This is a genomic window from Pseudoalteromonas sp. MT33b (assembly GCF_014117385.1).
In the GTDB taxonomy this organism is placed as follows: domain Bacteria; phylum Pseudomonadota; class Gammaproteobacteria; order Enterobacterales; family Alteromonadaceae; genus Pseudoalteromonas; species Pseudoalteromonas lipolytica.
This window is the reverse complement of the sequence record NZ_CP059831.1, coordinates 3,459,043-3,540,000: the sequence shown is the minus strand read 5'-3', so window position 1 is coordinate 3,540,000 and position 80,958 is coordinate 3,459,043. Positions and strand designations below refer to the sequence as shown.

59 protein-coding genes, 2 rRNA genes and 1 pseudogene (2 of these 62 cut by a window edge) are annotated in these 80,958 nt (G+C 42.6%); 34 read left to right on the top strand and 28 right to left on the bottom strand.

Annotated elements, in window-relative coordinates:
* Together H3302_RS15925 and rrf are read left to right on the top strand one after the other, a co-directional pair.
* Positions 1-1,861: ribosomal RNA gene (locus H3302_RS15925) — 23S ribosomal RNA — on the top strand; it begins 1,024 nt to the left of the window's first position.
* Between the two features lie 120 nt (positions 1,862-1,981).
* Positions 1,982-2,096: ribosomal RNA gene (gene rrf, locus H3302_RS15920) — 5S ribosomal RNA — on the top strand.
* 719 nt (positions 2,097-2,815) lie between these two features.
* Here rrf and H3302_RS15915 read toward each other — a convergent pair.
* The 4 genes from H3302_RS15915 to H3302_RS15900 all read right to left on the bottom strand — a co-directional run bounded on the left by H3302_RS15915 (position 2,816) and on the right by H3302_RS15900 (position 6,257).
* A complete protein-coding gene (locus H3302_RS15915) occupies positions 2,816-3,568 on the bottom strand; it encodes a hypothetical protein (protein ID WP_065979515.1) in 753 nt (250 codons plus the stop codon).
* Between the two features lie 92 nt (positions 3,569-3,660).
* Positions 3,661-4,938 carry a LysM peptidoglycan-binding domain-containing protein gene (locus tag H3302_RS15910; protein WP_182395888.1) on the bottom strand — a complete coding sequence of 426 codons (1,278 nt, stop codon included), beginning with the start codon at positions 4,936-4,938 and terminating at the stop codon, positions 3,661-3,663.
* A 118-nt stretch (positions 4,939-5,056) separates the two neighbouring features.
* Positions 5,057-5,596, bottom strand: a complete 540-nt coding sequence (locus H3302_RS15905) for a hypothetical protein (RefSeq protein WP_036973642.1) — start codon at positions 5,594-5,596, stop codon at positions 5,057-5,059.
* 133 nt (positions 5,597-5,729) lie between these two features.
* On the bottom strand, positions 5,730-6,257 hold the full coding sequence (locus H3302_RS15900) for a sugar O-acetyltransferase (RefSeq protein ID WP_036973641.1): 528 nt from the start codon (positions 6,255-6,257) through the stop codon (positions 5,730-5,732).
* A 154-nt stretch (positions 6,258-6,411) separates the two neighbouring features.
* On the opposite strand from H3302_RS15900, the gene H3302_RS15895 reads away from it, so the two are divergent.
* From H3302_RS15895 to H3302_RS15880, 4 genes are all read left to right on the top strand, one after another.
* Positions 6,412-7,173 (top strand): DeoR/GlpR family DNA-binding transcription regulator, encoded by a 762-nt coding sequence (locus H3302_RS15895; RefSeq protein WP_036973640.1) that lies wholly within the window; start codon positions 6,412-6,414, stop codon positions 7,171-7,173.
* Between the two features lie 95 nt (positions 7,174-7,268).
* Positions 7,269-9,089 (top strand): glutamine--fructose-6-phosphate transaminase (isomerizing), encoded by a 1,821-nt coding sequence (glmS, locus tag H3302_RS15890; RefSeq protein WP_182395886.1) that lies wholly within the window; start codon positions 7,269-7,271, stop codon positions 9,087-9,089.
* 102 nt (positions 9,090-9,191) lie between these two features.
* The gene (locus H3302_RS15885) at positions 9,192-10,376 is read left to right on the top strand and encodes an alpha/beta hydrolase (RefSeq protein WP_036973638.1); all 1,185 of its coding nucleotides are present in this window, start codon (positions 9,192-9,194) and stop codon (positions 10,374-10,376) included.
* A gap of 168 nt (positions 10,377-10,544) precedes the next feature.
* The gene (locus H3302_RS15880; protein WP_074989534.1) at positions 10,545-11,840 is read left to right on the top strand and encodes a DEAD/DEAH box helicase; all 1,296 of its coding nucleotides are present in this window, start codon (positions 10,545-10,547) and stop codon (positions 11,838-11,840) included.
* 54 nt (positions 11,841-11,894) lie between these two features.
* Here the strand turns inward: H3302_RS15880 and H3302_RS15875 are convergent, their stop codons facing one another.
* The gene (locus H3302_RS15875) at positions 11,895-12,140 is read right to left on the bottom strand and encodes a DUF3297 family protein (RefSeq protein WP_174403901.1); all 246 of its coding nucleotides are present in this window, start codon (positions 12,138-12,140) and stop codon (positions 11,895-11,897) included.
* Positions 12,141-12,225: 85 nt separating this feature from the next.
* Positions 12,226-12,690, bottom strand: coding sequence for an energy transducer TonB (locus H3302_RS15870; RefSeq protein ID WP_182395884.1), 465 nt, complete (start codon positions 12,688-12,690; stop codon positions 12,226-12,228).
* 179 nt (positions 12,691-12,869) lie between these two features.
* Between H3302_RS15870 and H3302_RS15865 the strand changes: the two genes are divergently transcribed.
* On the top strand, positions 12,870-14,954 hold the full coding sequence (locus H3302_RS15865; protein WP_182395882.1) for a TonB-dependent siderophore receptor: 2,085 nt from the start codon (positions 12,870-12,872) through the stop codon (positions 14,952-14,954).
* The gene (locus H3302_RS15860; protein WP_182395880.1) at positions 14,944-16,089 is read left to right on the top strand and encodes a DUF1624 domain-containing protein; all 1,146 of its coding nucleotides are present in this window, start codon (positions 14,944-14,946) and stop codon (positions 16,087-16,089) included. Before H3302_RS15865 ends, H3302_RS15860 begins: the two co-directional genes overlap by 11 nt.
* Before the next feature lie 64 nt (positions 16,090-16,153).
* On the opposite strand, the gene H3302_RS15855 is transcribed toward H3302_RS15860, so the two are convergent.
* The 5 genes from H3302_RS15855 to H3302_RS15835 form a co-directional block, all read right to left on the bottom strand.
* Entirely contained in the window at positions 16,154-21,415 is a 5,262-nt protein-coding gene (locus H3302_RS15855) for a S8 family serine peptidase (RefSeq protein ID WP_259369867.1), read from the bottom strand.
* A 170-nt stretch (positions 21,416-21,585) separates the two neighbouring features.
* Positions 21,586-22,779: an ATP-binding protein gene (locus H3302_RS15850; protein WP_036973632.1), complete on the bottom strand. Its 1,194-nt coding sequence runs from the start codon at positions 22,777-22,779 to the stop codon at positions 21,586-21,588.
* 6 nt (positions 22,780-22,785) lie between these two features.
* The gene (locus H3302_RS15845) at positions 22,786-23,499 is read right to left on the bottom strand and encodes a response regulator transcription factor (protein ID WP_036973631.1); all 714 of its coding nucleotides are present in this window, start codon (positions 23,497-23,499) and stop codon (positions 22,786-22,788) included.
* On the bottom strand, positions 23,499-23,882 hold the full coding sequence (locus H3302_RS15840; RefSeq protein ID WP_118844767.1) for a DUF3019 domain-containing protein: 384 nt from the start codon (positions 23,880-23,882) through the stop codon (positions 23,499-23,501). The genes H3302_RS15845 and H3302_RS15840 overlap by 1 nt, the downstream gene beginning before the upstream one ends.
* 3 nt (positions 23,883-23,885) lie before the next feature.
* A complete protein-coding gene (locus H3302_RS15835) occupies positions 23,886-24,773 on the bottom strand; it encodes a MipA/OmpV family protein (RefSeq protein WP_036973629.1) in 888 nt (295 codons plus the stop codon).
* 345 nt (positions 24,774-25,118) lie between these two features.
* Between H3302_RS15835 and tkt the strand changes: the two genes are divergently transcribed.
* Positions 25,119-27,119 carry a transketolase gene (gene tkt, locus H3302_RS15830; protein ID WP_182395876.1) on the top strand — a complete coding sequence of 667 codons (2,001 nt, stop codon included), beginning with the start codon at positions 25,119-25,121 and terminating at the stop codon, positions 27,117-27,119.
* A gap of 124 nt (positions 27,120-27,243) precedes the next feature.
* Here tkt and tal read toward each other — a convergent pair whose 3' ends face one another.
* Positions 27,244-28,197: a transaldolase gene (gene tal / locus H3302_RS15825; RefSeq protein WP_182395874.1), complete on the bottom strand. Its 954-nt coding sequence runs from the start codon at positions 28,195-28,197 to the stop codon at positions 27,244-27,246.
* Positions 28,198-28,428: 231 nt separating this feature from the next.
* Here tal and H3302_RS15820 point away from each other — a divergent pair, with 231 nt between their 5' ends.
* From H3302_RS15820 to H3302_RS15790, 7 genes are all read left to right on the top strand, one after another.
* Complete coding sequence (locus tag H3302_RS15820) at positions 28,429-30,081, top strand: ribulokinase (protein ID WP_036973626.1); 1,653 nt, start codon at positions 28,429-28,431, stop codon at positions 30,079-30,081.
* Complete coding sequence (locus tag H3302_RS15815; RefSeq protein WP_036973625.1) at positions 30,078-30,773, top strand: L-ribulose-5-phosphate 4-epimerase; 696 nt, start codon at positions 30,078-30,080, stop codon at positions 30,771-30,773. The genes H3302_RS15820 and H3302_RS15815 overlap by 4 nt, the downstream gene beginning before the upstream one ends.
* Before the next feature lie 23 nt (positions 30,774-30,796).
* Complete coding sequence (araA, locus tag H3302_RS15810) at positions 30,797-32,296, top strand: L-arabinose isomerase (protein WP_036973624.1); 1,500 nt, start codon at positions 30,797-30,799, stop codon at positions 32,294-32,296.
* 131 nt (positions 32,297-32,427) lie between these two features.
* Positions 32,428-33,012 (top strand): HAD family phosphatase, encoded by a 585-nt coding sequence (locus tag H3302_RS15805; protein WP_182395872.1) that lies wholly within the window; start codon positions 32,428-32,430, stop codon positions 33,010-33,012.
* 215 nt (positions 33,013-33,227) lie between these two features.
* Positions 33,228-34,295 (top strand): aldose epimerase family protein, encoded by a 1,068-nt coding sequence (locus H3302_RS15800; protein ID WP_259369866.1) that lies wholly within the window; start codon positions 33,228-33,230, stop codon positions 34,293-34,295.
* Between the two features lie 12 nt (positions 34,296-34,307).
* Complete coding sequence (locus H3302_RS15795; protein WP_259369865.1) at positions 34,308-36,257, top strand: RICIN domain-containing protein; 1,950 nt, start codon at positions 34,308-34,310, stop codon at positions 36,255-36,257.
* Between the two features lie 141 nt (positions 36,258-36,398).
* Positions 36,399-37,079 (top strand): hypothetical protein, encoded by a 681-nt coding sequence (locus H3302_RS15790; RefSeq protein ID WP_182395867.1) that lies wholly within the window; start codon positions 36,399-36,401, stop codon positions 37,077-37,079.
* 13 nt (positions 37,080-37,092) lie between these two features.
* Here H3302_RS15790 and H3302_RS15785 read toward each other — a convergent pair whose 3' ends face one another.
* The 3 genes from H3302_RS15785 to H3302_RS15775 all read right to left on the bottom strand — a co-directional run bounded on the left by H3302_RS15785 (position 37,093) and on the right by H3302_RS15775 (position 42,174).
* Entirely contained in the window at positions 37,093-37,425 is a 333-nt protein-coding gene (locus H3302_RS15785; RefSeq protein ID WP_259369864.1) for a carboxylesterase family protein, read from the bottom strand.
* 69 nt (positions 37,426-37,494) lie between these two features.
* Positions 37,495-40,905 carry a LamG-like jellyroll fold domain-containing protein gene (locus H3302_RS15780; RefSeq protein WP_182395864.1) on the bottom strand — a complete coding sequence of 1,137 codons (3,411 nt, stop codon included), beginning with the start codon at positions 40,903-40,905 and terminating at the stop codon, positions 37,495-37,497.
* Between the two features lie 306 nt (positions 40,906-41,211).
* Positions 41,212-42,174 (bottom strand): glycoside hydrolase family 43 protein, encoded by a 963-nt coding sequence (locus tag H3302_RS15775; protein WP_118844763.1) that lies wholly within the window; start codon positions 42,172-42,174, stop codon positions 41,212-41,214.
* Between the two features lie 562 nt (positions 42,175-42,736).
* Between H3302_RS15775 and H3302_RS15770 the strand changes: the two genes are divergently transcribed.
* The 5 genes from H3302_RS15770 to H3302_RS15750 all read left to right on the top strand — a co-directional run bounded on the left by H3302_RS15770 (position 42,737) and on the right by H3302_RS15750 (position 53,327).
* Positions 42,737-45,568, top strand: a complete 2,832-nt coding sequence (locus H3302_RS15770) for a TonB-dependent receptor (RefSeq protein WP_182395862.1) — start codon at positions 42,737-42,739, stop codon at positions 45,566-45,568.
* A gap of 413 nt (positions 45,569-45,981) precedes the next feature.
* A complete protein-coding gene (locus H3302_RS15765) occupies positions 45,982-48,771 on the top strand; it encodes a TonB-dependent receptor (protein WP_118844761.1) in 2,790 nt (929 codons plus the stop codon).
* Between the two features lie 269 nt (positions 48,772-49,040).
* On the top strand, positions 49,041-50,378 hold the full coding sequence (locus H3302_RS15760) for an MFS transporter (RefSeq protein WP_065979494.1): 1,338 nt from the start codon (positions 49,041-49,043) through the stop codon (positions 50,376-50,378).
* A 77-nt stretch (positions 50,379-50,455) separates the two neighbouring features.
* The gene (locus tag H3302_RS15755) at positions 50,456-52,900 is read left to right on the top strand and encodes a glycoside hydrolase family 127 protein (RefSeq protein ID WP_118844760.1); all 2,445 of its coding nucleotides are present in this window, start codon (positions 50,456-50,458) and stop codon (positions 52,898-52,900) included.
* A 10-nt stretch (positions 52,901-52,910) separates the two neighbouring features.
* Positions 52,911-53,327, top strand: a complete 417-nt coding sequence (locus tag H3302_RS15750) for an FKBP-type peptidyl-prolyl cis-trans isomerase (protein WP_051501946.1) — start codon at positions 52,911-52,913, stop codon at positions 53,325-53,327.
* Positions 53,328-53,409: 82 nt separating this feature from the next.
* Here the strand turns inward: H3302_RS15750 and H3302_RS15745 are convergent, their stop codons facing one another.
* Complete coding sequence (locus H3302_RS15745; RefSeq protein ID WP_118844759.1) at positions 53,410-54,414, bottom strand: arabinan endo-1,5-alpha-L-arabinosidase; 1,005 nt, start codon at positions 54,412-54,414, stop codon at positions 53,410-53,412.
* Positions 54,415-54,518: 104 nt separating this feature from the next.
* On the opposite strand from H3302_RS15745, the gene H3302_RS15740 reads away from it, so the two are divergent.
* Complete coding sequence (locus H3302_RS15740; RefSeq protein WP_182395860.1) at positions 54,519-55,547, top strand: family 43 glycosylhydrolase; 1,029 nt, start codon at positions 54,519-54,521, stop codon at positions 55,545-55,547.
* Between the two features lie 56 nt (positions 55,548-55,603).
* Here H3302_RS15740 and H3302_RS15735 read toward each other — a convergent pair whose 3' ends face one another.
* On the bottom strand, positions 55,604-57,232 hold the full coding sequence (locus H3302_RS15735) for a sodium:solute symporter (protein ID WP_036973612.1): 1,629 nt from the start codon (positions 57,230-57,232) through the stop codon (positions 55,604-55,606).
* A gap of 259 nt (positions 57,233-57,491) precedes the next feature.
* Here H3302_RS15735 and H3302_RS15730 point away from each other — a divergent pair, with 259 nt between their 5' ends.
* The 4 genes from H3302_RS15730 (at position 57,492) to H3302_RS15715 (ending at position 60,793) form a co-directional block, all read left to right on the top strand.
* Entirely contained in the window at positions 57,492-58,217 is a 726-nt protein-coding gene (locus tag H3302_RS15730; RefSeq protein WP_065979489.1) for a FadR/GntR family transcriptional regulator, read from the top strand.
* A 46-nt stretch (positions 58,218-58,263) separates the two neighbouring features.
* Positions 58,264-59,043 (top strand): SDR family NAD(P)-dependent oxidoreductase, encoded by a 780-nt coding sequence (locus tag H3302_RS15725; RefSeq protein WP_036973609.1) that lies wholly within the window; start codon positions 58,264-58,266, stop codon positions 59,041-59,043.
* A gap of 130 nt (positions 59,044-59,173) precedes the next feature.
* Entirely contained in the window at positions 59,174-59,881 is a 708-nt protein-coding gene (locus H3302_RS15720) for a sulfite exporter TauE/SafE family protein (RefSeq protein WP_036973607.1), read from the top strand.
* Between the two features lie 27 nt (positions 59,882-59,908).
* Entirely contained in the window at positions 59,909-60,793 is an 885-nt protein-coding gene (locus H3302_RS15715; protein ID WP_227006793.1) for an SMP-30/gluconolactonase/LRE family protein, read from the top strand.
* Here the strand turns inward: H3302_RS15715 and H3302_RS15710 are convergent.
* The 3 genes from H3302_RS15710 to H3302_RS15700 all read right to left on the bottom strand — a co-directional run bounded on the left by H3302_RS15710 (position 60,788) and on the right by H3302_RS15700 (position 63,102).
* Positions 60,788-61,675, bottom strand: a complete 888-nt coding sequence (locus H3302_RS15710) for a LysR family transcriptional regulator (protein ID WP_036973605.1) — start codon at positions 61,673-61,675, stop codon at positions 60,788-60,790. The genes H3302_RS15715 and H3302_RS15710 overlap by 6 nt on opposite strands.
* Positions 61,676-61,750: 75 nt before the next feature.
* On the bottom strand, positions 61,751-62,617 hold the full coding sequence (locus tag H3302_RS15705; RefSeq protein WP_036973604.1) for a pirin family protein: 867 nt from the start codon (positions 62,615-62,617) through the stop codon (positions 61,751-61,753).
* 59 nt (positions 62,618-62,676) lie between these two features.
* On the bottom strand, positions 62,677-63,102 hold the full coding sequence (locus H3302_RS15700) for a DoxX family protein (RefSeq protein ID WP_036973603.1): 426 nt from the start codon (positions 63,100-63,102) through the stop codon (positions 62,677-62,679).
* A gap of 164 nt (positions 63,103-63,266) precedes the next feature.
* Between H3302_RS15700 and H3302_RS15695 the strand changes: the two genes are divergently transcribed.
* Complete coding sequence (locus H3302_RS15695) at positions 63,267-63,788, top strand: hypothetical protein (RefSeq protein WP_051501945.1); 522 nt, start codon at positions 63,267-63,269, stop codon at positions 63,786-63,788.
* Between the two features lie 5 nt (positions 63,789-63,793).
* Here the strand turns inward: H3302_RS15695 and H3302_RS15690 are convergent, their stop codons facing one another.
* From H3302_RS15690 to H3302_RS15665, 6 genes and pseudogenes are all read right to left on the bottom strand, one after another.
* Positions 63,794-64,636: a DUF4198 domain-containing protein gene (locus H3302_RS15690; RefSeq protein ID WP_036973602.1), complete on the bottom strand. Its 843-nt coding sequence runs from the start codon at positions 64,634-64,636 to the stop codon at positions 63,794-63,796.
* A 9-nt stretch (positions 64,637-64,645) separates the two neighbouring features.
* The gene (locus tag H3302_RS15685) at positions 64,646-65,146 is read right to left on the bottom strand and encodes a DUF2271 domain-containing protein (protein WP_036973601.1); all 501 of its coding nucleotides are present in this window, start codon (positions 65,144-65,146) and stop codon (positions 64,646-64,648) included.
* A complete protein-coding gene (locus H3302_RS15680) occupies positions 65,146-65,778 on the bottom strand; it encodes a PepSY-associated TM helix domain-containing protein (RefSeq protein WP_065979485.1) in 633 nt (210 codons plus the stop codon). The genes H3302_RS15685 and H3302_RS15680 overlap by 1 nt, the downstream gene beginning before the upstream one ends.
* Before the next feature lie 201 nt (positions 65,779-65,979).
* A pseudogene (locus H3302_RS15675) lies at positions 65,980-66,363 on the bottom strand (YbaN family protein); the annotation flags it as partial.
* 224 nt (positions 66,364-66,587) lie between these two features.
* Positions 66,588-67,913 (bottom strand): porin, encoded by a 1,326-nt coding sequence (locus H3302_RS15670; protein WP_065979480.1) that lies wholly within the window; start codon positions 67,911-67,913, stop codon positions 66,588-66,590.
* Between the two features lie 100 nt (positions 67,914-68,013).
* A complete protein-coding gene (locus H3302_RS15665) occupies positions 68,014-68,499 on the bottom strand; it encodes a MarR family winged helix-turn-helix transcriptional regulator (RefSeq protein WP_036973598.1) in 486 nt (161 codons plus the stop codon).
* A 328-nt stretch (positions 68,500-68,827) separates the two neighbouring features.
* Between H3302_RS15665 and H3302_RS15660 the strand changes: the two genes are divergently transcribed.
* From H3302_RS15660 to H3302_RS15640, 5 genes are all read left to right on the top strand, one after another.
* Positions 68,828-69,679: a D-hexose-6-phosphate mutarotase gene (locus H3302_RS15660; protein WP_118844755.1), complete on the top strand. Its 852-nt coding sequence runs from the start codon at positions 68,828-68,830 to the stop codon at positions 69,677-69,679.
* A gap of 60 nt (positions 69,680-69,739) precedes the next feature.
* Positions 69,740-70,273 (top strand): PH domain-containing protein, encoded by a 534-nt coding sequence (locus H3302_RS15655; RefSeq protein WP_036973596.1) that lies wholly within the window; start codon positions 69,740-69,742, stop codon positions 70,271-70,273.
* A complete protein-coding gene (locus tag H3302_RS15650; RefSeq protein WP_182395857.1) occupies positions 70,266-71,801 on the top strand; it encodes a PH domain-containing protein in 1,536 nt (511 codons plus the stop codon). Before H3302_RS15655 ends, H3302_RS15650 begins: the two co-directional genes overlap by 8 nt.
* A gap of 79 nt (positions 71,802-71,880) precedes the next feature.
* Entirely contained in the window at positions 71,881-72,123 is a 243-nt protein-coding gene (locus H3302_RS15645; protein ID WP_182395845.1) for a hypothetical protein, read from the top strand.
* Positions 72,124-72,220: 97 nt separating this feature from the next.
* Complete coding sequence (locus H3302_RS15640; protein ID WP_182396424.1) at positions 72,221-75,043, top strand: hypothetical protein; 2,823 nt, start codon at positions 72,221-72,223, stop codon at positions 75,041-75,043.
* 3 nt (positions 75,044-75,046) lie between these two features.
* Here the strand turns inward: H3302_RS15640 and H3302_RS15635 are convergent, their stop codons facing one another.
* Positions 75,047-76,189, bottom strand: a complete 1,143-nt coding sequence (locus H3302_RS15635; RefSeq protein ID WP_227006795.1) for a lipopolysaccharide assembly protein LapB — start codon at positions 76,187-76,189, stop codon at positions 75,047-75,049.
* Positions 76,190-76,456: 267 nt separating this feature from the next.
* Between H3302_RS15635 and H3302_RS15630 the strand changes: the two genes are divergently transcribed.
* Positions 76,457-77,071, top strand: a complete 615-nt coding sequence (locus H3302_RS15630; protein ID WP_036973591.1) for a membrane protein — start codon at positions 76,457-76,459, stop codon at positions 77,069-77,071.
* A 55-nt stretch (positions 77,072-77,126) separates the two neighbouring features.
* Here H3302_RS15630 and H3302_RS15625 read toward each other — a convergent pair whose 3' ends face one another.
* Positions 77,127-79,637, bottom strand: a complete 2,511-nt coding sequence (locus H3302_RS15625; RefSeq protein WP_182395842.1) for a zinc-dependent metalloprotease — start codon at positions 79,635-79,637, stop codon at positions 77,127-77,129.
* Positions 79,638-79,901: 264 nt separating this feature from the next.
* On the opposite strand from H3302_RS15625, the gene H3302_RS15620 reads away from it, so the two are divergent.
* Positions 79,902-80,958: the 5' portion of an efflux RND transporter periplasmic adaptor subunit gene (locus H3302_RS15620; RefSeq protein ID WP_074989509.1), read on the top strand. The gene runs 119 nt beyond the window's last position; only the first 1,057 of its 1,176 coding nucleotides appear in the window; its start codon is at positions 79,902-79,904; the stop codon falls past the right edge of the window.

Sequence of the window (80,958 nt, the reverse complement as noted above, 5' to 3'; positions counted from 1 at the left end):
GGCCCAGACAGCCAGGAGGTTGGCTTAGAAGCAGCCACCCTTTAAAGAAAGCGTAATAGCTCACTGGTCGAGTCGGTCTGCGCGGAAGATGTAACGGGGCTAAACTATGCACCGAAGCTGCGGATTCAAAATTTATTTTGAGTGGTAGGGGAGCGTTCTGTAAGCCGTTGAAGGTGTACCGGGAGGTATGCTGGAGGTATCAGAAGTGCGAATGCTGACATGAGTAACGATAATGCGGGTGAAAAACCCGCACGCCGGAAGACCAAGGGTTCCTATCCCATGTTAATCAGGGTAGGGTAAGTCGACCCCTAAGGCGAGGCCGAAAGGCGTAGTCGATGGGAAACGGGTTAATATTCCCGTACTTGGTATAATTGCGATGGGGGGACGGAGCAGGCTAAGCAAGCATGGCGTTGGTTGTCCATGTGAAAGTGAGTAGGTTGAGAGTTTAGGAAAATCCGGACTCTTAAGACTGAGACACGAGACGAGCCACTAAGGTGGTGAAGTTGTTGATGCCATACTTCCAGGAAAAGCCTCTAAGCTTCAGATTATACCGAATCGTACCCCAAACCGACACAGGTGGTCAGGTAGAGAATACTAAGGCGCTTGAGAGAACTCGGGTGAAGGAACTAGGCAAAATCGTACCGTAACTTCGGGAGAAGGTACGCTCCGATTGGTGATGAGACTTGCTCTTTAAGCTGATTGGAGCCGCAGTGACCAGGTGGCTGGGACTGTTTATTAAAAACACAGCACTGTGCAAAATCGCAAGATGACGTATACGGTGTGACACCTGCCCGGTGCCGGAAGGTTAATTGATGGGGTTAGTTTTCGGACGAAGCTCTTGATCGAAGCCCCGGTAAACGGCGGCCGTAACTATAACGGTCCTAAGGTAGCGAAATTCCTTGTCGGGTAAGTTCCGACCTGCACGAATGGTGTAACCATGGCCACGCTGTCTCCACCCGAGACTCAGTGAAATTGAAATCGCAGTGAAGATGCTGTGTACCCGCGGCTAGACGGAAAGACCCCGTGAACCTTTACTACAGCTTGGCACTGAACATTGAACCTACATGTGTAGGATAGGTGGGAGGCTTTGAAGCAGAGACGCTAGTCTTTGTGGAGCCGTCCTTGAAATACCACCCTTGTAGTTTTGATGTTCTAACGTTGGCCCCTGATCGGGGTTACGGACAGTGCCTGGTGGGTAGTTTGACTGGGGCGGTCTCCTCCCAAAGAGTAACGGAGGAGCACGAAGGTTGGCTAAGTACGGTCGGACATCGTACGGTTAGTGTAATGGTAGAAGCCAGCTTAACTGCGAGACAGACACGTCGAGCAGGTACGAAAGTAGGTCATAGTGATCCGGTGGTTCTGAATGGAAGGGCCATCGCTCAACGGATAAAAGGTACTCCGGGGATAACAGGCTGATACCGCCCAAGAGTTCATATCGACGGCGGTGTTTGGCACCTCGATGTCGGCTCATCACATCCTGGGGCTGAAGTCGGTCCCAAGGGTATGGCTGTTCGCCATTTAAAGTGGTACGCGAGCTGGGTTTAGAACGTCGTGAGACAGTTCGGTCCCTATCTGCCGTGGGCGTTTGAGAATTGAGAGGGGTTGCTCCTAGTACGAGAGGACCGGAGTGAACGAACCGCTGGTGTTCGGGTTGTCATGCCAATGGCATTGCCCGGTAGCTACGTTCGGAACTGATAAGCGCTGAAAGCATCTAAGCGCGAAGCAGGCCTCGAGATGAGTTCTCACTAGACTTTTAAAGTCTCTGAAGGGCCGTTGAAGACTACAACGTTGATAGGCAGGATGTGGAAGTGGTGTGAGCCATTAAGCTAACCTGTACTAATTACCCGTGAGGCTTAACCATACAACGCCAAACGCGTTTTATGACAGCGTAACAGACAGAAGTTAGTATACTAAAGTAGATTTACGATTATCAGATTTCCAGATTTTAGTTAATTGCGAGTGCGATTAACAACCAAATTTGCTTGGTGACAATAGCGTTTTGGACCCACCTGATTCCATGCCGAACTCAGTAGTGAAACGAAACAGCGCCGATGATAGTGTGGCATTTGCCATGTGAAAGTAGGACATCGCCAGGCTCCTAATTAGAGAAACCCGATTCGAAAGAGTCGGGTTTTTTGTTGCCTGTAGAAAAATAAAATACCCAACCAAGACCCCTACGACCTATATCTTTGTAAGCATCGTGTTGCATTGACCATGTGAAAGTAGGACATCCTACTGCGTAGCGCACCATGGCTCCTAATTAGAGAAACCCGTTGCAGCAATGCAGCGGGTTTTTTGCGTTTAGGGCTAAATCGTCCAGTACCATACTGAGATTGCATACAGAGATAAAAGACGCATAAGCGCAAGGTGAAAAGACGTAGGAGGTACTTTAGTGCCGAAAGTGTCTGATATGCCCTTCATACAACACCCCTGAGATTCACGGCTAAAGCCGTTCCTACGCTTCTTAATCATGATGTTTAATCACGATTCCCATGTTGTTTAATCATGATGACAAGAATGAAGGGGTTATTGAATCACTCACTTTACGCTAACCTAATTAGCGCGTAGGAGGCACTTTAGTGCCGAAAGTGTCTGATATGCTCTTCACACATAACCAGAGACATTCATGGCTAAAGCCGTTCCTACGCTTTGTAATCACGATGTTCAATCACGGTTCCCACGTTGCTTAATCATGATGACAAGAATGAAGGGACTCTAAAATGGGCTACTTCACTTTACGCTAACCTAATTAGGGCGTGGAGGTACTTTAGTGCCGAAAGTATCTGATATGCCCTTCATACAACACCCCTGACATTCACAGCGCTGTCTCTGGAGAATTACCTGATATATCACACTGTTCTATTTCTTTTACATCTGCGCGGCCATCGCTTAGGTAGCATTGTTCTAGTAAAGAGCAATAGCAGATCTCGGTTTTGATGCTATTCCGTTGCTTGTTTACTTTGTCCCATTGAGTTTCATTAAATCCCGTTCGCTTGAAACCAAAAAGTTTAAGTTTGCTGCCAGATGCCAGCAACCGGTTATCACTGGCACTCGTCATAATCCAGCCAAATGCTTCGAAAATATTTATGTTGGGAGAATCATCTTGCAGAGTTTGTAGCTGTGTTTCATATGCTTGTGTATCAAAACAGCATGCAGAAATTACTTTATAGATATCTAAATATGATTGGTCGTTATAGTGATACTTCACATACTTTACTATCGCAGGTCCTGATCCTGAATTAGTGAGTACAAAGGTGATTTCAGGTAGATTTTTTTCTTCATCATAATTCCCCGTCATAACTTCAAGCCAAGGCCATGTGGCGGCTTTTACTTGTCGTTCTGCAGCATTTGCTTGCAGGTATGTGGCATAAAAAGACGCTGCTGAAATAATAATGGCACACAGTGCGAGAAAGAGGTTTAGACGCTCATTGGTAAACCAAGCTTTAGGCTGTTTAGAGTCGTCGGGGTTAGTGCTTGCCGTGGTTGATTTTGGTTGGTGTTCATCGCTTGCCTCTTGCTGATGTGTCTCAAGAGTTGATTCGGTGACGTCCTTTTGTTGATTATCCATGACTTTGTCGTTGTTATTTTTATAGACTACTAAAGATACAACTTTAATTGGATATATAAAAGAGACAGGGAGTAAAACTCCCTGATTTGGTATTAACTATTTGAGATAAATACGGTGAGCTTTTCGCCTACTCTTAGACTATCCCTAGAAAGGTTATTCCATTGCTTTAGTTTTGTTATGCTGACTTTGTATTGCTTTGCTATTTTCCATAAGCTGTCGCCTGCTCTTACTTTGTACTCAATTTGTTGATCAGCTAATTGCGGTAATATGAGTTTTTGACCTACGCGAATAGTGTTCGTTTTTAAGCTATTAAAGGTTTTAAGCTGGCTGACTGTCACTTTATAACGTTTTGCTATTACGCTTAAGCTATCGCCGCGTTTTACGGTGTAGTGTTGCCACTGGCTGTAATCATTACTTTTCTGATTTGCTAACAGTGTTTTAAAAGTTGACTGTTGATCTTTTGGTACCACAATATGTGGCGCATCTATTACTGCAGGGTAGCGAATTACGCCATGGTTTAACTCTTCGAGTTCTTGCCATTTTGCTTTGTCAGCTAAGATCACAGCCCCTGACACAGGCAAGATGCTAATTGCTTCTTCATTTTTAATCGACGGAAAGACCATTTTTTGATGTTTAAGCAACTGTGCAGCAGCGAGCAGCTTGGGCACATATTGACGAGTTTGTGATGGTAGTTTTAAGCTGAAAAAATCGGTTGGTTTACCTTGCTTTTGATTACGAGCAATGGCTTGTAACACTCGCCCCTCACCGATATTGTAGGCAGCAATAGCATGATACCAATCGCCATCAAAGCGTTTATAAAGATACTCTATAAAATCGAGAGCTGCACGTGTGCTGTCAATCACATCTTGGCGACCATCATACCAAGGGGTAATTTTTACTTTAAAGTATTTGGCGATTGAAGGAGTGAGTTGCCATAAACCCGATGCATGCTTGTGCGAATAGGCACTGGCATCAAAATCGCTCTCTATAAGCGGCATTAGGGCAAGTTCTATGGGTAAGTCACGGTTTTCTACTGCTGTGACGATATGATACAAATACGGCGCTGCACGGCGGCTTATTTCTTCCATATAATTCGGATGAGTAAGGTACCAAGCAATGCGCTTTTGTACATCAGGATGACTTGAATCGCTAAACTGCAGTTGAACGCGAATACGCTGCCACACATCTTCAAGTTCACTTGGTTTTAGCGGTGGCAGCACCGCATCTACTTGTTCTGTTTTAGATTCTGTAACCACAGTATCTGGATTTGCCTTAATTATGGGCTTCTTTTCAGTAAGAGACTCAGGGGCAGTCTGACAGCCTGTTACAATAAGACAAACAACAAGGCCTAAAAATCGATTTAAAAACACGTATTAAAATACTCCGTTAACTTAGGTGCGGGTAAACTAAAGCGCCTAAGCTTAACATAGGGTGAGCTAAAAATGACCATTAGATTAACAACGTGCTAACTCACTCACCCAATTGAAATTAAAACGAAATACTAACTTGTAACCCAGCATAACCATGGTTTTGTGCCTCCCAATAGCGGCTGTCTATTTCTCGGGCTCTAGCATAGATCTCTATCCTGAATGGCTTAGAGTCCACGCCTATACCAACACCCACATAGCCATCGATACTATTGTTATCGTCATCGAAGCGGTCGTTATAGTCATGGTCTTTTCGGTCGTCGTAGAAAGCAAGCTCAATTAAATCTAAGCCTACTTCGCCATAGACAAAAAAGTCACTGAAATAGCCAAATTTTATGCCAGTATCGAGGGTTAAAAATGTCTCCCGATCACCTTTTTTAGTAAACACTTCAGCTGACCCAAGTGCTGTTGTCAATGCTGCGCCAAAATTGCTGTTGTTATTTTTAGCCATAAATTCGACACCTGCCGAGGTGATTGAATCAGTGCTATTACGTTCTGACTTCACAAACAGGTTTATATTAGGATTGTCATAAACCCCTGCAAAGCTTGTAGAAGGAATTAAGGCAAGTGGTGCAAAAAGTGCTAAGCCGAGGTATTTCATATTGAATTTAATCCATTAACTGTAATGGGTACAATAATATCAATCTTGGTGAGTTCTAATTGTAAGAAAATGTTCTAAATTGGCAGGTTAGCCGACAATGTGTGCTCAATTTAATATCGCTATATTGTAATTTTTAAAGGTCTTTAATCTTCACTGCGGGGTTACCTGCTACTAGGGTATTTGCCGCGACATCTTTAGTAACTATTGCCCCTGCGCCAACTACGGCATTATCAGCAACTTTAATACCTGCAAGTATAATCGCACCAGCACCAATCCATACATTGTTGCCAATACTAATCGGCGCTGCAAAATTAGCTTTAGCTAAACGCTCAGTAGGGGTTACTGCATGCGATACTGCAAGAATTTGCACATTAGGGCCAATTAAGCAGTCATTGCCTATGGTAATTTGTGCATCAGATAGCGGCGCATCAAGCACAGTACAGTTAATATTTATGAAGGTTCGATCACCTATTTTAATACCACTGCCATAATCACAATGAAAACCCGCTTCAATAACGACCTGTTCACCACACTGAGCAAACATGCATTTTAGTCGTTTTAAATTGCCTTTACTGGGACTTTTGGCAAATAAACGGCAAATCTCATGTGCGTTTTTACGCTGTTCAATCAGGGATTTATCTAGGCTATTAAACTCTTTCATGGTGATCAGTCTAAGTAAATTCTAAAGATAGCTTATCGCGTAAAAGTCAGAGATCAAAATAAACTTAGTGGGGTTATAAAACATTCACTTGCCATTTATATTGTTTCGTTTAAAATCCCGTAACTTTCGAAACGAAACTTATGTGATCAGGTTAATGACAAAACGAAACACTCAACAACGTCGTCATACAATATTAAGTCAGGTTAATGAACTTGGCGAAGTAGCCGTTGAAGCGCTGGCTGAGCAGTTTCAAACCTCCGAAGTGACCATTCGTAAAGATTTAACAGCGCTTGAAAAAAGTGGCTTATTACTGCGCCGCTATGGTGGGGCTATTGCATTACCGCAAGAGATTGTGAGTGATGAAGAAGACTCAGTACGTAAAATCGCAATCGCTAAAGCGGCTGCGGGCCTTATTAAAGATCATAACAGAGTGATCATAGACAGTGGTCGCACAACGGCTGCCATGATCCCTGAGCTTGCAAGTAAACGTGGCCTAGTAGTAATGACAAACGCTATTAAAGTAGCTAACCGTTTATTAGCGCTGGAAAACGAACCGACATTATTGATGACCGGCGGCACTTGGGATCCGCATTCAGAATCGTTTCAAGGCCAAGTTGCAGAGAACGTTTTGCGCTCTTATGACTTTGACCAACTGTTTATTGGTGCCGATGGCATTGATGTAGATAGAGGCACAACGACCTTTAATGAATTAGTGGGCCTTAGCCAAGTAATGGCTGAATCGGCTCGTGAAGTCGTTGTTCTTGTTGAGTCAGATAAAATAGGCCGAAAAATACCGAATTTAGAACTGCCTTGGCAGCAAATTACCACACTTATCACAGACAACAACCTTAGCGAAGAGAAACGCGAGGCGATAAGAAAATGTGGTGTACAGCTGATTTGTGCAGACATTGAATAACCCGTAATAAGACCGACAACACCTTATTACATAAATTTTATGACAACACATACTGCCCAAAGTAAAACACTTTGGCATGTGCAAAAGGAGAGATTATGTGTGGAATCGTTGGGGCTGTTGCAGAACGCCCAGTAAATAAAATTCTTGTTGAAGGCTTAAAGCGCCTTGAATACCGTGGCTATGACTCAGCAGGTGTGGCTTTACTTAAAGGTAATGAACTAAACACAGTTAAAGCAGTGGGTAAGGTTGCAAACTTAGAAGCTGCACTTAATGATGCCGCTGTTAATGGCACTACCGGTATTGCACATACGCGTTGGGCAACGCATGGTGGTGTAACAGAGGCCAATGCGCACCCGCATATTTCAAAAAGCGAAATTGCCCTTGTTCATAATGGTATTATTGAAAACCATGCCAGCCTACGTGAAGCGTTAAAAGGCGATGGGTATGAGTTTTTATCAGAAACTGATACCGAAGTAATGGTGCACCTTATTCACCAGTTACGTCAGCAACATGACACGCTATTAGCAGCAGTACAAGCTGCAGTTAAGCAGTTTGAAGGTGCATTTGGTACTGTTGTTTTCGATAAAGCGAACGACAACGAAATCATCGTCGCGCGCTCAGGTAGCCCACTGGTGATTGGTTTAGGTCTTGGTGAGAACTTTATTGCATCTGACCAACTTGCCTTACTACCTGTTACACGCAGCTTTATTTACCTTGAAGAAGGTGATGTAGCGCGTATTACCCGTGATAGCGTGGAAATTTTTGATGCGAATGGCGAAGCTGTAGAGCGTGAAGTGATTGAATCAAACATCACTCAAGATGCATCAGGTAAAGGCGAATATCGTCATTACATGCTGAAAGAAATTTACGAACAGCCACTTGCGGTTCGTAATACACTTGAAGGTCGCCTTGTTAATGACACTGTAGCGATTGATGCCTTTGGCGACAGTGCCCAGCAAATCTTTAAAGATGTAAAACACGTGCAAATTATTGCCTGTGGTACGTCTTATCACTCAGGAATGGTGGCTCGTTACTGGCTTGAACAGTTTGCGGGTGTGAGTTGTAACGTTGAGATTGCATCTGAGTTCCGTTACCGCGAATCATTTGTGCATGAAAACAGCTTATTAGTCACTATTTCTCAGTCAGGTGAAACAGCCGATACCCTAGCTGCATTGCGATTAGCTAAACAGCAAGGTTACATGGCATCGATGACCATTTGTAACGTACCGGGTTCATCTTTAGTACGTGAATCTGATTTAGCCTTTATGACGAAAGCGGGTGCCGAAATTGGCGTTGCATCAACGAAAGCCTTCACAACACAACTTGTTGGCTTATTAATGCTAACAGCGTCTATTGCGCAAGAAAAAGGCCTCGACCAACGTGCAATTGTCAATGCAATTAAAACACTCCCTAACAAGCTTGAAGAAGCATTGTTATTAGCGGATGGCATTGAAGAGTTAGCAGAAGAATTTGCCGACAAGCATCACTCACTATTCTTAGGCCGTGGCTCACAATACCCAATTGCGATGGAAGGTGCGCTTAAGCTGAAAGAAATTTCATACATTCACGCGGAAGCATACGCAGCAGGTGAGCTTAAACATGGCCCGCTAGCTTTAATTGATGCCGACATGCCAATTATTGTTGTAGCACCCAACAACGAGCTACTTGAAAAGCTTAAATCAAACGTAGAAGAAGTACGTGCTCGTGGCGGTATTATTTATGTATTCGCAGATAAAGATTCACACTTCGAATCTGACGAAACAATGCGTGTGATCAACGTAAACCATGTTGATGACGTGATTGCACCAGTTGTATATACAATTCCACTACAGTTACTTTCATACTACGTAGCGGTGATTAAAGGCACCGACGTAGACCAACCACGTAACCTAGCGAAATCGGTGACAGTTGAGTAAAATCAATTAGTTGAATTTTTAAAAAAGGCGTTCTAGGCGCCTTTTTTTATACCTGTAATTCTGTTAGCTTAAAAAATTACCAATATTTCTTAAGGATAAGTCGTGCGATTATTTAAGTTACTCTGTATTAGCGGTTTTTTACTCTGTACTAACCATGTAATGGCTCAACCAGCGGCAGATGAGCCGGTTATAAATTACAGCCAGCAAACGCATACTTTTGAATCAAGTATGCTTAATGAGCAGCGTACTGTCGTTGTGCAATTACCGAAAAGCTATCAAACATATCCAAACAAAAGATTTCCCGTTATTTATCGTTTAGATGGGGCAGGTAATTTACCATTAATTAATGCAGTGCTTGAGCGCTTACAACAAGATGACCAAGCGCCAGAGGTGATTGTAGTTGCGATTGAAAGTACCAATCGACTTAGAGATTTTTATCCCACCGTGAACAAAGAACCGCAAGGACCCGTTGGCGAGGGCGGTGGTGCAGCAAAGTTTTTAGCTTTCGTAGAGCAAGAGCTGATGCCTCTGGTTAATAAACAGTATCGCACTCATGATTATAGCGTTATTGCGGGAGCCTCAGCTGCAGGTGTATTTGCTCTTTACGCTATGCAGGCTAAGCCAGAGCTATTTCAAGCGCATATTGCTTATAGCCCCGCGGTATGGTGGAACTATGGCGCTCCGGCTAAGAGCTTAAAAACCTTTGTTACTAAAGCCAACAGTATCAACAGCTATGTATATATAAATATCGGTGAAGAAGCCGGCATTATGCGCGAAAGATACGATGATATGCAGCAAACTATGCAAAATAGTAAGGTGCAAAATCTGCGTTTTAAGAGCGACGCCTTTGCTGGCGTTTCGCATAACTTAACCTCAGCTGCCGGAGCATTTAATGCTTACCATGGCTTATTTTTATCTAAACAGATGCCTTTGAGTGCATTGAGCGATGATGTTTCATCAATTGATGCTTATTATCAACGCTTATCTCAGCAATGGGGCGAGCAAATAGCGCCACCAGACCGTGCTGTTAGGCTACTAGGTTACAGCTTAACGGATAACCAGCAATTTGAGCGGGCTATTGAGGTGTTTAAGTACAATATCAAAAACTATCCTAAATCAGCGTATGCACTGTCAGCTTTGTCATATGGCTATGAAATGCAAGGTAATACTCGACAAGCTCTGGTTCAAATCGAAGCTGCAATAGCGGTCGCAGATGACACTTACCCCTATCTAGATTACTTAAAAGAGACAAAAACGAGGTTAGAAGCACAGTTGAGTAAGAGTTAATAATATGGCCAACTTAGTTGTTGGCTTTTTAAGTGCCTCTTTTAATATTGAGCAATTATCATAAACCAGTGGCTATCATCTAAAAGGTATTTAAATCACTAATCCCTACTTACCGGGCAATAAATGCGTTAAAATTGCAGGCTATTTTAGTAATGAGCCCACACCTTTATGACCTCAGCCTCAAACCCTAGTAATTTCAATGCACTTGGCCTTATTCCAGAGCTAGTTGCTCGATTGTCTGATCTTGAATATACCCAGCCTACACCTATTCAGGCAAAAGCAATTCCAAGTATCTTGGCGGGACATGACTTAATTGCAGGAGCGAATACGGGCTCAGGTAAAACAGCGGCGTTTGCACTACCTATATTGCAAAAAATATCACAGGGTGCATTAAAGCGAGATGCTAAAGGTAACTATGTATCGGCGCTTATTTTGGTGCCGACGCGTGAGCTTGCAACGCAAGTGGCTGATAATGTTAAATCGTATTCTGCTTATTTTAATGGCGCGATTAAAACGATGGCTGTATTTGGTGGGGTGTCGGTTAATACACAAATGCAGGCACTACGCGGCGGTGCCGATATTATTGTGGCAACTCCTGGGCGTTTGCTCGACTTAATTTCAAGCAATGCCATTAAGCTAGATAAAGTAAACACCTTAGTGCTTGATGAAGCTGACCGACTATTGAGCCTTGGTTTTACAGAAGAGCTTGCTGAGTTGTTGGCGTTAATGCCTGCTAAAAAGCAAACGATGTTGTTTTCAGCTACGTTCCCTGAGCAAGTAATGCTATTAACGCAAGAGCTGTTAAAAAATCCGCTAGAGATTCAGTTACAAAACAAAGATGAAAGCACCTTGGTGCAGCGTGTATTCACGGTAAATAAAGGCGAGAAAACCACCGTTTTAGCGCATTTAATTAAACAGCAGCAATGGCGCCAAGCACTTATTTTTGTGAACGCCAAAAAAGACTGTGAGCACTTAGCCAATAAACTAGAAAAACGCGGTATTAACGCACAAGTATTCCATGGCGATAAAGGCCAAAGCGAGCGTACACGCGTAATCGAGAAATTCAAAGCGGGTGAAATTGACGTACTAATTGCCACTGATATTGCTGCCCGCGGTTTAGATATTGAAAAACTGCCAGTGGTGATTAACTTTAATTTACCGCGCAGCCCCGCTGATTACATGCATCGCATTGGTCGAAGTGGCCGTGCTGGTGAAGTGGGTTTAGCGTTATCACTGATTGATTATGAAGACTTTCATCACTTTAGAATAATCGAAAAGAAAAATAAGTTACGCTTGGAGCGAGAGCAAGTGGGAGGTTTTGAAGTGAATAAAGCAAACCTTGATGCTGCACAGGCGCTTAAAAATGATAAGCCAATGGCAAAACCGGAAGGCACGGGTAAGAAAAAGAAGAAAAATAAAGTGAACAAAGAAGACGATGTTTGGAGTAGCTGGCGTCGTAAGTAACAAAAATGAACAAGCCGACGAAAGTCGGCTTGTTCATTTACAGTAAGACAGAGTTTACTTATAAAAAACCTCAACAGTGCCTTTTACTTTCATAAGTAATGGCTGGCCGCGACGGTCTAGTGCTTTAGGTGCTGCAATTTTGATCCAGCCTTCGCTGATGCAGTATTCTTCTACGTCAAAACGCTCTTTACCGTTTAGTTTTACACCAATTTCATGTTCGAATACTTCTTCTACATAAAATTTGCTACGTGGGTTGATAGAAAGTTGATCAGGTAGTGCTGGTTTTGTTGTATCGGTCATAGTTGCGATCTGCATTGAATAAATTGTGCGCCATTGTAGGCAATACCGCGCATTCGCTCAAGTATCAGTGGTGCAAATTTGTTGTTTACTCACACGCTTGCGCTGAATGATCTATACACTGTGCAATGGCATCACTCTTTTTATCGAAATCATGGGTTAGGCAGTAGTCAAAACGCATGGTTAAATCAACCACCTGCTCATCGGTGCGCTCTGGCCAGCGCCAGTCTCTGACGATTTTCCTTGCGGCTTTTCTGACTTCTTTGCTGTATCGCTTAGGTGCAGATTTTTCAATATTTATCGCTTTTACTTGGCCTTGTGGTGTGACTTTAAAATTAACAATCGCGCAACCACTGCCTTGCTTATTTAAAAGCTCACGAGGGTATTGAACATTTGGAATTTGCTGCAGTCGCTGCCATGTTAGCTCACCGGCTGAGGTATCAAGTACCTGTGCTTGAATATCCACAAACGGTACTTTACGTGATAAGTCTGGGTTGGCGTATGCGCTTACAGATGTGCAAGCCAGTGATAGTGCGAATAGCGATTTGTACATAGTCATCCGTAACATGTTTGTTTTTTGTTCAGCGATAAATACTAAAGATAAGAAAGCCGGATGTAAATAAGTGGTGTGGGTATAAAACAGCAACAAAATGATTTGTTATACTATATCAATACGATTATTTGTGTTATTTTATAACAAATAATCGTTTAATCTTTTTGAAGTACCAACCTATGACGTTTTCAACCCTTCCCCTTAGTTTAGCTGTTGTAATAAGCACGGCTGTGAATGCGACTGATAACAGTGATATAGAAACTATTATTATTGAACACAAGCAAGCGTTTCGGGGGGATATACCCGCCAAAGAGCTACCGCAATCGATCACGACCTTAAGTAAAGATATGCTCACTAATAATGGCATAACTAAGTTTCGTGATGCGCTCGATTTTTCGGCGAGTATCAGCCGTAAAAATAATGGAGGGGGCTTGTGGGATAGCTACTCTATTCGCGGTTTGTCTGGTAATGAAAACATGCCTTCGGGGTATTTAATTAATGGCTTTAGTGGTGGAAGAGGCTTTGCAGGGCCAAGAGATGTCTCGAATATTGAATACATTGAGGTGTTAAAAGGGCCTGGCTCTGCGCTTTATGGTCGTTCTGAACCGGGTGGTACTATTAATATTATTACTAAAAAGCCACAGTTTTACCAACAAGGCCAGTTTAAGGCTGAACTGGGCAGTGATGAACATAAGCGAGTTCAAGGTGATTATACCAATGGTGTGACTGATGATTTAGCATTTCGCATTAATGGTGCGTGGCAAGACAGCGATAGTTTTCGTGATTATGTGCACCACGATAAATTAGTGATTACACCTTCGCTTTACTATCAAGTGACTGATAACTCATCGCTCACCTATGAGTTTGAATATGTTGACCAACAACAAATGTACGACCGAGGTGTTGTGATTCTTAATGGCAATATTGAGACTGTGCCGGAGTCACGCTTTTTAGGTAACCCAAATGATGCGCCAACAAAAGTTCACTCCAGAGGCCATCAACTCAACTATAACTATAATTTTAATAATGATTGGTCATTACTTGCTGGTGCTAATTATCGTGCAGCCACTTTAACTGGTGAGTCTTCAGATGCAGAATTATCGCCATCGCGCCAATCATTATTTGATGATGGAACAACCTTAACGCGCCAGCACCGCTATCGAGATTATGAATCTGAGGATGTTTCCGTGCGTTTTGAGCTGAGCGGTCAGTTTGATATTGCAAGTATTACTAATCATGTTTTACTCGGTGCTGATGCATATGAATACGAGTTACGTACAGGGTTATATCGTTACCGCGGTGGTTATGGCACTTATACAATTGATATCCATGAGCCAGATTACACGCCTATCGAAGGCCCTGAAATGGGTATGCAATATGAGAACAATGAGGAACAACGTGCTTACGGTCTTTATATTCAAGATCAGTTAGATATAACTGACAACCTAAAAGTGATGGTTGGGTTACGTTTTGATGAAATAGAACAAGATATTTTCGAAACGAAGTCGGGCGTTGCATCACACAGTAAAAAAAATCGTATTAGCCCACGTTTTGGTATGGTGTACGTGCTAAACGATAACATTAATCTGTACTCAAGTTACTCAGAGGGTTTTTTACCTCTAAGTGGCACCGACGCTGAAGGTAAGCCATTTGGCTTTGAAGAGAGTGACTCGTTCGAAGTCGGTGTGAAATTTAGCAGCGAAAAAATCACTGGTACAGTGGCAATATTTGATGCGACTAAGAGCAATATGCTGGTGGCAGATCCTGTTAATGTGGGGTATTCAGCCCCAATAGGCAAAGCCAAAAGTAAAGGTGTTGAGCTTGATTTAACAGGCTCACTGGGCGCGAACACTGAGTACAACCTATCTTATGCCTATGTTGACGCTGAGACAGCAACAGACAGTTTAAATGTTGAGTGGATAGTGCCTATTCCAAAGGGCAGCCCGCTTGTTAACGTGCCAAAGAATAACTTTTCTGCAAGTTTTAATCATGATCTGACACTATTTTCTCAAGAGCTTAAGGTCGGGGGGCATTATCAATATGTGTCAGATCGTTTAGGGGACCCTGCCGATTTAACTTTTCGCATCCCACGCTATCAATTAGTGGGTTTATTCGCAAAATGGCGTGCAACAGAGCAAACAACTGTGTCACTAAATGTCGATAATATCTTTAACGAAAAATATATTGCCAGTAGCTACAATGCACTGTGGGCTTATCCTGGAGCACCAACACAATTTAAACTGGGGGTAAGCTATGACTTCTGAGCAGCTTAAAAGTCGTATTCATAGTATCGACATTATGCGGGGGGTCGTTATTTTAATTATGCTCCTAGATCATGTCAGAGAACGCTTCTTTTTGCATATGCAAGTGTCTGATCCGATGGACGTTGATGTTACTTCACCCAGCTTATTTTGGAGTCGTTTTGCGGCCCACTTTTGTGCACCAACCTTTATCTTTTTAACGGGGCTGTCGGCGTGGTTGTACAGTCACCCAGCAACGGGTGTCGCACGCTCTGCTCGCGGCTTTTTAGTAAAACGAGGGCTGTTTTTAATTGCGCTTGAAGTAACGTTAATTTGCTTTTCGTGGATGGGGTATTACCACACGATTTGGCTGCAAGTGATGTGGGCTATTGGCTTGTGTATGTTGGCTCTGGCATTGCTAATTAACTTACCACAACGACTATTGTTAGCATTGGGTTTAGTGATTGTATTCGGGCATAACTTACTTACTCCAATCAGTTTCACGCCCGATGAGTTTGGTTATTCGCTGTGGACGATTTTGCATGATCGAGGTTATTTATCACAAGGTGGCTTAATTGACGTAAAAATTAGCTACCCTGTATTGCCGTGGATTGGTGTGATTTTACTGGGTTATTGCGCAGGGCCACTATATGCACATACGCAAAAAGCGCAGTCGCGTAAACGAGCATTGCTGCTGTTAGCACTATTATGTGTAGGATTATTCGCGGTACTGCGTGGTTTTAATATTTATGGTGAAACGCTGCCTTGGCAAACCTTTAGCACCACCACAGAAACGATCATGTCGGTATTCAATGTAACGAAGTATCCGCCATCATTAAACTTTTTATTGATAACCTTGGCGGGGATGTTTCTTGGTTTATGGGCGTTTGAGCGACCCCTTAACCGCGTGACCAATGCGCTGCGCGTTTATGGTTCTGTGCCTATGTTTTTTTATATATTACACCTGTATGTGCTGCTCGCCATGTATCAAGTCGGTATGTTGATATGGGGGGCAAACCAAGGGCACTATTTTGGGGTAAGTGATATATCAAGTGTTTGGTTAATTACTTTACTCTTAATAATTGGACTCTATTGGCCAACCAAAAAGTTTAGTGAATACAAACGTAAAACTAAAAAACCGTGGCTTAAGTATTTGTAAAATGAAAAATGCCGATATGCAAGCATATCGGCATTACTTCTTAACTATCCTAATTAACTCATCCTTAGTTAATTTGAGATTTCTTACGACGAAGCGTCAGAAGTGGTGCAAACGCTAGTAATAACCAGCCAAATGAGCCACTGTCGTCATCTTCTTCAATTTCTTCAGGGTATTCACAACTTCCATCATCAGTATTCGCTTCTGGGTTGAAGTTGGTTGCAGCTGTATCAGTACAGCCAAGCTCAATACCATCTGAAATAACCGATAACTCAAAGTCAGTTGCTAATACAGTTTCACCTGAAGTCATGGTTACTGTGACAGGAATAACGCCATAGAAGTTAGCATTTGGAGTAATGCTAAACATCGTACCGTCGATAGTTACATCTGCATTGTCAGCTGCGACCGCAAGAGTAAACTCTGCGTCTACTTCGCGAGAAAGCTCTACTGCGATGTTACCTAGTTTGCCGTTTTCCATTACCGTCATATCAGGTAATTCAACGATGCTAAGCTCCGCTAATGAGTAAACACAGCTACCATCATCTTTGTTTGCATTTTCGTCAAAGTTAATAGCTTCAGAGTCTGTACAACCTAACTCAATACCATCTGAAATAACCGATAATAAAAATGAGCTTGTTGCTGCATCTGCAGGGTTTACTTTGTCACTTACTTTGACAGTAACATCGATATCGCCATGGAAGTTTTCATTTGGCGTAACAGTTACTGTACTGCCCGATGTATTACCGCTAACTTCATAGCTAAAGTTATTGCCTAGTACATCGATTTGGTTACTTACGTTGTTTTCATCCGCGTAAAGTACATCGAAGCTAATAGCTTTGTTTTCTTCAACTTGCATATCAGGGAAGTCAGATAATGAAATATTACCCAGTACGTTAAGCTCTAAGGTTAACACTTCGTCATCAGCGCCTTCTAAGCCGTTTTTAACCGTCAGCGTATGCATTTGTGCTGCAGCAGCTTCGCCAATATACGCTTGGAACTGAACGTCAAACTTAGACACTTCAGGGCCTACATAATCCATACATACTACAAGCTCATCATGAACAACTTCATCAAGGTTGTCGTATGCAAAACCATCACCAATGTTAAGATCTACTGGCATATCACCATTAACAATAATACGACCGTCAGCAGCTTTGAAACCAATAGAACCTTGGTTATCAGCGAGGTTAACGTTGTCATAAGCAAACATCATTTCATATTCGCCTGGCTCATAAGCAATATTCATACGCATGAACAATTCAACGTCAACTGATTGCCCTTCTACTTGAGAGCGTTGGATGTTATCCCACTCAAGGACTAGCCAATCACGTGCTTGAGTATAAGTTGGTGTAATACCCGCGTTAGCTTCATAGTTACCATAAGTACCATCTACACGCTCAGGGATTGTGTTATCACCAACCCAGAAAGGCGCAATAAGATACGGAGGTGGTGGTGGGAAACCGCCGCCTGATGGAAGTTCTACATGGAATGGTGTTGTGCGGCCGTTAGAGCCAAACGTCACTAAACCAGCTGGGTTAAGTTTGATTGAATCAAAATGGTATTTATTAAAGAATGGGAAAGAAACATCGAGATCTGTTGCCATTAACTCTTTAAATGAATACTCAAACTCGTTCCAGTATTGGCCTTGAACTCCTTCAAGTGTACGCCAGCCAAGTGTACGCAAGTCTAAATAGTTAGGGTACGGAGATTTAGCTGCTCCAAGAGTACACATTTCATCTGTTAGATTCGTGGTAATTTTATAGTTACGAGCCACATCTTTGGTCGTCTCTTGCGTACCTTGAAGTGATAATACGTTGTCTACCAGTTCAGGTGTTGCTGGAGTTGATGCTGTCGCAACAATGCTGTCTTCAATAATTTCGATGCCTTCTGGGAAAGCAGTATCAATTGTGAAATTACGAGCCGCTTGTTCATTATTTGCGATTACTTCAATCTTGAAGTCAACTAATTCACCCACAGTCGCTTGTTCTTTATTTGCTGTAAAGCGCATGTCTTTATCAATTTGATTGATAATGACAGGAACAAAACCAAGGTTACCAGCATCTTCAGGGTTGCTACCTAAGTCAAAACCACCAAAATATATATCGCCTACTTCCATGTCAGGTAAGTTGTACGACAGTGTTAGTTCGTAGTCTTTGTAACCTGCAATTTTCTCTGGAGCACTGACTGTTAGGTTGCTTTGACCTTCTTGAACCACTGCTGTTGCAAAAGTGATATCTCGGCCTTGGTCTTCTTCACCCGAAGGAACATTTGCTAAGCTCATGTAAACGGTGAAATATTCACCTGCTTCTGGGTCAACAATGTTACAGAAGTTGGTAACAGTAAAGCTGGTAGACATACAGATAGTTTCATCCATGCTTGCTAAACCATCGTTATTACTGTCTTTACCCATAAACATAAGCACGCGAGAGGCTTCGCCTACTGGGCTTGCACTCAGCATTTTTGCGTCTTGTGGTACGGTAGTCCACTCAATATGGTTAGGGTTAACCATTTCACCATCGACGTCGACTAAATCAAATGGGTCGCCGCTGGTGGTGTCTGTGAATAATTTTACGGTGTTTTGTTGGCCTTCCACTAACCCAAAAGAGCGCGATGTGAAATCACTCACTTCATCGGTGTTGAAAGGACCTACATTAATTGTTGAAGAACGACGATGCGCATCTACTTTAATAAAGCTCGGTAATCCTGTATCACCGTTAAATGTCCATACTGGCATTTCTAGAACGGGTGAATTAGGGTTGCTCGAAACCAATTTTATTTGACCTTGGTTTCCTGATACCTCGATATTATCAATTGCTTGAGCAACTTGGTTCATTTTCACTTCAACAACAATGTTTTGTGTTTCACCGGCTTTTAGTGAAAACTCACTCGGCGTTACAGTAATTGTGCTGTTACCAATCCACTCTTCAGCTGATACGCTCCACGTTGCATCTTCTGTTGCTGTCACTGTACGCATAAAGCTACATTCTAGGCCACAGTTATTATCAACCATGTAAGCCGTGTTAAGTGCTTTTAAGCGGCCGCCTAAATTAGGATTTGCCGCTTTCATATTTTCGATGCTTTCATGCATCACTAAACCGGCTTTATCAGCAAGGTCAACATGCATACGACCCGCACCCATATCTTGTAAAGATGAATCAAAGCCTTCATCTTTATAGTTATCAAGGTATTGTGCATTTTTAAGGTTGTTGCTTGCTGTTAACATTAGCGCTGATTGAATCTCCATTAAAGACCATTCAGGATGAGACTGTTTAAGCAATGCGGCAGCACCAGCAACGTGCGGACTTGCCATTGATGTTCCCGACATCGTTTGCCAGTCTGTTGATGATGGGTTTTTAGAAAACGGTTGGTCGTCTGAACTCGCTGCGAACACATCAACACCCGGTGCAGCAACATCAACTAACAAGGTATCAAAACCAAAGTATGATGGACCGCGACTTGAGAAGTACGCAATGCGCTCTTCATCTACTTCTTCTGTGCTAGCTGAGTTTGCTGTAATGGTTCCTTTATGACCTGAGCCTGTGCTTAACCAATTAAGTAGTTTAACACCTTCTGCATTGGTTACATGTGCTGTAGGCGCAGGGTAAGGCAGTTGAGGTGCTGGGCTACGGTCTTGGTATGACGATAGGTTGTAAATAATGACACCCTCAGCGCCACCGGCTAATACGTTATTTGCTTTTGCGTAAAGCGGTTTATTGCTTCGCTTACACACAACAATAACGTCTTCTTGGCTTTCGTCGATATCCGGCGTGTTAGGGTCATCGGTAAAGTCAAAGGTGCCCGCTGGATAAGGCTGATCACAGTCTGTTTGGTAGCGTGACACTGGCTCATTTGGGTTAGGGTAATCAGACGCAGAAACAATTAAACCCGTTAGCTCGTCAAAGGTAATGCCAGCAGCAATCATGTCTGTTGGTGCGTCAGTGTCGCCACCTGATAAGTTCTCAAGAGTTTTATCGCTAAACACAACTTGCGAAGAGGGAGTATGCGCAGCAACCGTTGTTACCCAAGGAGATGAGTGATCAGCTGATTGTAAGTAAGGGCCACTGTTACCGGCTGCAACAGCAACGAACACACCTGAGTTTGCCGCATTGAAAAATGCTTGCTCAATAGGTTCAACCCAAGGATCTTCCTCAAAACCACCAAGTGAGGCATTAATGACATCAACGTTATCAATTGCTGATTGCTCGATAGCGGCAATAATTGCACTACCTGGACAGCCCGCATATGGGTCGCCAGCAGCACCAGGCCAACAAACTTGGTAAGAAATGATATTTGCATGCGGTGCCATACCTGACACTTGCGGGAAGATAAGGTTCGTTTCAGTCCCAGAGTTTTGGCTACCGTAACCAGGTTCTTTATAAGTAATATCATAAAGCACGTTACCCGCTGCGGTGCCTGCAACGTGAGAACCGTGAGAGTTATAATCTTCACCATACGCTGGACGCGATTCTTCAAATACAGGATCAGAATACGCTACCGTGATTTCTGGGTATGAATACACACCAATGAGCTTATCGTTACAGCGATCTGCGAATTCAGCTTTAGCACAATCACCTAAGTAAGTATCACCCAGTGGATTGGTGTGTGTATAGCCATCATCGCCTACGGCAGCAAATGATGGGTGATCAGTATTAATACCCGTGTCGATAATACCGACAACAACGCCTTCACCTTTGTTACTTGTTAGGCCACTTTGACTGTTGCTCCACAGTGCTTTTGCACCTGTTTGCTCAATCGTGTTAAACGTAGTTAGTGGGTATATCTTAGAGCGTGCGATGTGCTTAATGCCAGGCACTTTTGCTAAACGCGCAGCTTCTTCTTGGGTCATTCGGGTGGTGAAGCCGTTTAAAGTGACGCTAAATTCACGATCTACTTTTAATTGCAGACCTTGAAGTGTCAGTGCAGAGTTCACAACATTTTGACGCTTGCTTGCGAGGTGATTTGAGTAGCTTGCAATTTCAGGTTTATTTAAATCAAGTGGCTTTGCGGTTGTTTGTCTAGCTGTTGCCACTGTTTCACGTGTACTTGCTAGGCCTTTTAGGCCGCCATCATAAGCTGAAATAGGTGCATCAATTAATTGAACAATATAAGTTTGAACACCTGTGATGTCTTTTTCTGGCGTGAAAATACGGCTTTGTTTCTTTACCGTTTGGTTGATTTTACCATCCCAATTAGTTTCAGCAGAAACCATTGGTTTTGGCGCATAATCAGCGGGTTGTTCAGCCCATTCTTGTGCTTGATTCAGTGCAGCATGTGAAGTGCCAGCACTGATATACAGTGCAGAAGCGACCATCACTGATACTTTTTTCATATTGAACATGTGCTTTAGTTCCCTAGAAGGATTTTTTAATTATGAGCTCGCTATTTGTTGCGAACGATTTTAATCACTAGGGATAGTGTTCAGTTGTGTATCTAACATCAATATAATGTAAATAAATGGCACACACTGATACATCTTGGTACATTTTCGGGGAGGGAGTATCAACGCAAAAAATGAATACTTGCCTTGGCGCCAGTGAGCTGGCTGCTATTGTCTAAACTAAACTGTGCGTTATTCCAAATACAGAGTTGCTTCACGATTGACAAGCCTAAGCCGACTCCCTTATAGCCACGTTGATGCACAGAGGCCGTTTTAGAAAAAGGCTGCATTAAGGTTGCGCGCATCGCTTCTGGTATACCTGGCCCGTCATCTTCGATGATGAGTAACGTGCCTTTTTTAGTGTGTTTTAAGGTGATCTCAATATGTTGTTTAGCAAACCGCACAGCGTTACCAAGTAAGTTTTGCAGTAAGCGCTGAAAGCTTTGCTTATCAACACTTATTTTTTCTAGTTGGCAATCAATACGAATATCAAGCTGACAATAACTCATAAACTTAGCAATACAGGGCTGGAGTAATTCATCAGGGCTATAGTCTTTAATTAATATGCGTGGCTCACACTGTTCAAGCTCTGCATAAGTTAAAAACTCTTCAACTAATAGCTCTAACTCAATAATGTCTTGCAAAATACTGTGGCGATAATGGTTGTTATCGTCAACGGCTTCGAGGGCAAACTTAGCGCGTGAAATCGGGGTTAAAAAGTCATGTGAAACGGCGTTGATAAGTTCGCGCTGACTTTGGTTTCGGTTATAAAGTGCCTGTGCCATATTATCAAAGGTATCGCCTATGCTTTTTAATAAACTAAAGCGGCTAAATTGAACTTGCGGGCTAAAATCAGCATTTGAAATTTTGCTACTTGCTCTACGTAGTTTACTTAAATCAATCAGTAATGGGCCGGTAAAAATAACCACCGCTAATGCAACACTACTATAAAAAACCAGACTCACGAGGGATTGTGATGCTGTTTCTTCTGTTTGTACGTAAGGGCCAGCGCTTAAAATGGTGTCACCATCGACAGCAAGTCGATGAAAATACACATTCCCTTCAGGGTCATTAACACTGATCACTTCGCCTCGTAACAGGGGTTGTTTTAAAGCATCGCCTAAGTAGAAACTGGCAAGGGGCGATTTTTTTATTAACGCATTATCGACTTGGCTTTCTACACTTAGCAGGTGGTGTGCGAGTTGCTGTTCTAACGAGTGAGCGGGAGGAGAAGGAAAATAAGTCTCTAGTACCCACGCTGCGCTACTTAGGCAAACAGCGAGGGTTAAATAGAGGTAAAAATACAGCCTAAACAAGGCAAGTTAGCTCCAAGCTTGAGGTGAAAAAATATACCCTTTGCCCCACACGGTGACTATTTTTTGGGGTGGCACAGATTCGTCTCCGAGCTTTTTTCGGAGCCGACTTATACGGCCATCAATTGTGCGGCTTTGACCATCATATTTACGACCAATTGCACTATCAAAAAGCTGATCGCGACTGATAAGTTGCCCTGGAGCCTTGGCTAACTGTATTAGTAATTCAAACTCTGCACTGGTTAATTCAAGAGGTTGGCTATGCAAATAAGCTTCGCGCTGAATGGTATTTATACTCAGTGAGCCAAACCGTATGTTATGGGCGTTGTGTACAGTACTTTGAGGCTTAACCTGTTGAGTGCGGCGAATCGTGTTGTTAATTTTTGCTAATAAAATAGACGGTGATACAGGCTTGGTAAGGTAGTCATCGGCTCCTAATTCTAGCCCTGTTATATGATCAACCTGACTTTGTCTGGCAGTCATAAAAATAATCGGACTGTCTTGATAGCGCTTTAGCTCTTTGAATACGTCAAAACCATCTTCGTTACCAAGGCCGATATCGAGTAAAATCAAGTCGAACTTCTTCATACTTGCTTGGTAGCACGCATGGCAGCCATTATCAAAATGATCAACCTCATACCCATTACTCATCAGGTAATTTACGACTAATTGAGCCAGTTTTAGGTCATCTTCAATATATAAAATTTTATTATGCTTGGTCATTAAAAAATACTCCATGCGATATCACGGCGACGTTTTTTAATATTTTGATAAAAAACGTTTATTTCAGTGCTTTCTAACGGGATAAGTTGCTCGGTTAATAGCTCTAGAACAATATTTCGATTGTTTCGTACAGCGATAAGGAAGTTGTGCCCTTGTTTTGGCTTTTGACAAAATAGCCTGACTTGCTGATCAGTAACACGAATGCACACCGTGCTGGTGGCCTCTGTGAACCAATCTACCTTAATATTCATCACACAATCTTGCTCAATAGTTACACAGTTACTGGGTGTTACTTCAATATGACTCGACTCAGCAAAGGCAAGTTTACTAAGGGTGAAGCTGAGGATAAGCATCATGAGTAAAAATGAGTTAGTTCGCAGCATTGTTTAGTAATTCCATGCAATGCCAGCATAAAAAGAAAGCAAGTTGCTATCGTTTATGAGTGGACTGTCGGCGATGCCCGAAGATAAGCGCTGGTACTTTACATCACTAATAAATTGCCATTGCTGACTAAAGTGGTATTGGTAGCTGGCCTTAAGGCCATACTTTTGACTTGAGCGACCTTCAAAGCGGCTAAACCCCACCTGCACGTCTTGTTGGCTAGTGCCATAATAGTAATCAACTAACCCTCTGTTTAAATGCTGTACTTCGATACCCAATAAAAGTAGATGCTGATCAATTTTATATAAGCGCTGTGCAGAAAGTGCGCCTTGTAAACCCTTATGATAGTTGGTTAGCTCCATTGCCCAACTCACGCTAAAGCGCCAGTTTTGCCAATCGTATAGCGCTTCTGCGCCAGTCATAAAAGAGAGTTTACGGTTACTAATACTGCCTATATCGCCGCGTCTTTTTTGGGTCGTGGGCGGCATGTCACCCATTGCCGGTGGAATTGACCCCATTGGAGGGCGGCCACTTATAGTCCTTATTGCTGCGAGTGCAGCGGAATGCTTAGCAAAGTAAAGCCCGTCTTCGTTTAGTTGAGTGAACACCGAGAGTTGATAGTTTTCACGTGTTATCGGTGTCCAGGTTAGTTGCGTATTTGCGAACGAGAAATCACCGACAAACAGTTCTACGCGCGGCAGCACATAAAGTGGAATATCCCCTTTATTATAAACCGGATTATCGAGCTGCCCATACCCTAAGCTAATGCCAAGGCTCAATCCTTCATCTGCTAAATAGGCAGGCGCGGTACTGTGAGCCTGAGGAGACAAGTAAAGCGTGCTTAAGAGTAAAATAATGCGAAGCCCAATAGAGCAACCACTGTTAACTATCACAAATAAAAACCTCAGCGAAAAAACGTGTTAACACTAAGGTGTTCTTGTTAACTTGAACAATGAAATAATGTACCAAATTGTAGCATTGGTTGGTTTTTGTAAACTAAATAATGTAAGCGCATGAATTAATAATTAATGTGTTTGTGATGCTGAGGTCGCTAAAAAAAGCGTGAGCAACATAAACAGAGTATTACAAAGTATTAAACGGTGCATATTCACGCTCATTTAACACTTTAAAACCGCGTTAGGGGCACGTCATTACTGACATGACACTTTATTAAGTTGCTATTTGACTGAGTTTTTGCGATATTAATTATATTATAATATTAACAGGAAGCTAATAAGATGACTCTGCCTAGTTCTCAATCTGCAAATGCTATTCGCATACTTGCTGTCGATGCTGTTCAACAAGCTAACTCAGGTCACCCAGGTGCGCCCATGGGGATGGCTGATATTGCCGCAGTATTGTGGCAAAACTTTCATCGTCATAACCCATTAAACCCAGACTGGTCTAACCGTGACCGTTTTGTGTTATCAAATGGGCATGGCTCAATGTTGCAATATGCATTGTTACATCTAAGCGGCTACGACGTTAGCATCGAAGATATTAAGCAATTCCGTCAGCTTCATTCTAAAACACCGGGTCACCCTGAATACGGTTACACACCGGGTGTTGAAACAACAACAGGCCCATTAGGTTCGGGGATTGCTAACGCAGTCGGTATGGCTATCGCTGAAAAAACTTTAGCGGCACAATTCAATAAACCGAACTTTGATATTGTTGATCACTTTACATACTGCTTTATGGGTGACGGCTGTCTAATGGAAGGTATCTCGCACGAAGCATGTTCGTTGGCAGGTACGTTAGGCCTTGGAAAACTCATTGCATTTTGGGATGACAACGGTATCTCGATCGATGGTGAAGTAGAAGGTTGGTTCACTGATGATACACCTGCGCGTTTTGAGTCGTATGGCTGGCAGGTTATTCGTGATGTTGATGGTCACGATATGAATGCAATTGCGGGCGCAATCGAAGCGGCGCAAAGCAATACCACGCAACCTACACTGATTTGCTGTAAAACTGTGATTGGTTTTGGTTCGCCAAACAAATCGGGTAGCCACGACTGTCATGGTGCGCCACTTGGTCACGATGAAATCGCTGCGGTACGTGAGCAATTAAACTGGCCACACCCTGTATTCGAAGTACCGCAAGACGTGTACAACGAGTGGAATACTCAAGCGAAAGGTCAAGAGTTAGAAAGTGCATGGCAACAAACGTTTGCTGCCTATAGCAAAGCACACCCTGAACTAGCTAAAGAATATACTCGTCGCGTACTTGAAAAAACACTCCCTGCTAACTTCGCAGAATTAGCTGATGAGTACATTGCTAAATGCCAAGCTGGCATGCAAAACATTGCAACGCGTAAAGCTTCACAAAACGCAATTACTTTCTTTGCAAAGCAGCTTCCTGAACTAATGGGTGGCTCTGCTGACCTTGCCGGTTCAAACTTAACATTGTGGCCAGACGCTAAAGGCTTACAAGATGCCGCTGATGGTAACTATGTTTTTTACGGTGTACGTGAATTTGGTATGAGCGCTATCATGAATGGTATTGCACTACACGGTGGCTTTATCCCATTCGGTGCGACTTTCTTAATGTTTATGGAATACGCGCGAAATGCTGTGCGTATGGCTGCATTAATGAAAGCACAAAGCATCTTTGTGTATACTCATGATTCAATTGGTCAAGGTGAAGATGGTCCAACTCACCAACCAATCGAGCAAATTGCAAACCTACGTATGACCCCGAATATGACTGCGTGGCGTCCGTGTGATGAAACAGAAACAGCGGTTGCTTGGCGTCAAGCGTTATTAAAAGAAACAGGCCCAAGTTCACTCATTTTCAGCCGCCAAGGCACGAAAGCGATGGCGCGCGATGAGCAGCAAGTAGCCGATATCGCTAAAGGTGGTTATGTACTTGTTGATAGCGAACAAACAGCTGAACTTATCCTAATTGCAACAGGTTCAGAGGTTGAACTGGCGGTTAATGCTGCCGCTGAACTGACAGCACAAGGCAAGCAAGTTCGCGTGGTATCTATGCCGTCGACTAATCAGTTTGATAGCCAAGACAAAGCATACCGTCAAAGCGTACTACCAGCGGGTACTCCAAAAATTGCAGTTGAAGCTGCGCACCGTGACTTCTGGTTCAAGTATGTTGGCCAAGATGGTGACGTACTCGGTATGGATACATTTGGTGAATCAGCGCCTGGTGCTGTATTGCTAGAGCACTTTGGTTTCACGGTTGCTAACCTCGTCGCTAAAGCAAACGCATTACTTGCTGAATAATGTTGTTAGCTAAAAATTTATCGTAATCGCAACACGATAAGCCTGCCTTCACGATTATAAGGCAGGCACAAAAAAAGCCCGCAAACCTTAGTTTGCGGGCTTTTTTCTGCTTAAACAATCAGGTTTAAACTAATTCGCTTAAGATTGACTCTAGTTTCTCTTGGTCAATGGCGAACTGGCGAATACCTTGGCTTAGCTTTTCAGTGGCCATTGCATCTTCATTCATTTCCCAGCGGAATGCGTGCTCTGTCATCGCTGCTGGCGCGTCTGCTTTTTCAGTCGCAGGTTGTAGCTTTTGTGTCAAAGGCGCTTGCGTTGCTGCCAGTTCTGCAAGAAGTTTAGGGCTGATAGTTAAGCGGTCACAGCCTGCTAGTTCTTGAATTTCACCAATGTTACGGAAGCTTGCACCCATAACGATTGTTTCAAAACCATGTTTTTTGAAATAGTTGTAGATGTGAGTCACTGACTTAACGCCCGGATCGTTTGCACCGTCGAAATCTGCGCTTACATTTTGTGCTTTATACCAATCAAGAATACGCCCTACGAAAGGAGAGATTAGGTATGCACCTACTTCGGCACAAGCACGCGCTTGAGCAAATGCAAACACCAGTGTTAGGTTACAACGAATGCCTTGCGCTTCAAGTACTTTAGCGGCTTGAATACCTTCCCATGTAGAAGCAATTTTGATTAACACGCGCGATGTGTCGATACCTTGCTCTTTATAAAGAGCAACAAGCTCAAGAGCTTTATCAACGGTTGCTTGGGTATCAAATGATAAACGCGCATCAACTTCAGTTGACACTAAACCCGGTACTTGCTCCATTAATTTAGAGCCAATTAACACTGCTAGTTTATCAGCTGCTTTGCTTATTACTTCATTTGCATCGTTACTTTGTGCTTTAGCCCATGAAACGGCTTCTGCAGCAAGTGGACGGTATTTCTCAATTTGAATCGCATTTAAGATGAGTGATGGGTTCGTTGTTGCATCTTGCGGTTTGTATTCGTTGATTGCTTCAAAATCACCCGTGTCAGCAACAACGGTTGTCATTGCTTTAAGTTGTTCTAGTTGGTTAGACATAATTATCCCATTCTTATCATACAAAAGTTAATTTAGTGGCTTTAACCTGTTATTTGTGCTGAAAAAACAATCTAATCTTCCAGAAAAACTGCGCAATAAATCGCCCGCCAGCAGCAAATAATCCTGTTAATAATATTTTTATAATACCTTTACAATCTGGTATTGTTGATATTATCATACAAATAAAGATAATGACTAACAATGTTAGTAAGCAATTAGTGAAAGGTAATTATGTCTCGTTATACGTTGGGATTAGACTACGGGTCAGACTCGGTAAGAGCATTACTCGTTGATGTTGCAACTGGTGAAGAACTAGCCAGCCATTTAGTGAACTACCCGCGCTGGGCACAAGGTTTATATTGTGACCCAAGTAAAGATCAGTTTCGTCAGCATCCACAAGACTACATTGATAGCCTTGTTGAAGTAGTGAATGGTCTTTGGTCGCATGTTCCAGCAGGTACCGCAGACAAAGTAGTGGGTATGAGCTTTGATACAACAGGCTCAACGCCTGTGGCTATTAATAGCCAAGGTACACCACTGGCATTAACTGAAGAGTTTGCAGAAAACCCAAATGCAATGTTCATTTTGTGGAAAGACCATACGTCTATTAAAGAAGCAAATGAAATCACTCAAGCTGCAACTAACAACGATGTGAACTACCTTTCACACATGGGCGGTATTTACTCTTCTGAGTGGTACTGGGCTAAAGCATTACATATTTTCCGCGTTGATAGCAGTGTTAAAGCAGCCACTTATTCATGGGTTGAACACTGTGATTGGATGACCGCGCTCATGTGCGGCACAACTCACCCTGAAGCATTAAAGCTAGGGCGTTGTGCAACGGGCCACAAACAAATGTGGAACGAGCAGTGGGGCGGTTTCCCACCAAACAGTTTCTTTACAAGTATCGACCCACTATTAGATGGTGTTGTTGATACTTTAAATGCAACCACAGAGCCAAGCGACCAAGTTGCTGGCAACTTAACCGCTGAGTGGGCCGAGAAGCTAGGTTTACCACAAGGCATTGTGATTGGTTACGGTGCATTTGACTGTCACATGGGGGCAGTAGCTGCCAATGTTCGCCCAGGCGTTCTAACTAAGGTAATGGGTACCTCAACCTGTGACATCACGGTAACGTCTAAAGAGCAACTAGGTGATACCTGCGTTAAAGGTATTTGTGGTCAAGTTGATGGCTCAGTGATCCCAGGATTAATTGGCTTAGAAGCCGGTCAGTCTGCTTTTGGTGACTTATACGCATGGTTTAAAAATCTAGTACTTTGGCCAACTCGCCAACTTACAAATCTATCTGACGCTGAGCAGGCGTTAGTTAACAAGCTAGAAGACTCAATCTTAGTTGATTTATCAAACGCGGCGGCAGCACTCCCTGTAACAAGCAGCGACGTAACAGCGCTTGATTGGGTAAATGGTCGTCGTACGCCAGATGCTGATCAAAGCGTTGCAATGGCATTAACGGGCTTAAAAATGGGCACCGATGCACCTAAATTCTTTAAAGCACTTGTTGAAGCAACGGCGTTTGGCGCACGTGCTATCACTGAGCGTTTTCAAAGTGAAGGCGTGCCAATTGAGTCAGTGGTTGTTATCGGCGGTATTTCTAAAAAATCAGACTACGTAATGCAAACCTGTGCTGATGTTTGGAACTGTCCAATCGACGTTTTAGAGAGTGAGCAAAGTTGTGCATTGGGTGCGGCAATTATGGCTGCGGTTGCTGCGGGTGAGCACGCAACAGTGGCTGATGCGCAAAAAGTGATGGCGTCATCAGTCTGTCATCAGTACTTACCAAACCCTGAGCGTGTAGCGGTGTATGATGCGCTTTATGCCAACTACCAAGCACTTGCAAGCTATGTAAACGGAGACAAAGCATGAGTTTTACTGAACTAAAACGTGAAGTTTATGAAGCGAATATGGAGCTTCAACGTCGTGGCTTAGTAATTTATACCTTTGGTAACGTATCGCAAATCGACCGCGACAAAGGCGTGATTGCGATTAAACCAAGTGGTGTATCGTACGACCAAATGAAAGCCGACGACATGGTGATCGTCGACCTTGAAAACACCATTGTTGAAGGTGCTATGCGTCCGTCTTCTGACACCAAAACACATGTTCATTTATATCGCCACTTCGATGAGATTGGCGGTGTAACACACACGCATTCGACCTATGCAACTGCATGGGCACAAGCAAAACAAAGCATTCCTTGCCTTGGCACAACTCACGCTGACTATGTACACGGTGACATCACCTGTACGCGTGAACTAACTGATGAGCAAGTGAATGGCGATTATGAGTTAGAAACCGGTATTCAAATTACTGATGCGTATAAAGACCGCGATCCGAAAGCTGCACCTATGGTGATTGTTGCGGGTCATGCGCCTTTCACGTGGGGTAAAGATGCCGCTCAGTCTGTATACCATGCCGCGCTACTCGAAGAGATTGCTCGCATGGCGTATTTAACACGCACTTTAGATCCACACGCAGCTGAACTTAAAAAAGCAGTGATGGATAAACATTATCTACGTAAGCACGGTAAAAACGCGTATTACGGTCAGAGCAAATAGCAAGAATTTAGAGGATTATTAACATGACGACGATGACGAAAGAAGTCTGGTTTGTTACCGGCTCACAACATCTTTATGGTCCTAAGGTGTTAGAAACGGTTGCCAAAGACAGCGAAGCAATTGTAGCGGGCTTAAACAGCGAAGCGAACCTACCAGTAAACTTGGTATGTAAGCCTACCGTTAAGTCACCTGAAGAAATTCACGCTGTTTGCCAAGCGGCAAATACCGATCCTAACTGTGTTGGTTTAGTATTATGGATGCACACTTTCTCACCTGCGAAAATGTGGATTGCTGGCCTAAGCGAATTACGTAAGCCTTGGTTACACCTTCATACTCAGTTCAATGCAGCCCTTCCTTGGTCTGACATCAACATGAACTACATGAATACGCACCAAAGTGCACACGGTGACCGTGAGTTCGGTTTCATCGGTACAGTAATGCGTAAAGAGCGCAAAGTGGTTGCGGGTCACTGGCAACGTGCTGACGTACAACAGCAGTTAGATGACTGGTGTCGTGCGGCGAAAGGCTGGGCAGAAAGCCAAACACTTAAAGTAGCGCGTTTTGGCGACAACATGCGTCAAGTAGCGGTAACGGAAGGTAACAAAGTTTCAGCACAAATCACCTTTGGTTATGAAGTACACGCGTTTGGTGTCGCTGAGCTTGTAAAAGTGGTTGATACAATCACAGAAGACGAAATCGATGCACAGTTAGCGCTTTATAAGCAAGACTATGTGATTTCTGACGAAACTCTACAAGACGATTACGCCGTAAAAATGCTGCGCAACGAAGCACGTTTAGAGCTTGGTATGGAGCGTTTCTTAGAGAAAGGCGGCTTTAAAGCATTCACAAACTGTTTTGAAGACTTATCAGGTCTTTCGGGTCTTCCGGGTCTTGCTACACAGCGCCTAATGTCGAAAGGCTATGGCTACGGTGGTGAGGGTGACTGGAAAACAGCTGCGATGGTTCGCATCATGAAAGTAATGGGAGAAGGCCGTGAAGGCGGTTGTTCATTCATGGAAGATTACACTTACAACATGGGTGAGACTGACCAAGTACTTGGCGCGCACATGTTAGAAGTATGTCCTTCAATTGCAGCACAAAAACCACGCTTAGAAGTTCACCAACACACGATCGGTGTGAAGTGTGATGTAGGCCGTTTATTGTTTACTGCAAAGCCAGGCGCTGCAATTAACGTATCACCAATTGATATGGGTAACCGTTTCCGCATTCTAATCAACGAAGTAGATACAGTGGCTCCGCCAGCTGATTTACCTCACTTACCAGTGGCTTCAGCACTGTGGGAACCAAAACCAAATCTATCTGTTGCATCTGCTGCATGGATCCACGCAGGTGGCGCACACCACACTGCATACAGCCAAGCAGTCACAACTGATATGATCGTTGATTTTGCTGAAATGGCTGGCGTTGAAACGATGATCATCGATAACGATACGACAATTCGTGGTTTCAAAACAGAGCTTCGTCATAACGCAGCTTATTACATGCTAAAACGTGGCCTGTAAAAACGAGTACATAAAGTACTAGGGCATGCTTTTAGCATGTTCAGTCAAATTTTGTTGTCGATTAAGCCAGTGATGAGCCTCGCTCCTCGCTGGCTTATGCTATTGTGAAGTAACACTTTTTAGGAGTAGATATGATCGACTTAAGCGCCTACCAAGGCATTATTTTTGATATGGACGGCACCTTAATTGACTCAATGGGCAGTCATTTGCAAGCATGGCAGAAAGCCTGTGAAGCGTATGGTTATCCGTTCGATTACGACTACATGTATAGCTTGGGTGGCATACCGACCGTTAAAACCATTGAAATGCTCAATGAAAAATTTGGTTTAGATCACGACCCTCTCGTTGTTGCTAAAGACAAGCACCAATTTTGGGTTGATTTACAGCACCATCCATTGGTAATTGACGCAACCGTCGCTGTACTTGAGAAATACCATGGCGTACTGCCAATGGGAGTGGGTACAGGGGCTGACCGCGAGCATGCAATTGATCACCTAACAGATACTAATTTAATTAATAAAATAGGCGCCTTAGTTACCGCAAGTGATGTGAGTAAAGGTAAGCCAGACCCAGAAACGTTTTTAAAAGTGGCTGAGCAATTAGGTGTTGAACCCAGTAAATGCGTGGTGTTTGAAGATACGCAAATTGGCTATCAAGCAGCAAAAAGTGCGGGCATGGACTGCATTATGGTAAAAGACGGCAAAATCCAATTTTAGCGATTAAATTTGCAATGATCCCCTTATTTGTATTATAAAACTATAAATACAATTAAAAAAAGGTTATTCATATGTCATTGCAATGTGTTTTTCAAGGTTTAAAAACAACTCATCAAACAGCCGGTTCGAACACGAAAAAGTCGCGCGGGCTTTATGCATTGTTGGTGACATGTGGGATTGCCCTTACACCAGCGTGTGCTCATCAAGGAGACAATATGACAACTTCCCCTTCAGCATCTATGACGGCTTACGGCGTGCTTGCAGATCAAACCCCTGTAAATCAAGTAACACTCACTAACAGCAATGGCATTAGTGTTGATGTAATCAACTACGGCGGTATTATCACGCGCATTGAAACGCCAGATGCAAAAGGCGAAATGGGTAATATTGTACTGGGTTTAGATAACCTAGACGCTTACACAAAAGCAACGACTTACTTTGGCGCTATTATTGGTCGTTTTGGTAACCGTATTGCGAACGGTAAATTCACGTTAAATGGCACCGAATATCAGCTTGCCACTAACGACGGCGACAATCATTTACACGGGGGTGTGCAAGGTTTCGACAAAAAAGTATGGAACATGACACCGTTCACTACGCAAAACAGTGCAGGCGTGACCCTAAGCCTTGTTAGCCCCGATGGTGACCAAGGATACCCAGGTGAAGTAACCACTGAAGTGACTTACACGTTAACCAATAACAACACGCTAGACATGCAGTTTATTGCTACAACGAACAAGCCTACCATTATCAATATGACGCAGCACAGCTACTTTAACTTAGCGGGTAAAGGCGACATTCTTGATCACCAAATGCAAATTAACGCCAAAGCGATTACGCCTGTAGATGGTGGCTTAATCCCAACGGGAGAGTTAATGGATGTAGCAGACACACCGTTTGACTTCCGTACTGCTAAAGCAATTGGTCAAGATATAAAAGTAAGCAATGAACAGCTTCAGCTTGGTAAAGGCTACGACCATAACTTTGTACTAAAAGACACACCAAGCAAAGAGCTCATTGAAGCGGCCACGGTTTACGAAGCAAACTCAGGTCGTACATTAACCGTTTACACCGAAGAGCCTGCCGTACAGTTTTATTCAGGTAACTTCTTAGACGGTAGTAGCAAGCAAGCGTCTGGCTTAGTGCATAACTTCAGAAGTGGTTTTTGTTTAGAGCCACAACACTTCCCTGATGCACCCAATCAGCCAACGTTCCCAAGCACAACATTATTACCGGGTGACGTGTACTCAACACGCATCGTGTACGAATTTGGTACAAAATAAAGGAACACAAACGTGAAAACAACAAAGCTTAAAAGCGCAATGCAAAAGGCCGGTTTAGCCAGCCTATTTGCCTTGTCGTTTGGCGCGCTGACTGGCTGTCAGACAATGGCTGAAGACAACACAGCTAAAAAAACTGATGTAGCAGCCACAGAAAAAGCGCCCATTCAAGATAATGGCATATTTACCAATCCGCTGTTTCCTAATGGCGCCGATCCATGGCTTGAGTATTGGGATGGTAACTATTACTTAACCACAACAACATGGACTTCTGAATTAGTGATGCGAAAATCGCCCACACTTGCTGGTCTTGCAGATGCAACACCTGTCAATGTGTGGTCTGATTCAAACCCTGAACGTTGTTGTAACTTCTGGGCGTTTGAATTCCATCGCCTAAAAGGGCCAAATGGCTATCGTTGGTACATGATGTACACAGCTGGTACCGATGGCACGCTAGATAACCAACACTTAAATGTTTTAGAAAGTGCCGGTGATGACCCTATGGGTCCATACGAATACAAAGGGGCATTAATGCCAAACGTATGGAATATCGACGGTAACTACCTTACATACAACGATAAACTGTATGTGATTTACTCACAGTGGCAGGGCGATCAACAGTTAAACATTATTGCTGAAATGGAAAACCCATGGACACTGAAAAAGAACTCTCCACACACGGTAATCACGCGTCCTGAGCTAGACTGGGAAATTAGTGGTCGTAAAGTAACGGAAGGCGCTGAAATTATACAGCACAATGGGCGTACGTTTATGACGTACTCAGCAAGCTTCTGTAATACCCCTGACTACAAGCTGGGTATGCTTGAGCTTGTAGGTGATGATCCACTTAAAGCCAGCAGCTGGAAAAAATACGACAAGCCGGTATTTGAGCGCACAGAAGACGTATTTGGCCCAGGTCATAATGGTTTCTTCACGTCGCCAGATGGCACTGAAGATTGGCTGGTTTACCATGGTAATGATTCGGTAGAGCACGGTTGTAGCGCAACGCGTTCTTTACGTGCGCAAAAATTCACTTGGAACAACGATGGAACGCCAAACTTTGGTAAACCATTAACGCCGGGTGTTGAAGTCGCCCCACCATCAGGTGAATATGGCCCGCTGGTAACACGTGTACAAGGTCAACGCTACCAATTAGTGAATGCCACAAGTGGCCTATGTTTAGACATCGCTGCAGACCCACAAGATGCGCGCGCAGTGCAGCGCCAGTGTGCAAGCACCAATGGTCAGTGGGTTATTGATGCAACAACAGACGGTTTTGTACGTTTAGCCAACCGCGAAGACAGCAAGTTCTTAGAGCTTGAAAGCTGTAACGAGGCTGACAACGCTAAAGTACAATCTGCGGCATGGCGCAATAACTTCTGCCAGCAATGGAAAGTAGCACCAAGCACAGACGGTAATGTGTCTATTACTAACCGTTACACAGACAAACCTTTAGCGGTTGCAGGGTGTTCGGCAGCGCAAAATCAAGCGGTGTTACAGCAAAGCGACACAACAGCGTGTGGCGACTGGCAATTACGCCCTATGGGCAGTGTTGTGGTATTAAGCCAACAAAGTGGTAAAGCGTTGAGCGTAGCTGGTACAGTTAAAGATGGTACTAATGTTGAGCAACACGCTTATACGCATAAAGACGCACAGCAATGGTTCTTCACACCAACAGATACGGGTTATGTAAGCCTTAAGCAAAGCGCTGACAGCGAGTTCTGTGCTGCAGTAGCCGATAATGCACTCGTGCCGGGTGCCAATGTAGAAATGGCTTCGTGTGCCGCGAAAACAGCACAGTGGCGCATTGCCCCAGTTGAAGGCGGTGGCATCATGCTTATCAACCGTTACACAAAACAAGCATTAGGCTTAAGTAACTGTGGTTTGGCTGAAAACACTAACTTTGCACAACAACCCGATTTAGGTAACAAGTGCCAAGTGTTCCACCTGCGTGAACCACATTAAGTCATAAGTAAAAAATCGACTCAAACCAAAGCCACTTCATTTATGAGTGGCTTTTTTTGTTCCGGTTAATATAACGTGAAGGTATAATTATACAGTTTAAGGGAATGCGCTGGTTGCTTTCTCAGGGAGTAGGAGTTGTAAATGTCTTATTTAATTAATTCAAGTAAACCAATTTCAAGTGTGCATCAGCTGAAAAGTGAAGGTGGTCAGTACATTGAGTTAGCTGAAGCAGGTTATCAAATACCAATAGTCTGGTTAATGTTTTTCAATGAAGATGATTTCATCGAGTCTAAAATTGAATACATGGATGGAGAGGGTAATTTACACTACGATACGATCTCTTTACCGTGTACGACGGTCAAAAAAGCGAAAGAAAATATAGAAAACTCACATCGGTTTTTTACTGAGTTATTTCAAGAGCCTGAAATAGCGATAGGGTATTTAGATAAGACAATCGCGCTTTTTGATGAGCTAGAGTACGAGTATCTCATTCTGGATGCGAGTGAATATTTTTATATGAATATTGATGATGCTGAATGGCATTTGTTTCGGAATGCATTCCTTAGAAATGAAAAAGCGAAACGTTTTATTTTTGAATATTCAGGGTATGACGAGGCTTATTTACCGTATCCAGTCGAAGAGTTTTATTCTAATCCCCACTTAGATGACTATGATCGAATGAATAACTCAACGGCACTGAACCCTGCCTTTAGTGATCCGTCTTATCGTATAAGGTATCCCCATGAAACAGCAAGCTCAGCGTTGAGTAAAGCAGATACCGCGAGTAGCAAAAAGTGGTGGCAGTTTTGGAAAAGTGAGTAAAACTGCGCACTAGTTACTTTGGCTGTTGTTGGAAGTACATGGTACTCGGCTTTTCATCATCAAAAGCTGGCCAGTTTGGTAGTGCGTCATTATTGGGATTCCCGTTTTTAGCGAAATTAGTCCAATACGTTGCCATAACCTCTGACATTTTTAAGTCGTTTGGTGTGACATTGGGATCTGACTTATTCAAGTTTTTAAACACGTACGCAATTTCATGACCTTGAGCAGAGCCATGATCTTCATCTTTTGCACCACTCTTTCGGGCAGGGTGATGATCGAAGTAGTACAGGTACACAGGCGCATTACCATATTGTGTTTGTAACTTTGCCCAGCTCCATGTTTGCATAAAAAAGCCAGACAGAGTCTGGCTTTTTACGACAACGAATAAGGAAGGTGAGACAGCTCACCTTACTTATTACTCTTCTTGTGCAGAAGCTGCGTCAAAGAGTACTTTTATTTCTTCAGCACTAATCGCACCGTTGAAAATTTTCAGTTCATCAATAGCCCCGTTATAAGGGGTATCCCAGTAGTTAACACCCAAGGCAAATTCATTGGTTTCACCAGGTACAGTGAACACGCGAGGGAAACCGCCCGCTTCTAGCTGAAGTTCACCATTGACGTACATTTTTATCGTATCGCCGTTGGTGCCATCAACCGTGAAGGCAACATGTGTCCACTCTTTGAGAGGGATACGGCTATCTAGCTCTGCATTATCAAAGAATGCGCCATTATTTGCCCACAAACGAGTTAGACTAGAGCCAGCCATCGAAGGCACATAACTCAACCAAGCTTCTGCATTTGCACCTGCAAAGAATGCGGTTGTGTAATCGGTGAAGCTTTCTGGTTTTAACCACATAGACACAGAGTAATCATTGGTTGTAATAAGGTTATCTGGCAAGCGAACACCTGAACCTTCAAGGAATACGGCTTGACCAATGATACCGTCAACAAAAGTTACGTTACCACCAGTGTTGTTCATGAAACCACCCGTTGGTTTACCCGCTGCATACGCACCATTAAGCGCACTTAAGTCACCTTCGAAGCTGTATTCAGCTGGTGCAAGTGATTTTAAGGTTACATCGAATGACTTAGTATCAGTAAAGTCTTTGTACTTAATGGTTGCAGTTAATGTTACAACTTGGTCGCCAGCAGAGGCACTTGGTTGAGTCACAACAGCCGTGCCGTTAACTGGTTTTAAATACTCTTCGTTGTTTGACGTCCAGCTAATACCTGACACAAATGGACCGACACGTGGTAACTCGAAGCTTTCACGTACTGCAGAGACATCACCTAAATCAAGCGCGTCAGTGATGAAACTTTCGAACTTAGTCGGATCTGTTAGGTTGTTGATTGCTGCACCATTGATGTCTAAGCTGTTTAAGGCGTAGTCATACACGATAAATTCGTCAATTTGACCTTGGAAAGGTAAATCCCAGCCATAGTTCACACCCAGCGCAAAGTTGCCGGTTTGTGTATTAAACATGTCGGGTCTTTGTATTGAGCCAATTCTTTTGCCATCTTTATAAAGTGTAGCTGTTTGGCCTACATAAGTAATTGCAATATGTGACCAGGCTAATGGTGCAGGTGTAGTCTGGTTTACATCACCCCAAACGTCTTTATTATTTTCATCTAAATAGTGGCTCCAAAGGAATGAAGGTGAATTTGCTGGTACGATACTTATCCAGTTATCAACGGATGCTGCAGCAAAAAATGTAGGAGAAAAATCTGTTAGCACTGTTGGCTTAAACCAGTATGAAATGGTGTACTCATCGCCTGTCACTAAGTCATCAGGTAAACGAACACCCGTTGCACCATCAAAGTTAAACGCTTTACCTGTTTGACCTTCAGCGAAAGCGGCTGTGCCTGCACCCACATTTAATAGATTGTTGTCTGTCACCCCTGCATCACCTAGATTGCCTAAACCATCGCTTAGTGATTCTTCGAATTTGTAGTGTGCAATCGCATTTTTAAATTCTGGACGCGCTTCAAGGTTTACATTAAATGTCTTGGTGGTGCTCTCGCCATTTAAAGAGATATTAGCCATTAAAGTAACGGATTTATCACCACGGTCTGGCGTAGGGATAAACACAGACCCTTCGCTGGTGATGTAGTATTCATCACTACTTTGCCAGTTAATCGCTGCACCATCTTTACCTTTAGTTGGTAATGAATAGCCTTCGTCTGCAATTGATAATTCAGTTTTTATATCAAGTGCTTCTTGAACAGTGCCCAGCACGTTTGCAGTATCCGTAATTTCATCACGTTTACTTGCCCAAATGGTAGCGCCTTCGCTTGATGTTGCCGATACAGTGACGGCCATCGCTTTGGTGGCGTCATCCCATTGCCATTTAGCCACGCCGAAGTAAGTACCAGAATCAAGCTCTAGTTTAATATTAGAGTCATCAATCATGTACCAGATACCGGGATCATCACCTGTTACTGAGTGATCTTGATTTAATGCAATATGCATTGAACGAATTGCATCAGTGTTTACATCAGTGCCGTGATTGATAAATTTGTAGTAACCGTAAAGCTCATCAGCAACCACCATGTTGTCGCCCTCAAGCGGCACATAACGTTGTGGTGAAGCCATCGGCCAACCTAATGAGTTAATAAACATTTCATGCACACGAACTTGGTGTGCTTCAGTATTGTTAGGGAACTCAGTCGATGTTTGTGGGAAACGAGTGTGTGTAACTAAAAGGTAACGACCTGTTGCTTCATCGTAGTAAGCCGAGTTATGCCCCGGTGATTGATAGCCCCAAGCAGGTGCTGTTTCGCCAAGTTCTTGGGTGTACTCAAAGCCGCCCATTAGTTTTTCACCGACTTCTAGGCCCCCTACTGCTGCAATGTCATTACCCGCGTTATCTAGGTATGGACCATCAGGTGTTTTTGAGCGAGCAACACGAATGTTATAGCCTCCATTTAAGTCAAATCCACCAGTCGAATAGAATAGGTAATAGTACTCGCTCTCTGGGCTATACATTGCAAAGGCGCCTTCTATCGCACGGAAGTCACCACCGACTAGTTTTTTACCGTATCCTTGACCGGCTTCTGGCATACCGGTCTCTTCGTCCATTGCTAAAACGAAAATACCGCCGGAGTAAGAGCCGTAAACCATCCAAAGCTTGCCGTTTGCATCATAGAATGCAGCAGGGTCAATGACGTTTGGATCAACGGCGCCATTCCATGTTGTTTGGCCGTTATCGAGAGGGTAGGCTGTAAACTCCGCCTCATTGCGGTAGCCACTGCGTAAGAAAATGCCTTTATTTTTATAGGGGCCTTCAATGTTATCAGCTTCAGCTAAACCAAGGTAAGAGCGGTTCCAACACACTTCATCAACAACATCCGGTGTATCTGGGTTATCTTGTGCACAGTGGTTATAGTAAAACCAAAACTTGCCATTTGGCGCTTTGATTACATCGGCAGCCCAGTTGCCAGTAAAGCCATCTGTCCATTCAATACCCTCGGCAATTTCACCTGTGTAGTTGTAATTAAATAGGGGGCTTTCATTAACGGCTGCGTTAGCTGAAAGGCTAGAAATCATTTCCCAGTTCAGAAGATCAGTTGATTTAGCGGCAGCAAGGTGTGAACCAAAAATATAATAAGTGTCGTCAACTTTAACAACAGAAGGGTCATGTACACTGACATTAGTAACCATTACGCTCCCTGATTCTGTGTATTCAACACTGCTACTTACACTGGGTTTTGCGCTTTGGGGTTCGGTAACCGCAGGTGCAGTGTCATATTGTGTGCCTTCTTCATTGCCACAACCGGTCACAGCCAAAGAGCAGGCAATTAGCATAGCTAACTTATTTAATTTCATTTTATGTGTCCTTTAAATCAGGGATTTATTTTTATTGAATTGTTGTCAAAAAGTGTTGCTGCTATAAAAAAATCAACAATAACGTAGTATTGTAATTTTATAATATTATTTAGATTGTGCAAATGATTTCACAAAGGTAATTGCATTGTAAATGCTTTGTTTCTTTAATTTCGTTGTTTGCAGCAGGGTTAAAGTTTTTAAATGGGGGGATGAGCTGTATTGCTAGTACTTTTAATTTGCAGTTTAGGCCTTTGAAAAAAGAGTATAAAAAATGAATAGGGCTCTGCACCAGAGCCCTTCATAGTATTACTTGCTTTGTGCACTTAACCCTTCAGTAGTCATGATAATACGTTTAAGGGTGCCGTCTTCATTGTAGTAAAGTGGTTCGATAGACACGGAACGACGAAAACGCCCACCACTTGGTTTGCCATCAATTGGTGGTACTGCACCTGTATGGTAAATAAAATAATCTTTACCTTTGTATTCGATAATTGATTGGTGGTTGGTTTCACTGTTGCCCGCGATTTCATTCAAGATACCTTTATATTCCCACGGCCCATGAATACTTTTACTCATGGCATAACAGATTTTCTCAGGGAACTCACAGGCGTACGATACATAGTAGTTATCATTTTTTTTATGCACCCATAATGCTTCTGTAAAGTTTGGCAAATCGAGTGTTTTGATTTCCCCATCAAGCGAAAGTAAGTCATCGCTCAGCTTTACATATTTTGGCACTAAGTTACCAAAGAACATGTATGTATCGCCGTTTTCTTCGGTATAAATAGCAGGATCAATATCATCCCAATCATTCGGTGTGTGCTTGGTCATATCGTCTGTAACAAGCGCATGGCCTATGGCGTCTTTAAATGGGCCTGTCGGTGACTTAGACGTTGCAACACCAATAGCAAAGCCCGGTTTTGTATCGTTGTGGCGAACTGTGGTAAAGAAGTAAAAGGTGCCATCACGCTCAATCATGTGTGAAGCCCACGCTTCGCCTTTTGCCCACTTAAAGTCAGTGGCTTTCATAATTGGGCCATGCTTTTTCCAATTCACCATGTCGGTAGACGAAAAGGCAAGCCAGTCATGCATTTCGAAAAATACATCGTTATTAGGTGCTTCATCATGGCCTGTATAAAGGTATACGGTGTCATTATGAACAAGTGCTGCGGGATCTGCAGTAAATACATCGGTGAATAATGGGTTTTGTGCAACGGCTAAGCTGCTCGAAAAAAGCAATGGTAGCGCTAAGGCTTTCAGTTTACTCATGAGTGTCCTCTGTAAATGATTGTTGTTCTGACTGCTGATTTTTTACCCATGATCGATATACGCAGAGTATTATTAATGGTAACTGAGTAACTGGCTGTTATCATGAGATAATTCGAAAAATTGCAGTAAAAATATCAAATTGTATTATTGTATTTTTATAATCATAGTAGCAGCAAAATAATTTGCGTAAATAATTTATTGGCCTTTTTTTCTGTATTTGATGTATTAAAGGCAAGCTAATTGGTCTTTTAACTCATTGAATATGTTGATATTGATTGCTGCTTAAGCTGAAAATATAGCGCCTTCTACATTGAAGGATCATTTTTATTAATGTGTGCTGTGTGAATGAGATCGTATCAGTTTTAATTAGTTTAATCGGTTGATCTATAAATAATCATACAATATTATCAAAAGGGCCCTGCAATACATTTAATCGAGAATCGAGATTCGATCACGCACCGTTTTGACAACACACGATGCACAATGCAGTGAGCATACTTCGGAAACTGAGTCGGTATCTTCCCAGAGGTCCGGTATAATAAAAATTTGGAGAACACCGAAAATGTTTAAAAGAACACACATTGCCAGTGCTGTAGTTATGGCATTTACCTGTCAATTTGCTTTCGCTCAAGAGCAGGCACCAAATACTCCTGAAAAGAATGTCGATGAAATGGAAGTTATTCAGGTATCAGGTATTCGCGGCAGTTTAAACAAAGCACTCGATGAAAAACGTGCAAGCGTTCAAATCGTGGATGCTATTGTTGCAGAAGATATTGGTAAATTCCCTGATAACAACGTAGTTGAAGCACTTCAACGTGTGACAGGTGTTCAAACAACGGGCCGTGGAGCAGGTGAAGTAAGCGCGGTTTCAATTCGCGGCCTTAACGATGTAAATACCACTGTTAATGGTCGTGCTATCTTTACAGGTGCGGGTCGTGATGTGGCGCTGCAAGACATTCCAGCAAGCTTACTATCAGGTGTAACAGTTTATAAAACCCGTTCGGCAGATCAAATTGAGCGTGGTATTGCAGGGGCGATCGACATTAAAACACATCGTCCATTCAACTTCGAAGGTGAAAAAGTCGTTTTAGCAGCGCGTGCTATTTACTCAGACCAGCCAGATAAAATTGATCCAAATATCAGTGCATTATTATCTAACCGTTGGGACATCGATGGTGCAGGTGAATTTGGTGCGCTGGTTAATATTTCTTACTCTAAGACGCATTATCGTGATGATACGATAACAGCGGGGGCAGCATTGCCCTATTTCACAAACTACCCTCATCCTAACTACAGCCCGTACTCATTGATCCCAAAGAAAGGTTCGCAAGGTACAAACTGGAAAGAAGGTCTTGAAAATGGTTTACCGACAACACCAGGCTCGATGATTGATGTTGATGGATTACCGACTGAATATTTAATTGGTCGTGACGCTATATTTGGTACTTCTTTTACTGGTTTGCGCGAGCGCCCTGCGGCATCAATATCTTTGCAGTGGGCACCAAATGAAACGCTCGAAGTGACTGCTGAAGGTTTCTATACGGGTTACGAAAATGAGTCACAAAATGCCTTATGGTTCTCAAATACGTTTGAAAATGGTAATGGCTTTATTGAAACCCCCACGGTGTTCGATGGCACAAATGTAATTAAAGAAAAACAAGCAATCGGTGCTGGTGGCTTCCAAAGTGGTGACTTTTCATATGGTAAAACAGACAGTTACTTATATGCATTAGGGGCTCAGTGGCAAGCAAGTGATTATCTAACTATTAACTCTGAAGTGGTTTATCAAGACAGTGAATATAAGTCAAACTTCTTTGCAATGCGCTTTGACCGCGTAGCAAGTGGCCTTGATGTTGATTTTAATGACAATGATGGTGTACCAGGCATTTCATTTTGGGATGACCCGAACACAGCACTAAACGAAGCCGATATGTCAGCAGTTGAAAATTGGAATGCTGGGACTGTTTATGATAATGGCGGTGGTAATGCGGGTGATGCACTGACTTTCACATTCGACGCTGAGTACCTAATTGGTGGTGCGTATTTTGACAAAGTTAAATTTGGTGGGCGTTATGAAAAGCGCACAGCACAAGAATATACACGAACTAATGAAGGGGGGATTGCCAATACATCAGTCGCGAGTCTTATAGAGAAACTTGCAGCTGCGGGCGCAGCGGATGATGGCACTGGTATCGTTTATCACGTCAATGACTACTTTGATGGTCGAGCAGACACCTTTAACAGCTTTATTACTGCAGACGGCAGTTATATGCTTGATAATGCTCAGGCTGTTCGTGCTGTATATGGGTTAGAAGCTGAACAGATGTATAAAACATTTGATATCGAAGAAAATTCTTTCGCATTATATGCAACCACAAATTTTTTCTTAACGGAAGATATCAGCGGTGAATTTGGCATACGTTATGTGAGCTATGACCAAGAGATGGACTTTACGGCTGAAACGGCAACTAACTCGAATGTTTTTGATAGTAGCTCCGCTGATGCTGATGTGAGTAAAGTTCTACCAAGTTTAGTACTAAATTGGAATATTACAGATGATGTTGTTGGGCGTGTTGCTTATACAAATACATTACGAATGCCTAATTTTGCGGACTTAAATGCACTTCAATATTGGACGGAGCCACTGACTGAAGGTTCTGAATATGGAACAGGAACAGGGGGTAATCCAGATCTCCAACCTGAAGAATCTACCAATTACGATGTGTCTCTTGAGTGGTACTTTGCTGAGTCAAGCTCACTGTACGCTGCATATTTTAAACGTGACATAGAGGGCCGTATTGTTTCTGGACGTAAAGTTGTGATGCGTCCAAAAGCTTCAGATGGTGAAATTATACCATTCGCATTAAGCGCGCCAGTTAATGGCTCTGAAGGTGAGCTTTCAGGGTTTGAATTAGGGTTAGTTTACTTCCCTGAAAATGTACCTGAAATACTAAATGGTTTGGGCGTACAAGCGAGTTTTACAGCGCTTGATTCAGCTCAAAAGACGCCAGAATATAATGATGATGGGTCGTTATCACGCTATGTTGATTCTCAAATGGCGGGTGTATCGGATGAGTCTTACAGTATTGTCGGTATTTACGAGCGTGATTCATTTGACATGCGTTTATCATACGTATGGCGTTCTGAGTTTTTTACAGGTAACGAAGCGGCCATTTTTGCTAACCCTTTGCAGTTCTGGAGCCGTCCTGAGCAAAGTTTAGATTTCCAGTTTAGTTACAATGTGAATGATGATCTTGTTGTAACATTTGATGCAACGAACATTTTAGATGACGTATATCAAAGCTATTATGGGAAAGGTAACGATAACTTATTTAACTTTGGTAACGGGATCTACTCACGTACATTCGCACTCGGTGCACGTTATTCCTTCTAAACTTTTCGATTAGATTAAAAAACCCCGACTTAGCTCGGGGTTTTTTATTGCGCTAAAGATTGCCCAGGGCAAAAAATATTTCTATAACGGAAGATATTTAATATTAATATAGTATTTATTTTCAGTGAGTGAATCATCAAAAGGGTGGGATTTTCGAATTTTATATCTTTAAGGTTATGTTACTTAAGTGTTTTTTGTTTCTTATGAGCTGTGGAGACTCAGATATTTGCCAGATTATTATTTTTTACAATGTAAGTTGACTGTTAATTAATCATACAATACTATTAATGAAGACAGCAAATACTTAACATAACTAAAAATAACCCTATAAATGCACTGACAACAAGCATCGTAAATATGGGGAAGGCAGAAGGCGCACCTTCTGGGTAAATCAAAATTGGAGAGCAGCACACATGTTCAAAAAAACACACATAGCAAGCGCGATTTTAATGGCAGTTTCATGTCAATTTGCTTATGCAGAACAGCAGGATACAAAACAAGAGAATGACGAAATTGAAGTTATTCAGGTGTCAGGTATCCGCGGTAGTTTAAATAAAGGCTTAAACATTAAGCGTCAATCATTCCAAGTTGTTGATGCTATTGTCGCTGAGGATATTGGTAAGTTTCCCGATAACAATGTAGTTGAAGCCCTTCAGCGTGTGACAGGCGTACAAGTTACTGACCGAGGAGCGGGTGAGGTAAATACCGTATCTATTCGTGGTCTAACGGATGTGACTACAACGGTGAATGGTCGTCAAATTTTTACAGCAGCAGGTAGGAATGTTGCGTTAGCTGATATTCCTGCAGCGTTATTAGAAAGTGTCGATGTTTATAAAACGCGTTCAGCATCACAGGTAGGGAGTGGGATCGCTGGTCAAATCGACATTAAAACACAGCGTCCATTTAACTTCGATGGTTCGAAAGTGGTTGTTTCTGCGCGTGGTATTTATCAAGAGCAAGCTGAAGAGCTTGATCCAAATGTATCGTTGTTGGCAAGTAATCGCTGGGAATCTGGGATTGGTGAATTTGGTGCGCTTGTAAACGTTTCATATGGTGAAACCAGTTACCGTGACCAAAACATTGCAGCGGGTGCGATGGTGCCATTTATGACACTGAATCCTGCAGCTGGTTTTGGCCCGCTAGAACGAATTCAAACAACGGATGGCCGTGCCAGTGAAGAACTTATTTGGCAACCAGGTCTTGAAAATGGCCTTCCGTTCCAAGCGGGCTCTACTTTAAATATCAATGGTGTTCCTACGGAATATTATTTATCTCGTGATGCGGTGTTTGCGAGTGACTTCACGGGTAAGCGAGAGCGCCCAGCTGCAAATGTTGCTTTTCAATGGCGACCAAATGATGATTCACAATATACCTTTGAAGCATTTTATAATGGCTTTCGTAATGAGTCATTTAACGCTTTAAGCTTCACGTTTGTAGATTGGTGGGGCAATGTTGATACACAAAACCCGCCAGTTACCTTTGATGGCACCAATATTATAAAAGAGCGTTATGTTGATGCACCTTATGGATTTAATAGTGGTGATTTAACGGTTAGTAAGACAGATAGTTATGTATTTGCTTTAGGCGGTGAGTGGACAATCACCGATACTTTTAATCTTGCTTCAGAAATCTACTATCAAGACAGTCAATATGAGACTGACTTTCTTGCTATGCGAAGTGAGCGCGTTGCGTATGGCTTAAATGTAGATTTTAATGACAAAGACGGAATTCCTTCTTTGGTTTATGCTGATAACCCCGACACCGCTGTTAATGAAGCTGATTTAGCTGATACATCTCAGTGGAATGTTGCCCAACTATACGATAATGGGGGCTCATCTAAAGGTGATGCACTAACATTCACATTAGATGGTGACTTATTTGTTGATAGCTTTGGTTTTGATACCGTTTCGTTTGGTGTGCGCTACGATAGCCGTGGGGCGAGTGACTCAAGTCGTGAGGCTGCCGGCGGTATTTTAGGTCAACCTTTAGGTTCATTCGATGAAGGCCTTGCATCAATTAATGAAGGCTTTTTTGATGGTAATGCGAATTGGCCGTCAAGTTGGGTCGTGCCAAATGGGCATTACATATACAACAACCGTCAGTCATTCCGTGATCTTTATAACATCGGTGCAGATGATGTGATGTTGGAAAAGACGTTTGATATTGATGAAAAGTCTTATGCTGCTTATATTCAAGGTAATTTTTCAACAACTTTATTTGGTCGCGAGTTCGATGGCCAGCTAGGTTTACGATACGAAAACGCAAAAGCGGAGATGACCTTTTTTGACATAGACCAAAATCCAACCGCTGTTAGCTCTGCAGAAAATAGTTCTTCGGCTTTATTGCCAAGCATTGTAGTGCGTTATCATTTAACTGAGGATGTAATCGCGAGAGCTGCTTATACAGAAACGATTCGCCGACCTGACTTTGCTCAATTAAATTCTTTCATATACTACACTGAAGATGTGACGAATATTGGCTATGGCACAGCAAGTGGCGGTAACCCAAACTTAAAGCCTGTTGAATCTAAAAACTACGATTTAACATTAGAGTGGTATTTTGCGGATGATAGTTCTCTTTATGGCACGCTATTTAAACGTGAAATAGAGGGGTTTGTGTATGGCTCGAACCGTATCGTTCAATATCAAGGACCTGATGATGAAGCGCCTTATCCGTACATTTTAAATCAACCGGATAATTCATCTAATGGTACATTAGATGGTGTTGAGTTAGGTTTAGTTTATTTCCCTGACAATTTGCCGGATTGGTTAATGGGTGCGGGTCTGCAGGCAAGCGCAACGTTCCTTGATTCAGAGCAAGATCTTCCTGTGTACGCAGACGGTCAGCTTTCTGGGTATGATACGCGAGACATGTTTGGGGTTTCAAAATCATCATATTCAACCGTGCTTATTTATGAGCGTGACGATTTTGATATGCGCTTAGCTTATGTGTGGCGTGATGATTTCTTAAATAACTACGAGGCCGCTCAATTTGCGAATCCGCTAGGTGTTTATCGTCGTCCAGAGCAAAGCTTAGACTTTCAGTTAAGTTACGATATCAACGAAGACTTCATGGTCACGTTTGATGGTACCAATTTAACAGAAGAAATAGCGCAATCTTATTATGAGTACCCAACAACTCATAACTCAAATAGTGCATTATTTAGCCGTACCTTTGCGCTAGGTATCCGTTATTCTTTCTAAAATTCTTGAATAGACCCAAAAACCCCGGCTCTGCTGGGGTTTTTTATTTTTCAGATTTGCTAGAAAGTGGGCGTGTTTGTTATTAAACGAAAAGAGTTGCGAATTAATTAGTATGATAATACTATCATTTGGGTTAGCATTAAATTTACAAAAATAACGAATGCAGTGGCCAAGCTGTGTAGTATCACATAGTTGATACACAGTATTGAAAGGTGTTCATTGCTTAAAATATTGAGTATTGGCTTAATATTTTCCAATTAGGGTGTGGTATGGAATCTCAAAAGTTATCCGTTGTAGAAAAAGTTGGCTTTGGTGCCGGCGACATGGCAGTGAATGTCATGGTTGCAGCGTTATTTTATTTTATGTCTTTTTTCTACACCGATATCTACGGACTGGATCCGGTTGATATGGGTGTGTTGTTTTTAGTGGCGCGTTTTGTTGATGCCTTTACCGATCCATTAATGGGGGTCATCACCGATAAAGTGAAAACCCGCTGGGGTCAGTTCCGCCACTGGTTCTTATTCTTGTCTGTACCGTATGGTTTGTCGGTTATATTACTATTTACTACGCCAGATCTTGATTACAACATGAAGCTGGCATGGGCCTATGCAACTTACCTGTTTGCTACGTTGATGTTTACCGGTGTAGCAATCCCTTATATCTCTTATATTGGTGTACTCACTGCGGATCCTAAAGAGCGTTTATCTGCTAATGGTTACCGTATGTTTTTCGCAAAAATTGCCAATGTAGTGATTGTATTCTCAGTACCGCTACTTGCGTCTTACTGGGGAAATGGCAGCTTGTCGTACGGTTATAAACTCGCAATGGCATTGGTCTCTGCGTGTGCTGTTGCGTTGTTTTTATTCTGTTTCTTTACTACCCGCGAACGTATTACTCATGAGCCACAAACCGAGGGCGTACTTACGCAATTAAAAGTGCTACTTAAAAACGACCAGTGGTTGTTACTGTGTGCAGCATGTGTACTTGGTACCTTAGGGTATGCAATTCGCGGTAGTGTGGCAATGTACTATGCAACCTATTATTTAGGGGTGCCCGATTTAGCGGGGGCATTCACCAGTGCGGGTATTGCGGCGTCAATCGTATCGATGGTGGCAAGTACGTGGATCACGCAGCGTTACTGTAAAATGAAACTGTTCCGTCAATCACAAATTGCAGTGTTATTTATTTCATTGCTTATGTATTTTGTGGTCCAACCGGGTGATGTAATGATGGCATTCGTGCTTTATATCATCTTGTCATTTGTGGTTGATTTACATGCGCCTGTGTTCTGGTCTGCGATTGCAGAAGCTGTGGATTACGGTGAAATTAAAGACGGTGTGCGTGCATCGGGCTTATCATTTGGTGGTATTTCATTCTGCCAAAAAGCTGGAGGCGGTTTAGCTGGTTTAGCAGGGGGATTATTACTGGCATTTTTCGAGTACAAACCCAACGTTGAGCAAACGGAGTTTACCTTAATGGGCTTAGCACTCATGCTTACTATTATCCCCGGTGTATTCCACGCGTTACTTGGTCTTATTCTTAAAAAATACAAGATTACCGATCAATACTATACGGACATGGTCATTCAAAAACGCCTACCAAAGTAACCTTCTCTTAAAACGCGCACGCTAACACAGTGTGCGCTTTGCTCTTTAAAATAACGGTTCGCTGGGAGACAACAAGCATGAACACATTCAAAGTGAGTTATTTAGCAATTCTGTGTGCTGCAATATTAACGGTGACTGCATGCAGTGAGTTGCCAATTGACAGCAAACAAGCCGCCTCTGTTGCGCATGCTGAACATGCCAGCGAACAACATTTATTTGCGCTAAACCAAGTAAGCTTAAGCGCCAGCCCGTTTTTACATGCGCAGCAAACTAATGTGCGTTATTTATTAGCACTTCATCCTGATCAGCTGCTTGCTCCTTATTTACGAGAGGCGGGCCTGACACCAAAAGCGCCCAACTATGGTAACTGGGAAAATACCGGTCTTGATGGTCATATTGGGGGTCATTATTTATCAGCATTGAGCCTTGCTTGGGCAGCGACAGGGGATGAAGAATTAAAGCAGCGTTTAGATTACATGTTAAGCGAGCTTAATCGTGCTCAACAAGCCACAGGTGGTTACTTAGGCGGTATTCCTAATGGCGATGAAATGTGGCAGCAGATTGAAAACGGTGAAATTAAGGCTGATTTATTCAGTTTAAACGACCGTTGGGTACCACTTTACAATATAGATAAAATCTTCCATGGCCTTCGTGATGCCTACGAAGTTGCAGGAAGTAGCCAAGCAAAGCACATGTTATTTAAGTTAGGCGAATGGTTCTTAGCAACCACAGCGAAGCTAACTGATGAACAAGTTCAGCAGATGCTGTACTCAGAGCATGGTGGCTTAAATGATGTGTTTGCGGATATGTATGTTATTAGTGACGATGAGCGTTACTTAAAACTAGCGCGCCAGTTCTCTCATAACATCATTATTGAACCACTATTACACAAAGAAGATAAGTTAACAGGCCTGCATGCCAATACGCAAATTCCCAAAATTATTGGTATGTTGAAAGTGGCGAATGCCAGCGATGATAAAGCATGGCAGCAAGGCGCTGACTTTTTCTGGAAAACAGTGAGCCAAGAGCGCTCGGTGTCCATTGGTGGTAATTCAGTACGTGAACATTTTCATGATAAAAGTGACTTTACGCCAATGGTTGAAGATGTTGAAGGCCCAGAAACTTGCAATACCTACAATATGATGAAACTCAGCAAGTTACTGTTTTTGAAAACCGCTGATACGCGTTATTTAGACTATTATGAGCGCGCCACATATAACCATATTTTATCGTCACAACACCCAGAACACGGTGGCCTTGTTTACTTTACCTCAATGCGCCCAGGACATTACCGTTTGTACTCATCAGTGCAAGACTCTATGTGGTGTTGTGTGGGCTCGGGTATTGAGAATCACAGCAAGTATGGTGAGTTAATTTATAGCAATACGGGTAAAGAGCTATGGGTGAACTTATTTATTCCCAGTACGTTAAATTGGCAACAACAAGGTTTACAGATCACCCAAGACAGCCAATTCCCTGATGATACCAAGGTTTCACTCACGGTGAACCGGTTGTCTGGGGGACAAAGCTCAGAGTCTGTCATCCATATTCGTAAACCGTCTTGGCAACAAGGTGAACTGCGCTTTACGTTAAACGGAAAAGCCGTGACCGCGAGCGAAAAAGACGGTTACTACAGTATCAGCCATGCATGGCAAAGTGGCGATAAGCTTGCCTTTGAATTAGCACCTAAGCTTTATACCGAGCAGTTACCGGATGGCCAAGATTATTATTCTGTCATGTATGGCCCCGTGGTTATGGCCACCAAAGTACAGGCTTTTGCGAATGAGCAGTTAAGCTTTGTTGCTGATAACAGCCGTATGGGTCACATTGCTGCTGGACCGACGTGCCCACCAGAAGCATTACCCATTATGCTCAGTGAACCTGCGCAATTTGTTGCTGATTTAACTCGTAAACCGGGCCAAGCGTTGGCATTTATCGCAGACAAAAATGTGGCGATTGCAAAGCAAGGCATTGGACAGACTGAACGCACGGAACTTATCCCATTTTTCCGCTTACACGACAGCCGCTATCAAGTGTATTGGCCACAGCAAAGCAAAGCTGAATTCACACAATTTGTAGCTGACGCCAAAGTGGCTGAGCAAGCGAAAGAGCAGCTTCGATTATTAACCGTTGATCACATTACGCCGGGTGAACAGCAACCAGAAGTAGAGCATAGCTTTAAAGGTGAAGGAACCCGTGCAGGTGTCAATAATGGCCACCATTGGCGCGATGCAACAGGTTGGTTTGAATATCAGCTTCGTAACCCCAATAAAAACGCTGCAGCAGTACGTATTCGTTATTTTATCGGTGATGTGAATCGTCATTTCTCAATCACCCTTAATAGGGAGAAACTGGCCGCGGTAAGTTTGCCTGTTGGCAACCCAAGCGATGAGTTTTACACCATTGATTACCCATTAACAGAGGCGATGAAGCAGTCAGAAATGCTGACCTTGCGTTTCACAGCCAACCCAGATTCTGTTGCGGGTGGTATCTATGGCATTCGATTGATCAACGAGCAATAAAGAGTGGGCTATGTTAAGCAATAATGTGTTTGATAAAGCGGTGAAGCCGGTATTTTCGTCATGCTTAAAAGAGCAGCAAAGCGTTTACCAAACTCCTACGGGCCTTGGTTATCGTGTTATTGAGCAGGGAGCAGGTGATAAGCCCCACTGGGATGCAACAGTCACTGTGCATCAACGTGTAGTACTTAATAACGGTCGGGTGTTATTTGACACCCGTGCAGAGGGTGTACCTGTTGAGTATGAAATTGCCGAGGCGATTGTGGGCTTGCAAGAAGCATTGCAACTGATGAGTAAAGGCAGTCGTTTTGAAGTATTAATACCCCCTCATCTTGCGCGAGATGTGTACAGTACATTTATTGCTACAAAGCATGAACAGGATTGCCAAAGCCCGATGCGAGTTGATATCACCCTGCTTGATTTTAATTAATAATACCAACTTAAAATCTCAAAATAGATCACTTGAGTAAATAAAAAACCTGCAAAATTGCAGGTTTTTTGTGTTTGAATAATTACTTTATAAGCGTGGTTTTAAGCTTGTTTAGGTCGGCTGGGTTTACAATCGGCCAATCGTTTTTCCAGCTCATCGGTAAAATTCGTAGCTTTTGTACGCCGTTATCGGCTGTTTCATAGGCGTGCAACACGAGGTAGTCTTTACCATCAAACGTGTAAGCGGCATTGTGACCAAGGGCTGCCCACTCTTTGTTACCTTCAATCACTAAGCTACCACCGCCATCAACCAGAGAGCGACCTTGCTGATCTAAATAAGGACCTTCAACGTTTTTACTGCGACCAACGCGAACATTGTAAGTACTTTCAATACCTTGACAGCATTTATCAAATGATACAAACAGATAGTAATAACCATTCTTTTTAAAGATATAAGGCGCTTCAATTGGGCCATGCTCCGTGTTTGGACGGCTGGCAATGTGATGCCACTTTTCAGGCTGTGCTAAGCGCACCATGTCATCATCTAGTTGCACTAATTTTAAACCACCCCAAAACGAACCAAAGCTCATCCAAGGTGTGCCATTGTCATCTTCGATAATAGCTGGGTCGATAGCGTTCCAATCATCACGCTCAGGCACTGACTCAACCACAATACCGTAATCAATCCACTTGTAGTCAGGTGATGATGGGTCAAGAGTGTCGTTTACCGTTACACCAATTGCTGAGGTGTTTTTACCAAATGCAGAAACAGAGTAATATAGGTAAAACTTGCCATTTTTCTCGTACACATCCGGTGCCCACAGATGGCCACCGAAATTAGGTGACACGCGTTTTGCCCAGCTAGGCTCGTCTTTAAAGACGCGGCCAGTGAGTTTCCAGTTAGTTAAATCTTTTGATTCATAATAGGTAATGCCAGGGCCTGTACTAAATACATAATACGTGTCGCCTTCTTTGGCCATAACTGGATCGTGTACTTCTACCTGTTTTGCCGACACTGCAGCTGCTGAGATAAGTAGTCCAGTTGAAAGCCACTTCATTGCTCGTGTCACTTGGTGTGCGGGTCTCATGATCGAATACCTTTTTGTTGTTTTAACTTTTGTGTTCATTCGTCTACTATATAATATGTAATACAATATTAACAATAAAATAAAAGCGAAATACAGGACACATTATGCTCAAAAAATTATCGCGGCTTACGTTACTTACCGTGTTAAGCGCTTCGTCAGTGCCAGCCTTTGCTGATGCTAATAGTAGCAAGACCGTCGCGCCAATTGATAACCCTATTGTACTTAAGCGTGCCGATCCTTGGTTAGTGCGTGATGAAAAAACCGGATGTTATACCTTTATTGGTAGTTCACCGATGTTTGATGAAATTGAACTACGCCAAGCATGTCGCTTAAATGACTTAAAACTAGCCGAGCCAAAAGTTATTTGGCAAAAGCATGATAAAGGCCCTATGAGCGTTAACATTTGGGCGCCTGAGCTGCACCACATTGATGGCAGTTGGTACATTTACTTTGCGGCCGGTGACATTGAAAAGCCTTTTAGCATTCGTATGTATGCACTTAAAAATGACCACGTTGATCCTATGCAAGGCGACTGGCAAGAAATGGGGCAGGTTATGAGTCACCTAGATAGCTTCTCTCTTGATGCGACCAGTTTTACTCATAAAGGCAAACGCTACATGATTTGGGCACAGCAAAACCAGCCTGCCACATACAACTCGGCCTTGTGGTTAGCAGAAATGGACTCACCAACGTCAATTAAAGAGCCTGTTATCGCGATTACTGAGCCGACCCTTGAGTGGGAAGTACAAGGCTATAAAGTGAATGAGGGGGCTGCTGTAATAACACGTGGAGATAAAATTTTTGTGACCTACTCGGCCAGTGCCACCGATCATCGGTATGCGATGGGCTTGCTATGGGCAAATGTAAATGATGATTTACTTGACCCTAAAAGTTGGCATAAAAAGCCAGAGCCTGTTTTTACTACCCACGCTGAAGTTGGTCGCTTTGGTCCGGGTCATAACAGCTTTGTAAAAGCGGAAGATGGCGTGACCGATTTGCTAATTTACCATAGCCGCGATTATAAAGAGCTAAAAGGCACGCCATTGACGGATCCAAATCGCCATGCGCGAGCACGCATTATTACATGGGATAAAGATGGGTTTCCTGTGTTTTCACCAGAGCTAGCTGATTAAAAAATTTTTAAAAAAAGGGCGCCAATTGGCGCCCTACAACTTTGGGAACGAAATGTTTACCAAAAGCGGTAATATATAAAGGCAGTTATGCCTAAAATGCCCGCTGTATGGATGTAATCCCACTTATCTAAACCTTCGGCGACCTCTTTGAGTGTTGCTTTGTCTAGGCTTGAGAAAGTAAGACCTTTTAATTGCTCTTCATCTGCTTGTTTAGTGAAGATACTCACCACAATCATAATTACGACAACCACAACAAACAGCAGGATACAGTAGTACAACCAGTTCATTGTTGTTATCCATGCAAACGATGAACCCGTTAAATCATCTTTAAAGGGTAATAATACTAAGCGGATCATACCCAGTACGAAACCAGACACAAGACCAACAAACCCCGCTGTTGGCGTTATGCGCTTACTACATAAGCCGAGTAAGAATACAGCCGCGATGCCTGGTGCAATTAATGATTGAACACTCTGGAGATATTCATAAAGTACATCGGCAATTAAGCTCATGACGGGTATCCACAACAGCCCGAGAACAACGATAACGATAGTGGCCATTCTGCCTACTTTTAGAAGGTGTTTTTCGCTTGATTCTGGCTTAAACTTTTTATAAAAGTCGATCGTAAATAAAGTGGCTGATGAATTGAATAGCGAAGCGAGCGAGCTCATCAGTGCTGCGACTAAGCCACCAATCACAATTCCTTTCACACCCGCAGGTAACAGCTCAGCGACTAACGTAGGAAATGCTTGGTCAGCGCTTTCGTAACTAATAATTCCTTTTGCATTCAGAGCGTAAGCAATCATGCCCGGCACTAAGAAAATAAACACAGGGAGGAGTTTTAAATAACCCGCAAACATCGTCCCGCGACGTGCTTCTTTAATCCCTTTCGCAGAGAGTACACGTTGCACAATATACTGATCGGTACACCAATACCAAAAACCGATAATAAACGAGCCAAAGATAATCCCAGGCCAAGGGAATTCAGTGTCTGATGCGCTGCGAATAAGGTGCATATTAACGTCATTTAAGCGTTCAACTTCTGCCCAGCCGCCGACTTTATCAAGACCAACAACTAAAATGACCAGTGAACCAATGATCAACACTGGCGTTTGCAGCACCGAGGTCCACATAATAGCTTTCATGCCCCCTAGAACAGTATAAATCCCGGTGATCACCACTAAACCAATGGCAGAAATCCAAAAGAAATCGATACCCCAAATACTCTCAATTCCTAAAATGGTTTTAAAGGCGATACCACCGGCATACACGGTCACGGCGACTTTTGTTAATACGTAGCTGATTAATGAGATAACAGATAAGAAAGTTCGCGACTTAGAATTAAAGCGACGTTCTAGAAACTCAGGCATGGTGTAGACCTTGCTACTCCAATAGAAAGGCACAAAAATCCAACCGAGTAATAGAATAATCCACGACTGCATTTCCCAATGGGCGAGTGCCATACCTGATTGAGCGCCAGAACCAGATAATCCGACTAAATGTTCTGAGCCGATGTTTGATGCGAAAATAGAGGCACCAATTACTAACCAGCTTGCATTACGACCCGCCAAAAAGTAGTCAGCGGTGTCTTCTTCTTTTTGTCGCATAGACATGACGACAACGCCTAATAACAGGACAAAAAATCCTGCCAGCACTGCCCAGTCTAAGGTACTTAGTTCGACCATTGTGTGTTCCACCTAATTATGAAAGAGAATGTTGCTTTTTAATTGTCAGTTAAAAATATTATATTATAAATTGGATGAGTGAAAGTGATTTGTTAAAATAAGGTGACACTGGATATATAAAAAAGTGACGATTACGCGCGGTTATAATAAGAGGTTCTGTCTTTTTAATGTTTTGTTATTGATTTTAATCAACTATTTGCAGGATGACGGAATAGCTTTATAGATGTATTATATTACCTAGATCTTTAGAGGAACACACATGGCGCGTTTAGAGAATTTGAACTTATCACAACAAGTTACCAATGAACTTGGTAAAGCAATTATTGTTGGTGATTATAATACTGAGACGGGGTTACCAACCGAAGCACAGTTGTGCGAAGTGTATGGTATAAGCCGCACAGCTGTTCGTGAAGCAGTTAAAATGTTGGCTGCAAAGGGATTAATTTCTTCTCGTCCACGACAAGGGATCCGTGTTGAACCGGCGGATAACTGGAACTTATACGACACCAGCGTATTAAAATGGTTACTTGAGAGCAGTCCGTCACTTTACGTACTGAAAGAGTTCTTGCAAGTACGCTTAGCTATTGAGCCACAAGCAGCGGCGTTGGCAGCACGAAAAGGTGACCAAGCTGCGATCGCTGAAATTAAAATGGCGCTCGATAAAATGCAAGCGGCTGCCGATGAACCTGAAGGCGTAATGCACGAGCCAGACCTTGCGTTCCACACGGCAATTTTGCACGCCAGTGGTAACCGTTTTTTCTATCAATTACGTGACTTTATTCGTACTGCATTGCATGTCAGTATTCAGCACACAACACCCGCTAAAGGTAATAAACAAGCCATCGCTGAAGAGCACTTTAAAGTGTATAACGCGATTGCCAATGGTGACCCTGAGCGTGCGAAAAATATGATGACGTACATGATTGATGAAGCGATGGCGTTTATCGAAAAAGAAATTGCAGACAAAGAAGCTGCAGCTCAATAAGTTTCGCTACTCAACGTTGTAAATACTGTAAAAACAAAAGGTTATCATGCCAAATTCAAATGAGCTTAAAACAGTTTACGCCAGCCTTGCCGGTAAAAGTGTATTTATTACAGGCGGAGCGACGGGAATTGGTGAAGTAATGGTAACGCGCTTCTGTGAGCAAGGCGCAAAAGTCACCTTTGTTGATATTGCAAAGCAGCAAAGCGAGGCTTTGTGCGCAAAGCTTGCGGGTAAATATGAGTTTGATCCGCAGTTTATCTATTGTGATATTCGTGATGTTGAGGCATTGCAAGCCGCTATAGAGCAAACCCGTCAGCAACAGGGCGATATTGGGGTATTAATTAATAATGCAGCCGATGACACTCGCCATGCAGCAGAAAACATGGATGTAAAATATTGGGAAGACAAGTTTGCTGTTAACTTACGCCCTTGTTTCTTTTCTTCACAGGCTGTTGTGGCGCATATGCAGCGTTTAGGTGGGGGAAGTATTATTAATATGGGGTCGGTCAGTTGGCGTATTAAGCAAACAGGAATGCCTGCTTACACCACTGCTAAAGCGGGTATTGAAGGTCTGACGCGTTCTTTAGCGGCCTCGTATGGCAAAGACAATATTCGGGTTAATACCTTGGTTCCTGGATGGGTAATGACAGAGCGTCAAATTACTCATTGGTTAACCCCAGAGATGGTTGAAGACGTTCGTTTAAGCCAGTGTATAAACGAAACAATACAACCCGACCACATTGTTAATGCAGCATTATTTCTGGCTGCTGATGATAGTCGGATGATGACAGCACAATCATTAATCGTAGACGCAGGTTGGACTTAATTGCATTTATACATTGCAAAATGACTGACTTGCGATAAAATTTTTTCAATAAAACAAATGATACTATAATAATAAAATATGGGTTGGTATTGTTACCATCTCCCCTATTTTTCTAAGGTGGTAAGAAAGTTTGACCGACTTTGTACTCGTGTATGTAATTCTGATCATTGGTGCTTGCTTGCAAAGTGTTATTGGCTTTGGCCTTGGTATGCTGTGTGTGCCAGTTTTATATTGGTTAATGCCTGAACTGGTGCCTGGCCCTATGATTTTGAATGCACTCTTTTTAACTTCGGTGTTAATGATAAAGCACCGAGGGTCAATCGATATGAAACAGACGGGGATCTCAATAGTCGGTGGTGCAATGGGCGTAATATTCGCAGCGGCAGTGATGTGGTATGTGAATGCTAAGCAGTACCAGTTATTGCTCGGAGTGAGTATATTAGTCGTCGTCGCATTATCTATCATAGGTATGAAACCTAAAATATCGACCATAACGAGTTTATTAGCCTCTATGTCGTCGGGGTTTTTAGGAACCACCACCTCCGCTGGGGGCGCGCCGATGGGGCTGCTCTATCAAGCTGAGGATAAAGATAAAATAAAGGCCAACCTTAGTGCATTCTTTGTTTTCATTAACCTATTTGGCATTATTGTGCTGATGCTTACTGGCTCTGCTGATATGGGGGATGTAAAACTGTTTTTCTTTTGTCTGCCAGCAATCTTAATTGGCTGGGGACTGTCTTTTATAATTAATAACAACTTAAATGAAAGAGCAATTCGCAGCATCATACTGCTAGTCGCAGGCTTATCTGGCCTAGCACTTATTTTTATACACAGATAGAATGGTAAAAGTTCAGCTGTTTATTTAATGAAATTTATGCTCGATGCCACCCTAAAAATAATTATTTCTAGCCAATGCCAATTAGGCGAAGGTGCTTACTTTGCAAAAGCCCACAACTGCGTATTTTGGGTTGATATTTTGGGTCAGCGTTTATTTCGTTTGCACTGCCAAAGTATGCGGGTAAGTCAGTTTGCCATGCCAGAGCCCATTTGTTGGGTAATGGAAACGGAGCAAGGTGAGCTTGTTGCTGGGTTTGCGAAGGGCATCTATAAACTTAATAGCGAAGACTTTAGCCGCGAACTGCTTTACTCAATCGACAATGAGCCACAGCAAAACCGATTAAACGATGGTAAAACATCACGGCAAGGTTTTGGTTTTTTTGGCTCGATGGACTCTCAAGAACAAGCTCCGAGTGGAAAGTTATACCGCGTTGGTCATGGAAAGGCTCCTGAAGTCGTTGACCAACACTACACCATTAGTAATGGACCGGCGGTAAGTAAATGCGGGCAGTTTTTATACTCAACAGACTCTGAAAAACAAACTATCTATCGCTTCTCATTAAGTGCACAGGGCGAGCTTAGTAATAAGCATGCGTTTATCCGTTTTACCGATAGCATGGGTTACCCAGATGGCATGACGGTTGATAATGACGACCACTTATGGGTCGCAGCATGGAATGGTTATGGTGTTTATCGTTTTTCGCCACGCGGCGAGCAAGTGCAATTTTTACGTATTCCCGCACCACGTGTTACCAGTGTTGCATTTGTCGGAGAGGCACTTGAGCATGTGGCAATTACTACCGCAGCAGTCGGGTTGGATGAGTCGGTACTTGCTGATTACCCGCACAGCGGGGGCGTGTTTATTTTAAAGCCGGGTGTTAAAGGCATCGCTGAAACACCGCTTAAACTATAGATTTTCCATTACTTGGTAGCGTAATTCGCCAAGAAATGCCCGTGCTGCGGGACCCAGTTTGTCACCGTCTTTGAAGAGCAAATGTAACTTAGCACTGCGGCTACTGTTATGCGTTAAATTGAGCGCTTTCATTTGCCCTGCTGCGAGTTGTTTTTCAATCGCTATTTTTGGTAACCACGCAAAGCCTAGACCATTACTGATCATATCAATAGAGGTGCGTAAATGCGTTACCGTCCAACGTTGATCGGCACCTAGCCAGCCGCCATCTTGTTTGTGTTTATTCGCTGAGTCACGCACTACAATTTGTCGGTGTGATTTTAAATCTTCTAATGTTATTTCGCGGTCAATCGCATGCAAAGGGTGATCTGGATGCGCCACGGCAATAAATTCAATATTGCATAACTCTTCATGAAAGCCAGCCGCTATCGGAAAACCTGTAATGGCAATATCGACCTGATCATTTACAAGTAATTCATTGCCACCCATCAGCACAGATTCATGCAATTCGATACGCAGTTGTGGGTATTGCGAAGACGTGTCGTTAAGCACTTTATAAAGTAATTGCTGTGGAAAAATGGCATCAACTGCAATGCGCAGCTTGCTTTCGATACCTTCGCCGAGGGTTTGGCCAATCGCTTCGACTTTGGCAGCTTCATCGAGTAAATAATTGGCACGGCGTAGCATCATTTCACCGGCTTCTGTGAGCACCGTTTTACGCCCTTGAATAGTAAATAATTTTACATTGAGTGCCGATTCAATTTTGCCCACGGCATTATGAATACTCGACTGGCTTTTATGAATGCTTTGTGCGGCTTGATTAAAGCCACCAAACTCAACAACAGCACGAAACATGCGCCATTGCTCTAGGGTGATTCTTAGCATGGTATTCCTTTGCTAACGTGGTTACTTACTAATTAGTGCCTGTAAATGGATAGTACCTATAAATTGCAAAAAAGTTTACTTTTTAGCAAAGGGCAACTCAATATATTCAAGCTCATCACCGGGGATTTTAGCAAAGCGCTGTGCTTGCCAATCTTGTTTTGCTTGCTCGATACGCTCTTTGCTGTATGCAACAAAGTTCCAGTGTAAATAAGGAACTTTATTGAATTTACTGCCACCGAGTAAAATAAAGCGGCTATGCACATGGGTCGTAATTTCGTGTTCGCTGTCATCGAGTAGAACAAAATTGTCTTGAGTATAGCGAGTATCACCAATACTAACTTCACCATAAATTACATACACAGCGGTTTCATGATGAGGATGCGGTTTAGTAATATAACTGCCTTGCTCTGCTACTGTATCTAAATAAAACATAGGTGAGTAGCTTTTCACCGGGGAGCTCAAGCCATAGGCATCACCCACGATTAGTCGCATCAGCACTCCTTTTTCTATTTTTTCAGGCAGTTGCTGTTTTTTGATATGTTCAAATCGCGGTGCTATTTCGGTCATGCTCTCAGGCAAAGCAACCCAGCATTGCAGACCATTAATGTCGTGCTCGCTTGCACGCACTTCAAGGCTTTCTCTTTCTGAGTGCACTATACCGCGACCTGCGGTCATCCAGTTAACATCGCCAGGTTCTATTTGCAGGCTATTGCCTAGTGAATCGCGATGGTAAATACTGCCAGTAAACAAATAAGTGAGCGTTGAAAGGCCAATATGAGGATGAGGCCCCACATTTATGCCTTCACCGCGAGGAAAGTGATTCGGCCCCATGTGGTCAAAAAAGATAAATGGCCCAACCATTTTTTTGTCAAAATGCGGCAAGATGCGTTTTACATCGAGCCCACCAATATCGTGGCTGGTTGCTGTTAATAACTTTGCCATATTTGCGCTCCTTAAAAACAAACCCAGCCAACAACCTAGGTTATTGGCTGGGAGAAATGTTATGCCTGACTACGTTTTAACATTAGTTGATCTAGGCTGATTTTGCCTGCACCAACACTGGCTAATGCTAAAAAGCCACCTGCCATTGCAATGTTTTTGTAGAACATTAAAAATTGCATTTGATCATCAAGTTGAAAGTGGAATAACAAAGCACTGGCCAGGCTGAAACCAGCAAAAGCGACAGCGGTTAGTTGTGTTAAGAAGCCGAGTAAAATAAATAACCCGCCAACCATTTCAAAAGCAATGACAAATGGCAGTAAGAACTCTGGTAAACCAACGGATGCCATGTACTGTGCTGTTGCATCGAAAAACTCGATTTTACTAAAGCTGGTGAGTAAAAAGATGGCCGATAAACCAATACGTGCCAATAAAGTGCTAATATTTTGTAATTGTGGTTGAGCTGAGATTAAAGTAAAAAGTTTCATAGTAGGTATCCTGTTTAGTTAAGCTGTGTGTCTGCGATGAAGTAACTATAAATTCACTTTAAAAGAATTAAAAATAGTAAAATTAGCGCTTATTATTCTTTAAAAAAGAATCTTAAAGAAGATTCAATGTGAAGTTATTGTTATCAATAGGATTTTGTTTTTCTATGGCTGCAAGCAGCGTGGTGTTTGCTAATCAAAACTTACCCAATAGTCGTCATTATGAGTTATTAGTTTCAGATATAGCGGTGCAGCAAAGCTGGCAAGTTAAAGACATAATTAAAGGTTATGAGATGTGGGAATATCAAATAAACCTTAATAAAGGCAATACATTAAAGGTTGATTTTGCTCCTTCAAACTCTAGTAACTACTTTAATATTTTACCGAAAGGTAACCCAACCGCTTTGTATGTTGGCCCGGCAAAAGGTGATCATGCTGAGCTTAAAATTCCTGATGATGGCAATTATGTGATTTGGGTATTTTTGATGCGCAATGCCGCAGGCCGTGATGAGCATAGTAAATTTACAGAAGATATTAGCGTTATCAAAAGCCCATTAAATGGGATGCACCCAAGCTGGGATGTCGATGGAGATGGGCCAATGATTGCGAGAAAGACGGCAGCTGTGATCACACCGTTGACTACAGTCTTCCTCGAAAGTCGAATAAGGCCTCTTATAAGGCCTCATTAAGTGACTTATTCAGGCGCGACTTCAAGGGTGGTAAATAATGAGTAACGCACGTTATCGATATCTGCTTCTGTTGGTTTTTGATCAACAGATGCTTCAATCAGATACATATCAGCGTGTTCGAATGTCACGGTGAAGAAACCTTCACTATCGGTAGTAAGTTTTACTTCATCACGCGCATTACGGTAACGAGCACTGCCGCGTACAATCGCTAGCTCAACGTTAGCGGCAGGTTTTCCATCCATTAATAATTGGAATTTAGCCTCTTCACCTGCAAATAAATCGTTTGGATGCGTTGGGCCCGAAATCTCTAAGCCTTGGCCAAGTAATGTGGGTTTAGAAGTGCCGTTACGGCTTACAAAGGTATCAACGGTTGCGATTGACTTAATCGTGCGTACTTCGGTTGCACCAGCAGGAAGATCAGCGTCTTTTTTACCTGTAAATACACGACCACGGTTGCCGTCTTTATCTTTGTAGAATGTCATTAGCAGGGGCTTTTGCTGCATCGCAATATGGTACGTCCCATCTTGCGATAAGCTAACGGCCGCTGAGTTTTTACGTTTTAGGTAGTACGCGCGAATCTTCTCTTCTACAGGCTTACCGTTTGGCGCAAGGGCGATTAATAAGTTGTCATCATATTCTGCGCCTTGTTCATTTGGGCGGTAGGCTTTGTCTGGGCTAAACAACTCGTTTGAAATACTGGCATCAATCATCACATAATGTGTTTTTTCACCCGATAAAGAGGTGTGCGATGGCATTAACCAACGAGCGTGTGCCTGTGCGTAACTTGATGCAAGTGCGGTGAACGTAACGGCACCGATTAGGGCCGTTTTTAATAATTTTAATTTCATTGTTTATCCTTAATTGCTAGTAATAGTAACGAAGCTAGTCGCGAATTCTTTTTCGCCAGCGAGAGTGACTTTGCCATCTTTTGTTAAGTCGATTTCAACACGGCTGTAATCACGGCCACCTTCTTCACGTACAACTTCCACATTGAGTAAATATTTACCGGGTTTAACGGGGTTACCTTTTAAATCCTTACCGTGCCACTCAATGGTGTAAGTACCAGGACGTTTTGTGGCACCTGTTACGCCGTCGAAGTTATCGTTACTGCGACCTGCTTTACGCCACCACTGACGTAAGTCTTTAAACCACTCTGCTTTTTCAACCCAAAGTGCCACTGTGGTTACATGTTTACGTTCTGGGGTTTCAAGCCAAAGCGCAACATATGGACGGTGATAAGGGGATACATCAAGCTCAGGCAAAGTGAACTCAACGGTGAGGTTGGCGTCTTTGGCAAAGCTAAGTGGGCTGAATAAACAGCTGAACAGTAGAGCAAGTAGTAAGTGGGCTTGTTTCATTAAGATACTCCTTTAAGTTGAGGCACCCAAACTAGATAAATAACCAGAGGTGTGACGACACCAAACAGTGTTAGCCAAAGCCCTGAGGTACGCTTTTTACGGTTTTGAAATAAAATAAATAAGCCAGTTATAGCGAAGATGATCATTAATACTGCTGAGATATCAATTACCCAGCTCCATGCCTCGCCTGTATGACGGCCTTTGTGCAAATCACCAATAAGGCTCATAACCCCACCTGTTTGGTAGTCAAGATTGAGCTCTCCCGTTTGAAAGTCGATTTCGGCATAAGCAAACCCTGCAGGCAACGGGTAGTCGAGCATGACTAGTGCGTCTTGTTTTTCCCATTCAATGCTTTTTACATTCTGCAGAGAAAACTGATCTGCCATATAGCGTTCAATTTCAGGGTAAAGAGTGGGTAATGCATTAAGGTTCTGCTGTGCTTTTTCGAAGAGCTGTGCAGAAATGAGCACGTGGGTTTGACCATTATGTTTGTCATTTTCAAGCCAACTTACGTGATTGAGGATGATGCCGCTGATACAAAATAAGATCAGTAGAAAAAATAGCGCGGTTGATAAATAAATATGTAAGGCACGGCTAACGCTATAAAACATGCGTTTATTGAAAGAGAACATAATGTAAGGTACTTGTTATTGATGCTCACATGATAATAGTTCGTATTATTAATAACAAGTGCGTTTACGTTCTTTACATTCGAGCAGTTAATACTGAATAGCGAGGTACGCAATAATGGCGAGTTGTGAGGTAAACAGGCTAGCAAGTAGCATTAATTGCAGCCGAGTGGATATGTTAAGTTGGATCAGCGTCGGATGATTAGGCTTTGAGGGACGATTGATTAAATAGCCCAACACGCACACCTCGATAACAGCTACAAGATACATAACCCAAATCGGTGCTGCGCTTTGCAGTAAGAAGAAATAGCCCACGGCCATGCCAAGGCCAGCTAAAAACTTTGCTCTTAGCGGAACCACTTTATAGAGCTGCCAATATCGAAGTGATTCACCATACCGAGGATGATTTAATAGCCAAGCAGACAAAGCGGGAGAAGAGCGTGTAAAACAGCCCAAAGCAAGAATAAAGAAAATAGTTGTGGGCATCACAGGGAGTGCAATACCTATGATACCTAAGCCAACCATCAATAATCCAAGTAATTGATAGCAGCCATTTTTATAGGCGGTAAATACCGTTCTTACATTCATCAATATAATTGAGCCTGATAAAACTGAAAATGCGGTGATGCATATTTTGCAAAATCATACATTTATTCTGCGTTACTTTTAACTGTAGCTCAGCTAACGTTTTTTACCTAATGTTGCATGAAGAACGTTTAAGGGGTTAAAAAATTGCTGTGTTATTTAGAGGTAAACGAGGGATGGGGGCATAGAAAGTTTAAAAAAGCCCAGCAATAGCTGGGCTAATCGTTTTAAAAGTAGTAACCGATATTGATATTGAAGCGCGTTTCGGTCTCGTCGCTGTCGCCAGCTATTGAGCCACCAACAAACGGTTGGTTTTTCGCTTTTACAAGATCAAAGTAGGTAAATAAGCCACCTGCGGCGACCGACACACCCGTTACATTCATCCACGTGTCTGCACTGTTATCTGACTTATCGTAAATAATGCCGTAGTCATTATAAAATTGCAGGTTGGTTACTGGCCCCCACTCAACAGGTAAACTGTAAGCAATGTTGGCATTAGTCATGGTGGCTTCGGCGGCGATACTGTCATAAAAAGAGTAGGCACCGACAGCCATACGATTTACGTTATCAATGTCGTAATCGTATTCACCATGTTGCAGTTGGAAGTTCCACGGGCCAATGGTGCTGTTAAGGTGCACAGCCCAAGCCATGTAGTCGCCTGCTTTGTCTTCACCGTCGTGTAGGCCGCCTGATAACGCAGAAACACCTAACTCAGTGGTGCCACCATCATGCTCGAAGTGGTAACCATAACGTCCAGAGAATGTATTGTATTCACCTATCGCATTGGTGGGTTCTGCGTAAACGCCTTCGTCGGCATCACGAAAACCAACGACATCATACGAATAACGATCGCTGCGATTATCAACGTAACCGTCAACACCACCTAATTCATCATTTTTAAAAAAGCCAAGGTCAATTTGCCAGTTATCGGCTATTTTACGCTTAAATAACACACCTAAATCGTGGTCATCTTCTAAGCCAACGTAATAAGTGGTGCCAAAAAAGTAGTTATGAGAGTTATAAGGCCAGTTACCAAAGGGGACTTTGGTGATCCCTGCTTGCACTTGCCAATCTTCGGCAAAGTCATAGGCTGCATAGGCATATTTAACTGCAGTCATGTAATCGAAAAAACGAATTTCTGCATTTAATTGCACGTCACCAACATCGCCTGCAAAATTCAATCTGAAAATATCAAAATCGAAGTCGCCACCGCGGTTCTTATTGCCGTCATCATAAGATGTGTGACTAAAATTGGTACGTACAGCACCGCCAACTCGAATCCCAGATTCTTTCTTTTCGAGCTCTGAATCAACAGCAGCCGTTTGCTGCTCAAGCTGCTTTTGCTGTTTAGCAACTTGGGCATCAATTTGTTCTTGCTGCGCCGCTTGTTGTTTTGCTTGTTGCTCTGCTTTATCGAGCTGAGTTTGAAGTTGCTGCATCTGTTGCTTTAGTAATTGCAGCTGCTTTTGAAGGTCATCGATTTCTGATGCCTGACTAAGACTTGAAGTAGTGCCCAACGCTATCGCTAGGGCTAACTTTGAAAGTTTAAGCATGAATTATCGCTAATGTAAGAATGGGTACTATTTAGCATAGATGATATTCACACTGAACCCAAGGGTAGCCACATAAATTTAATATTAATCAACGGGTTTATTATTGAGACTCAATGGTTCGCGTAAGCGCACCTACTTCAAGTAAGGGGGAGGCATCAAGTTGGTCTGCATCCATCATGGCTGCAATACGTTGCATAGATGACAACAATAGACTTTGTTCCCACTCTTCAAGGGCTGAAAACTTTTCAATAAAGTGCTCTTGTAAAGGCTGTGGCGCTTTATTCAAAATTTCTTTGCCGCGCTCGGTAAGGTATAGACTGACACGGCGCTTATCTAGTTGACTGCGAACACGTGTAACTAGCTCACGGTTTTCAATGCGGTCTAAAATATTGGTGACAGTTGCGGGACTTAAATTAACGTTTTGTGCGATGCGGCTGGCCGTAATGCCATCGGTGTGCGCGACTTCGTTCATTATAAGTAATTGTGGGCCTGTTAATCCCGATGTTTTGTTGAGTTGTTTTGAATGAAGGTCGATAGCCCTGATAACTTTACGTAACGATACCAATAGCTCGTCATACTTTTGCATAGTTGTGTCTCTTTAAAAAGGCGGTATCTGGCGACCGCAATCGCGAAATATTACACATCTAATAAATTGAGTTCAAATAAATTACACCTATATAAGCCATAGATTAAAGCTAATAATGGCATGGTTTTGATTTGTATTTAGTTAGAGCAGAAATTAAATGCTCTATTTTGTCGTTTAGATAGGGTAATTGTTGTTAACACTGAAAATGCTAATATGGGGTGACTTAGCATTTGGTTGTAAAACATTTTCATCAAATAACTAAATATTATTTACTAATTGCCACCGCTTTGGGTAAGGTGGATTTTTCTTTCATTAAATGGGACGAATTATGAAGTTATCGCCATCAGTTACGATTGAACAAAGTGACACCGGACTTGAGTTTATTAAGGTTGCGAGTGAGTTGTGTGAAGCAACTATTTTTCTGCAAGGTGCGCAAATTACTGAGTTCACGCCTGCAGGCAAAAAGCCGTTGTTGTGGGTGTCTGAGTTAGAAGACTATCAAGAAGGGAAAGGTGTACGTGGCGGTATCCCTATTTGTTGGCCATGGTTTGGTGTAAGTCAGCATGAAGGTTGGCCTGCGCATGGTGTGGCTCGTACAGGTCTTTGGCGCGCTGAAGAAGTGAAAGAACAAGAAGATTCAATCTATATCAGCCTTTCGTTACCGATGACTCAGGTTGATGATAAATATTGGCCTCACAAAACTAAGCTACTTGCTGAATTTATTTTAACGTCGAGTCTTGAGTTACGCTTAACGACCACGAACATGGATAATGAAACCATTCACTTTACTCAAGCGCTACACACGTATTTCCCAACACCTGCGATTGAAGAAACCAAAGTTGATGGTTTGCAAGGGGCAAAATACATTGAGTTTGGCGAAGGCCCTTTTGAGCAGCATGACTTGGTTGCTTTTGCGCGCGAAACCGACATGGTGTACACCGAAGCAGAGGCTACACAGCGTATAATTACCCCAGACGGCATTATTGAAGTAGGTCGTGAAAACTCAACATCATGTGTGCTGTGGAATCCGTGGATTGAGAAGTCAAAACGCTTGTCGAACTTTGCCGACGATGAGTATCATGTGATGCTCTGCTTAGAAGCAGCAAATGTACTTGATGACAGTGTAGAGCTTGCGCCAGGTGCCAGCCATACGCTTGCAACGACACTTCGCTGGGTTTAATTTACCACGCTCAACGTTAGCACGTAAGGCCAGTGACACTGGCCTTTACAAGGAATAATCGTGTTTAGTAATCAACAAATCGACACTCTGCCTCGCCACCATACTATTAAATTTCAGCCACTTGCAGATAACGCTATTTGGCATGTACAAATTAATTGGCTGCTTTTTTATATTCCACTCATGACGGTCATTGTGGCTGTTCGGTATTTTAATCAACCGTTTGCTGATGCGGTATCTGCACCTTGGTTGCTACTGCTGCCCGTGCTCGTTGTGCTTTCAATGCTGTATAACCTTTACAGTGTTCGTGTAAAAGGGATTGCATTACGTGAGCATGATATTGCTTATAAGCGTGGTTTAATTTGGCAACAAGTGACTCTGTTACCTATTTCTCGAGTTCAACATACTGAGATACATCGAGGACCCATTGAGCGGAAACTTGGCTTAGCAACACTCAGACTCTACAGTGCTGGTGGCATGAGTGCGGATCTTCATATCAGTGGTTTAACAGATAAACAATGCAATGACATTAGGCAGTTTGTACAAAGCTATGGTTATGACAATCATGCAACAGTTGATGAGCTAGTCGATGAATAACAATGATTGGCAACGCGTGTCGCCGTGGGCACTTTTATATTTTATTGTGCATTTTGCTATTCGATTTGTTAAAGATGGCTTACTAAATTTACTGCCTATTTTAGTTATTTTTGTGACTCAGGTTGAGCAAAAATGGTTTTGGGGGCAAGTCGCAGCAAGCATCGCTATTGTCATGTTAGTTGTTTATGCATTTGCATATTATAGAAATTTTTCTTATCGCATCAGTAGCGAAAATGAAATCCTGTTAAACAAAGGGGTATTTAAGAAAGAGCGCTTAACACTGAAGTTTGCCAGAGTGCAAAATGTGAATATCGCTGAGCCCTTTTATTTCCAGCCCGTAAATTTGGTTAACTGTATTTTTGATGCTGCAGGCAGTAGCGCTCAAGAAGCCGTGATCCCAGGTGTAAAGCTCAGTTATGCCGAGCATGTACGTGAACAAGTGATGGCATTTAAAGCGCATTTGCAGCAAAGTGACACACCTGAAAAAGCGGAACATGCAGCACAACCATCAGCACAACACACACTCACGCTTAGTAACGCCGAAATAGCGAAGTTTGGTTTGATGTCGAATATGGCTATTTTAGCGTTAGCGGCGCTTGCCCCTTTTATGAATGCCATTTTTGATTACCTTGAAACTTCATTGATTGCGCGTCTAGAAGCCATGTTTAACGAGCAGGCTGCCTTTGTTGGCAGTGCGGCAGCATTGGCTGTGGTGACCGTTATTGTTGTTATCGTGCTGTGCGCTGTGTTGTTGTCGGTTACTATGGCTTTAATTAGGTTTTTTAATTTTCATTTATATTTTCAAGATAATAAGTTTAAACGTGTAGCGGGGCTCTTTGAGCGCCAGCAGTTATCAATAAGCTCAGAGAAAATACAAAGTGTACAAATTAAGCAAAATATCATTGCACGATTATTAAAGCGTTATACATTGATATGTCCACAAGTGAGCAGTGGTAATACAGCCCCAGGTGTTGCGGCGCATAAAAACAAACAAACACTGGTGATGCCCGTGTTAACCGCAGCGCATGTTCAGCAAGTGTGCCGTTGGTTGTTTCCGTGGTTTATTAATTTAAATGAGCTTAATTTTATTAAACCCGAACGGGCACTGCTGTATAAAAACACTGTGTTGTATGTATTTTTGCCGAGTGTGATTAGCGTTGTCGTTATTGATCAACTATTTGAAACGTTATCAATGCTTTGGGGTTTATTACCTGCGAGTATATTGATGGCTGCCGTATTTTTACGTTATCAAAAAACAGGCATGGCGCTGTATCAACATGAAGGCCGCTCATTTGCCGTGTTTAGAACGGGAATGATAGGGACTCAGTATCGTTTGTTTGAAATTTATAAAGCACAAAGTGCCACGACTATTAGTACATATTTAATGCGAAAATCAGGTTTAAAAAGCCTGTATATACAACTTGCATCGGGTTCTGTATCAATGCCGTATTTAAAATCAGTTGATGCAGAACAGTTAATTGATTTTGTGCTTTATGAAATAGAATCAGAGCCACGCAATTGGTTTTAAATGAAAATGATTATCAATACCGTTGATTCGGTTTCGTTTTTGGGTATACTGTCCAAAAGTGAGGGATGCAGGTATTCAGATGATTTATTTACTTCCAATTATCGCTATTTCAGGCTTAGTTGCTTTACTGTGGTACGCGCGCTTTAAAAATGAGTGTAAAGGCTTTTGTATTAGTTGCGCAATTACTTGTATCGCGTTATTGGTAACCAGTGCAATGATGCTCGTAGGCCTTGGTGCGCTCAGAAGCAGTATGATGTTTGCAGTAACTATTTTTATTATTTATCAACTTTTGGGGTTAGTAAAACCTATCAAAATCGATTAATTTCTTACATTTTTTAACTACACCCGCGCAAAAAAGCAACGCATACTAGTGTGAATATTTAAAATCAATATACCCAAGCTGGGGATCAAGGATTATGATGAAAAAAGCACTATTGAGCGTTGCGCTGCTTGTTGCAGGCGAGGCGTCTGGCCAAGAAATATGGCAAACAATTCACACTGAGCATTTTAATGTACACTTTAGCGTTGAAAACCAACAGTGGGCGCAATCGGCTGCCACAGAGCTTGAAATTGTGCGTGATAAAGTGCTTAAGCAACAGCATCGTGCTTTGGATGAAGTCGTTGATGTAGTCGTGTTTGACCCTCTGAATGCCGCAAATGGCTTTGCTCTACCTGTCTCTAATAAACCCTTGATGGCACTTTTTACCACGCCACCGCAATCCGATACGGTGATTTCTAATACCGATGGTTGGCAACAATTATTAATCTTGCACGAATATATTCACTTGGTGCATTTAGCTCAGCCGACTCGCAGTGATTTTCGTCAAGCAATTAAAAATAGCTGGGATCTGTATGACTTAGCAGAAAAAGACATGCCACGCTGGGCCGCAGAGGGTTACGCAACATTATTAGAATCAAAAATGACAGGCCGTGGTCGAGTGTTTGACAATTTGTCTGAAGCGATTTTAATTGAGTTTGCTCAGCAAGGTGCATTGCCAGGTTATAAGCAACTAAGCAATACAAAAGGCGGCTTTTTGGCGGGGTCGATGGCGTATTTGGTCGGTTCGCGTTTTTTGGCTTGGCTTGAAGAAAACTATTCAGAACAAACGCTTGATGCTGTTTGGACACGAATGCAGGCAGTAAAAGACCGTGATTTCGATGAGGCATTTACAGGTGTATTTGCTGATTCTCCAGCCAAGTTGTATCGCCGCTTTGTTGCTGAGTATACATACAAAGCAATGGCTAAAGAGGTAAGTGAACAACCACTTACAAGTAAGCTTTGGTTGGAGCTTGATCTCTACGCATCAAATCCAGCACTTAGTCCAGACAACTCTAAACTGGTTATTGTTGAGCGTAATAAAGAGGGTGATACACGTTTAGTTATTTACAGTACAGAGCAAAATACTCAGGCTGCAGAAGAATTTGCAACACAGCAAAATGCGCTTTTAAACGATGATCCTCTGGATATTGTCGATAAAGCTCCCGCAGTATTTAAGCGTGAGCAGAAGCATGTATTGCAGCAAATAAATAGACAAGGGATTAAAAATCCACAATGGCTGGATGAAAATACGCTGTTTTTTACAGCAACAACCACCGTGGGCAAAGGGTCTGTTCTTGGGATTTCTGATTTATACCGTTACGATATTACAACGGGTGAGGTCACAGCATTGACGCATCACGCGGGCTTGCGTCGTTTTAGCATTAGCGAAAATGGCGAAACTGTTTATGCAGAACAAAATCAGCATGGTTTCTCAGCGTTAGTGAAAGTAGACCTTACTCATGGTGACGTCACTCCCTTGTTTACAAAAAGCCTTGAAACTGTTTATGACTACCCCGTATTAAGCCCTGATAAGTCGCGGCTGGCCTATTTGAAAACCACATTGAATCAGAATTGGCAGTTGTATATACAAGATTTAAACACGACAAAATCATATCGTGTGCCTATGCCTGCAGGGTATCAATATGTATCGCAACCTAATTGGCAAGCTGATGGGAAAGGCCTTTATTTTGTGGCGGGTAAAAATGCAGCAGTTGATTTGTACCACTATGACTTTGATAAAAATGAACTTTATCAACTAAGCCAAGGCCAAGAAGTTATCGCTCATCCCATGGCGATGAATAATGGTGAGTTATTGTATTTATCAGTCACACCGGATGGCCCAAATATTAAGCACTTTACAGACTTAACTCAGCGCGAAAAAGTGACTGAACTTGCTGTAAACCCCACACCACCGCGTGGTGTGACCGAAAGCGAAGTACTCCCTAAAGCGGCTATTTATCAACAAGCGACAGGTCGACAAACTGACTATGATGTATTTCAGCAAAAGCCGACTTTATCGTTGGGTTCTCAGTATTACTCCGCATCATCGTCAATATTAACCTTGGGTGTTAAAAGCAGTGACTTTTTAAAACAGCTTGATTTGCAAGCAGGCTACAGTATTGATTTACAAGATAGCGCATTAGAGGGGGCGTTTGCCGCTGCCAAATATTCAGCCTTTGATTTACACTTTAAAGCTTTGTTATTCGATTATCAGTTAGATACAGATAAACAGTACCACGGACACCATGCTGAAAAAATTGAAAACACGGGTATACACTTGGCAACAAGTTATCCAATGCAGTTTCAACAATTAAGTATAATTCCTTCTGTGAGTTATAACTACAGCGACTTTGTTCACGGCGATGATCAATGGTTAAAGCTGGGGCTAAAACAAAAGTGGCAATATGATAGACAAACAGTGGGGTTTTCTCAGTCAGCAAAGATAGCTTTACTGAAAGGTGATAGCAAAACGCATAATTGGCAAGGTTACGACTTTGCTACTGAGTTTGGTGCGCATGCGTTTAATATTCCTGTTTATGTTAACTTTGCTCAGCATTATCGTGACAATAATACGCTTGCGTTAGGTGGTTTTGCTTCTAACTTAATTAACAACGAGACTCAAAGTGGTTTAGTAGTGGCACCCGAATTACCGTTTATTAGCCAGCTTGGTAACCGCTATAAAGGTTATGGCGGCGGGGTTAGTTATAAAGATTCGCTCCCATGGCTTTACTATCAACAGCATCAAGTAGATAACCGAGTATATGCACAAAGCTATGGACTAAAATGGCAAGGCGAGTTTAGCTTTGGCCTAGGGCCTGCCGGGCTGAATGATGTGAATATTGATTTGGGCGTCGCCCGTGTTGAAGGCGACGACTTTGAAAACGATTTACGTGCTTGGCTTAGTATTTACTATTCTTTATAACGGTTACTGCTTGGTATTTAAGGCGAATAGTTTGGCGTGATAGAGCGCCCGCTTTTCGTCTTCCCTTTCAAGCTCAATGGCTTTTTCGAGCCACTCTTTGCTCGATTGCTCATTGCCTTGTTGGTAGTTAATAATAGCCAACTCTAGATAGGGTTCAGACAAATAAGGTGCTAAGGCTATGGCGTCTTCGAGCTGCTTTCGGGCTTTAAAATACTGACCATTGTTGCGTGCATTTATTGCCGTTGCTAATAATTCGAACGGATCTTGCTTTGCTAGAGCAAGCTGTGAGTTGAGTTTAGTTAGAAGTACTTGGTCGTCGAGCTGTTCGGCCAGCACAGCGTAGTTATGAAGTAAATTGGTGTTTTCAATGTTGTGCTGTAATGCGGTTTGATAAATATGTTTTGCTCCCACTAAGTCACCAGCTTGACGGTGTAATACCGCTGCAAGATTATACAGTGCAGGATCGTAAGGGGTGTAATCGCCAGCTTTAAGAATATAGCTGTAACTTAAATTAAATTGTTTAGCGACTAAAGCCTCGGCTGCTAAATTACTGTAGTAGCGACTTATTAAATCGTTTAAATGGGCTTTGCCGGTATAAAAACTGCCGCGGCTCGGAAAATAATCAATAATACTTCCCGGTGTGATTAAGTAAGTCACCTCATCATCAAGTGGGGCATAGACTTTGGTCCTAAAATGACCCGATACATACACAATATTACTTTCTTTGCTGTATACCGGTTCACTCGACACTGATTGAAACCCTGTTTTTAGCCCAGCTAACTGAGCATACGCCTGAGTTAAAATAGCAAGGCTAATACAATTACCTTTCTGTTTTTGAATTGTCTCAGAGGCAGTGAGTGTTTCACTGTAATAGTTAAAATTAGTGAGTTTATTTTCTAAATAGTGATAGAGAATTTGATCATCTCTGAGATAGCCACCTTGTCTTTGTGTAAAGTAATCAAGGAATTGTTGTTGCTCGTCGATGGGCAGAGCAAATAGCTCAGTGTCTTTTAAAGTAACAGGCTGAAAAAGTGTGCTATTAAGGAGGTCTGCAACACGAGGTGGCATAACAGGTTGGTTACTTTTACTGGCACATCCGAGCAGTAACATACTGATAAGTAAGATGCAGAAGAGTTGCTTCATCATCTACCTCTAAGCTTGTTTTTTATTCAATGTACCTATGTTATTCGTTGTATTCAAGTTATGAATGCTGTCTCTAAGCTGTAAACACACTGTACGGAAATCTTGCCAAGTCCTCGCTGGCTATTTTTTCATCTTCATTGCATTTTATGAGCATCTCATTAGAATGCCGCGCTCTTTTAAATGGCTTAAAAAACAATGATTTACTTGTTGTGTATGGGCTGTTTATAAACTGCTAACGTATTAACTAAATTGTAACGAGAGAGGTCTGTTTTGGCGCACTATTTGCCGATTATTTCATGCTTTATTTTGGCGTTTAGCTTTTATCCGCTATTAAATAAAATTCGTAAAAATCGCAGTGTGTCGGGCGTGTCGTTGCTAATGATGAGCTTTGGGGTGGCACAAAGTCTTTATTTCATTACCTACAATGTGTACTTTCAGCGCATTTACATGGTCTTACCGTTTATCGTGACGGGTGTGTTAAGTGGTTTAATTCTTTATTACTTCGTGCGTTACAATGCAGCGCGCCAGCAACGGTTGCAATTAGCTGGGCTATTAATTGTGTCGGTGACGCCTTTTTTGTTATTGCTTAGCCCGTCACTGGACACTGCCACAGTCCTTAATTGGCTGACATATGTTGGCTTAGCGATGAGTTCTATCCGTGTTATGCCGCAAACCTACAAAACAATTAAAAGCGGTGATATTAGTAACTTAAGTGCACGTTATTTTAGTTTACAGTTTGTAGCGGGGGCCTGTGGTTTAGGCGCAGAACTGGCGATGGCTTCACCGAGTGTGTCACATGTTCTAACTTTTGTGATGATATTGCTAACTAATGCCGCCCAACTTGGTTGTATTCAATATTACAAGTCACGTCCAGCGATGGCATGATTATAACGTTGAAATAATAAAAGGCTGCCCGTTGGCAGCCTTTTGTGCTTATTTATTAAGCTTCGAGCGCTTTGCTAATTAAGCGATCGATATACTGCTTATGTGCTTTAGCAGCAGTGTCGGCACCCCATGGCGTACTGATATCAGCAATTTTGTTTAGCTGATAAAGCGCAGCAGCTTTGGCTAGGTTGTCGTGCTTGCTCGCTTTACCTAAGCCTGCAATCGCAATCAGCTGGTTCACATACTCAATTTGTAAGTTATGACTTAATGAGTTCGCTTTTTTACTATCGACAAAAATGCTGGCTGTTAGGTCATCCATGAATTGGCTTAGTGAATACTCATTACCGTACATTGCGCTGTCTGAAATACGCAGCATGACTGCAGGGTGTAACAATTGCGCAAGCACAAGCTTTTGCATGCCTAAAATCATGTTATGTGGTTTTGGATCTTCGTTCTTACCGTAATGATTAAAACCACGACGTTGCTGTTGTAAGTAGTTATATAGCGGTTGCATGCTGACTAACACATCAGGTGCAAACACATTTTTGGCCAGAATTTGCATAGCCTGTTGCTGGCGCTCTAATGGCACTGGCGTAAACGGTGCGCCATTTTTATCATCACCCACGACGTTGCGCTCAACATACACCCCACCAATTTGACGAGATACTACGCCAGCCTGTGTTCTGTAACTACCGAATAGGATGTTGGCAGAAGTAACTAGTTGCTGATATGACTCACCTTCAACCGTGGCTTTGTCTTTTAGTTCAGTAAATAGTTTATTGATTAAGGCCATACGGTCTGCGGCGTAGGCCGCTGGGTTTGATGACATATCACCAATCATGATACGTGGATCAATGTGACGTCCTGGCGCTCGCATATCATCAGCGTCGTTACCAAATGCAAGCGCATGCTCAGATGAGCGAGCAAGAATTTTTTCTAAACGTTGTTGCTCGGCATCGGCGTCTGCCAAAGCTTGACTGTAACCATATTCAATAGCCCAGTCGTCATAAGGACCTGGTTTCGTTTGGAAAATGTCGCCTTGTTGCATGCCAATTGGAGCGATATTTGCCGGCGCATAGTCCATAACAGAGCCTGTAACAATCCCTTGCGTTTTACGCTTGTCGTGTACGTCTTTTTCGTTCCACAAAATAGAAGATTTCATATTGTGGTTTAAGCCTAAGGTATGACCGACCTCATGCAAGACAAGTTGCGTTAAACCTTGGCGTAAAATTTCTTTGTCTTCGATGTTTGCACCAGTACCTAGGCCTTTTGCAAGTAACATGTTTTCTTGAATACTGTGGCCCAAAGAGCAGTGTAGTTCTGAGTCATTCATATGTTCAGTGAGTGTCGCCGCACCTTGTGTATATAGGGTGTCGTACATCCAACGGTTTTTCATGAAGACATACTCAAGCATGATGTCTGAACCTAAGATCTCACCCGTTAATGGATTAGCAAGTGCAGGACCATAGCCACCAAATGGTGGACGTGGAGATGCGGTCCAACGTAATACGTTGTAATTTATGTCGCCTGCATCCCAGTCTGCATCGTCTGGTTGTATTTTTACTTCAATCGCATTTTTGAAACCTGCTTTTTCAAACGAGATGTTCCATGCCAGTACCGCATCGCGGATGGTATCGCGCCACTCAACCGGTGTGGTATTTTCAATCCACCACGTAATTGGTTTTACAGGTTCAGATAAGGCTGCGGATGGATCTTTCTTTTGTAAATCCCAGCGTTTGATCACGTCTTCATAAGGGGCCCAGTCGGCAGAGGTCATATTATCGAACTGGTTAGTAAAATAACCAATTCGCGCATCATCTTGACGAGGTTGGTAGTCATTTTCAGGTAAAGCAACAAATGAGTGCTGTACTTTTATTGATACGTTACGAGGGTCGCTTATAGCGGCAGAGCCACGCACACTTGGGTTGGCGTTGCTGAATACATAATCAACAATAACATCTAGGTTATTTGCGTAAGGGCGCTGGTTAACAATACGCGATTTTTTGTCATCTAGTTTACCTAGCTTGAAGCGTTTTTTAGCGTTTTTATCGTCAGGGTTAACCCATGGAGACACTTTATGCAGTGCTTCGCTTAAAAATAGCTTATCAACGTCAAAGGCTATTTTGCCGTCTTCTTCTTTGTCTATTTTGATACTTGCGAGAACGGCTTCACTGATATTGGCATCTGCAGAGCGGGCAAGCGCTGAATTCTCGTCAAACTTATAGCGTGGTGTTTTGCTTACAATATCAAGACGATCAAAATGCTTTCTAAACTCTATGAGTTTGGTCTCTCGGTATGAGCCTCGAAAGTGGCCTGCATCTGTCACGCCATCAACGGTATGTGCAAAATACACAAACGGGGTATTAAGCTGTGACTCATTGATGACCATTAAGTTTTTACCCGTTTTGGCATCTTGGTAAAGTGTAAAAATACCGATAAATTCGGTTTTATCTTTGATCATCTCAGCCAGTGTTTCTGGCTTTTTTTCTTCTTTTTTTGCTGCAATGGCATGACCATTGACTGTCAATGCTAGGCTTAACGCTAGCGCAATATTTGTTATTTTCACTGTTAGAATGTCCTTAAACTATGTCATAGAGCAGTTTAATGAAATAACGTCTTGATAAAAGGTGATATGTTAACAAATGTGAAATTGTGTTTTTAACCAGCTGAAATTAAAATGATTTTCTTTGTAACAAATTGTTTTATACGTCACTTTAATCTGAACGGCATCATTCTATGTCTGTTTGTAACAGTTACTTACAAATGTCACATTAATGTTTCTGTCAGCTTTGGTATGATAGGACCAGTTAAAATATTAAAGGTGTAAGTTATGCGCACGAATTTATTAAAATGGACGTTACCTCTTATCGCTTTATTCATTGGTATTGCAGGTTTTATGGGGATCAATGCGATTGCCCAAGAGCCACAAGATAAGGATGAAGTTGATGTGCGTCCTCTCGTGAAAGTTGAAGCTGTTTCTAGTGATGATCACCAAGTGATTATTAACAGTTACGGTGAAGTGAAACCACTTGAAAGTACCCTGATTGCATCGCAAGTTGCAGGTGAAGTGACCAGTTGGCATCCAAATTTTGTTGCGGGCGGAATCGTCGCGCGTGGTGAAGTGTTATTTACTATTGAAAAAGATAACTACGAAGCTGCTGTATTACAAGCAGAGGCTTCGCTTGCAAGTGCGCAAGCGGCATTGATTGAAGAGCAAGCACAAGCAAAGGTTGCACAGGATGAAGCAAAACGTTACCCAGAGCGTGAACGCACAGACTTATTCCTTCGTAAACCGCAAGTATTAAGTGCCCAAGCGGCTGTAAAATCAGCACAAGCTGCATTGAAACGCGCTGAGCGTGACCTTGCTCGCTGTGAAGTGAGAGCACCTTACGATGCATTGGTCATTAACCGTGAGATTGGTGTAGGTCAATACATTAACGTGGGAAGCCAAGTTGCTGAACTTAATAACATTGAAAGTGCCGAAATCATTGTTCCTATTGCTGGTTTTGATAGTGTGTTTTTACCGAAACGCCTTAAAGGTGTTAAGGCGACGATTATTAATAAAGGTTTAAACAGCTTTACACGTGAAGCGGTGATAGACCGCGATCTAGGGGTTGTTGATAATGCGACGCGTATGAGTAATTTGGTGATACGAGTGAACGATCCATATGGTCTCAAGCATGACGTACAGCCGATTAAGTTTGGTGCTTATGTGCAAGTTAGCTTTGCGGGTGAAACACTGCAAAATATTTACCGTTTACCGCAATCACTTGTTAATAATCAAACGGTTTGGGTTGTAAATGACGAGCAAAAACTTGAGCCTCGTAAAGTCACGGTAGTGCGTGAAGAAGGTGAGTTTTTCTATATCAGTGACGGCTTACAAGTTA

What these genes read in the sequence shown, in the direction of transcription:
- H3302_RS15685 (WP_036973601.1), bottom strand. Translation starts at nt 65,146, where the DNA reads ATGAAACAAGCCCACTTACTACTTGCTCTACTGTTCAGCTGTTTATTC.
- H3302_RS15865 (WP_182395882.1), top strand. Translation starts at nt 12,870, where the DNA reads ATGACGTTTTCAACCCTTCCCCTTAGTTTAGCTGTTGTAATAAGCACG.
- H3302_RS15765 (WP_118844761.1), top strand. Translation starts at nt 45,982, where the DNA reads ATGTTCAAAAAAACACACATAGCAAGCGCGATTTTAATGGCAGTTTCA.
- H3302_RS15710 (WP_036973605.1), bottom strand. Translation starts at nt 61,675, where the DNA reads ATGCTAAGAATCACCCTAGAGCAATGGCGCATGTTTCGTGCTGTTGTT.
- H3302_RS15770 (WP_182395862.1), top strand. Translation starts at nt 42,737, where the DNA reads ATGTTTAAAAGAACACACATTGCCAGTGCTGTAGTTATGGCATTTACC.
- H3302_RS15635 (WP_227006795.1), bottom strand. Translation starts at nt 76,189, where the DNA reads ATGATGAAGCAACTCTTCTGCATCTTACTTATCAGTATGTTACTGCTC.
- H3302_RS15840 (WP_118844767.1), bottom strand. Translation starts at nt 23,882, where the DNA reads ATGCTGCGAACTAACTCATTTTTACTCATGATGCTTATCCTCAGCTTC.
- H3302_RS15725 (WP_036973609.1), top strand. Translation starts at nt 58,264, where the DNA reads ATGCCAAATTCAAATGAGCTTAAAACAGTTTACGCCAGCCTTGCCGGT.
- H3302_RS15900 (WP_036973641.1), bottom strand. Translation starts at nt 6,257, where the DNA reads ATGAAAGAGTTTAATAGCCTAGATAAATCCCTGATTGAACAGCGTAAA.
- H3302_RS15820 (WP_036973626.1), top strand. Translation starts at nt 28,429, where the DNA reads ATGTCTCGTTATACGTTGGGATTAGACTACGGGTCAGACTCGGTAAGA.
- H3302_RS15705 (WP_036973604.1), bottom strand. Translation starts at nt 62,617, where the DNA reads ATGGCAAAGTTATTAACAGCAACCAGCCACGATATTGGTGGGCTCGAT.
- H3302_RS15650 (WP_182395857.1), top strand. Translation starts at nt 70,266, where the DNA reads ATGAATAACAATGATTGGCAACGCGTGTCGCCGTGGGCACTTTTATAT.
- H3302_RS15700 (WP_036973603.1), bottom strand. Translation starts at nt 63,102, where the DNA reads ATGAAACTTTTTACTTTAATCTCAGCTCAACCACAATTACAAAATATT.
- H3302_RS15745 (WP_118844759.1), bottom strand. Translation starts at nt 54,414, where the DNA reads ATGAGACCCGCACACCAAGTGACACGAGCAATGAAGTGGCTTTCAACT.
- tal (WP_182395874.1), bottom strand. Translation starts at nt 28,197, where the DNA reads ATGTCTAACCAACTAGAACAACTTAAAGCAATGACAACCGTTGTTGCT.
- H3302_RS15845 (WP_036973631.1), bottom strand. Translation starts at nt 23,499, where the DNA reads ATGACCAAGCATAATAAAATTTTATATATTGAAGATGACCTAAAACTG.
- H3302_RS15790 (WP_182395867.1), top strand. Translation starts at nt 36,399, where the DNA reads ATGTCTTATTTAATTAATTCAAGTAAACCAATTTCAAGTGTGCATCAG.
- H3302_RS15695 (WP_051501945.1), top strand. Translation starts at nt 63,267, where the DNA reads ATGGCTGCAAGCAGCGTGGTGTTTGCTAATCAAAACTTACCCAATAGT.
- H3302_RS15760 (WP_065979494.1), top strand. Translation starts at nt 49,041, where the DNA reads ATGGAATCTCAAAAGTTATCCGTTGTAGAAAAAGTTGGCTTTGGTGCC.
- H3302_RS15860 (WP_182395880.1), top strand. Translation starts at nt 14,944, where the DNA reads ATGACTTCTGAGCAGCTTAAAAGTCGTATTCATAGTATCGACATTATG.
- H3302_RS15755 (WP_118844760.1), top strand. Translation starts at nt 50,456, where the DNA reads ATGAACACATTCAAAGTGAGTTATTTAGCAATTCTGTGTGCTGCAATA.
- H3302_RS15730 (WP_065979489.1), top strand. Translation starts at nt 57,492, where the DNA reads ATGGCGCGTTTAGAGAATTTGAACTTATCACAACAAGTTACCAATGAA.
- H3302_RS15750 (WP_051501946.1), top strand. Translation starts at nt 52,911, where the DNA reads ATGTTAAGCAATAATGTGTTTGATAAAGCGGTGAAGCCGGTATTTTCG.
- H3302_RS15880 (WP_074989534.1), top strand. Translation starts at nt 10,545, where the DNA reads ATGACCTCAGCCTCAAACCCTAGTAATTTCAATGCACTTGGCCTTATT.
- H3302_RS15905 (WP_036973642.1), bottom strand. Translation starts at nt 5,596, where the DNA reads ATGAAATACCTCGGCTTAGCACTTTTTGCACCACTTGCCTTAATTCCT.
- H3302_RS15870 (WP_182395884.1), bottom strand. Translation starts at nt 12,690, where the DNA reads ATGTACAAATCGCTATTCGCACTATCACTGGCTTGCACATCTGTAAGC.
- H3302_RS15805 (WP_182395872.1), top strand. Translation starts at nt 32,428, where the DNA reads ATGATCGACTTAAGCGCCTACCAAGGCATTATTTTTGATATGGACGGC.
- H3302_RS15640 (WP_182396424.1), top strand. Translation starts at nt 72,221, where the DNA reads ATGAAAAAAGCACTATTGAGCGTTGCGCTGCTTGTTGCAGGCGAGGCG.
- H3302_RS15785 (WP_259369864.1), bottom strand. Translation starts at nt 37,425, where the DNA reads ATGCAAACATGGAGCTGGGCAAAGTTACAAACACAATATGGTAATGCG.
- H3302_RS15735 (WP_036973612.1), bottom strand. Translation starts at nt 57,232, where the DNA reads ATGGTCGAACTAAGTACCTTAGACTGGGCAGTGCTGGCAGGATTTTTT.
- H3302_RS15775 (WP_118844763.1), bottom strand. Translation starts at nt 42,174, where the DNA reads ATGAGTAAACTGAAAGCCTTAGCGCTACCATTGCTTTTTTCGAGCAGC.
- H3302_RS15680 (WP_065979485.1), bottom strand. Translation starts at nt 65,778, where the DNA reads ATGTTCTCTTTCAATAAACGCATGTTTTATAGCGTTAGCCGTGCCTTA.
- tkt (WP_182395876.1), top strand. Translation starts at nt 25,119, where the DNA reads ATGACTCTGCCTAGTTCTCAATCTGCAAATGCTATTCGCATACTTGCT.
- H3302_RS15855 (WP_259369867.1), bottom strand. Translation starts at nt 21,415, where the DNA reads ATGAAAAAAGTATCAGTGATGGTCGCTTCTGCACTGTATATCAGTGCT.
- araA (WP_036973624.1), top strand. Translation starts at nt 30,797, where the DNA reads ATGACGACGATGACGAAAGAAGTCTGGTTTGTTACCGGCTCACAACAT.
- H3302_RS15815 (WP_036973625.1), top strand. Translation starts at nt 30,078, where the DNA reads ATGAGTTTTACTGAACTAAAACGTGAAGTTTATGAAGCGAATATGGAG.
- H3302_RS15740 (WP_182395860.1), top strand. Translation starts at nt 54,519, where the DNA reads ATGCTCAAAAAATTATCGCGGCTTACGTTACTTACCGTGTTAAGCGCT.
- glmS (WP_182395886.1), top strand. Translation starts at nt 7,269, where the DNA reads ATGTGTGGAATCGTTGGGGCTGTTGCAGAACGCCCAGTAAATAAAATT.
- H3302_RS15665 (WP_036973598.1), bottom strand. Translation starts at nt 68,499, where the DNA reads ATGCAAAAGTATGACGAGCTATTGGTATCGTTACGTAAAGTTATCAGG.
- H3302_RS15915 (WP_065979515.1), bottom strand. Translation starts at nt 3,568, where the DNA reads ATGGATAATCAACAAAAGGACGTCACCGAATCAACTCTTGAGACACAT.
- H3302_RS15800 (WP_259369866.1), top strand. Translation starts at nt 33,228, where the DNA reads ATGACAACTTCCCCTTCAGCATCTATGACGGCTTACGGCGTGCTTGCA.
- H3302_RS15875 (WP_174403901.1), bottom strand. Translation starts at nt 12,140, where the DNA reads ATGACCGATACAACAAAACCAGCACTACCTGATCAACTTTCTATCAAC.
- H3302_RS15780 (WP_182395864.1), bottom strand. Translation starts at nt 40,905, where the DNA reads ATGAAATTAAATAAGTTAGCTATGCTAATTGCCTGCTCTTTGGCTGTG.
- H3302_RS15670 (WP_065979480.1), bottom strand. Translation starts at nt 67,913, where the DNA reads ATGCTTAAACTTTCAAAGTTAGCCCTAGCGATAGCGTTGGGCACTACT.
- H3302_RS15715 (WP_227006793.1), top strand. Translation starts at nt 59,909, where the DNA reads ATGAAATTTATGCTCGATGCCACCCTAAAAATAATTATTTCTAGCCAA.
- H3302_RS15895 (WP_036973640.1), top strand. Translation starts at nt 6,412, where the DNA reads ATGACAAAACGAAACACTCAACAACGTCGTCATACAATATTAAGTCAG.
- H3302_RS15690 (WP_036973602.1), bottom strand. Translation starts at nt 64,636, where the DNA reads ATGAAATTAAAATTATTAAAAACGGCCCTAATCGGTGCCGTTACGTTC.
- H3302_RS15660 (WP_118844755.1), top strand. Translation starts at nt 68,828, where the DNA reads ATGAAGTTATCGCCATCAGTTACGATTGAACAAAGTGACACCGGACTT.
- H3302_RS15645 (WP_182395845.1), top strand. Translation starts at nt 71,881, where the DNA reads ATGATTTATTTACTTCCAATTATCGCTATTTCAGGCTTAGTTGCTTTA.